Source organism: Halomonas dongshanensis (genome assembly GCF_024790395.1).
GTDB lineage: Bacteria > Pseudomonadota > Gammaproteobacteria > Pseudomonadales > Halomonadaceae > Vreelandella > Vreelandella dongshanensis.
Window position 1 is genome coordinate 572,407 of sequence record NZ_JAJISC010000002.1, and the last position, 113,510, is coordinate 685,916.

The following is a 113,510-nucleotide window of genomic DNA, read 5'->3' on the forward strand; positions in this document are numbered from 1 at the left end:
CCGCTGCTGAAACGTTATCTGCTTCCCGAGCCACGCTTGGCTGCAGGGCGCGCGCTGCGCGGGCTTGCAAGCGCCGCCTTGGATATCTCCGATGGTCTTTTGGCCGATCTCGCTCACCTGCTTAAGGCCTCCCAGGTAGGTGCCGCACTCGAGCTCGACGCGCTGCCTTTGGCCGAGGGGCTCGAGCAAGCGCTGGGGGAGGAGGCCGCGCGTACGGCTGCGCTCTCCGGGGGAGACGACTACGAACTGCTGGTTGCGCTGCCCCCAACGCAGTGGTCGACGGCTTGCCAGCGCTTGAGCGCGCAGGGAATGACGCTGACCGCCATTGGCCGCTGTACGAATACTCTCGGCCTCACCGGCGTACCCGCCGGTGTGCGTACCGGGTGGCAACACTTTCATCGGGAGGCGCCATGAATCGAGCTCCGGCTAGCGTATGGCGACGCCCCACGCACTTTTTTGCCTTCGGCCTTGGTAGTGGAACCGTGCCTTGGGCACCGGGTACCTTTGGTACCCTGGCGGCCATTCCCTTTTATTGGCTGATGGCCGATCTGCCATTGGGATGGTATCTCGGCTTGGTCTTCGTTGCCTTCATCGTTGGCGTTTGGCTCTGTGACAAGACCTCGCACGACCTTGGGGTGCACGATCATTCGGGCATCGTTTGGGATGAGTTCGTCGGCTACTGGCTGACCATGGCCGCCGTGCCGTTCTCCTGGGAGGCGGCGCTTTGGGGCTTCGTGGTCTTTCGCATCTTCGACGTGTTCAAACCCTGGCCGATTCGCTGGGCCGATCGCCGTGTGGCAGGGGGCTTTGGCATCATGATCGACGACATCATGGCGGGCATCTACGCCTGGAGTACGCTGCATCTGTGGTACTGGCTACATTGACCAGATGCGGTATCGACCCCTGGTGCGGTTGATAGCGTTGAAGTGAGGTAGGGAATAGGGTTTGATAGCGACTCCTTAGCGCGATGCCACAAGGAAGGTGTTGCGGTGGGATATTTCGACAACGTTGGGGGGGGGCGGCGCGGCCCACCTCGAAAGTAGCGGGAGCGGCTATGCGCAAGGAACGTCTGATCGTCCCCATCCTTACGACGCTGGCGGTGCTTTGGATGGCGGCCCAATTGCTCTCCAGCATCCTCTTCGAGCGCAGCCTGACTCAGGCCCTCGAAGATCTCGAAGCCCGCGGCGAATGGCGCGTAACGCGAACCGATAACCGCCAGGGCTGGCTCAACTCCCACGGCACGCTACTGCTTTCGCCGCTTCTGGGGCGCCCTTGGCGGCTGGAGTTGACCTATCACGCCCGTCATGGGCTGTTGAGTACCGATGTCGAAGGCACGCTGCTGCCGCTGTTGGATTCAGCGCTACAGCGCGCCGTGGGCGAGGTCAGCGCACCTTCCATTCCGCGCTGGAACGGGCGCTATCATACCTTGAGCGGGCAAAGCGAGCTGCGCCTGTCGCTTGCGCCTTTCATCATTCAGCAAAACGGTCGCGAACTCGAAGTCCAGGGGGCGCGCGTGCGCTTGGAAGGTCTCTTTGGCGACTGGCGGCTGCGCCTCATGCTCGATCGACTAACGCTTACCGATGGCCTATCGAGTTTGACGTTGGGGCCGACGACCCTGCAAAGCCGCTACACCTACATCGACGATGCCTATCACTTCAGTCAGTACGATCACCTCACCATCGATACCCTGAATCTGGTCTATCCGGCTTTCGAGTTGAGCGCCGCGCCCATCGATGTGATTAGCCGCACCACCCTCGACGAGCAGGAGCTGCGCATCAATGGCGAGCTCACGCTGGGTGACGTATTAGTGCCCTCCGAGGCGCCGGAAACGCCGCTGCTGCGTGGCCACGCCGAGATGGAGCTTTCGCGCCTGAATGCCGATGCGGTACGCGGCATCATTACGCGGCTGCGCCAGGAGGCTGCCTGGGGTGATGACAGCATGCCCATGGCCGAGGGGTTGCTGGCGCGCTTGGCGCCCAACCTACGTGAGCTGTTCAAGGACTCGCCGCGGCTGGACGTATCGACGCTAACGCTTGATAGTCCGCTTCTGGGCATTGAGCTTGCCGCCGACGGCGCGCTCTTCTTCGATGCACGGCGGCTGGAAGCGCTCGATGCCGCTAAGCTTGGCGACGATGCAGAACAGGCGCGCTGGCGTCGCCGCCTGGATGGCGACTTCATCTGGCACGATGCTCCGCCGGTGGTGGCGCTGTGGCTAGGGCTGCCGCTGGGCACCAAGGAGCTGCAGTTCGATATCGTTCAGGGCCAGTGGCGGGTCAATGGTCGCCCGCTGCCAGCGCTACTGCCATAGTGCGCAGCGCACGCGCCTGTCTCTAAAGGCATGGGCGTGAGGGTTGAACTTTGCCGTGTTTGCCCACATTCCATGGATCATGCCGCGCGGTGTAAACCGCCGTACACTCCATGGAGGGCGCATGAGCGACCACGATTTCGATCACGATACAGACCACGACGGCTGGCACGCCGGTAACAATGCCTCGCAGAACGACGACTATCGCTCCGACGGCGAACAGGTAAATTCACTCGTACCCGCCAGCGAGATGCTGCCCGAGCGCATCTATCTTCTGCCCATTCACAACCGCCCCTTTTTCCCCGCCCAGGTGCAGCCGCTGGTGATCAACCGTGAGCGTTGGGAAGAGACCATGCGCCGGGTCGGCAATACGCCGCATCATACCATCGGGGTTGCTTTTGTCGGTGAACAAGGCATCGATTCGCTCGATCACGAAGGCTTTCCAGCGATCGGTACGGCGGTCAAGGTACACAAGCTGAAAAGCGAAGAGCAGCAGATTCAGTTCATCGCCCAGGGCATGCAGCGCTTCAAAATTCAACGGTGGCTCTCCAAAGAGCCACCGTATCTGGTCGAAGTCACCTACCCCAAGGAGCCGGTAGACGCCGAGGACGAAGAGACGCGTGCCTACGCCATGGCGATCATCAACGGCATCAAGGAGCTGTTGCCGATCAACCCGCTCTACGGCGAAGAGCTCAAGCACTACCTCAACCGCTTCAGCCCCCACCAGCCGGGGCCCTTGACCGATTTTGCAGCCGCCATCACCTCGGCGAAGGGGCCAGAGCTTCAGGATGTCTTAACCACCTTGCCGGTGGCCGAACGCATGCAGAAAGTACTGCCGCTGCTGCGTAAAGAGATCGACGTGGCCATGCTGCAAAGCGAGATCAGCGAGCAGGTCAACGCCCAGATGCAGGAGCGTCAGCGCGAGTTTTTCCTGCGCGAGCAGTTGAAGGTGATTCAGCGCGAGCTGGGCATCTCCAAGGGCGATCGTGAAAACGACGTCGATACCTTCCGCAAACGCTTGGAAACCTTGACCGTGCCCGAGCACGTGCAAGAGAGACTCGACGAAGAACTCAACAAGCTCAGCGTATTGGAGACCGGTTCGCCCGAATATGGCACCACGCGTAACTATCTCGATTGGCTCACCTCGCTGCCCTGGGGCGTTACCAGCGAGGACCAGCTCGATTTGGGGCATGCGCGTAAGGTGCTCGACCGCGACCACGACGGCCTGAAAGACGTCAAAGAGCGCATCGTCGAGTTTCTCGCCGAAGGCGCGTTCAAGGGTGACGTGGGCGGCTCCATCGTGCTACTGGTCGGCCCGCCCGGGGTGGGCAAGACCTCGGTAGGCCGCTCCATTGCCGAGGCGCTGGGGCGCAAGTTCTACCGCTTCTCGGTCGGCGGCATGCGTGACGAGGCGGAGATCAAGGGCCATCGGCGCACTTACATTGGCGCCATGCCGGGCAAGCTGGTGCAGGCGTTCAAAGAGGTCAAGGTCGAAAACCCAGTGATCATGCTCGACGAGATCGATAAGCTCGGCCAGTCGTTCCAGGGCGACCCCGCCTCGGCGCTGCTCGAAGTGCTCGACCCCGAGCAAAACATCGATTTCCTCGATCACTACCTCGACGTGCGTATGGATCTCTCCAAGGTGCTCTTCGTTTGCACGGCGAATACGCTGGACTCGATCCCTGGGCCGCTTCTCGATCGTATGGAGCAGATTCGGCTCTCTGGCTACATTGCCGAAGAGAAGCTTCTGATCGCCAAGCACCACCTCTGGCCCAAGCTGCTCAAACGCGACAACCTCTCCAAGCAGCAGATCAACCTCTCCGATGCGGCGCTCAAGCAGGTCATCGAAGGTTATGCCCGCGAAGCCGGGGTGCGTCAGTTGGAGAAGCAACTGCACCGCATCGTGCGCAAGGCGGCGGTCAAACTGCTGGAAGAGGAGGCTCGAACGGTCAAGATCTCGGTGAAAAACCTCGAGGAGTACCTGGGTGCCCCGATGTTTCGCAAGGAGAAAGTGCTCAAGGGCGAGGGCGTGGTCACAGGACTTGCCTGGACCTCCATGGGCGGGGCGACGCTACCTATCGAAGCGGGCAAGGTGCATACCCTCGATCGCGGTTTCAAGCTCACCGGCAAGCTTGGCGACGTCATGCAGGAGTCGGCCAATATCGCCTATAGCTACGTCCAGGGGCACTTGAAGGAGTATGGCGCCAAGGCGGACTTTTTCGACAAAGCCTTCGTCCACCTTCACGTTCCCGAAGGCGCCACGCCCAAGGATGGCCCCTCTGCCGGGGTGACCATGACCACGGCGCTGCTGTCGTTGGCCAAAGGACAAGCCATCGGGCGGCCCTTGGCTATGACCGGCGAGCTCACCCTAACGGGGCAGGTGCTGCCCGTAGGCGGCATTCGTGAAAAGGTCATCGCCGCCCGGCGCAGCGAAATCTTCGAGGTCATCCTGCCCGAAGCCAACCGCCGCGACTTCGATGAGCTTCCCGACTACCTCAAAGAGGGCATGACGGTTCATTTTGCCCACCGCTATAAGGACGTGGCCAACGTCGTCTTCTCTAAATAACCTAATTCTAATGTAAACATAGCGCCGCACTGACCTTCAGTGCGGCGCTTTTTTTAGCGCTAAGCATGGGCTCATTTTGGTTAAGTTTGCGGTATAACGCACGAACGTGCACGAAGCGGCGTTCGAGCGCGACGGCACCATACCCGTAGGGGGTTAAAGGGGAGTTCAGCCATGCGCAATAATCAGCCCGTCACCCAGCACGAGTACGTGCTGGGTGACGATACCGTCCTCATCTCGCGTGCCGATCTCGATGGCAACGTCACCTATGCCAGCCCCGATTTCATCGAGGTCAGCGGTTATACCCGCGACGAGCTGGTGGGCGCACCGCACAACCTGATTCGCCACCCAGATATGCCCAAGGCCGCTTTTGCAGACTTATGGAAGACGCTAAAGGCGGGCAATACCTGGCAGGGGCTGGTCAAGAACCGGCGCAAGAACGGCGATCACTACTGGGTCTACGCGACCTTGGCGCCGCTGCGCGACGGCGAACGCGTGGTGGGCTACACCTCGGTGCGACGTAAGGCTAACCCCGACGCCGTGACACTTGCCGAACGAGTCTATACCGAGCTGCGCGAGAAGGGGCGCTCACGCCGTTATCGCTTGGTGCAGGGGGCTCTGCGGCGACGGGGGCTAGCTGCCTGGTTTGGCGCTCTACGCTTGGTCACGCTCAAGGCCCGCTTGGTGAGCCTAGTGGTTATCGCGCTAGCGCTACTTGGACTTGCTGGGGGGCTTGGCGTCTATGCACAGATGGTGGCAGGAGAGCGCCTGGATACGCTCAACCGCGCGGGGCTTGAAGGCGTGGCTGAACTTCAACTGATCGAGCGCCAAATCGGTCAGTCGCTCGATGTCCTCGAGCCCGCCGTGCGTAATCCCAGACGTGTCGACCAGGAGGCTGTGGCGGTGGCGCTTGAACAGGCTGAGGCACGCATCGATGCCAGTTGGCAACACTATCAAGCCCAGCGCGATATCAATGACCCAGCGCTCGTCGCGTTTGGTACCTCGCTGGCGCAGTGGCATACGGGAGTGACGAATGCCTGGGGAGCAGTTACTCAAGGCAACGGCTTTGCCGCTTTTGAAGCTTTGAACGATAGTGTTTTGCCGCTGACCGATAGCCTACGTGAGATGGGTAGCGCCTTGGTGGTGACCGAACGGGCCGAAGCACAGACATTGGTCGAACGGGCCCAGAGAGACCAGCGCCAGCTACTTGGCGCGCAGATAGCGCTGGTAGCTCTTGGCGCGCTACTGCTGATTGGGTTGGGGGTGGTCATTTTGCGTTCTCTTTTGCGCAGCCTCGCCGGTGCGCGCTACGTCACTTTTCAAGTGGCGGCGGGGAACCTGGCCGCCAGAGAGCGGCGTCAGCGCCAGGACGAGCTGGGTGAGCTGCTCTACTCGCTGGATACCATGCGCTTTAGCCTGGCGAGCATTGCTGGCGACGTCGATGAGCGGGTGGGTGTGGTCACGCCCGCCGTGCTGCACATTGCCACGCAAAACGAAGAGCTCGCCGCGCGCACCGAGCAGCAGGCGTCGTCACTACAGCAAACGGCCGCCAGCATGGAAGAGATGACCACCACCGTGCAGCAAAATACCGAGTACGCGCGCCAAGCAAGCGACTTGGCCGCGCAGAATGCGCGCAGCACCCAAGAGACTGGTGAGCGTATGCAGCAGCTGGTGGAGCGCATGCAGCGCATTGCTCAAAGCGCCGAGAAGATGGCTGAAATGATCGGCGTCATCGATGGTATTGCCTTCCAAACCAACATCTTGGCGCTAAACGCGTCGGTAGAAGCGGCACGTGCGGGAGAGCATGGCCGAGGATTTTCCGTGGTGGCAAGCGAAGTAAGAAGCCTTGCCGGACGCTCTGCGGCGGCGGCCAAGGAGATTCGCCATATGATCGATACCACCACCCAGGAGGTGAGCGGCGGGCGCATGGCGCTCGAGCAGGCCGAGCGCTCGATTCAGAGCGTTACCGGCGAGGTGCTGCGCGTCAGCGAGCTCATGGCCGCGATCAGTAGCGCCTCGAACGAGCAAAACAGCGGCATCGGCCAAATCAACGCCGCCGTCGCCGAGATGGATCACGTCACTCAGCAAAACGCCGCCAAGGTACAGTCGATTGCCGCCTCGGCGGATAACTTGACCAAGGAGGCCTTCGAACTTGCCAATGTCGTCGATGCTTTCCGCTTGGAAGGCGCGCAAGCCGAAAGCGTGCAGGCCGCGCGGGCCAAGCTCAACGGTGGCGCTGCCCGTCAGGCCCCGCACGACGCGACGGCGTGGTTACCGGCCGTTAGTCGTGAGGGCAAGGCGAGCTGGATGACGTTTTGAGGGTTAACTAAGAGAGCAAATAAGGGGGCGACGCGATCAGTCGTCCCCGTAGTACTGCACGCCGATCTTGATACGGTCGCGGCCGTTTTGCTCGCGCCATTTGTTGGAATCGCGGAAAGAGTAGGCGCAGCCGCAGTACTCTTGCTGATAGAAGCGCTCGCGCTTGGCGATTTCGATCATGCGGCTTGAACCCCCGCCCTTACGCCAGTTGAAGGTCCAGTAGTGCAGATCGGGATAGCGGGCGGCGGCGCGCAGCCCACAATCGTTGATCTGCTCCATGTTCTTCCAGCGTGAAATACCCAGGCAGCTAGTGAAAGTATCGAAGCCGTGCTCGTGGGCATAGAGAGCGGTGCGTTCGAAGCGCATATCGAAGCAGACGCGACAGCGTTCGCCGCGTTCGGGCTCCCACTCGAGCCCCTTCACTCGCTCGAACCAGTTCATGACGTCGTAGTCGGCATCCACGAAAGGAATGCCGAGCTTTTCGGCGAACCGCACGTTCTCTTCCTTGCGGATCATGTACTCCTTTTGCGGATGGATGTTGGGGTTATAGAAGTAGATGGTGAACTTGATGCCAGCATCTGCCATGCGCTCCATGACGTCTCCCGAGCAAGGGGCACAGCAGGAGTGCAGCAGGACGTTCTTGGACCCCGTGGGCGTTTCGAGGACGATACTCTCTTGTGGCATGGGTGAAACACCTGTGCTGATACGGTTCGACGTGAATGCAAACGCCGCGCTGCCAAGGGCAGCGCGGTCGGGGGTACGCACAGCGTACCGCTGTCGTGTGACGTTGCGCGCAGCATATCACATGTTGATGGGCGACTTGTCTAGCTAAGCTAGCGCTGACGCTATTTTACTTGGGTGGCCTCACGCGCTGCGATGAAGTGATCGCGCAGGCGGGCGATCTCCTCGGGCGACCAGCCCTCGGGCTCGGTGAGCGCTACCCAAGCATCGATGTAGTGCTCGGCGGCTACCTCGTGACCAAACCCCGGCGGCGCCCCGCCGGTGCCGAGATCCGCTAAAAGCTGGAGCATGGTGACCACAGGGTACCAGCGTAGATCCGGCGAGACGTCTGGGCCGCGTGGCGCGCGCATCCAATCCGGTTCGCGCCAGAAGGCCGCCGGGTCGAAAAATACGATGGGATCGCTTGCGTACTGCAAATAGGCGATGCGGAAATCGCCCCAGGCATTGGCGTAGCCATCGTAGCCTTGGGTTTGGTTCATAAAGCGCACCACGCGGCCACCGCGAAAGGTGGGTAGCCAAGCAGGCGAGCCGGGGTCACGGTCGGCCGTCACGCTGCGCCAGGTATCGCTGCGAAAGGGCGGGCCCGCCCAGAGGGCGCCATCGAAGGGGTCTTCGATGATGTCGTAAAAATCGAAGGAGCGATCGGAGTTGAGCGCACCCAGGCTCAAGCCAAAGAGATAGAGCTTGGGCCGCGAGGACTCGGGCAGTTGGCTCCAGTAGCGGTAAATGGCGGTGAACAGCGCCCGCGCGCTCTCTATGCCGTACTCGCCCTCGGCAATCAGCGATAAATGGCTGGGCAAGTAGGAGTACTGCGCCGTTACCGTGGCAATATCACCTCGGTGCAGATACTCCACCGTATTTTGCGCGCCTGGGTCGATCCAGCCACGCCCGGTGGGGGTCGCTAGAATCAGCGTCGAGCGCTCGAACCCACCGACGCGAATAAGCTCTTCGAGAGCGAGTTCGGCGCGCGCCTCAGCGGTGTCGGCGCCGTTGAGACCCACGTAGACGCGAATGGGCCGCTCGGCGGGTTCACCTAAAAAGTCGCCGATCTCCTCGGCGCTTGGGCCCTGGGTGACGAAGCGCCGTCCGCGGCTGCCAAGCGCCTCCCAACTGATCGCGGAGGCTTCGCTGCCGGGGAGCAGTGGGTCGCTCGGCGGCGTCAAATCGTCCTGCATGATGTCATCGAGCTGCTGATAGAAGCGGTCGGCGGTTCTCAAGGCGGAGGAGAAAATTACCCCTTCCAGCAGAAGCCAAAATAGGGCAGTGGCGGCAAGCGTGCCCAGTACAAAGGCCAGTCGAGCAGGAAGAAAGCGCGCTAGCCGCCGGGCGAGAAGGCCCAGCGTGTGCCTGAAGGCAAGCCCCACTAGGTAGAGAGTGGCAAACAGCGTAACGGCGATGGCCGCCACGTGCAGCGGATGGGTTGCCGCTGTGGCCTCCATGCCCATCAAGCCACGCAGGGTGTCTTGCCAACCTGCCGCTCGCCAGAGAAATAGCGCTGCCAGCAGCAGGCAGAGTGCTGCCGCCGTGCGTTTTATCCAGCGCTCGGCGGCAGGTTTGGGTTCGGGAAGGTGGAGAGAGTGCCAAAGCGAGCGCAGCAGGGCGCCAATGGCGTAGCCTGCGGTGAAGCAGAGCCCGGACACCACGCCCTGAGCAATGAGCGGGCGCGGTACCAGGCTAGGCGTTAGCGAGAGGGCGAATAGCAGCGTACCCAGTAACAGTCCGGTACTGGAAAAGCGCTGTAGCGAAAGGAGCTTCCATTGAAATCCGCGCTGATCGGACATGCCCATTCTCCACTCCTTTGACCCATTCCTTTTCTAGTCTCTGTGCGACACTTACCTGATGGCGTCAGCTTATCTGATACCAGAACCGCTATGCGTTTGAGCTAGCCAATCAGTTAAAAACGGTAGTTGAGGGAGGCGCCCGCGATGGATTGCCAGTCGCTGCCCAGATCATCGACGATGGGGCTGTCGGCGGCCTCACCGGTCAAATAGCTGGTACCAACGAATCCGGTGACCGACCAGTCGTTTGCCAGCGCGTAGGTCAGGCTTCCGCTAACACCAAAACGCCAGTAGCCACCATCGGTATGGTAGGCCGCCACGCCGCTACGCGCGCTATCTTGCTCGGAAACGCTGAAGTAGGCATCGGTCCAGGCGCCGTTGGCGTAGGTAATGCTGGGGGTAACGGAGGCGACGAGGCGCTGGCTGATCGGCAAGCGCAGTGACGCTGCCGCCTCGTACTCTGCCCCTTTGACGTCGCCTGTGACCGCGCTTTGGCCGGACAGGCTTAGCGTCGTCATGCCTTCGGTGTAATCGGCACGCAGCCCGAGCGTAGCGCCACCGCGTACTTTATCGAAGGCGTCGAGATCGCCGCGATCGTCGCGTCCGAAGGTGTAACCGATGAAGGGAGAAAGGCGCCAGTTACCTTGGCGGATTGCGTGCCACTGGATACCGCGATCCGGCGAGATCGTCAGGCTCTCACCGTAGCTTGCGCGAAGGGCAGGCCAGACGCGCGTGCGATAGTCGTCGCTGCCGAGATAGTCGGGTGCCGTAATCACCCCTAGACCGATGTTGCCTTCCCAGCTTTCGGCCCAGGCGCTGGTTGCAAAAAGCGCGCCGAAGAGCGGCGCGCACCACATACCTACCTTGGTAGACGTTTTCAAGGTCTCATTCCTTTTGAGTAAAACCGGGGGTTGGCGCTTGAACGTTATTAACATACGTAATGGTATGTTAGTTGCTCGGCAGTGCCAACCGTAGGATCGAGGTAAGTAGCACCGCAACAAGTAGGAGCCAAAGAAGATTAAGACAGGGCGCTAAATGACGCTGGGGTAATTCATCCTATCCAAGCTTAGGTTATCGTAATATAAGAGTATGTATCATTCGGGTAACTCGACTGTTGCCGCGACGCCTAAGCGTTCGATGACCGTACTGCCCCGCACCTTGGGTGCGCGATGAAAGGAAAGAGAGAATGTCGAGTCGCCGTGATCCGCCCGACGCCGTCTCCTCGCACGCTTTAGCGCTCGTGCCGCTGCCACTTTCGATTAGTCACGCACTGCACGATCAGCAGGCGCTGCCTTCGCTTCCAACGGCGGTAACGCGCCTACTCGAACTTGCGCGTTCGCCTCACGCAGCGTTGAGCGAGTATGCCGCCATCATCGAGAGCGACCCAGCGCTGACGCTGCGTCTCGTCGCTTTGGCCAATAGCGCTTTTTATGCCCATAGTCAGCGTAGCGTGACCTCGGGCCACGATGCCATCGTACGCCTGGGGCTTGAAACTACGCTGGCGGCAGCGTTGAGTTTTGGCTTGGCGAAGCTTGCGTGTGTGAGCGGGCTTGAGCGTATCTGGCGGCGCGCCATCGTCGCTGCCGTCGCGGCGCGCTATCTCGCCGAGAGGCTCTGCCCGGACGATCGTCACGACGTCTTCACCGCCGCTTTGCTGCAGGATATCGGTATGCTGGCGCTTTCTGCGCTCTATCCCGAGACCGTTGACGCGCTCTATAGCGACGACGAGCTTAGCCACGCCGAGCTTGCCCTGCGTGAGCGGGCGCTGCTCGATACCGATCACGCCTGCGTCGGAGCCTGGCTTGCCTCGCAGTGGGGCGTGCCTGAAGCGCTTGTAGTGGCCATCGCGCAAAGCCATTTTGCACCTCTAGCGCCAACGCCCGCTGAGTTCTGTTTGCAGCTCTCGGGGCTAGTGGCCGATGCCTGGCTTGCCCCCGAGCCAATACGTGCACTGCAAGGGTTCTTGGCCTATGTCGCTAGTCATCGCCACGAAGAGCTTGCTTTTGACATCCCATTAGAGACGCTGCTTGCCGATATCAAGACACGCCTGCCGCCTTGGGCCGAGCTGATGGCGATCACCGCACTTTCTGAGCACGATAACGAGCGTCTTTTGAGCGCCGCCCAACAGCTACTTTTTCAGCAGTCGCTCTCGCTTCAGCAGCGCCTGCATGAAAAGGAGCGCGAGCTTGAAGCTTGGCAGGCGCGCAGCCGCCTGGATGCGCTGACCGGCCTTGCTAGCCGAGCCTACCTCGAAGAGCAGCTCTTGGAGCAGTTCACGCTCTCAAAGGCCGAAGCGGCGCCATTGGCGATCATGTTCATCGATATCGATCACTTCAAGGCGCTCAACGATGCCTATGGGCATCAACTGGGTGACAGCGTGCTTCAGCGTTTCAGCGAAGTGCTATTGAGCGTGTTGCCCGAGGGTGCGGTGGCTGGACGCTATGGCGGCGAGGAGTTTCTCGTGCTCTTTTCCTATCGTCGCGCCTGCGAGCTTGCGCCTATAGCGCAGACACTGATCGAGACGCTCCAGCATACGGCCGTGGCGCAGGTAGAGGAGGGGGAGCTTAGACTTTCGGTTTCGATCGGTATTGCCTGTAGCGAAGACGCCGACTTTGCTAGCCCCCGCGAGCTAATCGACGCCGCCGACCAGAGTATGTACCGCATCAAGCGGACCGGGCGGGGGAGCGTGGCGCTCTTCGAATCACCCGCCAGTTAGAGATCTCCGTCTAAAAAAACCGCTACGTGGAGGCGTAAAACGCAACGAGGCACGCTAGGCGTGCCTCGTTGCATGGGGCCTCACTGGTTAGGGCGTGGGTAGCAGCAGCGGCATCACGAAGTAGACGAAAACGCTGATGACGATGGCGCTGACGATGTTCATGAATAGCCCCGCTTTGGCCATCTGCAAGATCGATATCCGGCCACTTGAGAAGACTGCTGCGTTGGGCGGCGTCGAAATCGGCAGCATGAAGGCACAGGTCGTCGCCAGAGCGACCGCGACCATCAGCCCCAGCGGGTTGCCGGTGGTGATGGCAGTGGCAAGTCCTGCGGTGATCGGCAGCGCCATATTGGCCGTAGCGGTGTTGGAGATGATCTCGGTGAGGAACAGCATGAGAAACACCATGAACAGCAGCAGCCAGAAGTAGCTTACGCCATCCAAGAGTTCGAGCTGATCGCTAATCCAGCCGGTCAGGTCGCTGGCGCTGAAGGCAGCCGCGAGCGCCATGCCCCCACCCCAGAGGATGAACAGCCCCCAAGGCAGCTCCTTCATGTCCTCCCACACCAGCAGGCTGCGCTTTTCGCTATGGGCGGGAATGATGAACAGCGAAATGGCCGCGATGATGGCGATCAAGGTGTCGTTGATGGGTAAGTCGAAAAACGGCGCCAGCCAACCACGCAGCGCCCAAGCCAAGGCGGTGATGACGAACACGCCCAGCACACGCTTCTCTTCGCGACTCATGGGGCCTAAGGCTTCAAGCTCCTGGGCGACGAAGTTGACCTCCATGCGCGTGCTCGGCACCTTGGCATAAATGCGGGTGAGATAGACGTAGAGGACGGCGAGTAGGATTAGCGTCAGCGGCAGAGCGAAGATCATCCACTGTAAAAAGCTGATCTCGACGTCGAAGAACTGCGGAATCATTGCCACCACGATGCCGTTGGGCACCGAGCCGATGATGGTAGCAAGCCCCCCGATAGAGGCTGAGTAGGCCACGGTCAGCAGCAGCGTGCGGGCAAAGGCGTCGCGCTCATGCTTGGCGAACTGATCGCGCTCGTCCAGCTCGCCGAGCAGTGCCACGGCAATGGGGAGCATCATCAGCGCAGTGGCCGCGTTGGAGATCCACATCGACAAAAAGGCCGAGGCGATCATCACTCCCAGCACGATGCTACGTAGGCTGTTCCCGATACGATTGACGATGGAGAGGGCTATGCGCCGGTGGAGGTTCCAGCGCTCGATGGCGATTGCCAGAATGAAGCCGCCCATGTACATGTAGATGACCGGGTTGGCGTAGCCCACGACGGCCTCGTCCATCGGCATTACCCCGGTCAGCGGCAGCAGTACCATGGGGAGGAACGAGGTTACCGGAATGGGCACCGGCTCGGTGACCCACCAGACGGCCATCCAGGCGGTAAGGCCGAGGACGATACGCGGCATCGGGTCGATCAGCGTATCGGGCATAGTGGCCTGAATGAGGGCAAAGAGTAGCGGACCGCCGAGCAAAGGCAGCCAGCGGCGCCAATCGTGTAGCAGTGAGGCCATAACATCTCCGTGGCGAGAGGGCGCGATGGAAAGCGTGCAAAAGCCGCAATGAAAAGAGAGCGAGCATCCTACCACTTAGGTTTATTAGTCGTTGGTTGTATGGCTTAGACTTTGGTAGTGGTTAAGTTGAGTAAGCCTTTCACGCACTCGTCGTTACGTTTCGCGACCTGAGAGTGATCGCTGAGTTTTTATAGTTAATTTTTTTAATATCAGCTTCTTATGGGTTTTCTTCTGTTGCCTATAGAAGAATTCGGCCATCTTTATCATGGGTTAGATAAATAGGTGCCGTTAAGGTCCAAGGTGGCGCCTACCCCAGGGAGGGGCACGACGGAACGCCATGCGGGAGTCGCATAAATGAGCCAAGGATGCACGTGCAGGAAGCGCGTGGTGTGCGCTCAGGGAGGAACGAATAACCCCCGGCTTAGACGCCGGGGGTTTTTTATTACAGCCACTACGCGGTGAGCGCTACTTCTTCGCCTTCTTCTCTTTTATCACTTTATCCTTCGCTTTGCCTTTCGCCGCACCGCTGTCATCGCTTTCGGGTTTGGCGCTGCCCTGGTGACGCAGCGGGGTCGCGTTGTCCAGGCGCGGGTGATGATCGAGGAACTCGCGCGCCAGATCGGGCAGGGCATCGAGTGCTTCGATGGTATGGTGCAGGGCGTGAATGGCGGCCAGCACGTCCTGAGTGTTGCCGGTTTCCGAAATGGTGTGCATGTTGCGGATCGGGAAACCTACCGAGGTCGCGGCGCTGTCGATGGCGGCAAGCACGCCGGCCATGCCATCGGTGCCGGTATCTACGCCGACCATATCGCGCTGGAAGGGGATGTCGTGGGCCTTGGCGGCGGTAGCGATGATACGGTTGAGCTGTTCGCTGGCGATAGAGCCAACCGACAAGGTGAAGCCCTTACCCATCTCCAGCGGCTGCATGCGCTTGTCGCCGATGCCGGGGGCGGCTACGTAGTCGTGGTTGACGTCGATGCCGATGATGGCATCGGGTTTGAGCTCACCGGCCATCACTCGGCTGCCAAAGCGGCCGATCTCTTCGTAACTGGCGATGGCGAAGAGCACGCGTACCTGCTCGGTGCCGCCCGCTTCGGCGACCAAGCGCGCCACCTCGGCAGTAACGAAGCAGCCCAGGCCGTTATCGAGATAGGCGCCGTAGAAGGTATTGGGGCTGAAACCCTCTTTGATGGGGCGATTGAAAATGATCGAATCGCCTGGGCGTACGCCGAGATTCAGCACCTGCTGCTTCTTATTCTCACCGTGTATCTGCAGATCCAGATAGATCTGCTCTTTCTTGAGGCCGCGCTCGCCACTGCGGGTAGCAGGATCGGAGAAGTGAATCGCTCCCAGCGCTTCGACCGTGCCGCCTTCGATACGCCGATAGTGGCCGGGTGCCTCGGGGTCTTCGCTAAACAGCGTCACTTCGTGGCCAATGAGCACCGTGGGCAGAAAGGAGTCGGTATTGATCCATATCTTGCCGTCTTCGCCAATCGAGCGCACCTGCATGCGGATCTTGTCGGCATGGCCAATCAGCATCAGCGTGAACATGTCGTCGCGCCCAGGATGGGTGTCGAGCACCACACCGGCATTCCCCTTGAACTGATGAAGCTGCCAATCGCTCGGCGCGAAGCTCTCGAAGTAGGGCTTCAGCACGCCGTAGGTCATCGCCCCTTCTAGGCCCACAGGGCTCGGCGCGGCAAGAATGTCGCGCATCAGCGAGAACTGCGCATCGGGCATCGGTTGAGTCCAGGGGGCTCGGGTATCGCTCATCGTCACTCTCCATCAGGTGCCCTAAGGGCATGTGAAGTTAGTCTGCCAGATGTCTGCTCATTCCACTATTGGACCATGCTGGCGCAGACCCTAGGCACGTAATATGCAGGCTAAGGATCGAATCACAACCGTTTCATTCCCACTTTTGGCCTTATGGCGCCATCTATATAAACAGTGCATAAAAGCGATTCCTACAAGGAGTGCCGCGTGACCGCCAAGCCCTTAAATACCTTAAGCGCTCAGCGCTACAAAGTGCTGCTAGCGGGCGTATGTAGCCAGTTGCTCTGCGTGGGGGTGGCCCGCTTTGCCTATACGCCGCTGCTGCCGGTGATGCAGGAGCAGGCGGGGATGAGCGATGCCTTGGGTGGATGGTTGGCCGCGCTTAACTACCTGGGGTACATGCTGGGCGCGGTGCTGGCGTCGTTGATTGGCGATATTCGCCTGAAAGATACGCTGTTTCGTATTGGGCTTGTGCTTGCGCTGATGACTACGGCGGGCATGGCGCTGAGCGATGACGTTTGGCTCTGGGCGAGCATGCGTTTTCTTGCCGGGCTCTCTAGTAGCGCCTCGATGCTGCTCGCCTCGGGGCTCATCCTTCACTGGCTGTTGCAGCATCGCCAGCGCGGCGAGCTGGGCATTCATTTTGCCGGGCTCGGCGTGGGGATCGTTATCTCGGCGCTCGCCGTGGAGGCGATGATGCGGGCGTCGTTTGGCTGGCAGGCCCAGTGGTGGGGCTTTGCTCTGGTTTCCCTGGTGCTGCTGTTTCCCGCCTGGGTATGGCTGCCGCGCCCATACGTTTCGCGCGTGAGTGTCGCAACTAAGGCCGCACCTGCGTCGCGGCCACCGAGTGCCACCTTCATGCGTTTGATGTTCGCCGCCTACTTCTGCGCGGGCTATGGCTACGTGATTAGCGCCACCTTCATCGTGGTGATCGTCGAGCGGCTGCCGGGGCTTTCGGGCATGGGGAATCTGGTCTTTGCCCTGGTTGGTGTATCCGCTGCGATCACCGTCATGCTGTGGGATTTGGTGGCGCGGCGTATTGGCTATTTGGGGGCGCTGATCATGGCCATGGCGCTGCAAGTGGTGGGCATCCTGTTACCGGCGTTGACCTCGAGCCTTATAGGCGTGCTGATCAGTGCGCTGCTCTATGGCGGTACGTTCCTTGGCTGCGTGAGTTTGGTGCTGACCATGGCGGGGCGCCTCTATCCTGCAAGCCCGGCCAAGCTCATGGGGAAACTGACCCTGGCGTACGGCGCGGCGCAAATCCTCGCCCCAGCGCTGACCGGTTCTCTTGCCGAGGCCACCGGGCATTATGCGGTGGGGTTGTGGCTGGCGGCAGGCTTGGTGCTTTGCGGGGCGCTTTTGCTCGTGTGGTTAAGGCAAGTGGACCAGACCGCCCAGCGTCTCGATGCCGAGGCCAAGGCGCTGCGTTCGGGGCAGGCAAGTTGAATTCGGAAGAGTTGAATTCGGGCTTAGGTTTTTGACCCTCGATCCTCTACGATAGAGCACTTTTCGATAGTGGCGGGATAGAGACCATGACATCTTCCGAGCAACCTCGCGTTCAGTGGCTGGGCCGCTGGGGGTTCATTCTGGCGGCGACCGGCTCGGCCGTGGGGCTGGGCAATATCTGGAAGTTCCCCTATATGACCGGCGAGTATGGCGGCGGCGCCTTCGTTCTGGTCTATCTGGCCTGTATTCTGGCGGTGGGCGTGCCGGTGATGATGTGCGAAATCGCCTTTGGTCGCCGTGGCCGCGGCAGTCCCATCGATGCCTTCCGGCGCATGGCCAAGGAGTCGGGGCGCTCGCCGCTGTGGTCGATCTTGGGCTGGATGTCGATGCTCAGCGGCTTCATGATCCTATCGTTCTACGTCATCGTGGCCGGGTGGTCCTTCGCCTATTTGTGGAAAGTGGTGAGCGGTGGTCTGACCGGCGCTAACGTGGGCGACATGGTGGCCATTTTCGAAGCCAACAATGCCAACCCGTGGAACCTGGGCGGCTGGAGCACCATGGTGACGCTGGTCACCATGGTGATCGTGGGCATGGGGGTACAGAAGGGGATAGAGCGTAGCGTCGGTTGGATGATGCCGGGGCTGGTGGTCATGCTGGTCATCTTGATCGTCTACAACGTCTTCTCCGGCGGCTTTGGCGAGGCGGTGAGCTTTCTCTTCTCCTTCAACGCGGGCAGCCTCTCCAGCGCCGGTATGCTGGCGGCGCTGGGGCATGCGTTCTTCACGCTCTCCCTGGCGGCTGGGGCGATTCTTACCTACGGCAGCTACCTACCCCGCAGTGCCTCGATCGGGCGTACCACGCTGAGCGTCGCGCTGGCCGATACGGCGGTAGCGCTAATGGCGGGGTTGGCCATCTTCCCGGTTATTTTCAGCAACGGTATGGACCCGGGCGAAGGGCCGGGGCTGATCTTCATGAGCCTGCCGCTGGCGTTTCAGGCCATGCCGCTGGGCACACTCTTCGGCGTGCTGTTCTTCGTCATGCTGTCGATGGCGGCGCTGACCTCGTCGATCTCCATGGTCGAGGCAACGGTCTCCTGGCTGTGTGACAGCAAAGGCTTTTCGCGCCGGTGGGCAGCGTGGAGCTCGGGTATCGTGCTTTGGTTCATCAGTACGCTGGCCATGCTGTCGTTCAGCGCCGATTGGGCCGTGCTCGGCAAGACGCTGTTCGACTGGCTCGACTACCTCACCTCGCGCCTGTTAATGCCGCTTGGCGGGCTTGGCACCGTGGTGCTCGCGGGCTTCTTCATCCGCAACGAGGTGATGCGCGACGAGTTGGCCTTGCCGCCGCTGATCTACGCGCTGTGGCTGATCATGGTGCGCTACGTAAGCCCTCTGGGTATTCTGATCGTTTTCGTCGACGCGCTGGGCCTCTACTCGATCGCCTTTGCCAGCCAGTGGCCGTTCTTTTTGGCCATTCTGGTGGTCATGATGATCGTCGGCGAGCGGGTGAGTCCGCGCCTTGGCTTGGCGCTGCGCTCACGCTGACGCGACCGTGGCGGGCATTACCTCAGCTGTGTCGCCCGCCAGCCAGCGCCGCTGCCTTGCGATGAGCTCTCGCTCTGGCAGCGGCGTTTGGCAATGGGCATAGAGCCTTTGCAAAAACGCCTTCCGCGCCCCCTTGATGGGGCCACTCAATAGCACTGCCTCACTCAGCGCTTCCAGCACTGCGCTTTGCTCGCTCGTCTCAAGCATCGCACAGCGCTTGCGCGCATCATCCCAGTCGATCTCTACCTGATGGGGCTTTTCCGGCAACGTGCCAAGCAGCTCGGAAAGCAGCAGCACTAGGTTAGGGTGCGGATGATGGGTGCGCATCATCAGCTCACCAATGCCCTGAACGATCAGCCAGCGCTGGCGCTGCGATAGAGAGGTGAGCTTAGCATTAAGGCGCGCGACGCGTGACGGGCCGTAGGCCAAAAAGTGCGCTTGGCCCAGCACGCGCGCGGCGATCCAAGCGTTCCAGACCGCATAAAGAGGCCCCATGAGCAGCGGTATGACCCCGCGCAGCGCCAAGCGGCCGAGCAAACGGCGCATCACCAACCGCAGCAGAAAGCTACTCATGCTGATCTTGAGCCGATAGAGCAGTGCCTTGAGCGTTAGCTTCCAGCCACTCAGATAGGCGTGGGGGTTGATGCCATAGATGGCGTTGCCTGCACTGGGATATTCAAGCGCCACGCGCGCTACGCCGTGTACGGTCAGCTGTAGCGGCGGGGTAAGCGTACGCTCACGGGTGCAGTCAAGCCCTGCTAGACGTATCACCTTGGCGACCCCGCACAGCGAGTTCCAGTAGAGAAAGCCGATTTCGACGGCGGTAACGACGCCTGCGGCGGCGAAGTAGGCGATCCAGTAGGGCCCCTGCTCGATAAGGCTCATGTTCGACCAGCCGTCGATGGCAATGCGCTTCATCCACCATTCGCCGCCGCCAATGAGCGTACCCGAGACGATACCCGCCAGTGCCGCCCACACCATCGCCCAGCGTTTTACGCGAACGATGGCGCGTGCATGGGGCGCGGTAAGCGGGGCGTGGCGGGTGAGCCAGCGGATGATGTAGCGATGAGCCCAGCGCTGGGCGAGGTCGGGGGCGGGGGCGTATTCGCGATCGGGCCGGTCCAGTGGCATGAATGCTCCGTTTCCTTAATCCTGCGGCAAGACCCTAAGGGTAGACCATTGAATGCCGAGGCTATTTAGAAGGCGGCGTATTAAGACCTAGACGACTGCTGCGCGAGGTAGTGCGCCACGGCGCCGGGGTGGGTCCCCGCGCGGGCCAGCTCGCCCCACTGGGTGGTGAAGCGCGCAGAGCGGTGAGCGCAGCGTAGCTCCCAGGCACCCTGCGCCTGGGTCATGCCGAAGCGGATGGTGTCTTGGCCAAGGCGCCGGTTGATGGCGTCCACCGTGCCCATCAGTTCGGCGTGGCGCGGGCGCAGCGGTGGGTTCAACAGCGAGAGCTGATGCTGCTCGGCGTCGACCAGCCCCAACAGCATGACGCCCGCCTTGATGAAGCGGTAGCGCGGTCGATAGATCGCCGCAAGCCCCTGGCGTACGGCATCGAGAATATCGCGGGTGTCGTCGCTGAGCGTGGGGAGCGTTACTACTGTTTGGGGAAAATACTGCGGCTGATCACGGCGGTGACGATTGGTATGCAGAAACAGCAGCACCGCTCCGGCCAGGCTACCCTGGCGGCGCAGTTTCTCGGCGCTGCGCTGGGCGTGGCGGCGCAGCGCGTTATGGACATCGGCGTAGGCGCCGGTGGGTTGGCCGAACGAGCGCGAGGTCATGATGCGCTGGCGCGGCTCGTCCAGGGCGTTCATGCTCAGGCAGGGTGTTCCCGCAAGTTCCATGGCGGTACGCGCAAGCACCACCGAAAAGCGCTTGCGCAGCTGCTTGGGGTCAGCCTGGCTCAACGCCCAGGCGGTGCGAATGCCCATGAGCTCCAGGCGCGCGGCCAGGCGCCGCCCGACGCCCCATACTGCACCCACCGGCGTTGCTTTCAACCAGCGGTGAGTGACCGCATCGTTGCCTGCAAGTAAGCATACTCCTTCGAAGTGAGGCTCCTTTTTGGCCAAGTGGTTGGCGAACTTGGCCAGGGTGTGGGTCGGCGCCAGCCCCACGCACACCGGCAGCCCCAGCTGGCGGCGAATACGCCGTCGCAGCTGCTGCCCTAGGGTATGGCACTGCGTAGGCGTCATGCCGTCCAGGTAGATGAACATCTCATCGATGGAGTAGGGCGCTACCGCTGGGCAAACATCGCGCAGAAGCTGCGCTAGGCGCGCCGACATATCGCCGTAGAGCTCGTAATTCGATGAGCGCAGGTGGATGGACGCGGCGTTCTGCCCGTTGGTGAGTTGGTAGGCGGGCAGCCCCATGGGGATCTCCAGCGCCTTGAGCTCCTCTGAGCGGGCGATGATGCAGCCATCGTTGTTGGAGAGCACGGCGACCGGGCGCCCGTTGAGCTCGGGCTGGAACACTCGCTCGCAGCTAACGTAGAAGTTGTTGGCATCGACGAGACCTATCATCGCACGTACTCGTGAACCACGGCGCGCACCACGCCCCAGAGCTGGCAGTCGCTGTGGGCCAGCGGCAGCGGCGGGTAGTCGGGGTGCGATGAGCAAAGATGCGGCGTGCCCTGGTGCAGCGCGTAGCGCTTGATCAATAGCTCGTCATCGAGCATGACCACGAGGATATGGCCAAGGCGCGCGGGGATGCTGCGGTCGATGATGAGCAGGTCGTCGTGGAAGATGCCCCAGCCCTCCATGCTGTCGCCCGTTGCGGTCAAAAAGAAGGTCTGAGTGGGGTGCTTGATCAGCCGCGCGTTGAGGTCGAGCGTGAGCGGCTCGTAGTCCTGCGCCGGTGAGGGAAAGCCGCTGAAACCAGCGCGCGCCTTGAGCGACAGCAGGGGAAGCGGCAGGGTAGTGAGCGGTAGCCTAGGGGTGAACCGCGATGGCGAAACCGGCATCGTCGGTATCCTCGTGTCGAACGGTTAGTGTGTTTATATACAGTATTTGCTGGGTGAGGCAGAAATGCAAGCGACGTGGAGTAGCCGAGGCTAGGCGGCGAGCGAAAGCGTGCGCTTCAACATGCAAACCGCCCCGCGGTGAAGGGCACGGCGGGGCGGCGTCGACGGGACAGTGTAGTCATAACGGTGTCGACTTAGCGCGGATCGATCAGCGGGCGAGCCAGAGACCGACGACGACGGCGCTAACGACGGTGATGATGAACACCCAGTTACGGGCGCGGGTGTCGCGGCGTGATTTCATGCAAGTTACCTGTCTACGAGAGCGGCTCCTCAAAAACGCGGGCTTCGAGCAAAAGCGCGGGCTTTATGAAAGGAGCGAGAAAAAGGCCGAGTGAAAAAGGGCGTGTCGGGCAGACGGCATGGTAACGTGTGGGCCCGGCGGCGTCATCTGTGCCCGCCGTCTAACCCTTCGAAGGACGAACTATGCATCTGCGTGAACACGGCGCTGCCCAAGCGCTGTCGCTGGCCGAAGGGCGACTGGCCGCGCTCGCCTGGGGCGATGCGCAGGCGCCTACCTGGCTTGCGCTGCACGGCTGGCTGGACAACGCCGCTAGCTATTCACGCTTGGCGCCCTGGCTTGCTCCGGCACTGGGCATTCGCATCGTGGCGCTCGATTTTCGCGGTCACGGCCACTCGGCCCATGCGCCTCGTGGTACCGACTACGCCCTATGGGACTACTGCCACGACGTACTCGACGCCCTGGACGCGCTTGGGCTGGACTCGGCCCCATTGCTGGGGCATTCCATGGGGGCGGCGGTGGCGGGGCTGGTCGCGGCAACGTTTGCCGAGCGGGTGGAAACGCTCACCCTCATCGACGGTCTCGGGGCGCTCAATACGCCCGCCGAGGCAACGGGTGATCAACTGCGCAAGGGGCTATTGGCGCATCGGAGAAGCGCCTCGCGGCGTCCGCGCTACGCCGATATAGAGCGCGCCGTGGCGGCGCGGGTCGCCGGTGGCGTCACCTCACTCGATACCGCTACCGCCTATCCATTGGTCGAGCGCAATACCCAGGAGTGCGCCGAGGGTGGCGTCGAGGTGCGCACCGATGCGCGCTTGCTCAAGCCTTCGCTTGTGCGCTTCACTCCCGAGCAGGTGCTGGCGCTGCTGGGCGCGATCAGCGCGCCCGTGCTGCTGGTGGAGGGCGAACGCGGTATTCTGGGCGAGCGCCGCTGGGCTTGCCAGGCACGCGATGCCGTACCCCATTTGACCCGCCACGTCGTGCCGGGAGGGCACCATCTGCACCTCGAACCCGAAGCGGTGGCGGCGGTTGGTGAAACGATTCGAGTCCACTGGGAAGCGCTCGCGCGAGGTACCAAGCATGAACGAACTCACCACCCTGGCTGAAGGGAGCAAGGTTGCCCTGGTACTGGGTAGCGGCGGCGCCCGTGGTTATGCCCATATCGGCGTGATCGAGGCACTCGAGGCACGCGGTTTCGAGATCATCTCCATTGCTGGGTGCTCCATGGGCGCGCTGATCGGCGGCATCTACGCGGCAGGAAAACTCGACGACTACCGCGAGTGGGTGTGCAATCTCGACTACCTCGACGTGCTCAAACTGGTCGACGTGACCTGGAGCCCGCTGGGCGCCATGCGGGCCAACAAGGTGATGAGCAAGCTCGAAGCGCTGATTGGTGATGTGGCGATCGAGTCGCTGCCGATTCCGGTCACCACCGTGGCGACCGATCTCGTGCGTCAGCGCGAGGTGTGGTTTCAAAGCGGCTCGCTGTTGCGCGCCATTCGCGCCTCCATCGCTGTTCCTGGTGTCATCACCCCAGTGACCCTGGGTGAGCAGGTGCTGGTCGACGGTGGGCTGCTCAACCCCTTGCCCATCATGCCCACCGTTGCCGCACACGAGGCTGACTTGGTGATAGCGGTCAACGTCACCGCCCATAGCCCCCAACCGGTCACCTTGGAGGAGCTCTTACCCGCCGAGCCCGTACGGCAGATGACGTCTGCCGAGCACGAACGCAGCGAGAGCTTGGGCAGCTGGATGCGCGAAGTGCGCGAGACCACGCGGCGGCTGTGGCAGGGGCTGGGCAAAGGCGAAGAGGCGAGCGAGGACGACGCCGACGAGACGGTCGAGAGCCGCGGCAAGCGCGAGTGGGGCAAGCTCGACATGATTCTCGAGTCGTTCGACATCACCCAGGCGGCGCTGGCGAAGTACAAGATCGCCGGGTATCCGCCGGACGTGCTGATCGAGATCCCCAAAACGGTGTGTAGCACCTATGAATTTCACCGCGCCGAAGCGCTCATCCGCTTGGGTCGTCACATGGCCGACGAAGCGTTAGAGCGGCGCATGCCGGGCATCGCCTCGGACGCCACCGAATGATTCAGCGGCTGGGGCGGCGCAGCAGCACGTAGAGCGCACCGGTACCGCCATCGGCATCGGTGGCCGAGCAGAACGCTAGCACCCCTGGCCACTCGCGTAGCCAGGCGTTGGCGTGGCTCTTGAGCACGGGAAAATCGGCGCTCGATCCCCAGGCCTTACCGTGTACTACCAGAACGCAGCGAAGCCCTTGCACGACGGCGTCGCGCAAAAAGCTTTCGAGCTCTTCGCGGGCCTCGTCGAGGGTGTAGCCGTGCAGGTCGAGGCCAGCCTGCCACTCGGTCTGGCCGCGCTTGAGTTGGCTGAAGGCGCGCCAAGGCAGATCGGGCACGCTGAATTCGAGATACGCCGACGGCGCCACCGGCTCCACGCGACCATCCGAGGTGCGCCCGGTGGTGGTCAGCGCCTCGCTTTTTTGCGCGGCCTGACGGCGGGCGGCGGTGGCGGTATCGTCGCGCCGAGGTTTGCCCGGGTTGGCCTGGTTGGCGCTCAAGCGCCGCACGCCCGCAGCCTTTAGGGCCTGGCGAAAGGCGTTGATATCGTCGTCGGGCGGAGAGCGGCGTTGCGTCATGACAGACTCTTGAGCGGTTCAGGCGCGAATGGGCAGCGTGGATACGCCCACGCCGGGCGTGTGAGAAAGGCACAGTATAGCGGGCTGGCCGGGCATGTGAACCGCCGCTGTGATCCGCGCCACGTGGAGGGTACAATCGCTCTCTTTCGGCTCGTCTTGGCGAGCCCCACGCCTGATCAGGAGTCGTCGTGAGCCCACCCGCCCGAACCCCAACCGCTTCCACGCTCGCCTTGCCCGATGCCACCTTGGCAAGCGAGCTTTATAGCCTGCGCGACTATCTGCGCTGGGTCACGAGCGAGTTCTATCTGGCCGGGCTGCATCACGGCCACGGCACCGACTCCCAGTGGGACGAGGCCGTGGCGCTCTGCCTTGGCGCGCTGCATCTGCCCTGGAACGTCGATCCCGCCGTGCTCGATGCCCGTCTTTTGCCGGTCGAGCGCGCACGTATCGTCGCCTTGGCGCGCGAGCGCATCGAGACCCGACGGCCGCTGCCGTACCTGCTGGGCGAGGCGTTCTTCGCCGGTTACCCCTTCGACGTCGACGAGCGCGTGCTAATTCCGCGCTCGCCGATTGCCGAGCTGATCGAAGACGGCTTCGCTGCCTGGTTTCCCGATGAGCCGCCCGCGCGGGTGCTCGATCTGTGCACCGGCTCGGGCTGCATCGGTATCGCCACCGCCCTGCATCTACCCACCTGCGAGGTAACGCTTGGCGATATCAGCCAGGAAGCGCTGGCGGTGGCGCGCCAGAACATCACCCGGCATGACGTTGGTGATCGAGTGCGCGCCGTTGCCTCCGACGTGTTCGATGACTTGGTCGGGCAGCGGTTCGATTTGATCGTCTCCAATCCGCCCTACGTCGATGCACGCGATCTGGCCACCATGCCCGCCGAATTCCGCCACGAACCGGCGCTGGCGCTGGGGGCGGGCGCTGATGGTCTGGATATCGTGCGGCGTATTCTGCGCCAGGCGCGCGCGCACTTGAACGACCAAGGCTGGCTGATCGTCGAGGTAGGTAACTCCGATCGCCATCTCGAGACTGCCTTCCCCGAGGTGCCTTTCATCTGGCTCGACTTCGAGCGCGGCGGCCAGGGCGTGTTTGCCTTGAGCGCTGCTGACCTCGACGCCCACGCGGCGTCCTTCGAACAAGGATAATCGCCATGTCCGGCAACGCATTCGGCAAGCTGTTCACCGTCACTACCTTTGGCGAAAGCCACGGTATCGCCTTGGGCGCCATCGTCGATGGCTGCCCGCCGGGCGTCGAGCTCTGCGAGGCGGATCTGCAGCATGACCTCGACCGCCGCCGCCCCGGCAGCTCGCGGCACACCACCCAGCGCAAGGAGTCCGATCAGGTACGCATTCTGTCGGGGGTGTTCGAGGGCAAGACTACCGGCACCTCGATTGGCCTGCTGATCGAGAACACCGATCAGCGCTCGAAAGATTACGCCAAGATCAAGGACCAGTTCCGCCCGGCGCACGCCGATTACACCTACCACCATAAGTATGGCCATCGCGACTACCGTGGAGGTGGGCGTTCGAGCGCCCGCGAGACGGCCATGCGCGTGGCCGCTGGTGCTATCGCCAAGAAGGTGTTGGCGGCTCAGGGCATTCGCGTGCGCGGCTATATGAGCCAGCTCGGCCCCATCGAGATCGACTTCAAAGCCTGGGAGTCGGTGGAGCAGAACGCCTTCTTCTGCCCCGACGCCGCCAAGGTTCCCGAGCTAGAGGCCTACATGGACCAGCTGCGCCGCGACCAGGACTCGGTGGGGGCGGCGATCACCGTCGTTGCCGAAGGCGTACCGGTGGGCTTGGGCGAGCCGGTCTTCGACCGTTTGGACGCCGAGCTTGCCCACGCGCTAATGAGCATCAACGCGGTGAAGGGCATCGAGATCGGCGCTGGGTTTGCCGCCGTTGCCCAGCGCGGCAGCGAACACCGCGATGAGATGACGCCAGAAGGCTTTCTCTCCAACCACGCGGGGGGCATTCTCGGCGGCATCTCCAGCGGCCAGCCGATCGTTGCACGCCTCGCGCTCAAGCCGACGTCGAGCATCACCACGCCCGGGCGCTCCATCGACGTCGACGGCAACCCCATCGAGGTGGTCACCAAGGGGCGCCACGACCCCTGCGTCGGCATTCGGGCCACGCCCATCGCCGAGGCGATGATGGCGATTACGTTGCTCGATCACTGGCTGCGTCACCGCGCTCAGAACGCCGACGTACAGGTTTCGACGCCGCGTTTACCGCAGCGTTGAAAGGCAACGGCCAATGGCGCACGGGCTGCTACACTGAAACCAGCCCGTGCGCCGAATCGCTCTCACCGACAACAAGATGCCAACGGCCCGAACGTCAATGGCCAGGAGACGCCGCATGAAGATCAACGTCGAATTCGACCTCACTCCGGACGAGTTCCGCCAAGCGTTGGGGCTTCCCGACGTGGAAGCTTTCCAGCAACACTTGCTGAACCAGATCCAGCGGCAGATGGAAACGGGCGTGGAGGGCTACGACCCGATGAGCTTGATGCGCCCCTTCCTGCAGCAACCCATGATGCAGCAGGGGCTTTCTCAAGGACTATCTCAAGGGCTAGCAAGCTTCGGCACCTATCAGCAGATGATGCTCGATATGCTGCGCCAGGCTGGTAGTGCTGCCAGTGCCGACAGCGATGACGCCCAGCGCGACGCTGCAAAAGCCAGCAGCGAGGCCGAAGGCGCCTCCGCCTCGGCGGCAAAGCGCGACGCAAGTGCCTCGACCTCGAAAAGCTCGCGCAGCCGTCGCGCATCGTCCTAACGCAGCATTGATGGTGCGGTAAGCGCGGAATTGCAAAGCCCTAGGACGCGCATTACTCTTTTTGCAGTGCAGCAAGGTGCGGTAACGTCAACCACTCTACGGCGCAAGCCACGGAACCCGAGAGGAGCAGTCACTATGCAAGATAAGATGATGGACGCCTTTAACGCCCAGACCCGCCAGATGTTCGAGCCCATGCGTCAGCTCAATTCGCTGATGCTCAGCAACATGGAAAAGATGACCCACTACCAGCTCGAAGCGATGAAACGCTACAGCCAGATGGGGACCGAGCGCCTGCGTCAGGCCGCCGACATCAAAGACGCCGAAGACCTGCGCGCCTTTGGCACTCAACAGGCGGAAATGATGCAGTCGCTCTCCCAGCAGATGCAGGAAGATGCCCGGCGCATGGGAGAGATGAGCCTTGAGTTCAGCGAGGAGATGAAGTCGCTGTTCAGCGAGGCAGGCCAGCGAATGAGCGATAACGTCCAGGCGGCGGCCAAGGGCCAGACGCCTACGGCGACGAGCCAGTCTTCGCGTCCCAAGAAGTAATGTTGCGAGCATGACAGCGATATCGGCGCCCTAAGGCGCCGTTTTATCGTCAAGCGAGATCAGCGCCTGCTGGCATGGGTAAGGCGAAGTGGGGGGAGTATGGCTTTAGGATGGAAAACGCCGACGCAGTCCGAGCTTGAGGCATGGCAGGCGCAACTGCAGGAGATGGGCACGCAGTATCAGGGGCTGATTCAGGATCTGCTCACGCGCACGCTACCCAGCGAGGCGGCAGAGCTCATCTACGCCGATATGCGCTCGAGCTTCGAGGCGAGCGCCCAGGCACTGATGCAGGATCCGGCGCTGCTGTGGCAGACCCAAGCGCGACTGCTACAGGATCAGTGGTTACTGTGGCAGCAGGGCATGCGCGCTTTCTCGGGCGAAGCGGTCGGTCCGCTATTGAAGCCGGCCGAAGGCGATCGGCGCTTCAAAGATAGCGCTTGGCATAACGACCCCTACTACATGAGTGTGATGCAGCAGTACCTGCTTTTCTCCCAGGCAGTAGAAGAGCTGATCGCTGATCTCAAGGGCGTGAGCGAAGCGCAAAAGCGCAACCTCGTGTTCTATGCGCGCCAACTGGTCAACGCCATGGCGCCCACCAACTTCGTCTCCACCAACCCAGAGGTGATGCGCCGCACCCTCGAAACCCAGGGGCAGAACCTGATCGACGGCCTCGACCGCCTGCGTGAAGACCTAGCCAACTCGGCGGAAGGCATCAACGTACAGATGACCGATCGCAGCGTGTTCGGCATCGGCGACAACATCGCCGTGACCCCGGGGGCCGTGATCTATGAAAACGAGCTCATTCAACTGATCCAGTACGCTCCAAGCACGCCGACGACCTTCAAGACGCCGCTTCTGATCGTGCCGCCGTGGATCAACAAGTACTACATTCTCGATCTGCGCGAAGACAACTCTTTCGTCAAGTGGCTGGTGGGGCAGGGGCATACGGTCTTTCTTATTTCTTGGCGCAACGTCGGCCCCGCCCAGCACGACATCACCTGGGCCGACTACCTGCAGCTAGGTCCAATGAGCGCTATGGACGCCATGGAGCAGGCTTGCGGCGTCAAGGCACTCAATATCATTAGCTACTGCGTAGGCGGCACCTTGACGGCGTCGTTCATGGCGTATCTAGCACGCAAGCGCCGGGCGAGCCGGGTCAAGTCAGTGACCTACATGGCCACGCTGCAGGATTTTCGCGACTCAGGCGAGATTGGCGTCTTCCTCAACGAGCGCGTCGTCGATGGGCTCGAGAAGAGCATGCAGCAGAAGGGCTATCTCGACGGCCGCTCGATGGCTTATACCTTCAATTTGCTACGCGAGAACGATCTTTTCTGGTCGTTCTATATCAGCAACTACTTGAAGGGTGAGGCGCCAGCGGCGTTCGATCTGCTCTATTGGAATACCGATGGCACCAACCTGGCTGCCAGTACTCACGCCTGGTATTTGCGCAACATGTACCTAGAAAACCGCTTGGTCGAACCCGATGGGCTGGAGATCGATGGTGTGAAGATCGATCTGCGCCGAATCGAGACGCCGAGCTACTTCGTTTCCACCAAAGAAGATCACATCGCCAAGTGGAACAGCACCTACTATGGCGCCTTGCTGCCTAAGGGGCCGGTGACCTTCGTGCTCGGCGCCTCGGGGCATATTGCCGGTATCGTCAATCCACCGCACAAGAACAAGTACGGCTACTGGACCAACGCTGCGCTGCCCGATGAGCCAACCCAATGGCAAGAGGGAGCAACCTTCAACGAAGGCTCCTGGTGGCCGCACTGGCAGGCCTGGATCACCGATAACGGCTACGCCGACCCAGCCGCCATGGTCGCCGCCCGCACGCCGGGGAGCGGCAAACTCGCGGTCATCGAGCCCGCGCCGGGGCGCTACGTGCGCCAGACTATTCCCGAGGTGCTAGGCGAGGTTGGCTTTCCGCCAACGGCAGAGTCCTAATAAGCGTACGTCAAAAGCGCAGCTAAAAAAGTGCGCTTAAAAAAAGACCTAGTAGGGTGGACAAATTGTCGCAGTTTGGCAGTCGCGCCTGGGTAATAAACCCGGGCGCGAATGGGTAGAATGGGAATGTTTTCTCCTATCCAGAGGTCTCTGCGATGAATACTACCCACGCCCTACGCGCCGTGCGCCGTACTCTTCTCCCCGCGCTCTCTTTGGCTGCGCTTTGCGCGGCAGTCGCCACCGCTCAGGCGGCGGATATCGACGTGAGCGATGCGCGCCTGAGTATCCTGCCCGGTGATACTCCCGGCGCAGGCTACTTTACCCTGCACAACGCAAGCGACGAGACCATTAGCCTGGTCGGCGCGGAAAGCCCGGCGTTCGAAGCCGTCGAAGTGCACGAGAGCATGGAGCACGACGGCATGATGCACATGCACGAGCTGGAAGCGGTCGAGGTCGAGCCCGGTGCCAGCATCGAGTTCGCCCCCAAAGGGCACCACCTGATGCTCATGCGCCGCACCCAGGAAGTGAACGTGGGCGATGAAGTTGATGTGACGCTGCGCTTTGCCGACGACACGACGCTGCCCGTCACCTTCGACGTCGTATCGCCCACCGCGCTTTGAGGCTTGGTGTTTACATGTGGCCACGAGGAGGCGAACGATGAGAAGGTTATGGTTGCCGATTGTGGCAACGCTTTGCCTTGCCGGGTGCAGTGACGATCCGAGCTGGCGTACTACGGATATCACCGAAATCATGCCGCCGCTGGATTTCGCTCTGATCGACGACGACGGTGAGGCGGTGACGGCCGAGGCCTATCGCGGTAAGACGACGCTGGTTTACTTCGGCTATACCCAGTGCCCTGACGTGTGCCCGATCACCCTGGCGCGGCTGGGGTCGGTGATCAATCAGCTGGACGAAGACGTGCGCGACGAGGTGCAGGTGCTGTTCGTCTCGGTCGATCCAGGGCGCGATACGCCGGAGGTGCTCAAGCGCTACGTTGGTGCTTTTGGCCCCGAGTTTACGGGCCTTACCGGCGAGCGCGAGGATATCGATGCGCTGACCAACCGCTATCGCATCGCCTACGAGTACGAAGAACCCAACGAGTACGGCGACTACATCGTCAACCACTCGAGCGCGATCTTTGCCTTCGATGAAGAGGGCCACGCCCAATTCCTGGCGCGCGACAGTCACTCGCCCCAAGACATTCTGGGCGATCTCAGGACGCTGATTTCAAAAAGCTGATGATAAAAAACTGAGCGCAAAAGGCCGGGTAAGTGATTACCCGGCCTTTTTGTCATCGCTATTCGACGCGGCGGATCAACAGGCGACGGAGAGGCCGCAGTTGGACGTATAAGCGCGTGAATTGACGTCGAGCGTCAGGCGATGGTTGGTGGTGTCGTAGAAAAACGAAGCGGCGCCGCGTTCGGAGCTTTCAGACTGATAGAGCCCGCAGATACCGTAGCCATACTGCACTTCCTGAAGGTAGGAGAGTTCGATGGCGTCATCGGGCAGGTCAAGCTCGGCCGCAATGGCAGCTTTAATGTCGTTATCGACGCTGTCGCTGGAGAGCGCCTGGCTGCCGAAGATGATGCCACCGATGAGGGCGGTGAACACCAACGGTGCCACGACAAGCAGTAGGAAGGGGCGTGATCTGGTCATGGAGGTCATTATGCCACTGCCTTAAAGGGAGTCAAGAAAGCGAACCGGGCCGGCGCCCGGCGCGCCGGGAAAGAAGTCCCGGCACCAGCATCAAGGCAGCGAGCAACCACGTTGGCCAGCTACCGATACGGGTGAACGGCGTGTTGCCCTGCATGGCGTAGAACTCGCCTACGAGGGCCGTGGTTTCGAACTGCGGTGCCCGCGCTACGACGTCGCCGCGCGGGTCGACGATCACGGTAATACCGTTGCTGGTGGCGCGCAGTACGTAGCGGCCGTTCTCCAGCGCGCGCAGGCGTGCCATCTGCAAATGCTGATGGGGCCCGATCGAAGCGCCGAACCAGGTGTCGTTGGACACGGTGAGCAGCACGTCGCTCTCCTGGGCGCGGCGTGCGACGAGCTCCGAATAGATGATCTCGTAGCAGATGGCGTTACCGATAGCCACGCCCGCCGCCTGCATGGGAGATTGATGCGTATCGCCCTTGGTGAAGCTCGACATGGGCAGATCGAAGAAGTCGATGGCGCCGCGCAAAACGCGCTCGAGCGGCAGGTATTCGCCAAAGGGCACCAGGTGCTCTTTCTGATAGCTACCGCTAACGTCACCCACGCCGATGACGCTATTGAAAAAGCGCTGTTCGGGATCGATTTGGACGATGCCGGTGAGCAGGGCGGTGCCGCTGGGTAGATTGGCCTGGACGCGTTCGAGCACCGGGCGTGCCTGGGTCTCGGTCATCGGTAGGGCCGTTTCGGGCCAAATGATGAGATCAGCGTCATCAGCGACCTGAGCTGTCAGGGCGCTGTAGGTATTGGCGGCCAAGCGCTGCCCTTCGGGCGTCCACTTTATCAGTTGGGGTAGGTTGCCCTGTAGCAGGGCCACGCGGGTTGGCGTTGCGACGGGCGTGGTCCACTGCGCTGGCAGCGCCAAGGGCACCAGCCAAATGGCGCCGAGGGGGGCAAGCGCCCACCAGCGGCGGTGCACTAGCTCAGCCACGAGCGTACCGCTCAAGACCACGAGCAGCGATAGCCAGTAGACGCCGCCAATCGGCGCCCAGGAGGCCAGCGGAGAGTCGACTTGGCTTGCGCCCAGAAGCAGCCAGGGAAAGCCGGTGAACAAATAAGTGCGCAGCACCTCGCCCAGCACCCAAGCTCCAGCGAAGGTGAGAAGGGCGAGCCGGGGGCCGCTCAGCCGGCGGTAAAGCCACAGCGTGACGGCGTAGAACAGCGCCAGCGCCACGACGAACAGAGCGGTGAGAAACAGCGCCAGCGGCATGCTGGTATAGCCGTAGTCGTGAATCGACACATAGACCCAGGAGGCGCCAGTGGCGAAGAGCGCGACGCCGTAGAGCCAGCCCTTGAGCGCTGCTTGCGCCGGAGAGAGTGCGTGAATGCCCCAGTACATCAGCGCCATGGCGATAGGTCCAAGCCACCAGAGCTCGAAGGGGGAGGCCGTCAGCGTCGTGAAAACGCCGGCGAGTAGGGCCGCGACCATCTGGACCAGCAGGAAAGAGGTCAAGCGCATGAGAATATCCTGTGGGATGCGTGGAGAGGAAAGGCGCGTTAGGCGTCGCGCTCGTCCACGGTATCGACGGCGCTGACGGGGCAGGCCTCGAGCAGTCGAATACGGCGGTTGTCGGCGTTGAGGACGGTAAAGCGCCAGCCGCCGAGAGTGGTCTGCTCGCCGCGACGGGGCAGGTGGCCGAACTGCTGCATCACCAAGCCGCCGAGGGTATCGAACTCCTCGTCCGAGAAGTCGGCATCGAAGTGCTCGTTGAAGTCTTCGATGGGGGTCAGGGCGCGAATGGCGTAAAGGCCGTCACCCAGCTCGCGGATGTCCTCTTCTTCGTCGGTGTCGTGTTCGTCTTCGATGTCGCCGACGATCTGTTCGAGGATATCTTCGATGGTGATGATACCGGCGGTACCGCCATACTCGTCGACCACGATAGCCATGTGGTTATGGGTATCGCGAAACTCCTTGAGCAGGCTGTTGAGCCGCTTGGATTCGGGAATGAACATGGCCGGGCGGAGCACGTCTTCGAGCTGGAAGCGGTCGCGCTGCTCCTGGGTTTGTGACAGCAGCGGTAGCAGGTCTTTGACCAGCAGGATGCCCTTGACGTCGTCGAGGTTTTCGCCAACCACCGGATAGCGTGAGTGGCCGGTTTCCTTGATCAAGGGAAGATAGCCATCGCTGGTTTGGTCCAGGGTGATGGCGGTGACCTGGGAGCGCGGAATCAGAATCTCGCGCACCTGTTGGTCGTTGATTTGCAGCGCCCCCTCGATGATGGTGAGGGCGTCGTTGTCCAGCCGGAGTTTACCGGCGGTATGGCGCAAAAAGGCCATGAGCTCGTCGCGCGAGCTGGGTTCGTCACTGTCTCCGGAGAGTGCGCCAAAGAGTTTCTCGAGCCAGGATTTCTGATTGGGTGTGCTCGATCGGTCTTCGCTCATTCGTCAATTCTCTTGGTTGCGGGCGTCGTCGCCATGGCCGCCAAGCGGCGGGCCATGACGTTGTATCACTCGACACGCCCAGATGCCAGCCCCGCTCCAACGCGGGTTAGGCGAGATAAGGGTCGGGGATATCGAACTCGGCTAGAAGCACTCGCTCGAGCGCCTCCATCTCTTCGGCGTCGTCATCATCGATGTGATCGTAACCCATTAGATGCAGCGTGCCGTGAATCACCATGTGGGCGTAGTGATGCGCCAGAGGTTTGCTCTGCTCTTCGGCTTCGCGTACGACCACCGCATGGCAGACCACCAGGTCGCCCAGTAGCGGCAAGGGCACGCCGGGCGGCCCTTCGAAGGGGAAGGAGAGCACGTTGGTTGGCTTGTCCTTATCCCGATAGTCGCGGTTGAGCATCTGGCTTTCGGCCTCGTCCACCAGCCGGATGGTCAGCTCCCAGCGCTCGTCGTCGGGATGGTGGGCAAACACACGGCTCACCCATTGGGTGAGCTCATCGAGCGTAGGTAGCTCAGCGGCGTGCTCGTCGATATCTGTCAGGGCAATCTGCCGGTCGATCAAAGGGCCGCTCATTGGCCGCTGGCGCCAGGTGAGAGACCGTCGCGGGCCTGGAGCATGCGCGCTTCGCGCTCCTGTTGACGGGCTTCGCGGCGGGCGCGCTCCTCGACTTCCTGCTGCGACTCGAAGACGTCGTAGGCTTCGATGATGCGCTGGACCAGCGGGTGGCGCACCACGTCCTTGGCCGAGAAGTGGGTCATGCCGATTCCTGGTGTCTCCTTGAGCACGTCCATGACCTGAATCAGGCCCGAGCGCTGGCCGCGCGGCAGATCCACCTGGGTAACGTCGCCAGTGATGACGGCGGTAGAGCCAAAGCCGATACGGGTCAGAAACATCTTCATCTGCTCGGGCGTGGTGTTCTGGCTCTCATCGAGAATGATGTAGGCGTTGTTGAGCGTGCGCCCGCGCATATACGCCAGCGGGGCGATCTCGATCACTTGGCGCTCGATCAGTTTGGCGACCTGCTCGAAGCCGATCATCTCGTACAGCGCATCGTAGAGCGGGCGCAGGTAAGGGTCGATCTTCTGGGCCAGGTCGCCGGGCAGAAAGCCGAGCTTTTCACCCGCCTCGACGGCTGGACGCACCAGCAGAATGCGGCGCACCTCTTGCTGATTGAGCGCCTCGACCGCCGCTGCAACGGCAAGGTAGGTTTTACCCGTGCCTGCCGGACCAATACCGAAGTTGATGTCGTGTTCGCGAATGCTGCTGACGTAGCGCTGCTGGTTGAGTCCGCGCGGCTTGATCATGGCACGCGGCGTGCGCATGACCACGTCGCCGTCGTTGTTGTCCTCGTCATCCTCGGCGAGCGCTTCGAGGCCCGACTCCTGCAGAAACAGGTGAACGGTGTCGGGCGTGAGCTCACTTGCCGCCGTTTCGCGGTAGAGGTGCTCGACGACGTTGGCCGCCGCCTTGACGCGGTTGGCGGCACCGGCGAGTTGGAAGATATTGCCGCGATTGCGCAGCGTGACATCCAGACGACTCTCGATCAGCTTCAGGTGCTCATCCTGCTGACCGCACAGACTGGCAAGACGCTGCGGATCGTTGGGTTCAAGGCTTAGGGTGATGATGCGATTGGCCTGAGATGATGGCTGGCTCAAGAGTGATCGATCCATGCTGTGGTGGGTGTGATTTCAGCTTAATGCCCCACCGCAGTTGGGGCAATTGCTTGGGTTAAGTTTGCTGATCGGCGTCATGGGCTCGGGCGAACCCATGACAGGGCGTTAGTGGCGCTCGGGAGAGATCAGATCGCCCCGTAGCGAGTTGGGCAGCGCCTCGGTGATCTCGACATCGACGAAGTAGCCGATGAGCTCGGTGGGGTTGGCGGCGCGAAAGTTGACCACGCGGTTGTTCTCGGTGCGCCCAGAGAGCTGGCCCGGGTCCTTGGGCGAAAAGCCGGAGACCAGAATGCGCTGGGTCGTTCCCACCATGCGACGGCTGATCTGCATCGCCTGCTGGTTGATGCGATCCTGCAAGATGGAAAGACGCTGCTTTTTGACGCTTTCGGGGGTGTCATCGGGCAGCGCTGCGGCGGGTGTGCCAGGGCGCGCCGAATAGACGAAGCTGAACGAGTGATCGAAGCCGATGCGGTGGATGAGGTCCATCGTCGCCTCGAAGTCGGCATCGGTCTCGCCGGGAAAGCCGATGATGAAGTCCGAGGAGAAGCTGATGTCGGGCCGGTTGGCGCGAATACGCTCCATCTTAGCGATGTACTCGTCGCGGGTGTGGCCGCGCTTCATCGCGCTCAAAATCGGATCGGCGCCGGACTGCACGGGTAGGTGCAGGTGGCTGACGAGTTCGGGAATTTCGGCGAAGGCGTCGATCAAACTATCGGTGAACTCGACCGGGTGCGAGGTGGTGAAACGGATGCGATCGATGCCGTCGATGGCGGCAATGCAGGCAATCAGCTCGGCCAGGTCAATCTCGTCACCGTCTTCGTTCTCACCACGGTAGGCGTTGACGTTCTGGCCCAGAAGATTGATTTCGCGCACGCCCTGTTCGGCCAGATGAAAAGCCTCTTCCATGACGTCTTCGAAGGGGCGCGATACTTCTTCACCCCGGGTGTAGGGCACCACGCAGAAAGTGCAGTACTTAGAGCACCCTTCCATTACCGAGACGAACGCCGAGGCGCCATCGGACTTGGGCTTGGGCAGGTGGTCGAACTTCTCGATTTCGGGGAAAGTGACGTCCACCGCCGCAATCTGATTCTGACGCCGCGCATCCAACATCGCGGGTACGCGGTGCAGCGTCTGGGGGCCGAAGACCATGTCGACGTAGGGCGCGCGCTTACGTAGGGCGTCGCCTTCTTGGCTGGCAACGCAACCGCCCACGCCGATGACGAGATCCGGGTTGGCTTCCTTCAGCTTCTTCCATCGTCCTAACTGATGGAACACCTTCTCCTGCGCCTTTTCGCGGATGGAGCAAGTGTTAAGCAGAATGACGTCGGCCTCGTACTCGTTATCGGTCAGTTCGAGCCGGTGCGATTCACCGAGCAGGTCCGCCATGCGGGCGGAGTCGTACTCGTTCATTTGGCAGCCGTGCGTTTTGATGAAGAGCTTCTTCGCCATCGGTACCTGTCGTCTGTGGGTCGTCATGAATTCGCCCGCCGCGCGGGCGGATAGCGTCGTGCGGGCATACCGCGTGAATCGGGGCATTATACGGACACAGCCTACCGGGAGCTAGCGCTGACGCCAAATGAGGCTTGACCATTGTTTCTTAATGGGTATACTACGCACCGTGTTTGAGCGGATCCCCGATAGCTCAGTTGGTAGAGCAAATGACTGTTAATCATTGGGTCGCAGGTTCGAGTCCTGCTCGGGGAGCCAATCCCTTGAACACAGCGCGGTAATCGATGTTCCTCGATAGCTCAGTTGGTAGAGCAAATGACTGTTAATCATTGGGTCGCAGGTTCGAGTCCTGCTCGAGGAGCCAATCGCCTTTCAGTACCGCCTATTTCCGCTGTTCCTCGATAGCTCAGTTGGTAGAGCAAATGACTGTTAATCATTGGGTCGCAGGTTCGAGTCCTGCTCGAGGAGCCAACGGCGGCTAGCCTTATATCTTCTTATATTTCTTGCGTCTTGAGCCTATCGCTCCAAGGCGTTTTTCGTGTGCGTTACTGTATCTACCCAGATGAAAACGCCCCCTGGCCGGTTTGGGCAAGGGGGCGTGGATAACGCCTGGGTTAAGCGCGAGCACTCAAGCCGAGAGTTCTCTGCGCACGATCTCTGCACCTGCGCTCAGGGCGTTCAGCTTGCCTCGGGCCACGGAACGGGAGAGCGGGGCCATGCCGCAGTTGGTGCAGGGGTAGAGCTTATCTGCGTCGACGAATTGCAGCACCTTGCGTAGCGTCTCGGCGACCTCTTCGGGCGTTTCGATAGCGTTGGTGGCAACGTCGATGGCGCCTACCATCACCTTCTTACCGCGAATTAGCTCGATGAGATCGATAGGGACGTGCGAGTTCTGGCACTCGAGCGAGACGATATCGATATTGGACTGCTGCAGTTTGGGGAAGACTTCTTCGTACTGGCGCCACTCGGAGCCCAGGGTCTTTTTCCAGTCGGTATTGGCCTTGATACCGTAGCCGTAGCAAATGTGCACGGCGGTTTCGCATTTCAGCCCTTCGATGGCGCGTTCGAGCGTCGCGATGCCCCAGTCGTTCACTTCATCGAAAAAGACGTTGAAGGCGGGTTCGTCGAACTGAATGATATCGACACCGGCGGCTTCGAGCTCCTTGGCTTCCTGGTTGAGAATCTTGGCAAATTCCCAGGCAAGCTTTTCACGGCTCTTATAGTGGCCGTCATAGAGCGTATCGATCATGGTCATCGGCCCCGGCAGGGCCCACTTGATGGGTTGATCGGTTTGCTGGCGCAAGAATTTGGCGTCGTCGACGAAGACCGGCTTCTGGCGGCTGACGTCGCCTACCACCGAGGGCACGCTGGCATCGTAGCGGTCGCGAATCTTGACCGTCTGGCGGTTTTCGAAATCGACGCCGCTCAAGTGTTCGATGAAGGTGGTGACGAAGTGCTGGCGTGTCTGCTCGCCGTCGCTGACGATATCGATACCCGCGCGCTGCTGCTCTTGCAGCGATACGCGAAGGGCGTCCTGCTTGCCCTCGATCAGTTCTTCGTCCTGCAGCTTCCATGGCGACCACAGGGTCTCCGGCTGCGCCAGCCATAACGGTTTGGGTAGGCTGCCAGCCGTCGACGTGGGGAGTAACTTTTTCATGATCAATGACCTTGTTATATAGCCAGGGGTAAATCAAAGAGCCCGTTTCTAACCAGTCGAGTGCTAGTCGACGACAACGATATGCTAGTTGGCGTCGCTAGCTGAGCTGTTTATCTGAGATCGTTAACGGTTATAGCTCGCCGCCCACCGATCGAGGGTTTCTTGGTGAGGCTTGATGAAATACTCCTCCGCATAGTGGCCCTGCTCGATGGCCAGACGGCTGCGCTCCTCGCGGTCGTAGACGATGCGCGTCAGCGAGTGGTCATGGTTGTGCAGCTGCGGCTGGTAGATATCACCTGCTGGGGCATTGGCGTTGTAGATCTCGGGGCGGTAGATGCGTTGGAACGTCTCCATCGTGCTGATGGTGCTGATGAGTTCCAGGTTGGTGTAATCGTTGAGCAGATCGCCCGCGAAGTGGAACGCCAGCGGGGCTACGCTATGCGGCGGCATGAAGTAGCGCACCTCCAAGCCCATCTTCTTGAAGTACTGCTCGGTCAGTGAGGACTCGTCCGGCAGGTATTCGACGCCAAGCACGGGGTGCGTATTGGCTGTGCGGTGGTAAGTCTTCTTATCTGACACGCTAAGGCAGATCACCGGCGGCTTGGCGAAGTTCTCCTGATAGGCGGCGGAGTTCAAGAAGTAGTGGAAGAGCTTGCCGTGTAAGTCGCCAAAGTTGTCAGGAATGCTGAACTGCGCTTGGCCCTTGTTGTGCTCGAGCAGCCGTACGCTGAAGTCGTAGTCGCGCACGTAGGAGGAGAAGTTATTGCCGACGATGCCTTCGATGCGCTGCTGGGTATGGCGATCGACGATGTGCGTTTTCAACACTTCGATCATGGGGAAGGCGTCGCCTTTACCTTCGATGTCCATACCGACGGAGACGATATCGAGCTCAACGGTATAGCGATCACCTTTAGGGTTGTCCCAATGGGCCAAAGCGTTGAAGCGATTATCGATCATCGTCAAGGCGTTGCGCAGGTTTTCCTGGCGGCTCTCGCCACGCGCCAGGTTGGCGAAGTTGGTGGTGATGCGCGTGCTATCGGCGGGATGATAGTTTTCATCGAACCGAATACGTTTGACGGTAAAGGTAAACTCTTGGCTCATCGTGGTCGGCATCCTGAAGGCGGTGATGAAAGCAAGCCGCAAAAAAGCGTAATAAGGGCTTTCGATATAAGCGATGAGTGTTTTATACCCGAACCTTCGTATGAGTGACAGTGACTTTATTTCAGATACAAGATGAAGGTTATTCATACAGTCGACAAAAAACGCCAGCCCTAAGGCTGGCGTCGTGAGGGAGCTGCAGTTATCGCATCAGTTTAGCGTTTGCGAGCGAGCTGGTGCATATGCTGCAGGTGGGCGTAGTCGAGTAGAATTTCGGCCGACTCGAGTACGTGAGCGCGGTCTACCGGCATCTCCTCTTCGTCCTCTTCGGTAGCGTTTTCGTCCGTTGCGTCGTCGTTCGTCGGGTCGAGGCGGGCATCGGCCCACTCATCCAGCTCCGGCATGCCAAGGGCGCGGCGGCGCTGGTTTTCGAGCGAGAGCTGCTCGGCTTCCTGCGCTTCCATTTCACGCTGACGCTGTTCGCGGTTCAGGCTAACGCTGGTTTGCTGCTCACGCAGCTGGCGAGCGAGATTGGCCTGACGCTCCAGGTAGCGGAAGTTGGGATTTTCGGCCACACGGGCATCGTGGCGTTCGTTGAGCGTAGCCAGGTAGCGCTCGGGCTCACCGTAGCGACGATACTGCACGTTTTGCACGGTATCCCAGGGTAAGGCGTTATCCAGGCTGCTTTCGCCGATGCGCTCGGGGTCGATCAGGCTGGGGAAGGGAATGTCAGGCTCGACACCGCGATTTTGGGTGCTTTCTCCCGAGATGCGGTAGAACTTGGCCCGGGTCAGCTTGATCTGGCCGTGGCTCAAATCGCTCAGCGTCTGTACGGTGCCCTTGCCAAAGGTGGTGGTACCGAGCACGAGGCCACGGCCGTAGTCCTGAATGGCACCGGCAAAGATCTCCGATGCCGAGGCCGAGAGGCGGTTAACCAGCACGCCTAGCGGGCCATCGTACAGGGTGCCGCTATCGGTATCGCCGTAGAGGTTGATGCGCCCTTGGGCGTCGCGCACCTGCACGGTGGGGCCGCGGTCGATGAACAGGCCGATCAGCGAGTTGGCTTCTTGCAGCGCGCCGCCGCCGTTGTTGCGTAAATCGAGCACGATGCCTTCGACGCCTTCCTCTTTGAGCCGCTCGATCTCGCGGGAGACATCGCGCGTGGTGCTGCGATAATCCTCTTCACCCGCCTGCCAGGCGTCGAAGTCGACGTAGAAAGTAGGGATGTTGATCACGCCGAGGCGATGCGGTTCGCCGTCGCGCTCGACCTCGATTATCTCACCATGCGCCGCCTGGTCTTCGAGACTGACGGTATCACGGGTAATTTCGATGGTATGCGAGCGGGTCATGTCCACTGCTTGGGCGGGCACGACGTCCAGGCGCACGGTGGAGCCTTTGGGACCGCGAATGAGGTCGACGACGTTGTCCAGGCGCATGCCGATGACGTTGACCATATCGCCCTCTTCCTGGCCCACGGCAATGATGCGATCGGCCGGCTCGAGCAGCCCGGCGCGGTCAGCTGGGCCACCGGGAACAAGGCTTGCTACCTTGACGTATTCGCCGTCGGCCTGGAGCAGGGCGCCGATGCCTTCGAGCGACAGGCTCATCTGAATGTCGAAGCTTTCGCTCTGGCGCGGAGAGAGATAGTTAGTGTGCGGGTCGATGGTGCTGGTCACCGCCGCCATGAAGATGCCGAACACGTCCTCGGCCTCGGCTTGGCGAAGGCGAGTGAGCTGACCTTCGTAGCGCTGACGCAGGTTGTCGACGACTTGCTCTTCGTCCTGATCGGCCAGGGCCAGGGTGAGAGCGTCGTTCTCCAGGCGCTTGCGCCAGAGCTCGTCGAGCTCGCTTTCGCGGCTGGCCCAGGGCGTATCTTCGCGATCGATCTCGATACGCTCATCGCTGTCGAAATCGAATGAGATGCCTTCGTCGAGTTTTTCCAGTAGCCACTCGAGGCGTGCCGTATGGCGCTGGTTGAGACGCTCGTAGAGGTCGAAAACCTCGTCTAGGTCTCCCTCGAAGAGCACCTCCGCCATGTCCTCTTCGAGGTGGCGGTAAGGGTCGATGTCACGGCGTAAAAGGTAAGCGCGCTGACCGTCCAAAAAATCCAGGTAGCTCTGGAACGCCTCTTGTGACCACGCCTCGTCGAAAGTGATATCGGCGTAGTGACCATAGTGCAGGGCATCGGCCACTTCCACCGCTGCCTGGCGCTGTTCGTCGGTCGGCTTAAGCGCTGCTTGCGCCGTAGTGCTGGTCACGACCAGCATCAGCGCCAGAGCGACCGAACGCGATAGCGTTACAAACAAGCTCATCAGTCAAGCTCTCCTGGAATTGTGTACACTCAATCTTCCCTAGACCCTCGGCCAGCGTATGAGTTGCGGGGCCGAAGCAGCATTGTAGCAGGTCACCTGCTCGATGAGACTCAATCATTATCCTAATGAGGAATTTCATGTCCCAGGCTTTCAATGCGGAACGCACCCAGCGGCTGTGTGATTTTCTCTCGAACTCGCCAAGCCCCTGGCACGCCACTCAATCGATGGCCACGCGCCTGGAGCAGGGCGGTTTCGAACGTCTGGAAGAGAAGGCCGACTGGCAGCTGTCGCCCGGTAAGCGCTACTACGTGACCCGCAACGACTCCTCGATCATCGCCTTTCAGCTGCCAGTACAAGGGCTCTCTAGCCTGCGTATGATCGGGGCGCATACCGATAGCCCGGGGCTGCGTTTGAAGCCCGAGGCCACGCAGCGTTCGGCGGGTTGGCTGCAGCTTGGGGTGCAGGTGTATGGCGGCGTATTGCTCGCGCCTTGGTTTGATCGCGACCTGGGGCTTGCCGGGCGCGTGCACGTCCGCCACGCCGATGGTCGGCTCACGAGCGTGCTGCTCAACGTGGCGCGACCCATCGCCACCATTCCAAGCCTAGCGATTCACCTGGATCGTGACGTCAACGCCGGGCGCGCGATCAACCCTCAAACGCAGATGGCCCCCGTGCTGATGCAAAGCGACGGCGTCGATCTCGATGCGCTCTTGGGTGGCTGGCTCGAAGAGGAGCATGGTCTTGAGGATGTCGAGGTGGTGGATTTCGAGCTCGGTTTCTACGACGTGCAGCCGTCGGCCGTGGTGGGCATTCAGAGTGAGCTGATCGCCAGCGCCCGGCTCGACAACCTGCTGTCGTGCTTTATTGGTTTAGAGGCGCTACTTGCGTGCGACGGTGAGCAGGGGGCGCTGCTGGTCGCCAACGATCACGAAGAGGTGGGTAGCGCCAGCGCCTGTGGCGCCCAAGGCCCGTTTTTGGCCGACGTACTCAAACGGCTCAATGCCCAGGTAGGCAAGGGCAGCGACGAATCGCTGATCCAGCTGATTCAGTCGTCGCTGATGATCTCCTGCGACAACGCTCACGCCTTGCACCCGAACTTTCGCGACAAGCACGACGAGCGCCACGGCCCCTTGATCAATGGCGGCCCTGTGATCAAGGTCAACGCGAGCCAGCGCTACGCCACCAACAGCGTGACCGGCGCGCTGTTTCGCGATGTCTGCAAAGAGGCGAATGTGCCGGTGCAAGCATTCGTCACCCGCGCCGACATGGGCTGTGGCAGCACCATTGGGCCCATCACCGCCACTCAGGTGGGCGTGCCGACCATCGACGTTGGCGTGCCGCAGTGGGCAATGCACTCTATTCGCGAAACCGCAGGCACCCACGACATCAACCACCTGACCCGCGCCTTGACGCTTTTCCTGAACCGCCCAACGTTGGCATAACCCGTGTTTGAATAAAAAACCACGACACGAAAAAGCCCCGCTGACGATGTCAGCGGGGCTTTCGGTATTCATTGGTGGCTACGCCCTGATTTGAACAGGGGACCCCATCATTATGAGTGATGTGCTCTAACCAGCTGAGCTACGTAGCCGTTCAACGGGGGCGAATATTATCAGATTCCTGCGCGGCGTCAAGCCTTTGGCCTCTTGATAATGGGCGGGAATTGCCGAATTAGTGCCGCGAATATGGGCGAATACACCAAGCCCCGCCGAGGCGGGGCTTCGTTGGATCGTTTAGCTCAAACATTGAACCTGAAATGCACCACGTCACCGTCCTTGACGATGTACTCTTTGCCTTCCAGGCGCCATTTGCCTGCGTCTTTGGCGCCTTGCTCGCCGCCCAGGCTAACAAAATCGTCGTAGGCGATGACTTCGGCGCGGATGAAGCCTTTCTGGAAGTCGGTGTGGATGACGCCGGCGGCTTCGGGGGCGGTTGCGCCCTGTTTCACGGTCCAGGCGCGGACTTCCTTCACCCCGGCGGTGAAGTAGGTCTGGAGGCCGAGCAGGGCATAGCCTGCGCGGATGACGCGGTCGAGCCCCGGCTCTTCCATGCCCATCTCATCGAGGAACATGGCGCGCTCTTCGTCTTCGAGCTCGGCGATTTCGGCTTCGAGCTGGTTGCACACCGGCACCACTACGGCGCCTTCCGCCGCGGCGATCTCCTCGACGATGGTGAGGTAGGGGTTATTCTCGAAGCCATCTTCGTTGACGTTAGCGATGTACATGGTGGGCTTCAGCGTCAGAAAGCCGAAACTTTTGATTTGGCGCTTCTCGTCGTCATCGAGGGCGAAGCTACGTAGCGGCAGGCCTTCGGCCAGATGAGGCTGGATCTTGTCGAGCACCGCTTTGGTGGCGATGGCGTCTTTATCGCCGCCTTTGACCACGCGCACGAGACGCTGGCTTGCCTTTTCGACGGTATCCAAATCAGCCAGGGCGAGTTCGAGGTTGATGGTCTCGATATCGGCGCGCGGATCGACCTGGTTGGCTACGTGAATGACGTTGTCGTTATCGAAGCAGCGCACGACGTGGGCGATGGCCTGGGTCTCCCGAATGTTGGCGAGAAACTTGTTGCCCAAGCCTTCGCCCTTGGAGGCGCCCGCGACGAGGCCTGCGATATCGACGAACTCCATCGTGGTCGGCAGCACCTTCTCGGGCTTGACCAACTCGGCCAGCTTGTCCAAGCGCGGGTCGGGCATCGGCACGATGCCAACGTTGGGCTCGATGGTGCAGAAGGGGAAGTTTTCTGCATCGATGCCCGATTTGGTCAGCGCGTTGAAGAGGGTGGATTTGCCGACGTTAGGAAGGCCGACGATGCCGCAGTTAAAGCCCATGAGTGATTCCTGAAATGATCTGGCGAATGAGGTATCGGCAGGATGAGCGAGTAGGGCGCGCGCCAGCCGATAAAAGTGGCGGCCATTTTACGAGAAGGGGCGCGCGGCGACCAGCCATGCGCGCCTATGCCTGAGGTTCAGGACTCGCTGGCTTGGGGTTTGAGGCTATGCAGGCGGTTCATCGCCTTGGCCCAATCGCCTGCCAGTGCCTGGGGGAGGGTGGTTTGGCACTCGTCGAGCGCGCGGTCGATGGCCTCTTGTTCGCTCTTGCCGGGGCGGTTGAGCACGTAGCGCACGACTTGTTTGGCCTCACCTGGATGGCCGATGCCGATGCGTAAGCGGTGGAACTGCTTCTGGTTGCCCAGCGCGCTGATGATGTCGCGCAGCCCGTTATGGCCGCCGTGCCCGCCGCCTGTCTTGTAGCGTGCCTGACCGGGAGGTAAGTCCAGCTCATCGTGAGCCACTAGCAAATTCTCGGGCGCGAGCTTGTAGAACTGGGTAAGGGCGGCCACGGCGCCACCGCTGCGGTTCATGAAGGTGGTGGGGTTGAGCAGGTGAACCTCGTGCTGGCCAAGGCGCGCCTTGGCATAAAGGCCCAAGAACTTCTTTTCGGGACGAAGCTCGGTGCCCGCCTCGCGCGCCAGCGCCTCTACTAGCCAAAAGCCCGCGTTGTGACGGGTGGCGGCGTAGTCCGGTCCTGGGTTTCCAAGCCCAATGATCGCTGTTACGTGGCTCATCCCTGCCTCCCTATGTCGATGAAAATATGTCGATGAAAATATGTCGGTAGAAAATTTTCGATGGCAAAAAAAAGATCAAGCGCCGAAGCGCTTGATCTTAGCACTGCTGGACCATGCAAGCATGGCCCTGGGTGCGATTACTCGTCGCCAGCTTCGGCGTCGTCTGCTTCTGCTTCGTCGTCACCGCCGCGGACTTTCACTTTGGTGATGCTGAGAACGGCGTTGTCGTGCTCGGCGCCATGCGCCAGGTCGACGGAGCTGACGCCAGACGGCAGCTTGAGGTCGGACAGGTGCAGCGTAGTGCCGAGTTCGACGGCGCTGATGTCGACTTCGAGGTAGTCCGGCAGGTCCTTCGGCAAGCAGCTAATGGACACTTCGTTGGCCAGAACGTGCAGTTCGCCGCCTTGGTCCTTAATGCCTACGCACTTCTCTTCGCCCACTACGTGCAGCGGCACGTTGATGGTGATTTCGTGAGTCGCGTCGACGCGCAGGAAGTCAGCGTGCGTCAGCAGGGGCTTGAAGGGGTGGCGCTGCAGGTCACGAATGACCACTTGCTCTTTCTTGCCGTCGATCACCAGGGTGATAACAGAAGAGAAGAAAGACTCGTCTTCGATCGCTTTGTAGAAGGAGGTCTTTTCAACGGAGATGGCCTGCGCTTCCTTCTCGCCACCGTACACAACGGCCGGAACGAGTTGGTTCGCACGACGCAGGCGGCGGCTCGCACCTTTCCCCAGGTCGTTACGAACGCTGGCATTAAGAGTGAAATCGGACATGGTATGTGCCTCTTGGTTAAAGTAAGGAAACGCCGCTACCCGCGACCAGATAACGACGTTCCCGAAAGCCCCGCTTGCGCGAGACCGTTTCGTCGCGCGATCAGTGGAACATCGCGCTGACGGATTCTTCGTTGCTGACCCGACGAATCGCCTCGGCGATCAGACCGGCAACGCTCAATTGACGAATTTTACCGCTGCGGCGTGCATGCTCGGCCAGCGGGATGGTGTCGGTCACCACGACTTCGTCGAGTACGGAGTTGGTGATGTTATCCACCGCCGGGCCAGACAAGATCGGGTGAGTGGCATAGGCGACGACGCGCTTCGCGCCGTGGTCTTTCAATGCTTCACCCGCCTTGCACAGCGTGCCGGCGGTATCGATCATATCGTCGACCACGACACAGGTGCGGCCTTCGATCTCACCGATGATGTGCATCACCTGGGCCTGGTTAGCTTGGGGGCGACGCTTGTCGATGATGGCGAGATCGGCGTTGAGCTGCTTGGCGATGGCGCGAGCGCGAACGACGCCGCCTACGTCAGGCGAGACGACAACGAGGTCGTCGTAGTTCTGGCGCTCGATGTCGTCGAGCAGGATCGGCGAGCCGTAGACGTTATCCACCGGCACATCGAAGAAGCCCTGGATCTGGTCGGCGTGCAGGTCCATGGTCATGACCCGGTCGACGCCCGCCTTGACCATCATGTCCGCCACGACCTTGGCGGAGATGGGAACGCGCGCGGAGCGCACGCGGCGATCCTGACGTGCGTAGCCGAAGTAGGGTACGACCGCCGTGATGCGCGCTGCCGATGCACGACGCAGGGCGTCGATCATCAGGATCAGTTCCATCAGGTTGTCGTTGGTCGGTGCACAGGTGGATTGCAGGACGAAGACGTCCTTACCGCGCACGTTCTCATTGATCTCGACCGCAATTTCGCCATCGCTGAACTGACCGACGGTGGCGTTACCCATCCGGCTATCCAGGCTCTCGGCAATCTTGTGAGCGAGTTCGGGATTGGCATTCCCGGCGAAGACCATCAATTTTGACACGCGCAGCCACCTTTGCAGTGTTGGGGATCGGGGGAGAAAGCACGCCTCGACGACAGATTGGCTGGGGTACCAGGATTCGAACCTGGGAATGCCGATACCAAAAACCGGTGCCTTACCACTTGGCGATACCCCAGCAGTATCCGAGTCGATGGGCGGGCGCTTTCAGCAGCCCAGAGCAGCGTGCAGAGGAGAGGTGTTGATGCCGCGCGTCACCCAGCTTGGCCATTTCACGCGGGCCATATCGGCCACGGCGTGGGCATCGGCTTGAGTGTCGAACACCGCAAATACGCAGGCGCCCGTGCCGGTTAATTGGCTGGGTGCGTGCTGTGCCAGCCAGTCGAGGGCCTCGGCAATGGGCGGATGGCGATCTCGAACGCTAGCTTCGCAGTCGTTGCGCCATGTCGGCGCTCCCCCCTGCAGTGCGCGCGCCATACTAATGGGGCGCGTATCGCGTGTCAATTCTGGGGCTTGAAAGATCGCGGGCGTGGAGACGCTGACGCCGGGATGGACGACCACGAACCAGGGCGTATCCAGCGTGACCGGGGTCAGGCGCTCACCTACGCCCTCGGCCCAGGCGCTGCGACCGTGCACGAAGACTGGTACGTCGGCGCCAAGTGCAAGGCCAAGCTCGGCCAGAGTGGTAAGGGGAAGATCGAGCGACCACAGCGCGTTGAGGCCGACCAGTACGGTGGCGGCATTGGAGCTTCCGCCGCCGAGCCCGCCGCCCATGGGCAGCTTTTTGTCGAGGGCGATGCTGGCGCCATACCGGCACCCCGTATGGGCTTGCAGGCGCTTTGCTGCGCGTACGACCAGGTTGTCGGCGTGCGCGACGCCCGCCACAGGCGTGAGTAATTCGATGACGCCATCGTCGCGCCGCGTGAGGGTAAGGGTATCGGCGAGGTCGATGAGTTGGAACAGGGTCTGCAGCTCGTGGTAGCCGTCGGCGCGGCGGCCGACGACGTGGAGCATACGATTGAGCTTGGCCGGTGCGGCCAGCGTGAGTGAAGCGGGCATACCGAGCCTTAGTCGTTAGAGCGCCACTGGTTGACCACCAGGGTAATGCGCAGGTCGTCGTAGTTCATCACCACACGGCGCGGCAGCCACAGATCTTCGACCTCGGCCCAGTCGCGGTAGTCGATCTCCCAGCCGTCTTGGCTCAGGTGGCTGGGGAAGCCGAACTCGTCGGTTTCGAGCTGAAAGCTTGCGTGATCGCCGGGCAGGCCGCGCACCCAGTCGGGCATGGCACGTACCGGTAGGGACCAGCCAAGCTGCTCTTCCATTAATGCTTCCGGGGTTTCGGCCTCGAAGCGGCCTTCGCCCGTGGTTAGCGAGAAACGACCTTCGCGGCCTTCGAGGACGCTGCGCCCACCGCCGAAGGGGCCGCTGATCAGCATGCGGAAGTAGTAGGGGGTCTGGTTCCAGTCGAGGTTGGCGCTGGTCGACTCATCGGGCGTACGCAGGCCCGCTTTGCCCACCAGATTCCAAGTGTCGAAGGCGTCGACCTCGGCTTGCTGGCGCTCCCACTGGCCTGCCTGGCGGCCGCCGTCATCCACGGGGGCTTGGCTGGCGCAGCCTGCAAGCGCCGCGATGGCGATAAGCGCCAGCCAGCGCGTGGGGCGAAGGTCGAGGTTAAAAGGGCGAGAAAGCGTCAGCATAAGAGAACTCCATGTAAAGGTGATGACGAAAAGGTAGTGACGGTTCGGCCGTTAGTAGTGAAGCATGATGGTTGTGGTGGTACGAGGGCTCACGTAGCTAGCCCTCACGTCGATGGCTCGGATGTGAGCCCCGCGGGCATTAGCTCGGGAAAACGCAGCAGTAGCTCGTCGATCAGCGGGTGGTCGCTTGTACGCTGCATGAACTCATCGAGCAGCTGGCGCGCCTCTTCGCTGCGCCCCAGCGCGTGCAGCACTTCGGCCAAGTGCGCGGCGATCTCTTGATCGGGCATGCGCGCATAGGCGCTTTCGAGCCAGGGCAGGGCCTCTTCGGGTTGGCCCTGGCGGTAGTAGACCCAGCCCATGCTATCCAGCACCGCCGGATTGTTGGGGTCTGCCGTATAGGCGCGCTCGATCAACTCGCGCGCCTCGTCCAGGCGCTCGGGCTGATTCGCATCGGCCAGGGTGAAGCCGAGCGCGTTGAGGGCTAAGGCGTTGTTGGGCTCTTTTTGCAGGATACGGCGCAGGTCCGTCTCCATGGCATCAAGGTTGCCCGCCTCCCAGGCGCGCATGGCGCGCAGATAAAGCAGCGGCGAATCATCGGGCGTGCGCGCAAGTTCGCGATCGAGCAGGGCGTCGGCATCGGCGCTTCGCCCCTGCTCGTCGAGCAGTTGGATCTCTAGGAGTAGAAGATCGTTGAAGTAGGTTTCGCTGCGCATGCGCTCGATGCGCAAAAACGCGCGAGCGTCGAGAAAACGGTCTTCGTCGATCAGCATGCGCGCCGCAGTGGCGCGTGAGGGAAGGAATTCGTCACCCTCGCCCACCTGGCGATAGTAGAGCAGGGCCGTATCGGTATCGCCCTGCATCTGCTCGATGCTGCCTAAAAGGTAGTAGGCCAGGTTGGGAATGTCCGGCTGACCAATGAAGGCGTGAAGCAGACGATGCGCCGGTTCGGGGTGGCCCTCTTCGAGATAGAGCTGGGCCAGCGCCAGGCGCAGCTCGGCGCTGGCCCCGTAACTTTCGAGCAGGGCATCGGTTTGCGCCTCGGCGGCTTCGATATTGTTGAGGCGAATCTCGGCCTGGGCCAGCAGTAAAATGAAGCGCACGTCGTCAGGGGCGAGTTCGAGCCCCTCACGGGCGGCTTGGCGCGCACCTGCGTTGTCTCCGCTCTCCAGCGCCAGTTGGCCTTTAGCGTACCACAGCGCCGGGTTCTCCGGGTCGCTCTGCATGAGTCCCTGTAGGCGCGTTTGGGCGGCTGCAAGCTCGCCCGATGCCGCTTCCAGCAGCGCCGTCGCCAGCAGGGCATCGTCGTGGTGTTCGAGTGTTTCGGCGCCTGACGCATCGAGGTGGGTATAAAGGCGCGCTAGCAGGGGGGCGAGCGGCGCCTCTTCGCTGGCGGCGATTTCGGCAAAGGTGGCCAGATCGCCATAGCCACCGGCCTCGGTGATGGTCAGGCGCTGCTCCAGGCTTGCCATCCAGTCGCCGCGCTGCATCGACAGCGCAGCGAGCAGCTGGTTAGGCGTCTCGGCCTGCGGCGAGAGCTCGCGCCAGCGCAGCGCCGAGGCCTCGATCAGCCCTGGGTCGTTGCTAAAGCGAGCCGCGAAGGTGGCGCGCTCGGCGAGCGCCGGTGCGCTATAGCGCTGGGCAGCGGCTAGGTAGTTGTGGCTGGCAAAGCGATAATCACCGCGAAGCCCGGCAAGCTCGGCGCCGAGCAGCGTACTGAGGCCGCTGGCATCAAGCCCGCGGGCAACGGGAGGAGCGCTTTCGAGCGGATCGCTGGTGAACGCCGGAAGGCTTCCGTGTTCGAAGGAGACGGACGTTTGGCAGCCGCTCAATAGAAGCGCAGCCGCCATCGGCGCCCAGAGCGTGGGGAGCCGCATCGATGACCGCAGGGAGCCCCGTCGCAGGGCGCGTGGAGAAAACGACGAACGTAACGACGAGCGTAGGGGCATGCGTCTCTCTATCAGATGGCCGAGTTTTCAGCATAGCGGCTTGCCCGGCTGCGGCAAAGTGGCGTGAGCCAGATGATAACCTGATGTGGTAGAATCTTCCTCCTTGAAAAAGTCCTTGCAAACGCCACTTGAGAAAGTGGGCTGGGGGCACCATGCAGTGGCAGTGGCCTGCCACCGTGGCCCGCACAAGCACGCCGACCAAGCCATTGATGTGACGACGACCGATCTACTAGCGAAGACGTACACCGCATGACGCTCCTTGCCCTGGGAATCAACCACCGTACCGCCAGCGTGGCCGTACGCGAACAGGTCGCTTTTACGCCGACCCAGCTCGAAAGCGCGTTGGTCGAGCTGCGCGGCCTGCCCAACGTTCATGAAGCGGCCGTGCTCTCGACCTGTAACCGTACCGAGCTCTACTGCATCACCGAGACGGCGGGCGAGCAGACCGTACTCGAATGGTTGGGGCGTTTTCACAACCTGCGCAGCGACGAGCTGGCGCGCGCGGCCTATCACTATCTGGATAACGACGCCGCGCGCCATCTGATGCGCGTCGCGGTCGGACTCGACTCCATGGTGCTGGGCGAGCCGCAGATTCTTGGTCAGCTCAAGGATGCTTACCAGCAGGCGCGTCAGGCCAAGGGGCTTGGCGGCGAGCTCGAACGGCTGTTTCAGCACACCTTCGCCGTAGCCAAACAGGTGCGCACCGAAACCGAGATCGGCAAGAACCCGGTGTCAGTGGCCTACGCTGCGGTCAGCATGGCCAGCCGCATCTTCGATGATTTCAGTCGCTCTAAGGCGCTGCTGATCGGTGCCGGTGAAACCATCGAACTCGTCGCGCGCCACCTGTTCGAAGCGGGCGTGCGCCAACTAACGGTCGCCAATCGCACCATCGAGCGGGCAGAAAAGGTCTCTGCCGCCCTTGGCGGTACCGCGATCACGCTGCCGGACATTCCCGCGGCGTTAGAGCAGGCCGATATCGTGATCTCCTCGACCGCCTCGCCGCTACCCATTCTGGGCAAGGGTATGGTGGAGCGAGCGCTGAAAAAGCGCCGTCATCGCCCCATCTTCATGGTCGATATCGCCGTGCCTCGCGATATCGAGCCCGAAGTCGGCGACCTGGCCGATGTCTTCCTCTATACCGTCGACGATCTCGAAGAGGTGATCGCCGAGAATCGCCGCCACCGTCAGGTCGCCGCCGATCAGGCCGAATCGCTGATCGAGCATGGCGTCGGCACGTGGCAGAGCGAGCGACGCCTGCGTGGAGGCAGTGAATTGATTCGACACTATCGCCAGCACGGCGAAGCGCTGCGCGACGTGGCGCGGGAGGAGGCGCTGGAGCGCCTTGCCCGGGGAGAGGATCCGGCCAAGGTGATCGAGCGCATGGCGCACCAGCTCACCAACCGCTTGCTGCACCACCCCACTCAGGCCATTCGCAAGGCCGCCGCCGAGCAGGAGCACGCTGTGCTGGACGCCGCGCCGCGCTTGCTAATGCCGCCGCGACCCGCTTTCGAAACCGCTGCGGCTGCTCCGGCCGAGCGTCAAAAGGATAATTCGCCCGCATGAAAGATACCCTGCGCCATCGTCTCGACAACTTCGCCGACCGCTTCGAAGAGCTCGCCATGTTGCTCTCCGACCCTGACGTGATCGGTGACCAGCAGCGCTTTCGCGACTACTCCCGCGAGTACTCGGAGCTGGAGGCGCTGGTCGAGACATGGACGCGCTATCGCGGCATCGAGGAGGACATGGACGCCGCCGAGCAGCTCGCCAAGGATAGCGACGCCGATATGCGCGAGCTGGCCGAACTCGAGCTCGAAGAGGGCAAGGTGCGCCTGAGCGAGCTCGACGAAGAGCTCAAGCGCCTTTTGGTACCCAAGGACCCGGACGACGGACGCGGCGTATTTCTCGAGGTGCGCGCCGGCACTGGCGGCGACGAGGCGGCGCTGTTTGCGGGGGATCTGTTTCGCATGTATTCGCGCTACGCCGAAAAGCGCGGCTGGCGCGTCGAGGTGGTCAGCGCCAACCACGGCGAGATGGGTGGCTACAAAGAGATCATCTCGCGGGTGAAGGGCGATGGCGTCTATGCGCGGCTCAAGTTCGAGTCGGGGGCGCACCGCGTCCAGCGGGTGCCTGCCACCGAGTCTCAGGGGCGTATCCACACCTCGGCCTGTACCGTAGCGATCATGCCGGAAGTCGACGAAGTAGGCGCCATCGACATCAATCCCGCTGATTTGCGGGTCGATACCTACCGCTCCAGCGGCGCCGGTGGTCAGCACGTCAACACCACCGACTCGGCCATTCGCATCACCCACCTGCCCACCGGCGTGGTGGTGGAGTGCCAGGAGGAGCGTAGCCAGCATAAGAACCGCGCCAAGGCGATGTCGCTGCTGGCGGCGCGCCTCAAACAGAACGCCGAAGACGCTCAGCGCCAGACGCAGGCCGATACGCGCCGCTCGCTGGTGGGCTCGGGCGACCGTAGCGAGCGCATTCGTACCTACAACTTCCCTCAGGGCCGGATCACCGATCACCGCATCAACCTGACGCTCTACAAGCTCAACGAGGTCATCAGTGGCGAGCAGCTCGACGAAGTGATCGACCCGCTGGTGCACGAGTACCAGGCCGAACAGCTTGCTGCTCTGCAGGCCGGTTGAGATAAGTGATGACCTTCGATGCGCTCTTGGCTCGCGCCGCCCAGCGCCTTCAGCGGGCAGGCTCACCGACGCCGCGCCTGGATGCCGAAGTGCTGCTCGCCCACGTGATCGAACGCGAGCGTACCTGGCTATTCACCTGGGGCGACGGCGAGTGCCCCACCTGGCAGCGCGCGCGCTTCGAGGCGCTGGTGGCTAGCCGCGCCGAGGGTCGGCCCGTTGCCTACCTGACCGGCGAGCGCGAGTTTTGGGGGCTGGCGCTTGAGACCTCACCGCATACCCTGATCCCGCGCCCGGATACCGAGACGTTGGTTGCCGTTGCCCTCGAAAAAGCCCCCGGCGGCCAGGGCCGAATGCTCGATATGGGCACCGGTACCGGCGCCATCGCCCTGGCATTTGCCAGCGAGCGCCCCACGTGGCAAGTGACCGGCATGGATATCAAGCCCGAGGCCGTCGACCTCGCTACGCGAAACGCTACGCGCCTTGGCATAACCAATGCCCGCTTCCAGCAGAGCGACTGGTTCGCCGCGCTCGAAAGTGCGGCAACGCCCTTGCGCTTCGAGCTGATCGTCAGCAATCCTCCGTATATCGCCGAAAGCGACCCGCACCTGGCCGAAGGCGACGTTCGCTTCGAGCCTGCCTCGGCCTTGGTAGCCGCCGCCGATGGGATGGCCGATCTTGCGCACCTGGTGGCGAGCGCGCGTTGCCATCTCGTGCCCGGCGGTTGGCTGGCGCTGGAGCATGGCCATACCCAGGCCGCAAGCGTAAGGGCGGCGCTGACGGCAGCGGGCTATGACGCCGTCGCGACGCGGGACGATCTAGGGGGCAACGAACGTGTGACGCTGGGTCAGTACGTGGGCGCGTAACCGTGAGCGTGTTCGCGTACACCGCCTTGGCGTTTGATTGATCAGCGATGGATCCTGCCATGAAAGCCAAAAGTAGAACGCTGGACCGTATCGACATCAAAATCCTGCGCGCCCTGCAAGAGAATGCGCGCATCTCCTATGTCGACCTCGCCGCCGAGGTGGGGCTCTCGACCACGCCGTGCCTGGAGCGGGTCAAGCGCCTGGAGCGCTCGGGCGTGATTCGCGGCTACCAGGCAATTCTCGATCCGCGAGCGCTCAAGGCCAACCTCCTGGTGTTCGTCGAGATCAGCCTCGAAACCCAGTCGCCGGCGGTATTCGATGAGTTTCGGCGGGCGGTGGAGAAGCTGCCGCAAATTCAGGAGTGCCATCTGGTCTCGGGGCAGTTCGACTATATCCTCAAATGCCGGATACCGGAGATGTCGGCCTATCGCCAGCTCTTGGGCGACGTCGTGCTGACCCTGCCAGGGGTGAAAGAGTCGAAAAGCTACGTCGTGATGGAGGAGGTGAAAGAGCACTTCAGCCTTCACGTGCCCGATATCGAGGAGCTAGAGGACAAGTAGCGATGATGAACGACGAGGCCCTGCTGCGTTACAGCCGCCACATCATGCTGCCCGAGGTCGACATCACCGGCCAAGAGCGTCTATTGGCCGCGCACGCCTTGATTATCGGCGCCGGTGGGCTGGGTTCGCCCGCTGCCCTCTATCTTGCCGCTTCGGGCGTTGGGCGGATTACCCTCGTCGATGCCGATGAGGTCGAACTGTCCAATTTGCAGCGCCAGATTGCCCACCACCAGAGCGACATTGGCGTGAACAAGGCCTACTCGGCGCGTGAAAGCATGCGCTTACTCAACCCGACAGTCGACATCGTTGCCCTTAGCGAGCACGCGAAGGCGGCGCGCTTGAACGAGCTCGTTGCCAGCGCCGACGTGGTGCTGGACTGCACCGATCGTTTTTCCAGCCGCTACGCCATCAATGCCGCAAGCCAGCGTGCCGGGGTGCCACTGGTCTCCGGGGCGGCCATCCGCTTCTCCGGGCAACTCGCCGTCTTCGATCCGCGCCGCCCGGATAGTCCCTGCTACGCCTGCCTCTATCCGCCGGATGATGCCGGAGACGAAGCGCTGAGCTGCGCCGAAAGTGGCGTCGTCTCACCGCTGGTGGGTATGATCGGCTGTTTCCAGGCCATCGAGGCGTTCAAGCTTCTAAGCGGCGCTGGCACTCCCCACCAGGGGCTTAGCACCTTCGATGCGCTAAGCGGGCGCTGGCGCCACTTCCAGGTGCCGCGCGACCCTGCCTGTACGGTCTGCTCGGCGCCACGTCTGTACCTACCGCAATAAAGTACGCAGTACATAAAGCACATAAAAAAGCCCGCACGAGGCGGGCAGGGGCGTCACGGTCTTAACGCCTTGCTTGGAAAAGGTGGGCCGACGCGTGTTCGGCCCCAGAGCTACGTGTTGGTGACGATTGCTCAGTTACGAATGAGATAGTCGAAGGCGCCGAGCGAGGCTTTGGCGCCTTCGCCCATGGCGATGACGATCTGCTTGTAGGGCACCGTGGTTACGTCGCCTGCAGCGAAAACGCCGGGCACTGACGTCATACCGTGGGCGTCGGTAATGATTTCGCCGCGCGGTGACATCTCGATGGGCGACTCTTTGAGCCACTCGGTGTTGGGCACCAGGCCGATCTGCACGAAGATACCTTCCAGCGGTAGCGTCGTGACCTCATCGGTATTGCGATCTTTGTAGGTCAGACCGTTGACGCGGCTGCCGTCACCAGTCACTTCGGTGGTTTGAGCGTTCAAGATCACGTCTACGTTGCTCAGGCTCTTGAGCTTTTTCTGCAGTACGGCATCGGCGCGCATTTCGCCCATGAACTCCACCAGCGTCACGTGCGCTACGATACCGGCCAGGTCGATTGCCGCTTCTACGCCGGAGTTACCGCCGCCGATGACCGCCACGCGCTTGCCTTTGAACAGCGGGCCGTCGCAGTGCGGGCAGTAGGCCACGCCCTTGTTGCGGTACTCCTGCTCGCCGGGCACGTTCATTTCACGCCAGCGTGCACCGGTCGCCAGCACCAGCGTCTTGCTCTTGAGCGTTGCGCCGGAGGCGAAAGTGACCTCGTGCAGGCCGCCTTCTACTTCGGCCGCCTTGAAGGCGACGGCGCGCTGCAGATTCATGACGTCGACCTCATAGTCGTTGACGTGCTGCTCGAGCGCCGCCACGAGTTTGGGGCCTTCGGTATGCGATACCGAGATGAAGTTTTCGATGCCCAGGGTATCGGAGACCTGACCGCCAAAGCGCTCGGCGGCAACGCCGGTATTGATGCCCTTACGCGCCGAGTAGATCGCCGCAGCGGCGCCAGCGGGGCCGCCGCCGATCACCAGGGTATCGAAGGCGGCTTTTTCGCTGAGTTTTTTGGCGTCACGCTCGGCGGCGCCGGTATCGACCTTGGCCAGGATCTGCTCGAGCGTCATGCGGCCCTGATCGAACGGTTTGCCGTTCAAATAGATGCTCGGCACCGACATGATCTCGCGCGCTTCGACTTCGTCTTGGAACAGGGCGCCGTCGATCGCTACGTGATGCACGTTCGGGTTGAAAATGGCCATCAGGTTGAGTGCCTGGACGACATCCGGGCAGTTCTGGCACGACAGCGAGTAGTAGGTTTCAAAGCGCATCTCACCGTCGAGCGCCTTGATCTGGTCGAGAGTTTCCTGGGCGGTTTTGGGCGGGTGGCCGCCAACCTGCAGCAGAGCCAGTACCAGCGAGGTGAACTCGTGGCCCATAGGAATGCCAGCAAACACCACGCCGGTCGCTTCACCGGGGCGATTGATGGCGAAAGAGGGCACTCGGCTATCGTTGCCGTCGCTTTTCAGCGTGATCTTGTCACTGAGGCTGGCGATGTCTTCCAGAAGCTGGAGCAACTCGCGTGACTTGGCGCCGTCATCGAGTGAGGCGACGAGTTCGAAAGGCTGCGTCACTTTCTCGAGATAGGCTTTCAACTGGTTCTTCAGATTGGCATCTAACATGGTCGGCTCCTCGCAGATGATTCACATAGCGTACGGTGGGTTCGAGTTCGGTGACTCGCCGCGTTTTCTAGGCATAAGGCGCCTGGAGCCCCGCGCAACCGAAGTAGCAGGCGGCTTAGCGTAGAAGACGCAAACAAAGGGTATAGACGTAAACGTACGGCCAGGGGAGCTGGCGGCCCCGTAAGGCCGCCAGCGTCGGACAAGGTGAGATACTTAGATCTTGCCGACCAGGTCCAGAGAGGGCGCGAGGGTTTCTTCGCCTTCTTTCCATTTTGCCGGGCAGACTTCGTTCGGGTTGGCGCGAACGTACTGAGCAGCTTTGACCTTGCGCAGCAGCTCTTCGGCGTTACGGCCGATGTTGCCAGCGTTGATCTCGACGATCTGGATCTTGCCATCGGGGTCGACCACGAAGGTGCCACGCTCGGCTAGACCTGCTTCTTCGATCAGCACTTCGAAGTTGCGTGAGATTTGCAGGGTCGGATCGGCAATCATCGGGAACTGCAGTTTGCCGATGGTCTCGGAGCTGTCGTGCCACGCTTTGTGCGTGAAGTGAGTGTCGGTGGAGACGCTGTAGATCTCGACGCCCAGCTTCTTGAACGCGTCGTAGTTGTCGGCCAGATCGCCAAGTTCGGTCGGGCAGACGAAGGTGAAGTCGGCCGGGTAGAAGAAGAAAATGCTCCACTGGCCTTTCAGGTCGGCGTCGGTGACGTCGACGAACTCACCGTTGTGGTAGGCGGTGGCGTTGAACGGTTTGACTTCGGCATTGATGAGAGACATGTATCGCTTCTCCAGATTGTGGGTGGCTGATCAAGATACGTGCACTACTATAAGAGACGGTCGCCAATAGCGAAAATTGAAAAATCACATTTGTTCAATAGGGCCTTCCTATTCGTGTGGCGCTTCACTTGACGACGTCCCAATCGCTTCCCTGCGCGCGTGAATGCACTACCTTTAAGTGGGGACGTACCAAGGGGAATGCAAGAAATTTGCCCTAGCGTATTGCGATAGCGCGATAGGCGCCGCAAAATTCGCTCCCGCTCGACGGGCGATGCGGGCGCGATATAGCGTCTACGCCCTGCCGATGTGTCATTTGTTTGCTCAATCGCGTCATTTGGAGAGATAAAAAATGGGGAACATGCACAAACTTTCTCTGGCCGTTGCGGCCACTTCGTTCGCCGCAGCGGCCTTCACGGCTCAGGCCGATGAGGTTCGGGTCTATAACTGGTCCGACTACATTGCGCCCGAGACGCTGCAGAAGTTCACCGAGCGTACCGGCATCGACGTCATCTACGACGTCTACGACAGCAACGAAGTGCTGGATGCGGCTCTGCTTTCCGGGCGTTCAGGCTATGATGTCGTAGTACCGTCCAGCCACTTTTTTACCCGCCAGCTCAATGCCGGTGTCTACCAGCCGCTCGATCATGCGCAGCTAGACAACCTCGGCAACCTCAACCCCGAGCTCATGGCCAGCCTCGCGCCGATCGACGGCGAGAGCGAATACTCCGTGCCTTATATGTGGGGCACCAACGGTATCGGCTACAACGCCGACCGTGTCGAAGAAATTCTTGGCGAAGATGCCCCGGTGGATAGCTGGGCGCTTCTTTTCGACCCCGAGGTCACCACGGCGCTGCATGAGGCGGGCTGTGGTATCTCCCTGATGGATTCAGGCATCGAAATGCTGCCGGCGGCCTTGGCCTATCTCGGTCTCGATCCGCAAAGCAATGACAGCGCCGATCTGGAAGCCGCTGGTGAAGTGATCACGCGAATTCGCGACAACATCACCTACTTCCACTCCTCGCGCTACATCTCGGACCTGGCCAACGGCGACATCTGCGTGGCAGCGGGTTACTCCGGCGATGTCTTCCAGGCCGCTGAGCGCGCCGAAGACGCGGGCCGCGATTTCACCATCGCCTACACCATTCCCAAAGAGGGCGCTGAGCTGTGGTTCGACATGATGGCGATTCCCGCCGATGCGCCGAACCCGGAAAATGCCCACGCCTTTATCAACTTCATCCTCGACCCCGAGATTGCCGCCGAGATCACCGACTACGTCAGCTATGCCAATCCCAATAGCGCAGCGGATGCCTTCCTGCCGGATGAGATGCTCAATAATGCGGCTATTTACCCAGAAACCGAGGTCATGCAGAACCTCTACCTGCCGCTTGAAAAGCCGCAGAACGTTCAGCGTGTACTGACCCGTACCTGGAACCGCGTCAAGTCCGGTCGCTAAGCGATTCTTCACCGACAGTGGGTTCGCCGAGGTTGCGAACCCGCTGTTCGTCTTTTACCGCCCGGCTTGCCGGGCCTTTTGATGGGAGAGGCGAATGACCGACACGCCCCTGTCGAACAGCGCCCCCTCGACACCTACTGCGCAAGCGACCACTGCTGCCACGCCGCGTGGCCAGAAAGCGCCACGCTTTGCCGAAGACATCGTGCTCGAGGTCAAGCGCTTGAGTAAGCGCTTCGACGATGCTCTGGCCGTTGATGACGTCAACCTCAAGGTCAAGCGCGGCGAAATCTTTGCCCTGTTGGGTGGCTCGGGGTCGGGTAAATCGACCCTTCTGCGCATGCTGGCTGGCTTCGAGACGCCCAGCGAAGGGCGCATTTTGCTCAATGGTGAGAACATCACCGACATGCCGCCTTATCAGCGGCCGATCAACATGATGTTCCAATCCTATGCGCTTTTTCCGCACATGAGCGTAGAGCAGAACATCGCCTTTGGTCTCAAGCAGGACAAGCTGGCCAAGGACGAGATCACCGCCCGCGTTGCGCAGATGCTCAAGCTCGTGCACATGGAGCGCTTCGCCAAGCGCAAGCCGCATCAGCTCTCCGGCGGTCAGCGCCAGCGCGTGGCCCTGGCGCGTTCGCTGGCCAAACGGCCCAAGCTGTTGCTGCTCGATGAGCCGATGGGCGCGCTGGACAAGAAGCTACGCACCGAGATGCAGCTCGAAGTGGTCGAGATCATCGAGCAGGTCGGCGTGACTTGCATCATGGTCACCCACGATCAGGAAGAGGCGATGACCATGGCCGACCGCGTGGCGATCATGGCCGATGGCTGGATCGAACAGGTGGGGTCGCCCATCGATGTCTACGAAAGTCCGGTTAGCCGCCACGTGGCCGAGTTCGTCGGCACGGTCAACCTGTTCGAGGGTGAGATCGTCGAGGATGCGGCGAGCCACTGCCGGATCAGTGCGCCGTCGTTGCCACGTTCGATCTACATCGATCACGGTATCACCACCCAAGCCTCCGATAAACGGGTCTGGGCGGCGCTACGCCCTGAGAAAATCTGGCTCACCCGTGAGCGCCCCGAAGGCGAGCACAACTGGGCCGAAGGCAGCGTCGAGGATATTGCCTACCTGGGCGGCTTTTCGCTCTACTACGTGCGCACCGATACCGGCGAGCTGATCAAAGTGAGCATGGCCAATACCGAACGGCGCGGTACGCGGCCGACCTGGGACGATCACGTCTACGTCTACTGGGAAGACCATAGTGCCATCGTACTCAATCGCTAAACCGGGAGGAGGTACGCCATGCCCACTCGTTTTACCGCGACGTTGAAGCGCTGGCGCCTAGGGCGCCGCGCCGTCATCGCCTTTCCGCTGCTGTGGCTTACGCTGTTCTTTTTGCTGCCCTTTGCGCTGGTGCTCAAGATCAGCTTGGCCGAGTCGACGGTTGCCGTGCCGCCTTACGGCCCGCTGCTCGAATACGCCGATCAGACGCTGCACGTCTTTCTCAACCTTGGCAACTATCTCTTTCTGCTCTCGGACTCGCTCTACGTGGCGGCCTATTGGGGCTCGATCAAGATGGCGTTTCTGGCCACCCTGGTGTGTCTGCTGATGGGGTACCCCATGGCTTATGCCATGGCCCGGGCGTCGGCGCGCTGGCAGTTGATTTTGTTGCTCTTGGTGATGCTGCCTTCGTGGACCTCGTTTCTGATTCGGGTCTACGCCTGGATGGGGATTCTGAGCAACAGCGGGCTGCTCAACAACCTCTTGCTCTGGCTTGGAGTCATCGAGTCGCCGCTGCGCATCATGAACACCCAGATCGCCGTGGTCATCGGCATCGTCTATGCCTACCTACCGTTCATGGTGCTGCCGCTCTACGCGCACCTTACACGCATGGACAATTCGCTGCTCGAAGCCGCCTCCGATCTCGGTTCGCGCAAGATCAACACCTTTTTGAAGGTGACGCTTCCGCTCTCCATGGGCGGCATCATCGCAGGCTCGATGCTGGTGTTTATTCCGGCGGTGGGGGAGTACGTGATTCCGGAGCTCTTGGGCGGCCCCAATACGCTGATGATTGGTAAGGTGCTGTGGGAGGAGTTCTTCCTCAACCGTGACTGGCCGGTGGCCTCGGCGCTCGCTATGGTCATGTTGCTGCTGCTGTTGATCCCCATCGTGCTGTTCCACCGCTATCAGTCCCGGGAGCTGGAAAAATGAGAGCTTTGCGACGCGCCAACTTCTCGACCGTGATGCTGATCCTGGGGCTGGTGTTTCTCTACCTGCCGATGGTGGTGCTGATCGTCTACTCGTTCAACGCTTCGCGTCTGGTCACCGTATGGGCGGGATTCTCGACCCAGTGGTACGGCGAGCTGTTTCGTGACCGGCAGATTCTCGCCGCGGTCTGGACCAGTCTGCGTATCGCCTTTTTCGCTGCCAGTATGGCGGTGTGCTTGGGCACGGTGGCGGCGTTCGTGATGACCCGCTACGGCAAGTTTCGCGGCAAGACGGCGCTTTCGAGCATGGTGACGGCGCCGCTGGTGATGCCCGAGGTCATCGTCGGGCTTTCGCTGCTGCTGCTCTTCGTGCAGATGGCCCAGCTAATTGGCTGGCCAGCCGACCGCGGCATGGCTACGATCTGGATCGCGCACACCACCTTTTGCAGCGCTTATGTAGCCGTCGTGGTCGCCGCACGTCTCAGGGAGATGGACCGCTCGATCGAGGAGGCGGCGATGGATTTGGGCTCACCGCCGGTGAAAACCTTTTTCTTCATCACCCTGCCGATCATTCTGCCCGCGCTCGCCGCCGGATGGCTGCTGGCCTTTACGCTGTCGCTGGACGATCTGGTCATCGCCAGCTTCGTCTCGGGCCCCGGCGCCAACACGCTGCCGATGGTGGTGTTCTCCTCGGTACGGCTTGGGGTGTCGCCCAAGATCAACGCCTTGGCCACGCTGATCATCCTGGCGGTGTCGCTAGCGACGCTCTTGGCTTGGTACCTAATGCGGCGCAGTGAAACCCGACGCCAGCAGATGCTCAAGCAGCGCGACGCCTAAGAGAAAATGGCAACGGCTAGACGATGTCGTCGTCGCGCCCGGTCGTCACGCTTTCAAGCTCGCCGGTGAAGGGCGATACCTCGACCCGCAGCTGAATCGGCGAGCAGCAGTAGTGGCAATCCTCCCAGGTAACGTGACTGCCTTGGGAGGTGTCGATGGTGAACGCCAGGGCGGCGTCGCAGTAAGGGCAGTGAAAGGCGTGTTCGATCAGGGCGTCGTCGTACAAGCGAACCTCCTGTGGGTAACCCTGTGGGGGCGTGGCCTGGCAGGGCGTCGCGTATGAAGGGGCGTGCAATAGGGTCTGGAAGCAAAATGCGCTATGCTAGTCGCACACTGTATGGCGCCACCGCTTGAGTGTAGCAGGCCTGCTCGCCGGAGCGCGCCACGGCGTATCCGGTAGGATAGGGAAGTTCTAACGAATCAGAGAGAGTCCGACATGAAAGTATCTCGCTTGGCGCTTGCCGCCCTTCTAGCCCTCCCGCTGACTGCATTGGCGGATACCCCCAACGTCGAACCCGGCGAGTGGGAGTTCACCAGCGTAACCCAGGTGAGCGGCGACATGGATATCCCAGATCAAACCGATACCCAGCGTCAGTGCATCACCCAGGACGAGCTCGAAAGCGCCAATTTCGGCTTCATCCAGGAAGAGGAGGGGTGTGACCTGGTCGATCAGCAAATGGACGCCGATGGCCTCTCCTACAGCATGGTATGTCGCGCCGAGGGTGGCGAAGCCAATATCGATGGCGAAATGCGCTTTCTTGGCGAGCGCATCGAAGGCAACGTCGATATCCTCACCCAGTCGCCGATGGGCGATTTGAACATGGCGACCGAGATTCAGGGCGAGCGCATCGGCGATTGCTGATCGCTATCGGTTAGTCATTACTGGCTAGGCCACTACAACAGGCCGTCGCGAAAGCGACGGCCTGTTGCTGTTCATGCCCATTGAAACGTTATAAACGCCAGAGCTTTGACTCAGTCTCGTTCGAGGGCTCAGTCCCGTTCGAGCTGGTGCATGGCGAGCTCGGCATCGAGGCGGCGCTTGACCGCACCGGGCGAGCCGCTATGGCGCGCGAGTAGGTCATAGGCCACGGGCACGACGAAAAGCGTGAAGAGGGTAGCCGCTCCCACGCCCGCCATGATCACCGTACCAATGACGAAGCGCGACTCGGCGCCGGGGCCGCTGGAGAACACCAGCGGAATGGCCCCGGCGATGGTGGTCACTGCGGTCATCAGGATCGGACGTAGGCGAGTGACCGAGGCCTCCACCAGAGCGTCGCGGAAGGCGAGGCCTTCGTCGCGTAGCTGGTTGGCGAACTCGACGATCAGAATGCCGTTCTTGGCCGCAAGGCCGATCAGCAGCACCAAGCCCACTTGGCTGTAAATGTTCAACGACTGCCCCGTGAGCAGCAGCGCCAGCAGGGCGCCAACCATCGCCAAGGGCACGGTGAGCATGATGACCAGCGGATGGATGAAACTTTCGAACTGCGCGGCGAGTACCAGAAAGACCACCAACGCCCCCAATACCAGCAGGAAGGTGGTAGCGCCGCTGGCCTCTTGGAAGTCCCTCGATGGGCCGTCGACGTTGGTTTGCGCCTGCTCTGGAAGCAGCGTGGCGGCGGCCTCATCAAGGTAGGTCAAGGCCTCGCCCAGCGGATAGCCATCGGCCAGGTTGGCCTCAATGGTGATCGAACGCACGCGATCGAAGCGGTGCAGGCTACTTGCACCGGCGAAGTCGGAGAGAGTCACGAGGCTTGCCAGCGGAATCAGCGCTCCGGTGCGCGCCGAGCGCACCTGGATGTTATCCAGCGCGCGGGGGCTGTTTTGCAGGCGACGGTCGCCTTCGACGATGACGTCGTACTCCTCGCCGTCATCGACGTAGCGGGTAACGTTGCGTCCGCCCAGCAGTACCTCAAGGGTGCGGCCGATCTCGCTCACCGTAACGCCCAACGAGGCCGCGCGCTCGTAGTCGATGTCGACGCGCAGCTGCGGCTGAGTCTCGTCATAGTTGCTTTCGAGCGCCATCAAACGTGGATTATCCGCGCGTATATGGTTCATCAGGATGTCGCGCCACTGGGCCAGCTCTTCGTAGGTGCCGCCGCCGAGCACGAACTGCACCGGTTTTTGCACCCGCTGGCCGAAGCCCTGGCGCATGACCGGGAAGGCATCCACGCCGGGCAGGGCGGCAAGCAAGGTGCGTACGTCGCTCATGACCTCCCAGGCGCTGCGTCGACTGCCCCAGTCGGCCATGTTGATGATCATAAAGCCGCTGTTGAAGTTTTCGATGTTGCCGAAGCCGCGCGGAGAGCTAATCACCACGCGCTGAAGCTCACCGCTTTCGACCAGCGGCGCGAGCCGCGCTTCGATCTCGTCCATGTAGGTCATCATGTACTCGAAGGTTGCGCCTTCGGGGCCGTTGACCAGCACGATGAAGTTGCCACGGTCCTCCTGCGGGGTGTATTCGGTCGGCAAAATCGAGGCAAGCCATAGGGTAATGGCGATGATGACCACGAACAGCGCAATCACCAGCAGCCTCAAACGCAGCATACCGAGCAGCATGCGCCGGTAGACCCGCTGGGAGACATTCAGCAGGCGCTGGACGCCACGCCCGATGCGGCTGTCGTGCATCCCCGGCTTGAGAATCTTCGACGCCATCATGGGAGTGAGGGTCAGTGCCAGCAGCGTGGAAAACACCACCGCGGCGGCCATGGTCAAGGCGAACTCTGAAAACAGCCGACCGATATCGCCTTGAAGCATACTCAAGGGCACGAACACGGCGATCAGCACCAGGGTGGTGGCGATGACCGCAAAGGCGATCTGGCGGGTGCCGAGGTAGGCGGCGACCAGCGGCGTTTCGCCGTAGTCGTGCATGCGGCGGTTGACGTTCTCCAGCACCACGATGGCGTCATCGACGATCAGCCCAATGGCCAGCACCAGCGCCAGCAGCGTCAACAGGTTGATCGAGAAGCCCATGACCGCAAGCGCCGAGAAGGCACCGATCACCGCGATGGGTACCGTGACGGCAGGCACCAGGGTCGTGCGCACGTTGCCAAGAAACAGGAACATCACCACGACGACCAGCGCCATGGCGATGAAGAGCGTGGTGATGACCTCATCGATGGCGCCCGAAACGAACACCGAGGCGTCGAAGTTGAGCTCGAGCGTCATGCCGTCGGGGAGCGTCTGCTGTAGCCGTGTCATCTCGGCGCGCACGGCCTCGGAGAGCTCGACCACGTTGGCGGTGGACTGCATGATCATGCCCAGACCGACCATGGGAATGCCGTTGGCGCGAAACACCGAACGATCCTCCACCGAGCCCACTTCCACGCGCGCGATATCGCCCAGGCGGGTGAGGTAGCCGTTCTCGCCCTGGGCCAGCGCCAGACGTTGAAAGTCGTCAGCGGTGGCGAAGCTGCGCGGCAAACGAACGATGAACTGACGGTCCTGAGACTCGAGCGAGCCGGCCGGAAGCTCGACGTTCTCGGCGCGCAGGGCGTTCTCGACGTCGCCAATGGTCAGCCCCCGTGCGGCCATGGCGTTGCGGTCGATCCACACCCGCATGGCGTAGTCGCGCCCACCGCTGACGCGCACGCGCGCCACGCCCTCCTGCACCGAGAGGCTATCGACCAAATAGCGGTTGGCGTAGTCGGTCAGCTCCGTCATCGAATAGCCGTCGCCGGAAAGGCTGAGCCAAACGACGATTTCATCGCTGCTATCGGCTTTGGTGACTTCGGGCGGGTCGGCATCGTCCGGCAAGTTGCGCATGGCCCCGGAAATACGGTCGCGCACGTCGTTGGCGGCGGCATCGATGTCGCGCCCGAGAGAGAATTCGACGTCGATACGCGCACGCCCATCCTCGCTTTGCGAGGTGATCAGCTCGATCCCTTCGACCCCCGCAATGCGATCTTCCAGCACCTGGGTAATGCGGGTCTCGACGACGCTCGCCGCCGCCCCTGGGTAGCGGGTATCGATGCTGACGATGGGCGGGTCGATGGCAGGGTACTCCTGCAGCGGCAGGCGTGACAGCGCGAGTATGCCGAAGGCGATGATCAAGGCGGCGATGACCATGGCCAACACCGGGCGCTGAACGGACACATCGGATAAGCGCATCAGCGATCCGCCTCTAGCAGCTGGCGGATATCGGTTTCATCGTCGGTAATACCCAAAAGGCGCACGGCGAGGCCGTCGCGTGCCGACTGCAGGCCGTGGCTGACGACGAGCTCCCCGGGGCTCAGGCCATCGAGCACTTCGACTTCGCCCAGGCGGCGCTCGCCGATGTCGATGCGCTGCTGGCGCAGGCGGGTTTCGCCGTCGAGGGAGTCGATCACCATGACGAAGTGACGGTCGCCCACCGGCTCGATGGCGGCCTCGGGAATCACCAGGGCGTCGCGCTGGCGCTGCTGAATGACGACCTGCATCAGCATGCCAGGGCGCAGGCGCAGGTCGGCGTTGTCGAGTACGGCGCGAATGTCGATGCTGTGCGAGCTCGGGTCGACGCGCGTCCCGATGGTGGCGATCTCACCGCGAAAAACGTCGTCGGGATAGGCGGGGGTAGTCGCACGCAGGGTGAGTCCTGGGGTGAGGCGGCTCAAGAACATCTCAGGGACGCTGAAATCGAGCTTCATGACGTCGAGCTTATCAAGCGTAACCAGCGCCGTGCCGGGGGTGACCAGCGTACCTGGGCTTAGGGTGCGCAAGCCGACGCGACCAGCAAAGGGCGCACTGATGCGAAAGCTCTCAAGGCGTGCTTGAAGCCTTGCGATCTCGGCTTCCGCCTGGCGCAGCCGCGCCTGGTTATCCTCGACCTCGGCGCGCGCAGCGAGATTGCGATCCTGCATCTGACGCGAGCGGTCCAGCGTATTGCGCCGCTCGTCGCGTAGCGCCTCGGCGGCGCGCAGCTCGGCGCGCGCTTGGGCATCTTCCAGGCGCACGAGTAGCTGTCCGGCATCGACCTGCTCGCCGTCGTCGAAAGCGAGCTCGGCAATGGTCTCGGTCACGGTGGCCGATAACGTCACGCTCTCATCGGCCTGTAGCGTACCCAGCGCTTCCAGAGGGTCGGACCAGGTCGACATCTCGGCGTAAGTGCCCACCACTGGGGGCAGCTCGGTTTGTGCCGCAGCAGGGCCTGTGCAGAAGCCGATGGGCAGCAGCAACGTCAGGTGAAACAGTCTCAGGCGAAACAGCGTGGCAAGCATGAAGTTCTCGGCGCTCTCTTGTGATCTAGACGTGGCGTCTAGGGAGTTATCCAGCGTAGTGACCGGGGAGGTCGCGAACGCAGGCGCAAGGCCTGGCTTTCGATTCAGCTTGCAGCGGGCAACTGTTACACTTTGGCTTTTGCAAGCAGGGAAACCCCAACATGGTGTATGACGTCGTCGTCATTGGGGCGGGCGCGGCTGGCCTGATGTGTGCGGTGCAGGCTGGCTATGCCGGTAAGCGTGTCCTCGTACTCGATCACGCTAACAAAGCAGGAAAGAAGATCCTGATGTCGGGCGGCGGCCGGTGCAATTTTACCAATCTCGACACCTCCGCCCAGCATTTTTATTCCGCCAACCCACATTTTTGTATTTCGGCGCTAAAACGCTATCGCCCCGAGCACTTCGTCGAACTCATCGACCGCCACGGCGTCGAGTACGTCGAGAAGGCGCCGGGGCAGCTTTTTTGCGCGCACTCGTCAAAGGCTATCGTCACGACACTGCTGACCGAGTGCGAGTGGGCTGGCGTCGAGATCAAACTTAATACTGCCATTTCGCGCGTCGAGCGCCGGGGCGATGCCATGCAGCTCATGACGGCGCTGGGCAAGATCGATGCTGGCGTGGTGGTGGTGGCGACCGGCGGGCTTTCGATTCCTACCTTGGGGGCGACGGGGTTTGGCTACGAGCTGGCGCGCCAGTTTGGCCTCGAGGTGTTGCCCACACGGCCAGGGCTTGTGCCCTTCACCCTGAGCGATGCCTGGAAAGCGCGCGCCGCCGAGCTCGCTGGGGTCAGCGTACCCGTTGCTGCAAGCGTAGGTGATACGCGTTTTGCCGAGCCACTGCTGTTTACCCATCGTGGGCTTTCGGGCCCTGGCATGCTGCAAATTTCGAGCGTGTGGCAGCCGGGCGACGAACTCATCATCGACTTGCTCCCGGGAGAAGACGCCGAGCGGGCGCTGCGCGAGGCGCGCCAGCAACACCCCAAGCGCCAGCTCTCCACGTGGCTTGGCGAACGCTTTCCCAAGCGCATGGCGCAATCGCTCTTGGGGTGGCACGCGCTGCCCGAAGACGAGCGCGTGCTAGCCGAGCAGACCAACGACAATCTGGCGCGCTGGGGCGAGCAGCTAAACCGCTGGCGGCTAAAACCCTCGGGCACCGAAGGCTGGCGCACCGCCGAAGTTACCATGGGGGGCGTGGCGACCGATGACATCTCCTCGAAGACCTTCGAGGTCAAGGGGATGGCGCAGCTGCGCTTCATTGGCGAAGTGCTAGACGTCACCGGTCAGCTAGGCGGTTACAACTTTCAATGGGCTTGGGCCAGCGGTGTCGCCTGCGGGCAAAGCTGCTAATTAACCGTGGCGGCGCCTAATAAGTAGAGCTAATAAGTAAAACGCCCTATCCGCAAGAGCGGAAAGGGCGTTTGAGTAAATCTCGTCGGTGTTGCTTACTATATCGCTGTCTTAAGCCTTGTCTTGAATACTGCTTTAACGCGTTAGCTTATTCAGCGTTTTTAGCTTACGAAAGAGCATATAGCCCGCCAGCGCCCGCTGGCTTGCTTTGGCGATACCGCCAGGGCGGCGGAAAAGACGCCAAGCAAGCGCGCCACTGGCAACCGCTAGCGGAATCTTGAAGCGTTGCCAGCGGGCATCGAAGGGAGCCGCTGCCTCAAGAAAACGATCACTTTCGACCAAGAGATCGACACGCTGCTGCTCAAGCGTTGCCAGCAGCGCGCGCTTACGATCGGCGCGCGATAGCGGCGCGGGCGATGCGTTCGTTGGGGCGGCGTGGTGATTAGCGTGGGTCATCGCGTTGCTCGTCGTGATGATGTGCCAATAGCGCCTTGTCGGCTGCCAGCTGTTTAAGCGTCTCTTTGAGCAGGGTGTGACGTTTGGCCTGACGAATGGCAATGAAAGCCAATAGCAGACTCAAACCGAGCAGGACCGCTGCACTTACGCCAATGGCCGTGAGCCGGTAAGTATCCCAAAAGATGGCAATGACCAGTGCCGTTGCTGTGCCCACCCCCAGCATCAACAAGAGTAAGCTGGCACCAGCCAACAAGAGCAAGGTCAAAAGGCGTGCGCGTTCTTCTTCGAGTTCGAGCACCGCCAAGCGAAGGCGGGTCTCGCTCGTCGAAACGAGCGAGGCGAGCAAACGCTTGGCGGCGGAGAAGGCGCGCTGGGTTGGCCCCAGAGCCATTAGCGGCGACCGATGAGCAACCCAACGACAATACCCACGCCAGCGCCAATACCTACGCTGGTCCAGGGATTTTCGTGTACGTAACGATCACAGCAGTCGGCACGGCTGGCAAGCGCTTCACGAGTGTCGTCGTAAAGCTTCTCGCCACGGGCTTCCAGGCGCTCGCGGGTATCCTTTAGGCGTTTTTCAGCGCGTGCGCGGAGGTCGCGCATTTCACCACTGGCATCCTTGGCGGTGGCATTCATCAGCTCTTCGACGGTATCGCTTAGGTAGCGCAGGTCGGCTTTGAGTTGATCGGCTTGAGAGTCGTTATCGGTAAAACGCTTGGCCATGATGTCTTCCTTTGACTGTGAATGAAGTGACAACCTTTAGCATAGCAGTCACTTGAGCTTGCACAAGCGTGAAGGCTTGTACACCTTTTACGACCGCCGACGGCGTCGGCGGTTCCTCTACGTCATGGGGTCATGTTCAGCGACTCATGCCGGTAGCGCTGAACAGCGGGTTCAGGCTGAAACCGATGCTCAAACGGTGCACGCGATTGTCGTAATCGATCATGCTTTCGCCGTAGCCATAGTAGTACTGTACGTGGCCACGCAGGGTATTGAAGGCGGGCCAGCTGTAGTCGATCTGAGTGCCCATGTTACCTGCGCTGGGGTTGCCGCGAACCAGGGCGCTGACTTCGTGGTTGCCGTTCAAACGCCGTGCTAGGCGAATGTCGCCGTAGCCCATGAAGCGTTCGATATCGGGGTTGTCATCGTCGTTTTCCGATTCGGGGATACGCCAGTGCGGCGCGACCGAGAAAGCCCAGTCGCCGCGCTGGAAAGTGCTTTCCAGATAGAAGCGGTTCCAGCTGCGTGACAGCGGATCGGAGCGGCCATTGGACTGGTGAATGAACGAAAAACGGTTACGCGTGTTGATCCAGCCAAAGACGTTCCAGGCGTTATCGAAGTCGATGAACAGCTCCGGCTCGTAGTTGGTTTCGCGAAACGGCGAGGAGGCATCGGTATTGTAGGCCTGCCACCAGCTACGCTGGGTATAGCCGAAATAGACGTCACCCACGTCACCGAAAATGTTCTCGGCCAAGTTGACCTTGGCGCTGAACTGAAACTTCATTTCGGTGCTGTCGGGTGAGGCGTCTTCAGTGATATTGCGAAAATTCTCCGCGTTCTGTTTGCTGTTATAGCTGAACGGGAAGAGGTAGTTGGTGTGGTGCGTGGTAATCGCGAAGGGGTTGCGCGTCGATTCCTGTTCGAACATGCGCCGCTCGCTCAAGTCCTCACGCGCTTCGGCGGCTGGGCGGTCGAGCCCGGCACTCGCCTCGGTGGTTTCGACCTCGTTCAACTCGCGATGGAGCTGGTCGAGCTCGGCGTTGAGCGTGCGAATGCGCGCCTCGATCTCCTCTTGCGTTGCGGCCAATGCGCCCGTACTCAACGAGACGCTTAGCAGCGCGACGATACTTGCTAGTAACCGCTTTCGGTGAACCATTAAGGTTTACTCATGTAAAGATGAATCGGCAGGGGCCAACGCTGTTTCTATCACGCTTGCGACGTAAGTCAACTGCTCTGATTGCGCTGGCTTGGCGAACGCCCGACAATGCGCTTTATCGAAAAGCGAGCGTACCTACGGCGGGTGCGCGGCAATGGGGTAGCGTAAGCGTGGCGAGAATCGTAGGTGCGTGGAGAGACAGCATTACCTTGGCGTCGAAGGTGGCTCTCCTGGCAGTATGGCTGGTTTTTTGGCTCGGCGCCTCGACGGCGTTCGGGGTCGAAGTGGACGGCGTGCCCGAGCAGTCGCAGTTGCAGGAGCGGTTGGCACTGCTCGACGGTGAAGAGGGCACGCTTGGGGCGCAGCAGGCACGCGATTACGCTGCGCTGACGGCCGCCATCGAAGCCTACGAGCGGCTAGAAGCGATCGAGGAGCGTATCCGTGCTTTGGAAGAGCGCGTCGCCCAGGCGCCCGATCAGCTTTTACGCTTGGAGCGCGAGCTTAGCGATATCCAGGACGCCGATGACCAGCTATCGGTGACCACGCTGAGCGATCGTCCCGTTGCCGAGCTCGAAGCGCTCCAGGCCGATGCCGTGGTCGAATTGCAGCAGTTGCAAAGCCAGATGGCCGAGGTCAACTCCCAGCTCATCGCGTCGCAAACGCTGCCCGAACGCGCCCAGCAGGCAATCGCCGAGGCGCTCCAGCGTACTGAGTCGCTGCGCCGCGACGGCGAAGAGCGCGAGGCGCTGCTGGCCGATCGTCAGCTCTCAGCCCAGAGCGATCCCCGTCTTATCCAGCTACGCCTGGAGCGTGCGGTGGCCGAGCGCGAGGTTAGTTTCCACCAGCGCGAATTGAGTACCAATAGCCGTCTGCGCGAGCTGGCGCAGCAGCGTCGCGATCTCTTGACCCTGAAGATTGCCGCTCAAGAGCAGCAGCTAACGTTGCTCCAGGGCGTGATCGATCGCCAGCGTCGCTTGGCTTCCGAGCAGGCAATCGCCGATGCCGCCCAGGCCGACCCGCTGATCGCCGCAGGGCACCCGGTGGTGGTGCGAGCTCAGCAGATCAATCAGGAGCTGAGCTTGGAGCTTCTGCGTATTACCGACCGCGACAATAGCGTGGTGCGCGAGAACATCGATGCCCAGCGCCAGCTCGATCACGTGCGTCAGCTACAGCGCAGCCTCAACGAACAGATCGATGCCATTCGCGGTAGCCAGCTGTTATCGCGCATTCTGCGCGAGCAGCGCCAGTCGCTGCCGACGGTCACGCTGCGCCGCGACCTGCAAGAAGAAATTGCCGATTTGCGCCTCAAACAGTTCGATCTAGTACGTCAGCGCGACCAACTGCGTCAGGGCGAGCGCTTAGCCGCGCAGCGCCTGGAAGAGGCCAACGTCGAGGTGACGCCGGGGCTTATCGACTCGCTCACACGGCTCTATCAATCGCGTCGCGAACTGGTCGAACAGCTCGAACAGGCCTACGGCAGCTTGCTAAGCGCGGCCATCGAATTGCAGCTCAATCAGCAGCAGCTCTACACCACCACCCAGAGCCTGCGCGCGACCATCGATGAGCAGCTCTTTTGGGTCGCCAACAGCCGGCCGCTGGATCTCAACTGGCTGCGCCAGCTCCCCACCAACCTTTCGCTCGAATGGCGCCAAGGGGAGTGGCGCGCCATCCTCCCCACGCGCTGGGAGGGCTTTGGCCTCTCCATGCTCATCGGCGTGCCGCTTATGCTAATAGGTGGCGCGCTGGTGCTCTTGCGCTCGCGCATCAAGGCGCGGCTGGCGATTCTGCATAGCCAGATCGGACGGCTGAAAAGCGATACTCAGCTGCATACGCCCAAAGCGGTGCTGTTCAACGCGCTGCTCGCCTTTCCTGGGCCATTGACGCTGGCGGGCGTTGGTGTGGCCGTCGGTGCGACCAACGGCACCTTGGCATCGAGTTTGGCCCCGGCGCTTTTGCAGCTAGCGCTAAGCTGGGCGGTGATCGCTTTAGGGCGCCGTTTGCTGGTGCCCGATGGCGTGGCCGAGCGTCACTTTACCTGGGCGCCGGCCTACACGGCTTGCCTGCGCCGTTTGCTCGGCGGGCTTGGGGTCGCCCTGGTGCCCGTCGTCGCCATTTCGGCCATGTCCGGGCAAATGGAGACGGCGCTGGCGCTGCGCCCGGTCGCCTTAGGGCTTTTGACTCTCGGGCTACTCGCTATGAGCTGGTGGCTGGCGCGCTTGATCTGGGCGCATATTCCCTTTTTTGGCGTGCGGCTTTTTCGCCTGCTGTTGGGGCTCGCGATGGCTAGCGTGCCGCTGGTGCTACTGGGATTGGTGGTCTGGGGCTACGAGTACACCGCGCTGCAGCTGGTGGGGCGCTTTGCCATTACGCTCTACCTGCTCGGGCTTTGGGTCATCGTCGAGGCGACGGTGGTGCGCAGCCTGGCGGTGGCCGCCCGTCGCTTGGCCTATCGCCGGGCGCTGGCGCGACGGCGTGCCCAGGTGCAAGAGGGCGCCGAGGGCGGACTCGAAGTGGTCGAGGAGCCGCCGCTCGACATGGAAAAGATCAATACCCAATCGCTCAGGCTCTCCAAGCTGATCCTGCTGATCGGTTTCAGCGCGCTGCTCTACTTGGTCTGGTCGGATCTGCTCTCGGTGCTGGGATATCTCGATCACGTCTCTATCTGGGAGGTGCGAGAGGGCGATTTGGTCGATGACGTGCTGTCGATTTCGGACGTCTTTACCGCGCTTTTGGTGGTCGCCGTCACCTTCATCATGGCGCGCAACCTACCGGGGCTACTCGAAGTAATGGTGCTGTCGCGCCTGGCGCTCAAGCAGGGCAGCGCTTACGCCATTAGCTCGCTGCTCTCTTACGTCATCGTCGGCACGGGTATCGTCTCGGCGCTGGCAACGCTCGGTGTTTCCTGGGACAAGCTGCAGTGGCTAGTGGCGGCATTGAGCGTGGGGCTTGGTTTCGGGTTGCAGGAGATTTTTGCCAACTTCATCTCGGGGTTGATCATTCTTTTTGAACGACCGATTCGTATCGGCGACACCATCACCTTGGGCAATCTTCACGGCACGGTGAGCCGTATCCGCATTCGTGCCACCACGGTGACCGACTTCGACCGTAAAGAGATCATCATCCCTAACAAGACCTTCGTCACTGACCAGTTGATCAACTGGTCGCTGTCGGACAACGTTACCCGGGTGGTGCTGACCTACGGCGTGTCCCACGGCTCCGACTTGCCCCTGGTGCACCGTTTGCTGCGCCAGGCCGCCGACGAAAATCCACGCGTTCTCGCCGATCCCGAACCCCAGGTGTTCTGCCTCAACTATGGCCCGCACAGCCTCAATTTCGAGCTGCGTATCTTCGTCAACGACCTCGTCGACCGGCTGTTTGCCGCCGATGAGGTCAACTGCCGAGTCGATGAGCTCTTCCGCGAGGCCAACATTCGCGTGGCCTACGAGCAGATGGACGTCTGGCTGCACCGCGACCTGCCCTCAAAGGCGGTCAAGGTGCAGTCGACCCAGCGCCCGCCGGACGCGCTCGGCCCGCTCTCCTAAAGACAAAACGCTCACGCGGCCCCAAGGCGCCGCGCGTGCAGCAAGAACTCCCGATTGCCATCGCCGCCGGTGATCGGGCTCTCCTGCCAGTGAAGCACAGCGAAGCCCAGGGTATCGCAGGTGTGTCGGATACGCTGCTCGACCTCGGCAAAGCGGGAGGCATCGCGCACCACCCCGCGCTTGTCCAGCGCGTTGGGGTCGAGCTCGAACTGCGGTTTGACCAATGAGATCAACTGCCCGCCAGCGGGCAGGAGCGCGGCGATCTCCGGCAGGATCAGCGTTTGGGAAATGAACGAAACGTCCATCACCGCCGTGGAAGGTGGCAGGCGCTCGATGAGAGCGGTGAGCGCTGGGTGTTGGCTCATGTAGCGAGCATTGACGCCCTCGAGACAGGTCACCCGGGCATCATGGCGAAGCGCTGGCGAGAGCTGATCGTGCCCCACTTCGATGCCGATGACGTGGCGCGCGCCGAAGGCTAGGGCGCAGTCGGTGAAGCCGCCGGTGGACTGGCCCACGTCGAGCACGATCTCATCACTCAGGCGTAGGCCAAGGCGTTCGAGTACCGCTTCGAGCTTGAGCCCGGCACGGGAGGCGTAGCGCTCTTCGGGGTCGTCGGCGACGAGGAAGCGGGTATCGGCGGGCCATTTTTCTCCCGGTTTGTGCAGCACGCGGCCGCTTGCAGCCTCGCTGACGCGGCCGTTGCGAATCAGCCGCTGGGCGCGAGTGCGCGAGTCCGCCAGCGCTTGGCTGACGAGAAGTTGATCGAGTCGGGTCATCATCGGGGGAACGTCTGGCAAGAAATCTGTCAAAGAAACGCCTCTCATGGCAGGGCATGATAGCAGCGGTTTGGGCCGAGCAGAACGCGGGCGCGGCCGCGATGCCCGCAAGTGAATATGGTAGGCTTGCGCTTTACGTGTTCATAGGCAAGAGGAACGGGCCAAGATGGCGGCCAAGCCGATCTACCGGGTAGTGGTTCACCAGCAGGGTGAAGTGTGGGATCTGTACGTCAGAGAGATCTTTCAAAGCGAACTCTGGGGCTTCATCGAGGTCGAGGAGTTCGTCTTCGACGAAGGCTCGCGGGTCGTCGTCGATCCTGCTACCGAGAAGCTGCAGCGCACCTTCGAGGGGGTAAAGCGTAGCTATCTGCCGCTCAATGCCATCGTGCGCATCGACGAGGTGGAGCGCGAAGGTCCGCTCAAGGCGGTCAAGAGCGATGCTCGAGTGGCCGAGTTTCCTCGCCCATTCCCTCTGCCGCCGCGGGGAGAGCGTTAACGGCGCGGTGATATGCCTCGCGAAACGGTTAAAGCGAGTGCTAGAAACGAGTGCGCCGCGGGTGTCGTCCGCGGCGTTGGCGAATCAGGACAAGGTGTTTCAGGACAAGATGTCATGCAAGTAGACAAGGTTAGGGCGCGGTATCTAGGCGCAGCAACAGGGGCGCTGCTGGCGGTTTGTGCCACCCAGGCGATGGCCCAGAGCGACAATCAGGCGTGGGTGACCGATGAGCTGAGTACCTACGTGCGCAGTGGACCCACCGACAACTATCGCATCATCGGCACGCTAAGCGCCGGTGAGCAGGTCGAAATCCAGGAAACCAGCGGCAACTATACGCGCGTGCTCAACGACAGCGGCAACTCGGTTTGGGTGCTTAGCGACGAGCTCCAGCAAACCCCTAGCGCCCGTGAGCAGTTGCCCGCACTTGAAGAGCAGGTGGGCGAGCTCTCCGACGAGCTCGACGGCATCAACGACACCTGGGAACAGCGGGTGGCGTCGATGACGCAGACCTTGGAGGTGCGCGAGCAGCGCATTGCCGAACTCGAAGCGCGTAACCACGAGCTCGACTCCGCCGCTGAGCAGTCGCGCCAGCAGGTGCGTGCGCTGCAGGCTCGTCTGGATACCCAGGAAGAGGACCTGCTGATGCGCTACTTCATGTACGGTGGTGGCGTTGCGGGTGCAGGGCTTTTGGTCGGCCTGATCGTGCCGCATCTGCCGCGTCGGCGTAAGAAGCGCGACCGTTGGTTCTGATCGAGGAAGCGAGCGATGAGTGATGCCTGGCGCCAGCGGTGGCAGGAGGGGCGTATCGGCTTTCATCGCGATGCGCCGCACCCGGCGCTGATCGAGCATTGGCAGGCGCTGGGTAGCGCGCCGAATGCCAAGGTGCTGGTGCCGCTATGCGGTAAAAGTCTGGACATGCGCTGGCTGGCAAGCCAGGGGCATCCGGTGCTTGGGATCGAGTTCGTGTTCGAAGCGGTCGAGGCGTTTCTTGCCGCTAGCCCCGCGCCAGTGTCGCGCTACGTCGAGCCCGACTTCACCATCTTTCGCCAGGGCGCCGTCGAAGTATGGCATGGCGACTTTTTCCACTTGCACCTGCCCCAGGCCGCCGAGATAGGTGCCTTCTACGATCGCGCGGCGCTGGTTGCCTTGCCCACGGCAACGCGTCAGCGCTACGCCTTCCACCTTGCCCAGCTCACCCCGCCCGGCGCTAAGGGGCTTTTAGTCACGTTGACCCATGATCAGGGCGACCAAGGCCCACCCTACAGCGTCGACGATGCCGAAGTGGCGCGCCTGTTGGCGCCCAATTTCCGTCTCGAAAAGCTTGCGACCAGCGCCCCCGACGAGCGGGGGCGAGGGGAGAGCGTATGGGCACTTGAGCGACGCGGCCCGCGCTGCTAGTTAGGGCTAAAGCCACTAAGCAGATGAGCTATAGCGGCTATAGCCACTGAGTGGGGCTAATTAGCTATCAGCGCGCCAGCAGGCGGCCAAGCTCTTGGTCGCTGAAGGTGCGGTTGAGACCATCGGCGAGCAGGTCGTTGAGCATCCGCGTGTTGCTGTCTTCGCCCGGCTTGACCGCATAGCTCTGGTTGCGGCGCGACGTATAGGTGCCGGTGTAGGTGGTGCCCTGATTACGCGCAACGGCGCGGAACACGCCTTCCAAACGCGCTTCGTCGAGTAGCGGCTGACCGCTCTCGCCGCGCACATAGGCTAAATTCGCGAGCTCCAGTGTCAGACTGGGGCGGCCCTGGGCCTCTTCACGCGTAGGCGTAAAGCCCATTTCGCGTACCGCACGGTCGGCTTCAGCCTGCAGGCGCGGCACCAACTCGTGGCTGCTGACCGTAATGTGCGACGTCGACATGCCGCCGCCTGCGCGGCTGCCGATCACTTCGCTATCGCGTGCGTCTACCGCAATCACGGTGACCTCTTGGCCCTGGCCGACTTGAGGCACCTGAGCGCTGCGGTGAGGTTCGAGCTGCAGGTACTGGGGGCTGGCACAGCCAGTCAGGAGCGCACCTGCAAGCAGGGCAGTGGAAAGACCTAGAAAGTGACGACGACGCATAGCTTTCTCCGCAATAAAAGCCGTGATGATCGAATGCTTACCTCAAAGCCCAGGGCACGACTGAGCGCGAGGGGCTTGTGCTAGCCCCTCTGCTTTCGCGTCCTGGCGCTTAAGAGCAGGCAGTATAGCGCGCACGCTCTGACGAGAATACCAAGGGCGCGAGGTCAGGAGGTTGCTGGCGAACGCAGCGAGGCAGCGTTTGATTCGAAGCGGTGCCAGCGGCGCAGGTGGGCGTAAAGACGTTTGCCGCGCGACAGGGCCAGGCGTTCGAAATCGGCGTGGCGCACCGTGGCGAGCCAGGGCGCTTCCAGCCAATCGGCCGCGAGCTCCACGCGTACTTCGGCGCCAACGGGTGAGATCGCCGTTACCGTGACCGGCAGATGGCTTTCGGGGCTCGGCGCTTCGGCCAAGCGTATTTCGTGAGGGCGCAACAGCAACTCTTCGTGGCCATCCGGCAGCTCGACCGCTACGTGGGCGTCGCCGCAGGTGAGCACGCCATTGGCGACGTGGCCTTCGAGGTGGTTGACGTCGCCCAAAAACTCGAAGACGAAGCGGTTTTTCGGCGCCCGGTAGAGCGTGTCCGGGGTGTCGATCTGCTCGATACGGCCGTTACTCATCACCACGACGCGGTCGGAGAGCTCGAGTGCTTCCTCCTGGTCGTGAGTGACGAAGACGCTGGTGAAGTTGAGCTCGTCGTGCAGGTGGCGCAGCCAGCGGCGCAGCTCCTGACGCACCTTGGCATCGAGCGCCCCGAAGGGTTCGTCGAGCAGCAGCACATCGGGCTCCACCGCCAGCGCCCGGGCCAGCGAGACGCGCTGCTGCTGGCCGCCGGAGAGCTGCGCCGGGTAGCGCTTGGCCAAGTGTTCGAGCTTGACCATCTCCAGCAGACGAAACACCCGCCGACGAATCTCGGCGCTTGACGGTCGGCTCGAGCGCGGCATGACGCTAAGCCCAAAGGCGACGTTGTCATAGACGCTCATGTGGCGAAAGAGAGCGTAGTGCTGGAAAACGAAGCCGATGCGTCGGTCGCGAACGTGCACCTGCGTGACGTCGCGTTCGCCGAAGTAGATGGCGCTTGGCGTGCACGTGCGATCAGGGCTTTCGAGCCCGGCGATGATGCGCAGCAGCGTCGTCTTGCCCGATCCCGAGGGGCCCAGTAAACCGACCAACTCGCCCTCGTTGATGGTCAGCTCCAGCGGTTCCAGCGCCTGGGTGGCGCCGAAGTGCTTGGCGATGTTGTGTAAGCGGATGCTCATAGGCGTCTCTCTCCACCCAGCGGTTGTCGATTCTGGCCGCTGGGCATTGATTCGAGCGGCGTTTGGGACGATGTTTTTGGCACTGACTTTGATACTGTTTCGGGTAGTTGGTCAGAAGAGTAGCGCGTCTCCCGCCGGGCGGCGCGCCACTCAAGCCCCGCCTTGGCTGCCAGGGTGAGCAGTGCGATCAAGGCCAGCAGGGCCGCGCTCGCGAAAGCGCCGACGGTGTTGTAGTCCTGGTAGAGCTGATCCACATGCAGCGGCAGCGTATTGGTCTGACCGCGAATGGCGCCGGAGACCACCGACACCGCGCCAAACTCGCCGACCGCCCGGGCGTTGGTGAGAATCACGCCATACATCAGCGCCCAGCGAATGTTGGGTAGCGTAACGCGCCAAAACGCCGTCCAGCCCGAGGCACCCAGCGTGACGGCGGCCTCCTCCTCGCGCGACCCTTGGGCCTGCATCAGCGGAATCAGCTCGCGGGCGACGAAGGGGCAGGTAACGAAGACGGTGACCATGAGAATGCCGGGCCAGGCGAACATCAATTGGATATCGTGCTGGTCGAGCCAACTTCCGATCCAGCCGTTGCGGCCGTAGAGCAGCAGATAGATCAACCCCGCCACCACCGGCGAAACGGCAAACGGAATGTCGATCAACGTTTGCAGCAGGCGTCTTCCAGGAAAGCTGAATCGCGTGACGAGCCAGGCTAGCGCGACACCGAACACCAGGCAGATCGGGATCGTCATCAGCGCAATCACCAAGGTCAGGCCGATGGCGTGCAGAGTGAAGACGTTGCTGACGTTGCTCCAGAAAACGGCCACGCCCTGAGAAAAAGCCTGGGCGAAAATGGCCACCAGCGGCAGCAGCAAAAAAAGTGCCGACAGCGCCAGCGCCAGCCCGATCAACAGTCGCCGCGTCAGTGGAGCATCACCTATCCGGCGCATCAGCCTTTTCCTCCATGCAGGCGACGCACGAAGCGGCCCTGCCAGACGTTGATCAACAGCAGCAATACAAGCGAAATGAACAGCACCACCGAGGCAATGGCAGAAGCTCCCGCGTAGTCGTACTCCTGCAGGCGGACGAAGATCATGTACGAGGTGATCTCGGTTTCGTAGGGCATGTTACCGGCGATGAAGATGATGGCGCCGAACTCACCCAGCGAGCGCACGAAGGCAAGGCCCGTACCGGTGACCAGCGACGGCCAGAGATAGGGCATGATCACGCGGCGAAAGGCGACGCCATCCTTGGCCCCCAGCGACATGGCGGCCTCGTCGATCTCGACGGGGAGATCCTCGAGTAGCGGCTGCACGGTGCGTACGACAAACGGAATGCTGGTGAACGCCATGGCTAGCGCAATGCCCACCCAGGTGTAGGCGACCTGAAACCCTAGCGGTTCGAGTAGGCGCCCCATCCAGCCGTTACCGGCGTAGAGGGTGGCAAGGGTGATCCCGGCCACGGCCGTGGGTAGGGCAAAAGGAAGATCCATCAGCGCGTCGAGTAGGCGCTTGCCGGGAAACTCGTAGCGTACCAGTACCCAGGCGAGTAGTAGACCGAAAACGGCATTGATCAGCGCCGCCACGGCCGCCGCCCCCAGGGTGACGGTATAGCTGGCGACGATGCGCGCATCGGTGATGATTGCCCAGTACTGCGAAAAGCTCAGCTCGAAGAGCTGGCCGAACAGGCCCGTCATGGGTAGCAGTAGCACCAGCGAGATGAACAGCACGCTGATACCCATGGAAAGGCCAAACCCCGGCAGCACGCGCGTGCTGCCGGGGCGTTTGAATGCAACGTTCTTCATTCACTCGGTCCCATGGGACGGTTCATGCGCTTAGCGGCGCTGTAGTTGATCCAGCATGCCGTTGTTGGCGAAGTGCGTCTCCATCAGCTCGTCCCAAGAGCCAAAGACGTCTTCGACGTTGAACAGCTCGATCTCGGGGAAGTCGTCGGCGAACTCCTCGACCACGGTCTCGTCGTATACGCGGTAGTTGAAACCAGCCAGCTGGCGCTGAGCGTCTTCGCTGTAGAGATACTCGATGTAGGCCTCGGCCAGATCGCTGTTGCCGTTACGCTCGGCGTTGGCCTCGACCACCGCAACGGGGAACTCGGCAAGAACGCTCATCGGCGGCACGATCACTTCGTAGTCGTCGCTGCCGTACTCCTGACGGATGTTGTTGACCTCCGACTCGAAGCTGAGCAGCACGTCGCCAATGCCGCGCTCGATGAAGCTGGTGGTCGCGCCGCGACCGCCGGTATCGAAGACGGCAACGTTACGCAGGAAGGTGCGCATGAACTCTTCGATCTGCTCCTCGTCGCCGTCGAACTCACGCTCGGCGAAGCCCCAGGCGGCCAGGTACGAATAGCGCGCATTGCCCGATGTCTTGGGGTTGGGGAAGACCAGGCTCACGTCCTCTCTGACCAGATCGTCCCAGTTTTCGATGCCCTTGGGGTTGCCCTTGCGCACCAAGAAGGCCGTGGTGGAGTAGTAGGGCGAAGCGTTGTTATCGAACGCCTGCTGCCAATCCTCGGCGACCAAGCCCGCATCGGCCAGTACCTGCACGTCGGTGACCTGGTTGAACGTGACTACATCGGCCCGCAGCCCCTGCAAGATGGCGCGCGCCTGCGCCGAGGAGCCGCCGTGCGATTGGCTGACTTCGACCTCTTCGTCGTGCTGCTCCTGCCACCAGGCTTGGAACTCGGGGTTGATGGCGGCAAAAAGCTCACGGGCGATGTCGTAAGAGGAGTTGAGCAGCTCGCGATCGGCCGCCATGGCATTACCGGCAAGGCCCGTAAGCCCCGCACTGATGGCCAGCGCTACGACGCTACGACGAAAAGGGTACGACAGAGACATGGACGAACTCCTTTGGGTGACGGGGTTGAGACGATGCTGAAAGGTGTAAGCACCTACTAAATGCCGATCGACAGGCAAAGTGGAATGAAAGCTAGCGTAATGCTGCTTTTAGGTAATTACAATATGGTTTTATATTCTTTTTCGATCTATTTGGTTTGGCGACGTTTCACCGCGTCTTATTCAGCCAGCGGGAGGTAGGGTGGCGCGCCCCTAGCAGTCGGGTTCTGTTAGAATGCGCCATCTCCTTTTCTTCATACCCCCTTTTGCGAGAGCAAGGCACGATGGCTACCAACGACTTTTTGATCGCCCCTTCGATTCTTTCCGCCAATTTTGCCCGCCTGGGTGAAGAGGTCGACAACGTCTTGGCCGCTGGGGCCGATTGGGTGCATTTCGACGTCATGGACAACCACTACGTGCCCAACCTCACCATCGGGCCGATGGTGTGCAAGGCGCTGCGCCAGCACGGCGTTACCGCGCCAATCGATGTGCACCTGATGGTCAAGCCGGTCGACCGTATGATCGCTGACTTCATCGAGGCCGGGGCAAGCATGATCACCTTTCACCCCGAAGCCTCCGAGCACATCGACCGCTCGCTACAGCTGATCCGTCAAGGCGGCTGCCAAGCGGGGCTAGTGTTCAACCCCGCAACGCCGCTTAGCTATCTCGACTACGTGATGGACAAGATCGATATGGTGCTGTTGATGAGCGTGAACCCAGGCTTTGGCGGACAGGCCTTCATTCCTGGCACGCTCGACAAGCTGCGCGAAGCGCGTCAGCGCATTGACGCCTCCAAGCGCGACATTCGCTTGGAGATCGATGGGGGCGTCAAGGTCGATAACATCGCTGAGATCGCCGCCGCCGGGGCTGATACCTTCGTGGCGGGGTCGGCGATCTTCAACGCCGCCAATGCCGCCGATCCGCACCGTTACGATAGCGTGATCGAGCGCATGCGCGGTGCCCTGGCAGGCGCCTGACTTTCATAGGCGCCTGATTAGCGCTCACCTCAATGTAGCTTCATGCGCGGCTTGAGATAGCGGTTGAGCTTGTCGACCAGCCACGTAAGCGCCGTTTTAGGTGCCCCGTGAATGGAGAGCTGGTGCTGGCGGTAGAGGGAGGCGTAAAACTTGCGCGCCAGCCAGCCTTCGAGGAAAAGCCCTTTGGAGGCCGAGCTGCGCATGAGGTTGCCCACGGCGTCGTAACTTGCCAGCGACACCAGCGAGCCACGGTCGCGATAGTGGAAGGGGGAGAGCGATTTACCCGCCAGCAGCGCTTCGAGATTCTTGGCCAGGTGGCGTGACTGCTGGTGTGCTGCCTGGGCGCGAGGTGGTACGAAACTGTCGTCGCCCAACGGGCAGCTGGCGCAGTCACCGAGGGCGAAAATCGCCGGGTCATCGACGCTTTGCAGCGTCTTTTGCACCTTGATCTGATTTTTCTTATTGGTGGCAAGCCCCAGCTCGGCGAGAAAATCGGGCGCCTTGACCCCCGCCGCCCAGACGTTGAGATCGGTTTCGATCTCCTCTCCCTCTTGCGTCACCAGACGGTCAGCGCGCGCTTCCTTGATGGCGGTGTCGATGTGAACCGTCACACCGAGCTTTTCGAGTTCTTGCCTCACCGTGGTGCCGATGCGCTCGGATAGCCCGGGCAGCAGCCGCGGTGCGGCTTCGATGACGTGCACCCGCAGGCGCTGGTCTTCCTTGGAAGTGACGCCGTAGGCGTTGAGCATGCGCGAGACGTCGAATAGCTCAGCGGCGAGCTCTACGCCCGTGGCGCCACCGCCAACGATGCCGACGGTCAGCTCGGCATGGCGGCGAAGCGCGGGGTCACTGTAGCGCAGGAAGGTATTGATCATGTCGCGCTGAAAGCTCTTGGCCTGCTGTGGCGAGTCGATGAAGTGGCAGTGTTCGGCCACGCCGGGCGTGCCGAAGTCGTTGGAGACGCTACCCAGCGCCAGTACCAGATAGTCGTAGTCGAGCTCGCGGGCGGGGAGCACTTCGCTGCCGTCCTCGTCGACGATGGCGGCGATCTTCAAGCGCTTGGCATCGCGGTCGAGCCCTTCGAGCGAACCGCGCACGTAGCGGTAGTGGTGTGCGGCAGAGTGGCCGCGAAAATCGACTTCGTCCATGCTCGAGTTGAGCACGCCAGTGGCAAGCTCATGCAAGAGCGGCTTCCACACGTGGGTAGTGTCGCGGTCTAGCAGCACGATGCTGGCGCGCTGGCGCTTGCCTAGCGTACGCCCCAAACGTGTTGCCAAGCCAAGCCCTGCGGCGCCGCCGCCTACGATGACGATCTTGGGTATGCCCATCCAGTCCTCCATGTGCCGAGCGCCCTGCGCTTCCCATGGTGCGTTGGGTGAGAGCGAAAGGGGCGCGTAATTTTCTGTTGCCAGAATGACTTAGCTTAAGCATAGATGGTTCCCGTACGGCTGCCTATGAGCAAGCGCGCCTCTACGGGGGAAGTGTCAATGTGAATGGCGAGGGCGAGAGGGTAAGATAAGCGCTTAATCAAGCCGCTTGCTCGGTGCTCTTTACGGAGGACGACTCATGGGGCGGCAACGATCACTAGGGAGATGACGTGCATTCGCTACTTACCGGTAAAACGCTGATTGCTTTCGATCTCGATGGCACCCTGATCGACTCGGTGCCCGACCTTACCGCTGCCGTAGGCCAGGCGCTGGCTGCCCAAGGGCTTGCCGTGCCCACGGAGAGTGAGGTGCGCCACTGGGTCGGCAACGGTGCGCCGGTGCTGGTCGAGCGGGCGCTAAGCTGGGCACTGGCTCAAACATCGAGTCAAACACCGGATGAGGCGCTAAACGCACGCACTTACGCCGATTTTCTACGCTTTTACGCTGCCGAGCCTAGCGCGCGAACGCGTCTCTACCCTGGGGTGAAACCGGCGCTCGAAGCGCTGCATGGTGCAGGGTTTAGCCTTGCGTTGATCACCAATAAACCCGCGCGCTTTATCGATCCCATTCTCGAAAGCTTCGGCTTGAACGCGTTTTTTTCGCTCTGCCTAGGCGGTGACTCCCTGGCGCAGAAAAAACCCGATCCGCTGCCGTTGAACCACGTCGCCAAGACGTTGGGAGTCGAGGCCCACGCCTGCGTGATGGTGGGGGATTCGCGCCACGATATGGCCGCAGGTAAAGCGGCAGGGTTCACCACCGTGGCGCTGCCCTACGGCTACAATCATGGCGAACCGATCGCTGCAAGCCACCCTGACTGGCTACTGGATTCGCTTTCTCAACTGCTCACGACCGAGACTCAGGATTAGGACGCAATGATGACCCCGGAACGCTTCGATGCGCTGGCAGGCGCTGGCTACAACCGCATTCCCGTTTCCCGCGCGGTGCTGGCCGATCTGGATACGCCGCTCTCAACCTACCTGAAACTCGCCAACACGCCCTGGACCTTCCTCTTCGAATCGGTACAGGGGGGCGAAAAATGGGGGCGCTACTCGATGATCGGGCTGCCGTCGCACGAGCGCATCGAAGTGCGTGGTTTCACCGTCACGCATATCAAGGATGGCGAAAGCCTGGGCGCCACCGAGGTCGAGGATCCGCTGGCGTGGATAGAGCGTTTTCAGACGCGCTTCAAGGTGCCCAAGCTTGACAGCCAACCGATCTTCGACGGCGGGCTCGTGGGCTACTTCGGCTACGATACCGTGCGCTACATCGAGCCTCGCCTGCGCGGGGTCGAGAAGCCCGATCCACTGGGCGTGCCGGATATTTTGCTGATGGTGTGTAACGACTTCGTCGTCTTCGACAACCTCTCCGGCCGCTTGACGCTCTGGACCCACGCCGACCCCGAGCAGCCCGACGCACTGGCCAAGGCGACCGCACACCTGGCGCATCTAGAACGCCGCCTCAAGGAAGCCCCTGTGGTGCCGCCAGCGAGCCCGCAGCGTGAGCGCGCGACCGTGGAGGAGAGTGATTTCAGCTCGGGCTTTACCGAAGAGGGCTTCAAGGCCGCCGTCGACAAGATCAAGGAGTACGTGCTCGCCGGTGACATCATGCAGTGTGTGCCTTCGCAGCGCATGTCGATTCCGTATCAGGCCTCGCCGCTCGATCTCTACCGTGCGCTGAGAAGCCTCAATCCCTCGCCCTACATGTTCTTCTTCAATTTGGGCGATCACCACGTGGTGGGCTCGTCACCGGAAATTCTGACCCGCCTGGAAGAGGGCGAGGTGACCGTGAGGCCCATTGCCGGAACGCGCAAGCGCGGGCGTAACGAGGAGGAGGACCGAGCGCTCGAAGCGGAGCTGCTCGCCGATCCCAAGGAGCGCGCCGAGCACCTGATGCTGATCGATCTGGGGCGCAACGATGTGGGGCGGATTGCCGAAACCGGCAGCGTGACGCTGACCGACCGCATGGTGGTAGAGCGCTACTCCCACGTCATGCACATCGTCTCCAACGTCACCGGGCGCTTGAAGCCTGGTCTTTCGGCCATGGATACGCTGCGGGCGACCTTCCCGGCTGGCACCGTTTCGGGGGCGCCCAAGATTCGCGCGCTTGAGATCATCGACGAGCTGGAGCCGGTCAAGCGGGGCATCTACTCGGGTGCTGTGGGCTATCTCTCTTGGCACGGCAACATGGACACCGCGATCGCCATCCGTACGGCGGTGATCAAGGATGGTCAACTGCACGTCCAGGCCGGTGCGGGAATCGTCGCCGACTCGGTGCCTGAGCTCGAATGGCAGGAGACGCTGAACAAGGGGCGAGCGCTGTTTCGCGCCGTGGCCATGGCCGAGCGCGGGCTGGAAAACCTCGAGTAAGGTGGCAGCACTCGTTGGGCGCGCTATTCGCTGCGCGCCCCGCCTAGTGCCTGGTGAAGAAGGTCGGCGTTGTAGCGCAGCAGCGCCGGATAGTTGAACGCCGGGCCATCGCGCGCGCTAAGCGTATCGAGATAGAGCGGGCCGGCAAGCGGTAATCCCGTTTCGCGTGCAAGCGCGTCCATGTGAATCTCGGCCACCGTGCTCTCGTAGAACAGCGCAGGCGGGCGCTGCTCGCTTAGGCGTTCGCTCATACGCGCCATGGCGCGCGCCGTTCCCCAGGTCTCCTGGTTCATGCCCCAGATGCCGGTGTGCTCGAACTCGTAGGCGCGGGCAAAATAGCCAAACCCTGCTTCGCTAGTGATCAACGTTCGGTTGGTGTAGGGAATGCCGTCCAGGCGCTCCTTGATCGCGCGATCGAGATCAGCCAAGACATCGCGGGCCTCTTCGGCGCGCCGGTGATAGAGCTCGGCTTTGTCGGGGTCGTGCTCGGCCAAAGTGTCGGCGATGACGTCGAGGTAGGCGGCGGCGCCTTGCGGGTCCATCCACATATGTGGGTCAGGCTGCCCTTCGTACTCGCCGGTGGGTACCGGAATGGGGGCAAAATGGGCGCGCTCGGCCAGGGCGACGAGCGGTGTATCGTCATGGATGACGGCGCGAACGTGACGCAGCCAGGGTTCGAGATCGTAGCCGTTATAGAAGACGATATCGGTATCTTCCAGCGCCAGCACGTTGGGAGGCGTAAGCTCCCAGCGGTGAACGTCGCTCCCAATGGGGGCAATGACGTTGACCTCGACGTCGTCATCGGCGATGCGGCGAACGAAATCACCGATGATCGAGAAAGAGGCCGCTACCTTGAGCGTGTCGGCCCACACCGCTTGCGGCAGCAAGCAGAGTGCCAGGCAGTAGAGCGTGCTCGTTCGCGTCGCTCGCTTTGTCATTCCACGCTCCCAAAATGTTGAAAAGCCAAGACCAGTGGGCGGGCCTAAGCGACGGGCGCTTGAGCGCTACCAAGCAGGGCGGCCACGCTGTGACTCTGCACGAGCGCTAGGGGTTCCCCGTGAGGTGAGATCGTCTCGCCTTTGCTCGCGTGCCCTCTATATGGCGTCACTGACACCGGATTGCAACGTGAATGTCATGATAAGTGCGGGAAAAATGGGAGAAAGTTGGTCAGTGAGCAGTAAGGAAGACGCAAACAGTAGAATCGACTATCTTGACCAGTGGGGCACTACCCTGAGGAGCGGTTGCTCTCAATCCATGCGTGCCAATCTATGCGTACAAGGAGGACGCCATGAGCGAACATTATCAGGTCGAAGAGAAACAGGGCGAATTTCACGTCATCGACACCCGTCCCGACGACTCCCAGCCCGGTAACACCGTGGTTGCCGCCTACGCCACCTTCGAAGAGGCCGAACGCGAAGCCCGACGACTGAATGAGCGCTCGTTGGGCTAGCATCCAAGTTCATTGGTGCTAGCTAGAAAGATCGCCCCATTATTCGATTCAGCTTTGCTTTGAAAAAAGTGCGGTGGTAGTTAAAACGCCCGGCATTAGCCGGGCGCGAAACAGCCTCGAACAGGGATTACGGCTTATGCTCAAGCACCGAGTTAGCGTTTATTGAGATACGCTGAGGCTTCTCTTCTTCCGGTATATCTTGGAGTAACTCAATTGCCAGCAAACCGTTTTCAAGCGACGCCCCAGTGACTTTTACATGCTCTGGAAGGTTATAGCTGGCCCGGAAGTCGCTACGGCTGATTCCCCGATGAATCCACCGCTCTTCACTGTTTTCTGTCTCCTCCTTCTCTTCCTCTTCGCGTTTGCCGCTGATATTCAGCTGTCCGCCGACGGTTTCGATTTCCAGCTCGCTCTCTTTCCAGCCTGGCACGCTAAGGGTCAGCTCGTAGCGATTGTCCGCAAGTCGCCGTATGTTATACGCAGGCATGGCGGGTAGCGGCGTATTGCCGGTTAGCTGGCTGAAAAGGCGATCAATGCGGTTAAAGCGGTCCGCAAACAGTGAATCAGAGAGATCGTGCAATACGGGAAAAGTTCTAAGAGTCATCATGCACCTCCTGAATAGTAAAAAATATCCAAAAAGCTCATGTCTTACGGGGCAGGTACCGTTTACCCTTACCCGTTATTTCATATAGGGTCGCTGCATCTCTTTTCAATACACTGAAGCAGAATTTTTTGGTACTCCTCATGCTGCTTTACTCGTTTTTTACTCACCGTCTTGCGCTAGCACCCTCGTGGCGCCGAAAAACCAAACTGCATGAAATGACAAGTGTTTGTTTTAATGAAGCTTTTATGCTTTTAAAACCCTTGCTTTGCGGCAGTCTCACGTGTGGGTTGCTCAGCCTTTCTGCAGAAAATACGCCATCAATACCCACCCCGTAGCACCGCTGTAGCGTAGCCCTAAGCGCGGTGGAGCGTTACAATCCCTGCCTATCACGTTTCTACTGAACGCTAACCTGAATAGCCATTTGGGTAACGGTTAGCCGTTTGAAGCCAAATACCGGGGTCTATCAATAGCTTATGGCTCAAAAAGTCTTGATGCTGGATAACTACGATAGCTTTACCTTCAATATCGTCCAGTATTTGGGGGAGTTGGGGGCCGAGGTGGTGACCCACCGTAACGATGAAATCACTCTGGCGGAAATCGACGCCTTGGCGCCGTCGCATGTCGTTGTCTCCCCGGGCCCTTGCACGCCCAACGAGGCGGGCATTTCGCTCGAACTAATTCAACACGTCGCCGGTCGGCTGCCGCTCTTGGGCGTTTGCCTAGGGCATCAGGCGATTGGGCAGGTATATGGCGGTAAGGTCGTGCGCGCGCCCCAGGTAATGCACGGTAAAACCTCCGCCATCGAGCATACGGGAACGGGCGTGTTTGCCGGGCTCGAGCAGCCGCTGGACGTGACCCGCTATCACTCGCTGGTGGTCGAACGTGACACCCTGCCCGAGTGTTTGGAAATCACCGCCTGGACGGCTGAAAGCGATGTTACGCCTGGCCTGATCATGGGGTTCAAGCATCGCGAGCTCGACGTCGAGGGCGTACAGTTTCACCCCGAATCGATTTTGACGCGCCAGGGACACGCGCTGCTCGCTAACTTTTTGAAGCGCGCCTGAGGGCCACGCTCACGCACTTAGAGGTCGAAGTATGCACATGCGAGACGCCATCAACGCGGTGATGCGCCGCGACGATCTGGCCTTTGAACAGATGTACGCGCTGATGCGCCAGATCATGACCGGTGATGCAACCGACGCCCAGATCGGCGGCTTGCTCGTGGGCTTGGCAATGAAGGGCGAGAGCGCGGTAGAGATTAGCGCATCAGCCCAGGTGATGCGCGAGCTGATGCGCAAGGTAGACGTTCAGCGTGATGGCCTGGTCGATATCGTCGGCACCGGCGGCGATGGTGCCAATTTGTTCAACGTCTCCACTGCATCGAGCTTCGTCGCCGCAGCCGGAGGCGCGCGGGTAGCCAAACATGGCAATCGCAGCGTCTCTTCCTCCTCTGGTAGCGCCGATCTTTTCGACGTGGCGGGCATTCACCTCGATCTCGATGCCACTCAGGTGGCGCGCTGTATCGAGCAGGTGGGCGTCGGCTTTATGTTCGCTCCCAATCATCATCCTGCCATGCGCCACGCCATCGGCCCGCGCCGGGAGATGGGGGTGCGCACTCTGTTCAATATTCTGGGGCCCTTGACCAACCCAGCGGGCGCGCCCAACCAGGTCGTCGGTGTTTATGCTCCCGAGCTCGTGCGCCTGATGGCCGAAGTGCTGCAGAAGCTTGGCAGCCGCCACGTCATGGTGGTGCACGCCGAGGACGGCTTGGACGAAATCTCCCTGGCGGCGCCCACGCGGGTGGCCGAGCTCAAAGAGGGCGAAATTCGCGAGTATGAGGTAACGCCCGAAGCTCTGGGCATCGAGCGCCAAAGCCTTTCCACTCTCAAGGCGGCCAGCGCCGAAGATAGTCTGCGCCTGGTCAAAGCCGCATTGGTAGGCGAGGGGGCTGCCGCCGATATGGTGGCGCTCAATGCTGGCGCGGCGCTCTACTGTGCTGGCGTGGCCGATACGCTCAAGGAGGGCGTGCTGATCGCTCAAGACGCCCAGGCGTCCAAACTGCCGTTGGAGAAGCTCAAGGAGCTCTCCACGTTCACCCGTATCTTCAAGCACTGAGACGACCATGACCACCGCCACGCCCACGATCTTGACCCGCATTCTTGCGCGCAAGGATGAAGAAGTCGCCGAACGCCGCCAAGCCGTCTCCGAAGCGGATCTTTTGGCCCTGGCCGCCAAGCAGAGCGCGCCGCGCGGCTTCGTAAAGGCGCTAACACGGCGCATCGAAGCGGGCGAGCCGGCGATCATCGCCGAGATCAAGAAGGCCTCGCCCTCAAAAGGGGTGATTCGCGAAGCGTTTCACCCGGCAGACATCGCCAAGAGCTACGCCCAGGGCGGCGCGGCCTGCCTGTCGGTGCTCACCGATGCCGATTTCTTCCAGGGGCACGAAGACTATCTGATGGCCGCACGCGACGCCTGCGCGCTGCCCGCGATTCGTAAGGACTTCATCACCCACGGTTACCAGGTGAGTGAAGCTAGAGCGATTGGCGCCGACGCCATTTTATTGATCGTGGCCGCACTCGACGACGCCCAGCTGCGTGACCTGCACCAGCAAGCTACGCAACTGGGTATGGACGTACTGGTGGAAGTACACGACGGCGAAGAGCTCGAACGTGCGCTGGCGCTCGATTTGACCCTCGTGGGCATCAACAACCGCAACCTGCACACCTTCGATACCCGTTTAGGCACTACGCTGGATTTGCTGCCGCATATTCCCGAGGCGGTGACGGTCATTACCGAGTCCGGCATTCATAGCCGCGACGATGTCGCGCTGATGCGCGAGCACAAGGTGAACGGCTTTTTGGTGGGCGAGGCGTTCATGCGCGAAGAGCAGCCGGGCGAAGCGCTCAAGCGGCTCTTCTTCTAGCCGCTCATTTTTAACAGCTCGTTTTTCTAGCAGCATTTCCAATTACACAGCACGCCGAGGAGGCTAACCTCTCCTCGGCGTGTAGCGTTTTTAGCGCTTAGCGCCGTTGGGTTGGGCGATGCGCAGTTGGTAGAGCAGCGCCTGGAACGGGTGCTGCAGCGTCGTTGCCGAGAAGCGCTTGACCTGGCTACGGCACGAATAGCCGGTTGCCAGAAGCGTGGCGCTGCCATGGGCGTTAACGGCAGGCTCCCAGGACTGGGCATAGATCGTCCGCGAGGTCTCCACATTACGCGTTTCGTGGCCGTAGGTGCCGGACATGCCACAGCAGCCGGTGGCGATCGTTTCGAGCGAAAGCCCCAGGGCCTCGAACAGCTGCTGCCAGGCACGCAGGCTGCCAGGCGCGCTGGTCTTCTCGGTGCAGTGGGCGAGCAGCTGATAGCTCACCGGGGCGACCGGGTTCATCCGCTCGCGCTGGCCGTGCAATAGCGGCAGTCGGGTCAGTAGCCACTCTTGAAGCATCAGCACGTGGGGCACGGCATCGCGCCCCAGCGCCTTGACGTACTCCTGGCGGTAGGTGAGCGTCATCGCCGGATCGATGCCGACCATGGGCACGTCGAATTCGGCCAAGGCGCGCAGCCGCGCGGCTTGACGCCCGGCGGTGCGCTCGAAGGCGCCGAGAAAGCCCTGAACGTGAAGGGGTTTGCCGTTGGGCGCGTAGGGCAGTACGAAGACGCGCAGGCCCAGACGCGAAAGCAGCTCTATGACATCCGTCACCAAGCGTGCTTCGAAGTGACTAGTGAAGGCGTCCTGCACCAGAATCACGCTATTGGCGCGCTGCTGTTCGCTGAGCAGCGCCAGGGCCTGGGGCGTTGCCTCGGCCACGCCCCAGGCGCGCAGCTGCTTGCCCACGCTTGCGCGCGAGAGCAGCGGCGAGTCGCTGATGCCTAAGCCTTTGCTCATTAGCGTCGCCATCCAGCGCTGGCCAAACAGCGCGTTGTAAAGTGGGGCCACGCGGGCGAAGTAGGGCAGCAGGTACTCGGTGGTGCCGATTAGATAGTCGCGCAGCGGCCGCAGGTAGCGCCCGTGGTAGACCTCGAGAAACTGCGAGCGAAACTGCGGCACGTTGACCTTCACCGGGCACTGCCCGGCGCAGGACTTGCACGCCAAGCAGCCCGCCATGGCGTCGTAGACCTGGTGCGAAAAGTCGCCCCGCCCGCGCAGCGTGTTGGCGATGCGTAGCGGCAGATGCTTGACGAACCCCCAGGCGCTCTCGGCCTTTTTCTTGCGCGACTCCTCGACCACGTCGACCCCGGCTTGCTGCTGCAAGCGCAGCCACTCGCGCACCAGGCTCGCGCGCCCCTTGGGTGAGTGAATACGGTCGCGGGTGGCCTTCCACGAAGGGCACATGGGGTCGTCGACGTCGTAGTTGTAACAAGCGCCGTTGCCATTGCAGTAAACGGCGGCGTCATAGGCCTGCCAGGTGTGCTCGGCAATGGTGCGGTCCAGCTGCCCGCGCATCGGCACGCCGTCGACGGTAAGTAGCTCCGGGTCGCTGTCGCGCAGGATCACTTCGGCGCCGCTGGCGGGGGAGGCGATCTTACCGGGGTTGAGCTGGTTGTAGGGGTCGAAGGCCGCTTTTACCTGCTGCAGCGCTGGGTAGAGCTCGCCAAAAAAGCGCGGCGTGTACTCCGAGCGCACGCCTTTACCGTGCTCGCCCCAAAGCAGGCCGCCGTACTTCTGGGTGAGGGCCACCACCTCGTCGGATACCTCTCGAATCAGGCGCTCCTGCTCGGGGTCTTTCATATCGATGGCTGGGCGTACGTGCAGCACGCCCGCATCGACGTGGCCAAACATGCCGTAGGCAAGCCCGCGGGCGTCCAGGGCTGCGCGAAACTCGGCGATGAACTCGGCCAGGTGTTCCGGCGGTACGGCGGTGTCTTCGACGAAGGGGATCGGGCGCTTTTCGCCCTGTACGTTGCCTAAAAGGCCCACCGAGCGCTTGCGCATGGCGTAGACCTTCTGGATGTTGCCGCGCCCCTCGGCGAGGGTAAAGCCCAGGCGCTCGACTGCGCTGTCCTGATCCAAATGACGGGTAAACGCCGCTACTTTCTGCGCCAGAACGTCGGGGTCGTCGTCGTTGAACTCGATCAGATTGATGCCGCGAATCGGTATCTTCCCGCTGGGGAAGAACGAGGCCACGCCGTCCCAGACGAAGTCCTCCATGGCCAAGAGCAGCACGGTGTCGTCGATGGTCTCGATGGAGGTCGGTTTGACGCTGCCCACCATCAGCGACTTGGCATCGCGCAGGGCGTCCATAAAGCTTTCATAGCGGACGTTGACCAGCGTGGCGTGGCGCGGAATGGGCAGCACGTTGAGCACCGCTTCGTTGAGAAACCCAAGCGAGCCTTCCGAGCCGCACAAAAGGCTATTGAGATCGAGCTTTTGGGCCGCGTCGCGCAGGTGGGCCAGGTCATAACCGGTAAGGCAGCGATTCAGCGGCGGAAATTTGGCGTCGATGAGGGCTTTCTGTTCATCGATGATGCGCCCGGCAGTGGCATGGATACGCCCGATCACGCCGCTTGCGCTGCGTGCCCGCTGTTCTTCCTCGGCGTCGAGCGGGTGGCTATGCAGGTGCTCGCCCCCGAGTACGACGGTATCGAGTTCGAGCACGTGATCGCGAGTCTTGCCGTAGGTGCAACTGCCCTGGCCGCTGGCATCGGTGGAAATCATGCCGCCGATGGTGGCACGGTTGGAGGTCGAAAGCTCCGGGGCGAAGAAGAGCCCATGAGGCTTGAGCGCCGCGTTGAGCTGATCCTTGACCACGCCTGCCTGCACGCGCACGCGGCGGTTCTCGACGTCGATCTCAAGTATCTGGTTCATATGGCGCGAGACATCGACCACCAGACCGTCGGTAAGCGACTGCCCGTTGGTGCCGGTGCCGCCACCGCGAGGGGTGAGGACGACATCGCGGTGGATGGTTTCGGCGGCGAGCTTGGCGATGCGCTCGAGGTCTTCGGCGTGGCGCGGATAGAGCGCTGCCTGAGGCAGGCGCTGATAGATCGAGTTGTCGGTGGCCAGTACCGTGCGGCTGGCGTAGTCCGGCGCGATATCGCCTTCGAAGCCGCGCGCTCGCAGGGCCTCCAAAAAGCGCACGTAGCGATCGTTGAGGCCAGCCAAAGTGAGGTCGCGGGAATCCAGAGATGCAATCATATCAATCGAGCCATCGCTGCCCAGCGTGGGCAGAGGAGATAAGAGAAGGCGCCTACTTTACCCCAGGCGCCAGAGGGGCGCATTACACCGGTTGGCTCAGCCTCCCAGCGCCTCGCTAACCAGCGATAGCGCCTCCTCGGGAAGCGGCAGCGCCAGGGCCTGCTGGTGCGCCTCGGGCGACATCTTGCGCCAGGTCTTTTGCAGGATACGGATCATGTGATCGCGCTCGACCCGCGCGGCGAAATCGAGAAAATCGAGTTCGAGAAACACTAGGCACGCGCAGTCCTCCAGCGCCTGGACGTCGGCGTCGCGCCCAAGCCCCTGTTTGCGCACGATGGTTTGGACGCGCTCGGCCTCTTCATGGTCGTAGCCTTGCTCACGCATGACGGTGGCGGCGATCTCTCCCGCACGCTGGCCCTGGTCGCGCCGCCAGGTGAGATAGCCGATGCGATCATTGGGGTAGGCGTCGCGCGCAAGCTCCCAGCGCTGCAAGTGCTGGGCGCAAACGGCGATTCTCAACACGTCGCTAGGGGAGGCAACCAGCGTGTCGAGCCAGGCGCTCATGCGCTGGGCGTAGTACCACTCTTTGGGCACCGCCGCGCCGTCGACCTCGATGGCCGCCGGATCTTGGCGATGACGACGGTCGAGCTCGGCAATGACGCGAGACAGGGGGCTTGGCATCACGGTCTCCTCTCTATTATCGAGTGCAGGCGATGATTCGCTGCACTCGTTTATTCAATGCAGTGGTCTTGGGCGCTGCGCCAAGGCAGCGCTTGTTGTTATCGCGCGGCGTTTTTACCCCAACGAAAGCGGGGCGGGCGTTTACTCGCGCGGGGCACTGGCGGGGTCGCTACCGTTGTAAACGGCCAAATCCAGCTCGCCTTCGCTCTTGCCGACCAGGGTCGTCACCATGATATCACCGGCGACGTTGACGCTGGTGCGCGCCATGTCGAGGATGCGATCGATACCCGCCACCACGCCAATGGCTTCGAGCGGCAGGCCGATCTGGGCCATGACGATCGACAGCATGATCAGCCCCGCGCCAGGAACGCCTGCCGTACCGATGGAGGCGAGAGTGCCGGTGGCGATGATCATGCCATAGTCGACCAGGGTCAGATCGACGCCTAGCATCTGGGCGATGAAGAGTACCACTACCCCTTGATACAGCGCCGTACCGTCCATGTTGATGGTCGCCCCGACCGGCAGCACGAAGCCCGATACCCCTTCGGAGACGCCGAGGTTTTTCTGCGCGCAGCGCAGCGAGATCGGCAGCGACCCGGCGGAGGAGGCCGATGAGAAGGCAATCATCATCGCATCGACGCTGCCCTTCAAGTAGCGCTTGGGGTTGAGCCTACCGAGCAGCGCGATGAAGCCAGAGTAGACCACGAGTACGTGGAGAATACAGGCGAGATAGACGACGCCGATCAGCTTTGCCAAGGGCAGCAGGATTTCCAGACCGTATTGCCCTGACACGTGGGCCATGAGCCCGAAGACGCCGAAGGGCGCAAAAGCCATGACGATGGCGGTGAGTTTGTACATGGCCTCGGCGAAGCTATCGAAGACCGTGACCAGGGCATTGCCTTTTTCGCCGATCAGCGTGAGTGAGATACCCAAGCCAATGGCGAAGACGATGATCTGCAAGATGTTGCCGTTGGCCAAGGCATCGATGGGGTTACGCGGAACCAGGTCGATGAGAATCGAGGCAAGCGTTGGCGCCGCATTAGGGCTAACGCTCTCATCGAAGCTCAGCTCGACGCCTGCGCCGGGCTGTAAGAGCGTCGAGAGCAAAAGCCCGATGCTGATGGCGAACGCCGTGGTCAGCAAATAGAGTGCGATGGTACGCGCGCCGATACGCCCCATCTTCTGCGGGTCGCGCATAGAGGTAATCCCGACCACCAAGGTCGAAAACACCAGCGGCACGATCAACATCATGATGGCGTTGATGAAGATGTCGCCCAGCGGCTTGAACAGGCTGGCATCCTCTTGGAGCAGCGCACCGGCCAAGATCCCCAGCGCGAGCCCGATGAGAATCTTCTTCCACAGCGCCGTACCGCGCCACCACCCCACTGCACCTGTCGATTTACCCACGTGTCACTCCTTAAAAATTGGCGGCCCTACCATCAGCATGGCCGTTTACTCGGCGCGCACTCTAGCATTTTTACCCGAGGGGAGTGAGCTTTGACGCCTGGGCACCTCATGCAGAGCAAGCTAGCTGCCCCGTAGCCCCCTGGGCTGCTTTTGCCTACAATAGCTCACCTTATTGCAGGCGCGGTGCGTCGCGTTTTACTGAATTCAGCCCAAGGGAGTCTTCATGCTCGATCCAAAACTGCTGCGCGGTGACCTCGCGGGGGTCGCAGACCAACTGGCCCGGCGTGGCTATACCCTGGATAGCGAGGCGTTGCAGGCACTGGAGTCGCGGCGTCGTGAGCTGCAGACCCAGACCGAGCAGTTGCAAAACGAGCGCAATAGCCGCTCGAAAGCGATTGGCAAGGCCAAGGCGAGCGGTGAAGACATCCAGCCGCTGCTGGACGAGGTGAGCGATCTGGGCGACCGCCTGGACGCTGCCAAAGCGCAGCTTGCGAGCGTGCAGGCCGAGTGGGACGACGCCATCAGCGGCATTCCCAACCTGCCCCACGAAAGCGTGCCCGAGGGTAAAAACGAAGACGACAACGTCGAGCTGCACCGCTGGGGCACGCCCCGCGAGTTCGATTTCGACGTGCTCGATCACGTCGACCTAGGCAAGAAATCGGGCTACCTCGACTTCGAATTGGCAGCCAAGCTCACCGGCGCGCGCTTTGCCGTGATGCGTGGTCCCATCGCGCGGCTGCACCGGGCGCTGGCGCAGTTCATGCTGGATACCCAGACGCAGGCGCACGGCTACGAAGAGTGCTACGTGCCCTACATGGTGAACCGCGATTCGCTCATGGGTACCGGGCAACTGCCGAAATTTGGCGAGGATCTGTTCAAGCTCGACGACGAGCGCGAGTACCACTTGATCCCGACCTCGGAGGTGCCGCTGACCAACTTCGTGCGCGATGAGATCGTCGACCACGCCGCGCTGCCCATGAAACTCACTGCCCATACGCCGTGCTTTCGCTCCGAGGCCGGCTCCCACGGGCGCGATACGCGCGGCATGATTCGCCAGCACCAGTTCGATAAAGTCGAGATGGTTCAGATCGTCGACCCGGAGAAGAGCTACGAAGCGCTGGAGGAGATGCGCGGCCACGCCGAGGCAATTCTTCAGGCGCTGGAGCTTCCGTATCGAGTCGTGACGCTGTGCACCGGTGATATGGGCTTTGGCGCTGCCAAAACTTACGATCTGGAAGTGTGGCTGCCGAGCCAAGAGACGTATCGGGAGATCTCGTCGGTGTCCAACTGCGAGGATTTCCAGGCCCGGCGCATGCAGGCGCGCTTCCGTAAACCGGAAATGAAAAAGCCCCAACTGCTGCATACCCTGAATGGTTCGGGGCTGGCAGTGGGGCGGTGCCTGCTGGCGGTATTGGAAAATCACCAGCAGGCGGATGGGTCGATTACTCTTCCTGCGCCGCTACGTCCGTATCTGGGCGGTCTTGAGCGTCTGGTGCTGTAAGCGACCACTCGACGCGAACCCCGGCATCGATACGAATGGTGCCGGGGCTATAATCGCTCTGCACCGAGCCACCCGAGGCATCCTGACTCTCGGCGCGCATGGCCATCATGCGCGGCGCGAAGACGGGAGACTGGGTCTCCTCGACACGCTGGATCGGGCCTAGCTCGATGTCCAGCGTGTCGGCCATCAAGCCCGCTTTACGCTGAGCTTTCTCCAGCGCTTTGGTCAGCGCTTCGTCGGTGGCCGCCTCGCGGTCCTGTAGGTCGAACGCGACCCCATCCAGGGCGTTAACACCCGCATTCATCAGCGCATTGAGTACGTCTGTGAGCTGATCCAGGTCGTTGATCTCGACGCTGAAAGGGCGCTCTAGGCGCGTACGCTGGAGCATTTCCTGCTCGCCATCGTCATTGCGCGCGCCCGATACGTAATCGGGATAGACGTTGAGCGAGCCTGCGCTCAGCATGCGCCGATCGATGCCTATATCTTCAAGGGCCGCTAGGAGTTCACTGGCGCGTGTTTCCAAACGCTCGCGCGCTTCGTTCAGTGCATCCTGGTCGGTCTCGTCCACGCTGGGAACCGCTGGTGTATTCTCCCACAGCCGGGCATTGAGCGTTGCTTTATCGGGGGCAACGTCGACCCACGACTGGGCCTGAACGCTAAGGCCGGGCGGTACGGTTTGTGCCTGCACCGCCGGGGCACTCAGAAGCGCCAGCATAGCGCCGCCCATAAGGCCGTAGCGCAGCGAAGAAGGTAGGCGTGAGGGTATCAGCATGGTACATGACTCCTGTCATCAAACATCGCCAAGGCGAGGGCTCGTTGCAAGCGGTATGCGTTTCTTTGAAGGGCAGCGACGGAGAAAGTTCAGGCCCTAAGAGTCGCCGCGAAACAGTTGCTTATTGTTTGCATGGTTGGCCACGTATTGCCTTGATTAAGCGGCATAGCGTTGGTGCAACGCAATTGTGGAACTACGCTATTGAAGCCATTATGAGGATAGATCACGCTAGGGAAGAGGCAATGTCGAAGATAACGGATGAGGATTATCGCAGTATCCCCCTGAACGCTACGCTGGCGCTGGCCGCGCTTGCGATCATCATCGGGGGGATGAAGCTGGGGGCGGATTTACTGGTGCCGCTTTTACTGGCGCTATTCATCGCGGTCGTGTGCACCTCGCCCGTGCAGTGGCTTCATCACAAAGGGCTCAATTTGCGTGCGGCGGTCTGCATCACGCTATTGGTGCTGGTGGCCTTCGTCTTGTTGATCGGCGTGTTGGTGGTCAATAGCTTCGGCACCTTCATCGAAGCGCTGCCGGATATCGAAGCCAGGCTCTACGAACACTACTGGAGCATTCTCAATCGCTTGGCGGCTCATGGCTTTGCTTTTAGCCCCGATGAGCTGGGCCAGCTGTTCGATATGGAGGAAGACGCCTCTTGGGTGCCGATGATTCTGGGTGAACTCGGCAACTTGTTCATGCAGAGCGTCGTCGTGGCGCTTTTGGTGGTCTTCATGCTGTTCGAAACGCTGAGCTTTCGCAGCAAGATGTCCTCAGCTTTAGAAAACCCCGCGCCGAGCCTAAAACGCTTTAGTGAATTTAGCCTCACGCTCAAGCGCTATCTGGCAGTCAAGACGGTGATCAGCCTGATCACGGGCGTGCTGGTGTGGCTTGCCTGCGTCGTCTTGGGGGTGGGCTTTCCGCTACTGTGGGGCGTGCTCGCCTTTGCGCTCAACTTCATTCCCAATATTGGTTCGGCGCTGGCGGCGGTACCGCCGGTGCTGCTGTTGCTGGTGTCGCAAGACGGTGGCGTGTTTCAAGCCTTCTTGCTGGCGATGGCGTATCTGGTGATCAACTTTGTGCTGGGTAATCTCATCGAGCCGCGCGTAATGGGGCGCGCACTGGGGCTTTCGAGCTTCGTTGCCTTTCTTTCGCTGGTGGTGTGGGGATGGATCTTCGGCGTGGTAGGCATGCTGCTATCGGTGCTGTTGACGATGACGCTCAAGATCGCCCTCGATAGTCATCCGCAAACGCGCTGGATGGCGCATCTTCTTGGGCCGGGTAAGCGAATGCGCATGAGGCGCAGGGGGGAAGTTCTCGAGGCGCAAGATCGCGCTACGCGTTCGCCGTCTCAGCGGTAAAGGATTTAAGTGGTAAGGGAGTGAAAGGAATAGGATGGGGCCGTCGGCCATCGAATGATGGCCGACGAGCGATCAGCGCCTTAGGCGTTCTGATCGATGAACTGGGTCAGCTGCGACTTGGACTGCGCGCCTACCAGCGAAGCCACTTTGCTACCGGATTTGAACAGCATCACGGTGGGAACGCCGCGCACGCCTTGGTCGGCGGCTATCTCGGGAGCATCGTCGACGTTGACGCTAACGACTTTCAGCTCGTCGCCACGCTCGGCGGCCACTTCATCGACGACCGGTGCCATCACCTTGCAGGGGCCGCACCAGGGCGCCCAAAATTTGAGTAGAACAGGTTTGTCGGCGTTGAGGACTTCCTGCTCGAAGTTGGCGTTGGTGACATCAACATTATTGGCCATGGGCTTCTCCCGTTTGCGTTGCTCTTCGGTTGCGTTGCCTCAAAAAAGGAGCAACGTACTTAGGCGTGAACATTAGGTGGTGATAAAAGATACTTAGGCGTGGATCAAGCGCTTACTCACGCCGCCAAGTCGGCAAATGGTAGCGCTCGTGATCGAGGCTGGCAAATTCAGCACGCCGCTGATGAGTAACATAGCGAAAAACTTTAGAGGCTGATAGCGAAGTTTTTTTATGCTATAAATGCATTATTATCTCTTTTTTTATTCTAAATTGTGATTTTGGCGCCGAGCCAGGCGGGCAAGTGGCCTACCACGAGGCGGTGCCAGGCCGCAGTCGCCGGGCAAGACAGTAAGAGCAGGAACCAAAAAATGAAATTACAGCAGCTTCGCTATATCTGGGAAGTCAACCGGCATAATCTCAACGTGTCGGCGACAGCGCAGAGCCTGTATACCTCTCAGCCAGGCATCTCCAAGCAGATCCGTCTGCTCGAAGACGAGCTGGGCGTAGAGATTTTTGCCCGCAGCGGTAAACACCTCACGCGCGTCACCACCGCCGGGCAGTCGATCATCGATTTGGCCGGTCAAGTGCTGCGCCTGACCGATAACATCAAGCAGGTAGCTCAGGAGCACAGCGACGAGCGCCGGGGTAGCCTTTCTATCGCCACTACTCACACCCAGGCACGCTATGCACTGCCGCCGGTGATCGCCGAATTCACGCAGAAATATCCCGATGTGGCGCTGCATATGCAGCAGGGCACGCCCAAGCAGATTGCGCAGATGGTCAGCGAAGGGCAGGCCGATTTCGCCATTGCCACCGAATCCCTCGAGCTGTTCAACGATCTGGTGCTCTTGCCGTGCTACCGCTGGAACCGCTGCGCGATGGTGCCCAAGACCCACCCGCTGGCAAAGCTCGAAGGGCCATTGACGCTCGAGGCCTTGGCCGAGTTTCCGCTGGTCACTTACGTTTTTGGTTTTACCGGCCGCTCGCAGCTCGACGATGCCTTCAAGGCCCAGGGGCTTGCGCCCAACGTGGTGCTGACCGCTGCCGACGCCGACGTGATCAAGACCTACGTGCGCCTGGGGCTAGGCGTGGGCATCGTGGCGCAGATGGCGGTCGACCCCGAGCAGGACGAGGATTTGGTCGTGCTCGATGCAAGCCATCTCTTCGAAAGCTCGACGACCAAGATCGGCATTCGTCGCGGCACCTTTATGCGCGGTTATATGTACGACTTCCTCGAGCGTTTCGCCACTCACCTTACGCGTGAGCGCGTCGATGCCGCCCTAGCCGCTGGCCCGCGCAACGAGCCGGTGTTGTTCGATAGCCTCGAGCTTCCGGCCTACTGAGTAAGGGCTTTCGGCCGCTCTTATCTAGCGTTTCTTCTATACAAAGAGGGCATGGTGAAAACCATGCCCTCTTTGCGTGGGATGCCGATACTGCCGACTGTCAATACAGTCGAGTCTCAGTGCTGTAGATGCAGGCCGCACTCGCGCTTCTCTTCCACCTTGGTGGGGTCGAAGTAGTCGAAGTTGTTGGGCAGGTCGTGCGTTTGCAGGTAGGTGTACATCTGCTTGGCGCTCCAGTGCAGCACCGGGGCAACCTTGAGCAAACCGTCGCTGTTACGGCTTAGAGGCTGCATTTTGGCTCGCTCGGCGGTGTCCTCGGCGCGTAGCGCGGTGAACCACACGTCGGGGCGCATCTCCTTCAGGGCGCGCTCGAAGGGTTCGAGTTTGACCTCGCGGGTGAAGGCGTCGTGGCGCGGGTCGTCGATGCCGGGCATGGGGCCGTCCAGGGCTTCGCGATGGGCGCGCGTGCGCTTGGGAATGTAGGTGACGATGTTTAGATTCAGGCGCTGGATGAGCTCGTCGGCAAAGCGGTAGGTAGCCTCGGTATTGTAGCCACTGTCCATCCAAACGATGGGCACGTCGGGACGCACCTGGGTGACCATATGCAATATGACGGCTTCGAAGGGGCGGAAGTTGGTGGTGCAGATCGGACGTTCGCCTTGGGTAAAGGCCCACTCGATGAGTGCTTCGGGCGAATGTTCCCGTTCGCGAATGATGCTATCAAGCTCTGCGGCCATGTCGGCTCCTACTCGGTCGGGCAGATCAAAAGTGAACCATAGGCTACCAAAGGCCAAGCGCTGCTCCCCAATACCGTTTGGTTAGCGCTTTATTCCAAGGCACCGATGAGATGACGAATTTTGGCGTAGGTCTCGGCATACTCCTCTGAGGCTTCGGAGTCGGCCACCAGGCCGCCACCGCCCCAGACGTGCAACCTGTCGCCATCGGCGATGAGCGTGCGAATGGCGATCGAGGTATCCATCTGCCCACGGCGGTCGATGTAGCCGAGGCTGCCGCAATAGGCGCTGCGCTGGCAGGGCTCGAGCTCGTCGATGATCTGCATGGCGCGGATTTTTGGTGCGCCGGTGATCGAGCCGCCGGGAAAGGCTGCCGCCATGAGCGTGAGCGGTGTGGCCTCTGGGGTCAGCTCGCCGCGCACCACGCTAACCAGATGGTGCACGTTGGGGTAGCTTTCGAGCGCGCAAAGTGCGGGCACGTGAATGCTGCCTGGGCGGCACACGCGGCCTAGATCGTTACGCAGCAGATCGACGATCATCACGTTTTCGGCGCGATCCTTAGGGCTCATCAAGAGCGCGCGGGCGAGGGCGTCGTCCTCTTGCGGCGTTTTTCCGCGTGGGCGTGTGCCCTTGATCGGGCGCGCCTCGACGTGACCATCGCGGCAGCCAATGAAGCGCTCGGGAGAGACCGAGAGAATCGCCTGTTTCTCCCAGGCTAGATAGCCCGAAAAGGGCGTGGGGGTCGCCTTGCGCAGCCGCTGGTAGGCCTGCCAGCTATCGCCGCTAAAGCTTGCGCTGAAGCGCTGGGCGAGGTTGATCTGGTAGCAGTCTCCGGCGTTGATATAGCGCTTTACGGCGTCGAAACGCTGGGCGTAGTCCTTGGCGGTCATCTCGGCGGCGAAGGGGGCGGTCAAGCGAAAAGGCGCTTCTTGTCGCTGGGCTTTTCTAAGCCAGGCGAGAACCTCATCGCGCCGCGCTGCCGTGGCGACGAGCCACGCCTGCTGGCGCTCGTGATCCAACGTCAGCGACCAATCAAATAGCCCAACCCGCGCCTGGGGCAGGGCGCTTACCGGCGAATGGCGGCTGGCCACGCCCTGCTGCGCGCGTCCGAGATCGTAGCTCCAAAAGCCGATCAGCCCGCCGAGAAAGGGCAGCTCGCTTTCGAGCGCGGGCAGCGCGAGCTGATCCAGTAGCCACTGCTGTAGAGCAAACGATCGACCGAGCAGGGCTTCGGGCGGGGCGGCCAAGTGCGGGTGCGTATCGGCGCTGATCTCGGTCTCGCCGCTGGCGCTAACGCTGAGCACTGCCAGAGGGTCGCTTGCCATGATGTCGAAGCGCCCCTTGGCGTGGGGGCGGCCGCTGTCCAGCAGCACGGCACTAGGGCGATGGCGCAGGCGGGCAAAGTAGTTAAGAGGGTCGCAAGCGTAGGGCAGGGCCGTTAGGGTCAAGGCCGTTGTCATGGCGCAGTCACGTTTAGCCGAAAGTGGGGGGCGGCTTATTCTAGTGGCGCTGCGGGGCGCAGGCCAGGATAGAAAAGCGTGGTGCTGCCAACGTTTCGGCGCTGTTTTATAGATGATGAGTTGATTGTCGACATTCGTCTTAGAATAAGCGGGATTTTATACCACTAAAGAAGTAAAATGAGCTATGCCACGGCAGGTTGACGCTTTAGAGCGTCAGAGCTAAAGTGGCGATATGATTAAATTGTCGACAATTTGATGGGCCCGACTTTGCTATGACCTCCACCGCTGAATCGCTTACGACCCAAGACGATAGCGCTTCTCCCGAAGTGCGTACCTTGGCCGAGCGCGTCTTCCAGCAGTTGCAGCAGGATATCGTGCGCGGTGACTTGGCACCAGGCAGTAAGATTACCGAGCCGGGTCTTGCCAAGGCCTATGGTATTTCACGCGGGCCCTTGCGCGAGGCGATGCGTCGGCTCGAGGCGCACCGGCTGATCCAGCGCGTTCCGCACGTGGGCGCCCGTGTCGTGCAGCTGTCAATGAAGGAGCTGCTCGAACTCTTCGATCTGCGTGAGGCGCTAGAAAGCATGGCCGCCCGGCTTGCCGCCCAGCACATGACCGCCGATGAGATCCAGGGGCTGCGCGATGTGCTGGCCGTGCACGAGAGCCAGAGCGACCTCAAGCGGGGCGAAGCCTACTACCAGCGCGAAGGCGATCTCGATTTTCACTACCGCATCGTGCAGGGCAGCCACAACAAGATGCTGATGAACCTGCTATGCGACGATCTCTATTACCTAGTGCGGCTCTACCGCACCCAGTTCAGCGCCAGCGGCACACGCCCGCAGCGCGCCTTCGTCGAACACCATCGCATCGTCGATGCCATCGAGGCGGGCGACGAGGAGCTCGCCGAGCTCTTGATGCGCCGCCACGTCAGCGCCTCGCGCACCAACGTGGCCGACCGCTACGCGGCAACGCTGGCCGCTCAGGCGCATGCGTTGGCGCCCGCAAACGGCAAAAAAACCACCACCAACAAAAAATAGAACGCGTCTTCACGCGACGACCAGGAGAATCATCATGGCTCCATCGACCCCCGGTGCGCGCTTTCGCGCGGCTCTCGAAGCTCAGCGCCCGCTACCCATTCTCGGCGCCATCAACGCCTATACCGCGATGATGGCCGAGCGCGTCGGCCACCGTGCGATCTATCTTTCCGGCGGCGGCGTGGCCAATGCCTCCTTCGGCCTCCCCGATCTCGGCATGACCACGATGAACGATGTCGTCGAAGATGCCCACCGCATCTGCGGCGCGACCGAGCTGCCGCTATTGGTGGACATCGACACCGGCTGGGGCGGAGCTTTTAATATTGCACGTACGGTAAAGGAGATGCAGCGCGCCGGTGTGGCGGCGGTGCACCTCGAAGACCAGGTGGCTCAGAAGCGCTGCGGCCACCGGCCCAACAAGGCCATCGTCTCCCAGGCGGAGATGGTCGATCGGATCAAGGCCGCCGCCGACGCGCGCTTAGACGACGATTTCTATCTCATCGCCCGGACCGATGCGTTCCAAAAAGAGGGGCTGGACGCCGCTATCGAGCGCGCCAATGCCTGCATCGAAGCCGGTGCCGATGCCATCTTCGCCGAGGCGGTACATAGCCTCGACGACTACCGCGCTTTTTGCCAGCGCGTCGACGCACCGATTCTCGCCAATATCACCGAATTCGGCGCCACGCCGCTGTTCACTCAGGCCGAGCTTGGTGACGTGGGCTGTCGCATGGTGCTCTACCCGCTGTCGGCGTTTCGCGCCATGAACGCCGCCGCGCTCAAGGTCTACCAAAGCATTCTGGACAACGGCCATCAGCGCGAGGTGGTCGATTCGATGCAGACCCGCGACGAGCTCTACGATTTTCTCAACTACCATGACTTCGAGCAGAAGTTGGATCAACTGTTCGAAAACCACCAACAATAAAACGACATCAGGAGACCGCCATGGCTAATCAACCGCTGAGCGGCGCAGGCCTTAGAGGGCAGAGCGCCGGGGAAACCGCCCTGTGTACCGTAGGCAAGACCGGCTCGGGCTTGACCTATCGAGGTTTCGACATCGAAACACTGGCCGAAAAGGCCACCTTCGAAGAGGTCGCCTACCTACTGCTCAAGGGTGCCTTGCCCAACCGCGCCGAACTCGACGCCTACCATGCCAAGCTTCAATCCCTGCGTGGGCTGCCTGAGGCGCTCAAAACGGTGCTCGAGCAGATTCCCAAGGACGCCCACCCAATGGACGTCATGCGCACCGGGACCTCGATGCTTGGCAACCTCGAAACCGAGGAGAGCTTCGAGCAGCAAGAGGATGCTACCGATCGCCTTTTGGCGGTGCTACCGTCGATCATCTGCTACTGGTACCGCTTCAGCCACGATGGCGTGCGTATCGAGACCCAGACCGATGATGACTCGATTGGCGCGCACTTTCTGCATCTGCTGCGCGATGAACGCCCAAGCCAGCTGCACGCCGACGTGATGAACGTATCGCTGATCCTCTACGCCGAGCACGAATTCAACGCTTCGACTTTCACCGCCCGGGTGTGTGCCTCCACGCTCTCGGATATACACTCCTGCGTTACGGGCGCCATCGGTTCGCTGCGCGGCCCGCTTCACGGCGGCGCCAATGAGGCGGCCATGGCAATGATCGAAAACTGGTCCTCTCCCGACGAGGCCGAGCGCGAGATGCTCGGCATGCTCGAGCGCAAGGAGAAGATCATGGGCTTTGGTCACGCCATCTACCGCGAATCCGATCCGCGTAACGCCATCATCAAACAGTGGTCGAAGCGTCTGGCCGACGACGTGGGCGATGACGTGCTCTACCCAGTATCGGTGCGCTGCGAAGAGGTCATGTGGCGCGAGAAGAAGCTCTTCTGCAACGCCGACTTCTTCCACGCCAGCGCCTACCACTTCATGGACATCCCAACCAAGCTGTTCACGCCGATATTCGTCATGTCGCGGGTGAGTGGCTGGGCCGCGCATATCTTCGAGCAGCGCGCCAAGAACCGCATCATTCGCCCCAGCGCTGACTACGTCGGCCCCGAGAAGAGCGAATGGGTGCCCATCGAGGCGCGCGAGTGAAGCGATGACAGGGGAGAGAGCCATGAATACCGATTATCGCAAGCCGCTGCCGGGGTTCGAGCTCGACTACTTCGACGCCGCCGAGGCGGTAGAGCAGATCGAGCGTGGTGCCTACGCCAAGCTGCCCTACACCTCTCGCATTCTCGCCGAGCAGTTGGTGCGCCGCTGCGACCCGGCGCTGTTGGTTGAAGCGCTGCGCCAGCTTATCGAGCGACGCCAGGATCTCGATTTTCCCTGGTACCCGGCGCGTGTGGTCTGCCACGACATTCTCGGGCAGACGGCGCTGGTCGACTTGGCCGGTCTGCGCGACGCCATCGCCGAGAAGGGTGGAGACCCCGCGAAGGTGAATCCGGTGGTGCCGACCCAACTGATCGTCGACCACTCGCTGGCCGTCGAGTACGCCGGGTTCGATAAGGAGGCGTTCGCCAAGAACCGCGCCATCGAGGATCGGCGCAACGACGACCGCTTTCATTTCATCGACTGGACCAAGCTCGCCTTCGAGAACGTCGATGTCATCCCCCCCGGCAACGGCATCATGCACCAAATCAACCTGGAGAAGATGTCGCCGGTGGTGCAGCGTCGCGACGGCGTGGCCTTTCCCGACACTTGCGTGGGCACCGATAGCCATACACCCATGGTCGACGCCCTAGGAGTGATTTCGGTGGGGGTGGGTGGGCTCGAGGCCGAGAGCGTCATGCTCGGGCGCGCCTCGATGATGCGTCTGCCAGACATCGTCGGCGTCGAGCTCAAGGGTCGCCTAGGGCCGGGCATCACCGGTACCGACATGGTGCTGGCGATCACCGAGTTCCTGCGCCGCGAGCGGGTGGTCGGCGCCTATCTCGAGTTCTATGGTGCCGGTACGCAGAGTCTTTCGGTGGGCGATCGTGCCACCATTGCCAACATGACGCCCGAGTATGGCGCCACGGCGGCAATGTTCTACATCGATGAGCAAACCATCGACTACCTGCGTCTTACCGGGCGCGACGATGAGCAGGTCGCCCTGGTCGAGGCCTACGCCAAGACCGTCGGGCTCTGGGCCGATAGCTTGGAAAGTGCCGTTTACGAGCGCGTGCTGACCTTCGATCTCGCGACCGTCGAGCGCACCCTGGCCGGGCCGTCCAACCCTCACGCTCACCTGCCGACCCGTATGCTTGCCGAGCGCGGCATCGCCACCGGGCTCGAACAGGCGCGCGAGGCGGAGCGCCGGGGCGAGATGCCCGATGGCGCAGTGATCATCGCGGCCATCACCAGCTGCACCAATACCTCCAATCCGCGCAACATGGTGGCAGCGGGGCTGATCGCACGTAACGCCAATCGGTTGGGCCTTTTGCGTAAACCCTGGGTCAAGAGCTCGCTGGCGCCGGGCTCGAAGACGGTCAAAATGTACCTGGAGGAGGCGGGGCTTCTGCCGGAACTCGAAGCGCTGGGCTTTGGCGTGGTCGCCTACGCCTGCACCACCTGTAACGGCATGTCGGGCGCGCTCGAACCGGCGATCCAACAGGAGATCATCGAGCGTGATCTCTACGCCGTGGCGGTGCTCTCGGGGAACCGCAATTTCGATGGCCGTATTCACCCCTACGCCAAGCAGGCGTTTCTCGCCTCGCCGCCGCTGGTAGTGGCCTACGCTATCGCCGGTACCATCCGCTTCGATATCGAGAAGGACGTGCTGGGCAGCGATGCCGAAGGCCGTCCCATCACGCTCAAGGATATCTGGCCAAGCGACGAGGAGATCGATCGCATCGTGGCGGCCGCGGTGAAGCCCGAGCAGTTTCGCACGACCTACATTCCGATGTTCGATCTCGACCGCAGCGCCACGGCGCTGGTCGATCCGCTCTACCAGTGGCGCCCGCAAAGCACCTATATCCGCCGCCCGCCCTATTGGGAGGGCGCCATGGCGGGCGAGCGGCGGTTGCAGGGCATGCGTCCCTTGGCGCTGCTGCCCGATAACATCACCACCGACCATCTCTCGCCCTCCAACGCCATCTTGCTCGATAGCGCTGCAGGCGAGTATCTAGCCCAGATGGGCGTGCCGGAAGAGGACTTCAACTCCTACGCCACCCATCGCGGCGACCATTTGACGGCCCAGCGCGCAACACTTGCCAATCCTAAGCTGTTCAACGAAATGGTGCGCAATGACGCAGGCGAGGTGGTGCAGGGCTCGCTTGCCCGGGTCGAGCCCGAGGGTGAGGTCATGCGCATGTGGGAAGCGATCGAAACCTACATGGCGCGGCGCCAGCCGCTGATCATCGTCGCCGGGGCGGACTACGGCCAAGGCTCCTCACGCGATTGGGCGGCCAAGGGCGTGGCGCTGGCGGGCGTGGAGGCGATCGTTGCCGAAGGGTTCGAGCGCATTCACCGCACCAATCTGGTGGGTATGGGCGTGATGCCGCTGCAGTTCGAGGAGGGCACCACGCGCCACACCCTGAAACTCGACGGCACCGAGGTGTTCGACGTCGAGGGCGCGCCATCGCCCAGGGCGAGCCTTTCGCTGATCGTCCACCGCCTTGATGGCAGCAGCGAGCGGGTTCCAGTCATCTGCCGTTTGGATACCGAAGAGGAGGTGACGATCTACTCCGCCGGTGGCGTGCTCCAGCGCTTCGCCCAGGACTTTCTAGCGTCCGCCGAGGAGGTCGACGCATGAGTGTGCACCTTCCGCAGGTCAGGATACCCGCCACCTACATGCGCGGCGGCACAAGCAAGGGTGTGTTCTTTTGCCTGAGCGATTTACCCGAGGCGGCGCAGGTGCCGGGCGAGGCGCGCGACCGTCTGCTGCTGCGGCTAATGGGTAGTCCCGATGCCTACCAAAAGCAGATCGATGGCATGGGTGGCGCCACCTCGAGCACCAGTAAGGCGGTGATTCTCTCGCCCAGCACCTCCCCGGATCACGATGTCGACTATCTTTTTGGTCAAGTCGCCATCGACCGTGCCTTCGTCGACTGGAGCGGCAACTGCGGCAACCTCTCTTCCGCCGTTGGCCCCTTTGCCATCGCCCAGGGGCTGGTCGACACCGCGCGCCTGCCCGCCGATGGCATGGCCGAAATACGCATTTGGCAGGCCAATATTGCCAAAACCATCGTCGCCCGCGTTCCCATGCGCGGCGGCGAAGTTCAGGAGACCGGCGACTTCGAACTCGACGGCGTCACCTTTCCCGCCGCAGAGATCGCCGTCGCCTTCATGGACCCGGCCGCCGGGGAAGGCGCGATTTTTCCTACCGGCAATGTGATCGATGAATTGCACGTGCCCGGCCATGGCACGCTAGAGGCGACGCTGATCAATGCGGGTATTCCCACGGTGTTCGTACGCGCCGATGCGCTGGGCTACCGTGGCACCGAGCTGCAGGAAGTGATTAACAACGACGAACAAGCGCTGGCGATGTTCGAGGCGATTCGCATCCAAGGAGCGATAAAGATGGGGCTGGTGGAGACCCCGGCGCAGGCAACGGCGCGCCAACACACGCCCAAGATCGCCTTCGTTGCCCCGCCTGCGCGCTACAGCGCGTCGAGCGGGCGCGTGGTGGAGGCGGAGGAAGTCGACTTGCTGGTGCGGGCGCTGTCGATGGGCAAGCTCCATCACGCCATGATGGGCACGGCTGCCGTGGCGATTGCTGCAGCGGCGGCCATCGAGGGTACGCTGGTCAATCAGGCGGTGGGCGGAGGAGAGCGCGAGGCGGTCACCTTTGGGCACCCCTCGGGTACGCTGCAGGTTGGCGCCCGCGCCACGCGAGAAGGTGCTCACTGGCATATCGAGGCCGCCACCATGAGCCGTAGCGCCCGCGTGCTGATGGAGGGCTGGGTGCGCGTTCCCTGGACGCCCTAGTATGCCCTGCAGCAGAAGCCTAGAACGACAAGCGTCCCGTGCCTCCTTCCGAGGGCGGGACGCTTCTGTTTAGCGCACTGAGCCGCGCTTAGTCGGCAATCGTAATCTGATCGCGCATATTATCGACCGTGGCCGCGCCGATGCCGCTGACGCGGGTCAGGTCGTCGGCGCTGGTGAACTCACCGTTGGCTTCGCGCTCGTCGATGATCGCCGTGGCGCGGCTGGGGCCGATGCCCGGAAGTTCGGCCAAGAGTTCGGCATCGGCCGTGTTGATGTTGATGGGGGCGATCTCCTGAGCCAGCGCCGTAGCGCTCATACCTAGGCTCATCATGACAAGAGAGGCGGCCAGAAGAGAGGAGGCCATAAGGTGTTTTATCTGCTGCATGTCGTTCCCTTACTGTTATTGGCGGGGTGCCCTGTGTAGCGGGTCGAAACATGCCTTCAGCCACCTATCGTCGCGCCCGTACTTGTTGCGCCAGCACTGGGCGCCTTTGGCTGAACGCATTAAGTAAACCTAACGGCTATGCCGAGTAGGTGTTGTAAGCGATTGGCTCGAATCCGTGTACGTTATTTCTTAAGTCGATGTAAGCCTTTTCCTACAAGGCGTGGTGGATCGCTTACAACACTGGCGCTAAAGGGCTGATATACTGCGGCCGAATTTTGCCAACCGCTGCCTGGAGAGAGCCGTGTCCCCTTCATCCCCTCTGATCATCGCGCTTGACTACCCCTCCCTCGATGCCGCTTTGTGCATGGCCGATCAGCTCGACCCCGAGCGCTGTCGAGTCAAGGTTGGCAAGGAGCTATTCACGCGCAGTGGTCCGGCAGTGCTGGAGGCGCTGCACGGACGCGGCTTCGAGGTATTCCTGGATCTCAAATTCCACGACATTCCCAATACCGTGGCGGGTGCCGTTCAGGCGGCTGCCGAGCAGGGCGTGTGGATGGTCAACGTCCACGCATCGGGCGGGCGGCGGATGATGGAGGCTGCGGTCAAGCGTTTAGAGGAGCAGCGTCTATCGACGTATTTGATCGGCGTCACTGTGCTGACCAGTATGGCGGCGGAGGATCTTGCGGAGTTGGGTGTCGAGGTGACCCCGGATGCTCAGGTGGTGCGCTTGGCAGCGCTTG

General features: G+C 61.6%; 100 protein-coding genes and 5 tRNA genes (2 of these 105 only partly in view). 52 read left to right on the forward strand and 53 right to left on the reverse strand.

All coding sequences use genetic code 11. The features are described 5' to 3' along the window. The 5 genes from thiL to LLY24_RS06095 form a co-directional block, all read left to right on the forward strand. A protein-coding gene (gene thiL, locus LLY24_RS06075) for a thiamine-phosphate kinase (RefSeq protein ID WP_259035391.1) crosses the window boundary here: on the forward strand, positions 1-414 show its final stretch. 567 nt of this gene lie to the left of the window's left edge; only the last 414 of its 981 coding nucleotides appear in the window; the start codon falls outside the window, past its left edge; its stop codon occupies positions 412-414. Further along, a complete protein-coding gene (locus tag LLY24_RS06080) occupies positions 411-884 on the forward strand; it encodes a phosphatidylglycerophosphatase A family protein (protein WP_259035392.1) in 474 nt (157 codons plus the stop codon). Before thiL ends, LLY24_RS06080 begins: the two co-directional genes overlap by 4 nt. Before the next feature lie 170 nt (positions 885-1,054). Further along, positions 1,055-2,308, forward strand: a complete 1,254-nt coding sequence (locus LLY24_RS06085; RefSeq protein ID WP_259035393.1) for a DUF945 family protein — start codon at positions 1,055-1,057, stop codon at positions 2,306-2,308. 121 nt (positions 2,309-2,429) lie between these two features. Beyond that, positions 2,430-4,871: an endopeptidase La gene (gene lon / locus LLY24_RS06090; protein WP_259035394.1), complete on the forward strand. Its 2,442-nt coding sequence runs from the start codon at positions 2,430-2,432 to the stop codon at positions 4,869-4,871. A gap of 171 nt (positions 4,872-5,042) precedes the next feature. Continuing rightward, positions 5,043-7,187 (forward strand): methyl-accepting chemotaxis protein, encoded by a 2,145-nt coding sequence (locus LLY24_RS06095; protein ID WP_259035395.1) that lies wholly within the window; start codon positions 5,043-5,045, stop codon positions 7,185-7,187. A 36-nt stretch (positions 7,188-7,223) separates the two neighbouring features. Here LLY24_RS06095 and LLY24_RS06100 read toward each other — a convergent pair whose 3' ends face one another. From LLY24_RS06100 to LLY24_RS06110, 3 genes are all read right to left on the reverse strand, one after another. Then, on the reverse strand, positions 7,224-7,871 hold the full coding sequence (locus tag LLY24_RS06100) for an epoxyqueuosine reductase QueH (RefSeq protein WP_259035396.1): 648 nt from the start codon (positions 7,869-7,871) through the stop codon (positions 7,224-7,226). 161 nt (positions 7,872-8,032) lie between these two features. Continuing rightward, entirely contained in the window at positions 8,033-9,709 is a 1,677-nt protein-coding gene (locus LLY24_RS06105; RefSeq protein ID WP_259035397.1) for an alpha/beta hydrolase, read from the reverse strand. 113 nt (positions 9,710-9,822) lie between these two features. Further along, on the reverse strand, positions 9,823-10,587 hold the full coding sequence (locus LLY24_RS06110; RefSeq protein ID WP_259035398.1) for a MipA/OmpV family protein: 765 nt from the start codon (positions 10,585-10,587) through the stop codon (positions 9,823-9,825). A 305-nt stretch (positions 10,588-10,892) separates the two neighbouring features. Between LLY24_RS06110 and LLY24_RS06115 the strand changes: the two genes are divergently transcribed. Next, entirely contained in the window at positions 10,893-12,422 is a 1,530-nt protein-coding gene (locus tag LLY24_RS06115; RefSeq protein WP_259035399.1) for a GGDEF domain-containing protein, read from the forward strand. Between the two features lie 87 nt (positions 12,423-12,509). Here LLY24_RS06115 and LLY24_RS06120 read toward each other — a convergent pair whose 3' ends face one another. Together LLY24_RS06120 and LLY24_RS06125 are read right to left on the reverse strand one after the other, a co-directional pair. Then, positions 12,510-13,961, reverse strand: a complete 1,452-nt coding sequence (locus LLY24_RS06120) for an SLC13 family permease (protein WP_259035400.1) — start codon at positions 13,959-13,961, stop codon at positions 12,510-12,512. Positions 13,962-14,426: 465 nt separating this feature from the next. Beyond that, positions 14,427-15,734 carry a M20/M25/M40 family metallo-hydrolase gene (locus LLY24_RS06125; protein ID WP_259035401.1) on the reverse strand — a complete coding sequence of 436 codons (1,308 nt, stop codon included), beginning with the start codon at positions 15,732-15,734 and terminating at the stop codon, positions 14,427-14,429. 207 nt (positions 15,735-15,941) lie between these two features. Here LLY24_RS06125 and LLY24_RS06130 point away from each other — a divergent pair, with 207 nt between their 5' ends. Both LLY24_RS06130 and LLY24_RS06135 read left to right on the forward strand, forming a co-directional pair. Beyond that, a complete protein-coding gene (locus LLY24_RS06130) occupies positions 15,942-17,183 on the forward strand; it encodes a YbfB/YjiJ family MFS transporter (RefSeq protein ID WP_259035402.1) in 1,242 nt (413 codons plus the stop codon). An 86-nt stretch (positions 17,184-17,269) separates the two neighbouring features. Next, positions 17,270-18,727 (forward strand): sodium-dependent transporter, encoded by a 1,458-nt coding sequence (locus LLY24_RS06135; protein WP_259035403.1) that lies wholly within the window; start codon positions 17,270-17,272, stop codon positions 18,725-18,727. Here the strand turns inward: LLY24_RS06135 and LLY24_RS06140 are convergent. The 3 genes from LLY24_RS06140 to LLY24_RS06150 all read right to left on the reverse strand — a co-directional run bounded on the left by LLY24_RS06140 (position 18,719) and on the right by LLY24_RS06150 (position 21,692). Then, a complete protein-coding gene (locus LLY24_RS06140) occupies positions 18,719-19,858 on the reverse strand; it encodes an LBF_2804 family protein (protein WP_259035404.1) in 1,140 nt (379 codons plus the stop codon). The two genes, LLY24_RS06135 and LLY24_RS06140, sit on opposite strands and share 9 nt — an antisense overlap. Positions 19,859-19,938: 80 nt before the next feature. Next, on the reverse strand, positions 19,939-21,252 hold the full coding sequence (locus LLY24_RS06145) for a Y-family DNA polymerase (protein ID WP_259035405.1): 1,314 nt from the start codon (positions 21,250-21,252) through the stop codon (positions 19,939-19,941). Next, on the reverse strand, positions 21,249-21,692 hold the full coding sequence (locus tag LLY24_RS06150) for a LexA family protein (RefSeq protein ID WP_259035406.1): 444 nt from the start codon (positions 21,690-21,692) through the stop codon (positions 21,249-21,251). Before LLY24_RS06150 ends, LLY24_RS06145 begins: the two co-directional genes overlap by 4 nt. Before the next feature lie 483 nt (positions 21,693-22,175). On the opposite strand from LLY24_RS06150, the gene LLY24_RS06155 reads away from it, so the two are divergent. Together LLY24_RS06155 and LLY24_RS06160 are read left to right on the forward strand one after the other, a co-directional pair. Then, positions 22,176-23,096 carry an alpha/beta fold hydrolase gene (locus LLY24_RS06155; RefSeq protein WP_259035407.1) on the forward strand — a complete coding sequence of 307 codons (921 nt, stop codon included), beginning with the start codon at positions 22,176-22,178 and terminating at the stop codon, positions 23,094-23,096. Next, complete coding sequence (locus LLY24_RS06160; RefSeq protein WP_259035408.1) at positions 23,071-24,081, forward strand: patatin-like phospholipase family protein; 1,011 nt, start codon at positions 23,071-23,073, stop codon at positions 24,079-24,081. Before LLY24_RS06155 ends, LLY24_RS06160 begins: the two co-directional genes overlap by 26 nt. A gap of 1 nt (position 24,082) precedes the next feature. Here LLY24_RS06160 and LLY24_RS06165 read toward each other — a convergent pair whose 3' ends face one another. Then, the gene (locus LLY24_RS06165) at positions 24,083-24,649 is read right to left on the reverse strand and encodes a Smr/MutS family protein (protein ID WP_259035409.1); all 567 of its coding nucleotides are present in this window, start codon (positions 24,647-24,649) and stop codon (positions 24,083-24,085) included. Between the two features lie 188 nt (positions 24,650-24,837). Here LLY24_RS06165 and prmB point away from each other — a divergent pair, with 188 nt between their 5' ends. The 7 genes from prmB to LLY24_RS06200 all read left to right on the forward strand — a co-directional run bounded on the left by prmB (position 24,838) and on the right by LLY24_RS06200 (position 31,161). Further along, entirely contained in the window at positions 24,838-25,800 is a 963-nt protein-coding gene (prmB, locus tag LLY24_RS06170; protein ID WP_259035410.1) for a 50S ribosomal protein L3 N(5)-glutamine methyltransferase, read from the forward strand. Positions 25,801-25,805: 5 nt separating this feature from the next. Beyond that, the gene (gene aroC / locus LLY24_RS06175; RefSeq protein WP_259035411.1) at positions 25,806-26,897 is read left to right on the forward strand and encodes a chorismate synthase; all 1,092 of its coding nucleotides are present in this window, start codon (positions 25,806-25,808) and stop codon (positions 26,895-26,897) included. A gap of 115 nt (positions 26,898-27,012) precedes the next feature. Next, positions 27,013-27,429 (forward strand): hypothetical protein, encoded by a 417-nt coding sequence (locus LLY24_RS06180; protein ID WP_259035412.1) that lies wholly within the window; start codon positions 27,013-27,015, stop codon positions 27,427-27,429. 135 nt (positions 27,430-27,564) lie between these two features. Beyond that, complete coding sequence (locus LLY24_RS06185) at positions 27,565-27,975, forward strand: phasin family protein (protein ID WP_259035413.1); 411 nt, start codon at positions 27,565-27,567, stop codon at positions 27,973-27,975. 99 nt (positions 27,976-28,074) lie between these two features. After that, the gene (phaC, locus tag LLY24_RS06190) at positions 28,075-29,922 is read left to right on the forward strand and encodes a class I poly(R)-hydroxyalkanoic acid synthase (protein ID WP_259035414.1); all 1,848 of its coding nucleotides are present in this window, start codon (positions 28,075-28,077) and stop codon (positions 29,920-29,922) included. Between the two features lie 155 nt (positions 29,923-30,077). Further along, positions 30,078-30,542, forward strand: coding sequence for a copper chaperone PCu(A)C (locus LLY24_RS06195; RefSeq protein WP_259035415.1), 465 nt, complete (start codon positions 30,078-30,080; stop codon positions 30,540-30,542). A 37-nt stretch (positions 30,543-30,579) separates the two neighbouring features. Continuing rightward, the gene (locus tag LLY24_RS06200; RefSeq protein ID WP_259035416.1) at positions 30,580-31,161 is read left to right on the forward strand and encodes an SCO family protein; all 582 of its coding nucleotides are present in this window, start codon (positions 30,580-30,582) and stop codon (positions 31,159-31,161) included. Positions 31,162-31,236: 75 nt separating this feature from the next. Here the strand turns inward: LLY24_RS06200 and LLY24_RS06205 are convergent, their stop codons facing one another. The 6 genes from LLY24_RS06205 to miaB all read right to left on the reverse strand — a co-directional run bounded on the left by LLY24_RS06205 (position 31,237) and on the right by miaB (position 37,149). Next, a complete protein-coding gene (locus LLY24_RS06205) occupies positions 31,237-31,578 on the reverse strand; it encodes a hypothetical protein (protein WP_259035417.1) in 342 nt (113 codons plus the stop codon). Between the two features lie 31 nt (positions 31,579-31,609). Further along, positions 31,610-33,094, reverse strand: coding sequence for an apolipoprotein N-acyltransferase (gene lnt, locus LLY24_RS06210; RefSeq protein WP_259035418.1), 1,485 nt, complete (start codon positions 33,092-33,094; stop codon positions 31,610-31,612). A gap of 38 nt (positions 33,095-33,132) precedes the next feature. Next, a complete protein-coding gene (locus LLY24_RS06215) occupies positions 33,133-34,017 on the reverse strand; it encodes a CorC family transporter (protein WP_259035419.1) in 885 nt (294 codons plus the stop codon). Between the two features lie 106 nt (positions 34,018-34,123). Next, complete coding sequence (gene ybeY / locus LLY24_RS06220; protein WP_259035420.1) at positions 34,124-34,600, reverse strand: rRNA maturation RNase YbeY; 477 nt, start codon at positions 34,598-34,600, stop codon at positions 34,124-34,126. Further along, on the reverse strand, positions 34,597-35,682 hold the full coding sequence (locus tag LLY24_RS06225) for a PhoH family protein (protein WP_259035421.1): 1,086 nt from the start codon (positions 35,680-35,682) through the stop codon (positions 34,597-34,599). Before LLY24_RS06225 ends, ybeY begins: the two co-directional genes overlap by 4 nt. Positions 35,683-35,805: 123 nt before the next feature. Next, positions 35,806-37,149, reverse strand: coding sequence for a tRNA (N6-isopentenyl adenosine(37)-C2)-methylthiotransferase MiaB (miaB, locus tag LLY24_RS06230; RefSeq protein WP_259035530.1), 1,344 nt, complete (start codon positions 37,147-37,149; stop codon positions 35,806-35,808). 182 nt (positions 37,150-37,331) lie between these two features. Between miaB and LLY24_RS06235 the strand changes: the two genes are divergently transcribed. The 3 genes from LLY24_RS06235 (at position 37,332) to LLY24_RS06245 (ending at position 37,620) form a co-directional block, all read left to right on the forward strand. Beyond that, a tRNA-Asn gene (locus tag LLY24_RS06235) sits at positions 37,332-37,407 on the forward strand. A gap of 30 nt (positions 37,408-37,437) precedes the next feature. Next, positions 37,438-37,513 (forward strand) — tRNA-Asn (locus LLY24_RS06240). A gap of 31 nt (positions 37,514-37,544) precedes the next feature. Further along, a tRNA-Asn gene (locus LLY24_RS06245) sits at positions 37,545-37,620 on the forward strand. 157 nt (positions 37,621-37,777) lie between these two features. Here LLY24_RS06245 and LLY24_RS06250 read toward each other — a convergent pair. From LLY24_RS06250 to LLY24_RS06260, 3 genes are all read right to left on the reverse strand, one after another. Next, positions 37,778-38,806 carry a methionine synthase gene (locus tag LLY24_RS06250; RefSeq protein ID WP_259035422.1) on the reverse strand — a complete coding sequence of 343 codons (1,029 nt, stop codon included), beginning with the start codon at positions 38,804-38,806 and terminating at the stop codon, positions 37,778-37,780. 123 nt (positions 38,807-38,929) lie between these two features. Then, entirely contained in the window at positions 38,930-39,907 is a 978-nt protein-coding gene (locus tag LLY24_RS06255; protein ID WP_259035423.1) for a DUF1852 domain-containing protein, read from the reverse strand. A 212-nt stretch (positions 39,908-40,119) separates the two neighbouring features. After that, positions 40,120-42,216: a carboxy terminal-processing peptidase gene (locus LLY24_RS06260; RefSeq protein ID WP_259035424.1), complete on the reverse strand. Its 2,097-nt coding sequence runs from the start codon at positions 42,214-42,216 to the stop codon at positions 40,120-40,122. A gap of 137 nt (positions 42,217-42,353) precedes the next feature. Between LLY24_RS06260 and LLY24_RS06265 the strand changes: the two genes are divergently transcribed. Then, positions 42,354-43,658, forward strand: a complete 1,305-nt coding sequence (locus tag LLY24_RS06265) for a M18 family aminopeptidase (protein ID WP_259035425.1) — start codon at positions 42,354-42,356, stop codon at positions 43,656-43,658. A 72-nt stretch (positions 43,659-43,730) separates the two neighbouring features. Here the strand turns inward: LLY24_RS06265 and LLY24_RS06270 are convergent. From LLY24_RS06270 to LLY24_RS06310, 9 genes are all read right to left on the reverse strand, one after another. Beyond that, positions 43,731-43,807, reverse strand: a tRNA-Met gene (locus LLY24_RS06270). 147 nt (positions 43,808-43,954) lie between these two features. After that, a complete protein-coding gene (ychF, locus tag LLY24_RS06275; RefSeq protein WP_259035426.1) occupies positions 43,955-45,046 on the reverse strand; it encodes a redox-regulated ATPase YchF in 1,092 nt (363 codons plus the stop codon). A gap of 137 nt (positions 45,047-45,183) precedes the next feature. Beyond that, the gene (gene pth, locus LLY24_RS06280; protein WP_259035427.1) at positions 45,184-45,783 is read right to left on the reverse strand and encodes an aminoacyl-tRNA hydrolase; all 600 of its coding nucleotides are present in this window, start codon (positions 45,781-45,783) and stop codon (positions 45,184-45,186) included. A gap of 137 nt (positions 45,784-45,920) precedes the next feature. Continuing rightward, positions 45,921-46,556, reverse strand: coding sequence for a 50S ribosomal protein L25/general stress protein Ctc (locus tag LLY24_RS06285; protein ID WP_259035428.1), 636 nt, complete (start codon positions 46,554-46,556; stop codon positions 45,921-45,923). A 100-nt stretch (positions 46,557-46,656) separates the two neighbouring features. Then, positions 46,657-47,598 carry a ribose-phosphate pyrophosphokinase gene (locus tag LLY24_RS06290; protein WP_259035429.1) on the reverse strand — a complete coding sequence of 314 codons (942 nt, stop codon included), beginning with the start codon at positions 47,596-47,598 and terminating at the stop codon, positions 46,657-46,659. 58 nt (positions 47,599-47,656) lie between these two features. Next, positions 47,657-47,731 (reverse strand) — tRNA-Gln (locus LLY24_RS06295). A gap of 29 nt (positions 47,732-47,760) precedes the next feature. Then, positions 47,761-48,612, reverse strand: coding sequence for a 4-(cytidine 5'-diphospho)-2-C-methyl-D-erythritol kinase (gene ispE, locus LLY24_RS06300; RefSeq protein WP_259035430.1), 852 nt, complete (start codon positions 48,610-48,612; stop codon positions 47,761-47,763). A gap of 8 nt (positions 48,613-48,620) precedes the next feature. Then, entirely contained in the window at positions 48,621-49,253 is a 633-nt protein-coding gene (lolB, locus tag LLY24_RS06305) for a lipoprotein insertase outer membrane protein LolB (RefSeq protein ID WP_259035431.1), read from the reverse strand. A 104-nt stretch (positions 49,254-49,357) separates the two neighbouring features. Beyond that, complete coding sequence (locus LLY24_RS06310; RefSeq protein WP_259035432.1) at positions 49,358-51,130, reverse strand: tetratricopeptide repeat protein; 1,773 nt, start codon at positions 51,128-51,130, stop codon at positions 49,358-49,360. A 321-nt stretch (positions 51,131-51,451) separates the two neighbouring features. On the opposite strand from LLY24_RS06310, the gene hemA reads away from it, so the two are divergent. The 5 genes from hemA to LLY24_RS06335 are packed head-to-tail and all read left to right on the forward strand — an operon-like array spanning position 51,452 to position 56,046. Then, complete coding sequence (gene hemA, locus LLY24_RS06315; RefSeq protein WP_259035433.1) at positions 51,452-52,765, forward strand: glutamyl-tRNA reductase; 1,314 nt, start codon at positions 51,452-51,454, stop codon at positions 52,763-52,765. After that, positions 52,762-53,850 carry a peptide chain release factor 1 gene (gene prfA / locus LLY24_RS06320; RefSeq protein WP_259035434.1) on the forward strand — a complete coding sequence of 363 codons (1,089 nt, stop codon included), beginning with the start codon at positions 52,762-52,764 and terminating at the stop codon, positions 53,848-53,850. The genes hemA and prfA overlap by 4 nt, the downstream gene beginning before the upstream one ends. A gap of 8 nt (positions 53,851-53,858) precedes the next feature. Beyond that, positions 53,859-54,713, forward strand: a complete 855-nt coding sequence (gene prmC, locus LLY24_RS06325) for a peptide chain release factor N(5)-glutamine methyltransferase (RefSeq protein ID WP_259035435.1) — start codon at positions 53,859-53,861, stop codon at positions 54,711-54,713. Positions 54,714-54,772: 59 nt separating this feature from the next. Next, positions 54,773-55,273 (forward strand): Lrp/AsnC ligand binding domain-containing protein, encoded by a 501-nt coding sequence (locus tag LLY24_RS06330; RefSeq protein ID WP_259035436.1) that lies wholly within the window; start codon positions 54,773-54,775, stop codon positions 55,271-55,273. 2 nt (positions 55,274-55,275) lie between these two features. After that, positions 55,276-56,046, forward strand: a complete 771-nt coding sequence (locus LLY24_RS06335) for a HesA/MoeB/ThiF family protein (protein ID WP_259035437.1) — start codon at positions 55,276-55,278, stop codon at positions 56,044-56,046. 131 nt (positions 56,047-56,177) lie between these two features. Here LLY24_RS06335 and ahpF read toward each other — a convergent pair whose 3' ends face one another. Then, positions 56,178-57,734, reverse strand: coding sequence for an alkyl hydroperoxide reductase subunit F (ahpF, locus tag LLY24_RS06340; RefSeq protein WP_259035438.1), 1,557 nt, complete (start codon positions 57,732-57,734; stop codon positions 56,178-56,180). Positions 57,735-57,947: 213 nt separating this feature from the next. Then, entirely contained in the window at positions 57,948-58,511 is a 564-nt protein-coding gene (ahpC, locus tag LLY24_RS06345) for an alkyl hydroperoxide reductase subunit C (protein ID WP_259035439.1), read from the reverse strand. A 349-nt stretch (positions 58,512-58,860) separates the two neighbouring features. Here ahpC and LLY24_RS06350 point away from each other — a divergent pair, with 349 nt between their 5' ends. The 4 genes from LLY24_RS06350 (at position 58,861) to LLY24_RS06365 (ending at position 63,006) form a co-directional block, all read left to right on the forward strand. Continuing rightward, a complete protein-coding gene (locus LLY24_RS06350) occupies positions 58,861-59,964 on the forward strand; it encodes a polyamine ABC transporter substrate-binding protein (protein ID WP_259035440.1) in 1,104 nt (367 codons plus the stop codon). A gap of 94 nt (positions 59,965-60,058) precedes the next feature. Beyond that, a complete protein-coding gene (locus LLY24_RS06355) occupies positions 60,059-61,246 on the forward strand; it encodes an ABC transporter ATP-binding protein (protein ID WP_259035441.1) in 1,188 nt (395 codons plus the stop codon). 18 nt (positions 61,247-61,264) lie between these two features. Beyond that, entirely contained in the window at positions 61,265-62,173 is a 909-nt protein-coding gene (locus tag LLY24_RS06360; RefSeq protein ID WP_259035442.1) for an ABC transporter permease subunit, read from the forward strand. Further along, entirely contained in the window at positions 62,170-63,006 is an 837-nt protein-coding gene (locus LLY24_RS06365; RefSeq protein ID WP_259035443.1) for an ABC transporter permease subunit, read from the forward strand. Before LLY24_RS06360 ends, LLY24_RS06365 begins: the two co-directional genes overlap by 4 nt. A gap of 16 nt (positions 63,007-63,022) precedes the next feature. Here the strand turns inward: LLY24_RS06365 and LLY24_RS06370 are convergent, their stop codons facing one another. After that, complete coding sequence (locus LLY24_RS06370; protein WP_259035444.1) at positions 63,023-63,232, reverse strand: CPXCG motif-containing cysteine-rich protein; 210 nt, start codon at positions 63,230-63,232, stop codon at positions 63,023-63,025. Positions 63,233-63,442: 210 nt separating this feature from the next. Here LLY24_RS06370 and LLY24_RS06375 point away from each other — a divergent pair, with 210 nt between their 5' ends. Beyond that, on the forward strand, positions 63,443-63,868 hold the full coding sequence (locus tag LLY24_RS06375) for a DUF3617 domain-containing protein (protein ID WP_259035445.1): 426 nt from the start codon (positions 63,443-63,445) through the stop codon (positions 63,866-63,868). A gap of 128 nt (positions 63,869-63,996) precedes the next feature. On the opposite strand, the gene LLY24_RS06380 is transcribed toward LLY24_RS06375, so the two are convergent. Both LLY24_RS06380 and LLY24_RS06385 read right to left on the reverse strand, forming a co-directional pair. After that, positions 63,997-67,113 carry an efflux RND transporter permease subunit gene (locus LLY24_RS06380; protein WP_259035446.1) on the reverse strand — a complete coding sequence of 1,039 codons (3,117 nt, stop codon included), beginning with the start codon at positions 67,111-67,113 and terminating at the stop codon, positions 63,997-63,999. Continuing rightward, positions 67,113-68,198 carry an efflux RND transporter periplasmic adaptor subunit gene (locus LLY24_RS06385; protein ID WP_259035447.1) on the reverse strand — a complete coding sequence of 362 codons (1,086 nt, stop codon included), beginning with the start codon at positions 68,196-68,198 and terminating at the stop codon, positions 67,113-67,115. Before LLY24_RS06385 ends, LLY24_RS06380 begins: the two co-directional genes overlap by 1 nt. A gap of 161 nt (positions 68,199-68,359) precedes the next feature. On the opposite strand from LLY24_RS06385, the gene LLY24_RS06390 reads away from it, so the two are divergent. Then, a complete protein-coding gene (locus LLY24_RS06390) occupies positions 68,360-69,544 on the forward strand; it encodes a BaiN/RdsA family NAD(P)/FAD-dependent oxidoreductase (RefSeq protein WP_259035448.1) in 1,185 nt (394 codons plus the stop codon). A 135-nt stretch (positions 69,545-69,679) separates the two neighbouring features. On the opposite strand, the gene LLY24_RS06395 is transcribed toward LLY24_RS06390, so the two are convergent. The 4 genes from LLY24_RS06395 to LLY24_RS06410 all read right to left on the reverse strand — a co-directional run bounded on the left by LLY24_RS06395 (position 69,680) and on the right by LLY24_RS06410 (position 71,876). Continuing rightward, positions 69,680-70,000, reverse strand: a complete 321-nt coding sequence (locus tag LLY24_RS06395; protein WP_259035449.1) for a YqjK-like family protein — start codon at positions 69,998-70,000, stop codon at positions 69,680-69,682. After that, the gene (locus tag LLY24_RS06400) at positions 69,987-70,391 is read right to left on the reverse strand and encodes a phage holin family protein (protein ID WP_259035450.1); all 405 of its coding nucleotides are present in this window, start codon (positions 70,389-70,391) and stop codon (positions 69,987-69,989) included. Before LLY24_RS06400 ends, LLY24_RS06395 begins: the two co-directional genes overlap by 14 nt. Beyond that, positions 70,391-70,723 (reverse strand): ElaB/YgaM/YqjD family protein, encoded by a 333-nt coding sequence (locus LLY24_RS06405; protein ID WP_259035451.1) that lies wholly within the window; start codon positions 70,721-70,723, stop codon positions 70,391-70,393. Before LLY24_RS06405 ends, LLY24_RS06400 begins: the two co-directional genes overlap by 1 nt. A 136-nt stretch (positions 70,724-70,859) precedes the next feature. Beyond that, on the reverse strand, positions 70,860-71,876 hold the full coding sequence (locus LLY24_RS06410; protein ID WP_259035452.1) for a phospholipase A: 1,017 nt from the start codon (positions 71,874-71,876) through the stop codon (positions 70,860-70,862). A gap of 230 nt (positions 71,877-72,106) precedes the next feature. On the opposite strand from LLY24_RS06410, the gene mscK reads away from it, so the two are divergent. Further along, positions 72,107-75,418 (forward strand): mechanosensitive channel MscK, encoded by a 3,312-nt coding sequence (mscK, locus tag LLY24_RS06415; RefSeq protein ID WP_259035531.1) that lies wholly within the window; start codon positions 72,107-72,109, stop codon positions 75,416-75,418. Between the two features lie 11 nt (positions 75,419-75,429). Here the strand turns inward: mscK and LLY24_RS06420 are convergent, their stop codons facing one another. After that, positions 75,430-76,194 carry a TlyA family RNA methyltransferase gene (locus LLY24_RS06420; RefSeq protein WP_259035532.1) on the reverse strand — a complete coding sequence of 255 codons (765 nt, stop codon included), beginning with the start codon at positions 76,192-76,194 and terminating at the stop codon, positions 75,430-75,432. A gap of 166 nt (positions 76,195-76,360) precedes the next feature. Here LLY24_RS06420 and LLY24_RS06425 point away from each other — a divergent pair, with 166 nt between their 5' ends. From LLY24_RS06425 to LLY24_RS06435, 3 genes are all read left to right on the forward strand, one after another. Beyond that, the gene (locus tag LLY24_RS06425) at positions 76,361-76,690 is read left to right on the forward strand and encodes a DUF1820 family protein (protein WP_259035453.1); all 330 of its coding nucleotides are present in this window, start codon (positions 76,361-76,363) and stop codon (positions 76,688-76,690) included. Positions 76,691-76,804: 114 nt separating this feature from the next. After that, a complete protein-coding gene (locus LLY24_RS06430; protein ID WP_259035454.1) occupies positions 76,805-77,440 on the forward strand; it encodes a TIGR04211 family SH3 domain-containing protein in 636 nt (211 codons plus the stop codon). A 15-nt stretch (positions 77,441-77,455) separates the two neighbouring features. Next, positions 77,456-78,088 carry a class I SAM-dependent methyltransferase gene (locus tag LLY24_RS06435; protein WP_259035455.1) on the forward strand — a complete coding sequence of 211 codons (633 nt, stop codon included), beginning with the start codon at positions 77,456-77,458 and terminating at the stop codon, positions 78,086-78,088. A 67-nt stretch (positions 78,089-78,155) separates the two neighbouring features. Here LLY24_RS06435 and LLY24_RS06440 read toward each other — a convergent pair whose 3' ends face one another. The 5 genes from LLY24_RS06440 to cysP form a co-directional block, all read right to left on the reverse strand. Beyond that, positions 78,156-78,749, reverse strand: coding sequence for a YajG family lipoprotein (locus LLY24_RS06440; RefSeq protein WP_259035456.1), 594 nt, complete (start codon positions 78,747-78,749; stop codon positions 78,156-78,158). 164 nt (positions 78,750-78,913) lie between these two features. Continuing rightward, positions 78,914-80,005 (reverse strand): sulfate/molybdate ABC transporter ATP-binding protein, encoded by a 1,092-nt coding sequence (locus LLY24_RS06445; protein WP_259035457.1) that lies wholly within the window; start codon positions 80,003-80,005, stop codon positions 78,914-78,916. Next, entirely contained in the window at positions 80,002-80,949 is a 948-nt protein-coding gene (gene cysW / locus LLY24_RS06450) for a sulfate ABC transporter permease subunit CysW (RefSeq protein ID WP_259035458.1), read from the reverse strand. Before cysW ends, LLY24_RS06445 begins: the two co-directional genes overlap by 4 nt. After that, complete coding sequence (gene cysT, locus LLY24_RS06455) at positions 80,949-81,803, reverse strand: sulfate ABC transporter permease subunit CysT (protein WP_259035459.1); 855 nt, start codon at positions 81,801-81,803, stop codon at positions 80,949-80,951. Before cysT ends, cysW begins: the two co-directional genes overlap by 1 nt. A gap of 30 nt (positions 81,804-81,833) precedes the next feature. Next, positions 81,834-82,853, reverse strand: coding sequence for a thiosulfate ABC transporter substrate-binding protein CysP (gene cysP, locus LLY24_RS06460; protein ID WP_259035460.1), 1,020 nt, complete (start codon positions 82,851-82,853; stop codon positions 81,834-81,836). 281 nt (positions 82,854-83,134) lie between these two features. On the opposite strand from cysP, the gene rpe reads away from it, so the two are divergent. Next, positions 83,135-83,827: a ribulose-phosphate 3-epimerase gene (gene rpe / locus LLY24_RS06465; protein WP_259035461.1), complete on the forward strand. Its 693-nt coding sequence runs from the start codon at positions 83,135-83,137 to the stop codon at positions 83,825-83,827. Between the two features lie 29 nt (positions 83,828-83,856). Here rpe and LLY24_RS06470 read toward each other — a convergent pair whose 3' ends face one another. Continuing rightward, entirely contained in the window at positions 83,857-85,155 is a 1,299-nt protein-coding gene (locus tag LLY24_RS06470) for an NAD(P)/FAD-dependent oxidoreductase (protein WP_259035533.1), read from the reverse strand. Between the two features lie 269 nt (positions 85,156-85,424). Here LLY24_RS06470 and LLY24_RS06475 point away from each other — a divergent pair, with 269 nt between their 5' ends. Both LLY24_RS06475 and trpE read left to right on the forward strand, forming a co-directional pair. Next, a complete protein-coding gene (locus tag LLY24_RS06475) occupies positions 85,425-86,120 on the forward strand; it encodes a phosphoglycolate phosphatase (protein ID WP_259035462.1) in 696 nt (231 codons plus the stop codon). Positions 86,121-86,129: 9 nt separating this feature from the next. Continuing rightward, on the forward strand, positions 86,130-87,620 hold the full coding sequence (trpE, locus tag LLY24_RS06480) for an anthranilate synthase component I (protein ID WP_259035534.1): 1,491 nt from the start codon (positions 86,130-86,132) through the stop codon (positions 87,618-87,620). Positions 87,621-87,643: 23 nt separating this feature from the next. Here the strand turns inward: trpE and LLY24_RS06485 are convergent, their stop codons facing one another. Further along, complete coding sequence (locus LLY24_RS06485) at positions 87,644-88,558, reverse strand: metal ABC transporter solute-binding protein, Zn/Mn family (protein WP_259035463.1); 915 nt, start codon at positions 88,556-88,558, stop codon at positions 87,644-87,646. 350 nt (positions 88,559-88,908) lie between these two features. Here LLY24_RS06485 and LLY24_RS06490 point away from each other — a divergent pair, with 350 nt between their 5' ends. Continuing rightward, positions 88,909-89,070, forward strand: coding sequence for a hypothetical protein (locus tag LLY24_RS06490; protein ID WP_259035464.1), 162 nt, complete (start codon positions 88,909-88,911; stop codon positions 89,068-89,070). Between the two features lie 127 nt (positions 89,071-89,197). On the opposite strand, the gene LLY24_RS06495 is transcribed toward LLY24_RS06490, so the two are convergent. Continuing rightward, positions 89,198-89,677: an Hsp20 family protein gene (locus tag LLY24_RS06495; RefSeq protein ID WP_259035465.1), complete on the reverse strand. Its 480-nt coding sequence runs from the start codon at positions 89,675-89,677 to the stop codon at positions 89,198-89,200. Between the two features lie 470 nt (positions 89,678-90,147). On the opposite strand from LLY24_RS06495, the gene LLY24_RS06500 reads away from it, so the two are divergent. From LLY24_RS06500 to trpC, 3 genes are read left to right on the forward strand one after another with little or no spacing between them, the layout of a single operon-like run. Beyond that, entirely contained in the window at positions 90,148-90,738 is a 591-nt protein-coding gene (locus LLY24_RS06500) for an anthranilate synthase component II (RefSeq protein ID WP_486606397.1), read from the forward strand. Between the two features lie 31 nt (positions 90,739-90,769). Continuing rightward, complete coding sequence (gene trpD / locus LLY24_RS06505; RefSeq protein ID WP_259035467.1) at positions 90,770-91,789, forward strand: anthranilate phosphoribosyltransferase; 1,020 nt, start codon at positions 90,770-90,772, stop codon at positions 91,787-91,789. A gap of 7 nt (positions 91,790-91,796) precedes the next feature. Next, on the forward strand, positions 91,797-92,597 hold the full coding sequence (gene trpC, locus LLY24_RS06510) for an indole-3-glycerol phosphate synthase TrpC (protein WP_259035468.1): 801 nt from the start codon (positions 91,797-91,799) through the stop codon (positions 92,595-92,597). Between the two features lie 90 nt (positions 92,598-92,687). Here trpC and ydiJ read toward each other — a convergent pair whose 3' ends face one another. The 3 genes from ydiJ to LLY24_RS06525 all read right to left on the reverse strand — a co-directional run bounded on the left by ydiJ (position 92,688) and on the right by LLY24_RS06525 (position 97,895). Continuing rightward, positions 92,688-95,807, reverse strand: a complete 3,120-nt coding sequence (gene ydiJ / locus LLY24_RS06515; RefSeq protein WP_259035469.1) for a D-2-hydroxyglutarate dehydrogenase YdiJ — start codon at positions 95,805-95,807, stop codon at positions 92,688-92,690. Positions 95,808-95,903: 96 nt separating this feature from the next. Further along, entirely contained in the window at positions 95,904-96,488 is a 585-nt protein-coding gene (locus tag LLY24_RS06520; protein ID WP_259035470.1) for a DUF4202 domain-containing protein, read from the reverse strand. A gap of 141 nt (positions 96,489-96,629) precedes the next feature. Further along, on the reverse strand, positions 96,630-97,895 hold the full coding sequence (locus LLY24_RS06525; RefSeq protein ID WP_259035471.1) for a dicarboxylate/amino acid:cation symporter: 1,266 nt from the start codon (positions 97,893-97,895) through the stop codon (positions 96,630-96,632). Positions 97,896-98,118: 223 nt separating this feature from the next. Between LLY24_RS06525 and serS the strand changes: the two genes are divergently transcribed. Continuing rightward, positions 98,119-99,396: a serine--tRNA ligase gene (gene serS / locus LLY24_RS06530; protein WP_259035472.1), complete on the forward strand. Its 1,278-nt coding sequence runs from the start codon at positions 98,119-98,121 to the stop codon at positions 99,394-99,396. Here serS and LLY24_RS06535 read toward each other — a convergent pair. Further along, positions 99,338-100,168, reverse strand: a complete 831-nt coding sequence (locus tag LLY24_RS06535; protein WP_259035473.1) for an SIMPL domain-containing protein — start codon at positions 100,166-100,168, stop codon at positions 99,338-99,340. The genes serS and LLY24_RS06535 overlap by 59 nt on opposite strands. 242 nt (positions 100,169-100,410) lie before the next feature. Here LLY24_RS06535 and LLY24_RS06540 point away from each other — a divergent pair, with 242 nt between their 5' ends. Next, positions 100,411-101,526: an AI-2E family transporter gene (locus LLY24_RS06540; RefSeq protein ID WP_259035474.1), complete on the forward strand. Its 1,116-nt coding sequence runs from the start codon at positions 100,411-100,413 to the stop codon at positions 101,524-101,526. A gap of 80 nt (positions 101,527-101,606) precedes the next feature. On the opposite strand, the gene trxA is transcribed toward LLY24_RS06540, so the two are convergent. Continuing rightward, positions 101,607-101,930 (reverse strand): thioredoxin, encoded by a 324-nt coding sequence (trxA, locus tag LLY24_RS06545; RefSeq protein ID WP_259035475.1) that lies wholly within the window; start codon positions 101,928-101,930, stop codon positions 101,607-101,609. 366 nt (positions 101,931-102,296) lie between these two features. On the opposite strand from trxA, the gene cysB reads away from it, so the two are divergent. Further along, entirely contained in the window at positions 102,297-103,271 is a 975-nt protein-coding gene (gene cysB / locus LLY24_RS06550; RefSeq protein ID WP_259035476.1) for an HTH-type transcriptional regulator CysB, read from the forward strand. 116 nt (positions 103,272-103,387) lie between these two features. Here the strand turns inward: cysB and LLY24_RS06555 are convergent, their stop codons facing one another. After that, entirely contained in the window at positions 103,388-104,008 is a 621-nt protein-coding gene (locus LLY24_RS06555; protein ID WP_259035477.1) for a phosphoadenosine phosphosulfate reductase domain-containing protein, read from the reverse strand. 89 nt (positions 104,009-104,097) lie between these two features. Next, positions 104,098-105,465, reverse strand: a complete 1,368-nt coding sequence (gene pabB / locus LLY24_RS06560) for an aminodeoxychorismate synthase component I (protein ID WP_259035478.1) — start codon at positions 105,463-105,465, stop codon at positions 104,098-104,100. A gap of 272 nt (positions 105,466-105,737) precedes the next feature. Here pabB and LLY24_RS06565 point away from each other — a divergent pair, with 272 nt between their 5' ends. Genes LLY24_RS06565 through prpF form a run of 5 tightly spaced genes read left to right on the forward strand, consistent with a single transcriptional unit; the run spans position 105,738 to position 112,385 of the window. After that, the gene (locus LLY24_RS06565; protein WP_259035479.1) at positions 105,738-106,502 is read left to right on the forward strand and encodes a GntR family transcriptional regulator; all 765 of its coding nucleotides are present in this window, start codon (positions 105,738-105,740) and stop codon (positions 106,500-106,502) included. Positions 106,503-106,536: 34 nt separating this feature from the next. Continuing rightward, positions 106,537-107,421 (forward strand): methylisocitrate lyase, encoded by an 885-nt coding sequence (gene prpB, locus LLY24_RS06570; RefSeq protein ID WP_259035480.1) that lies wholly within the window; start codon positions 106,537-106,539, stop codon positions 107,419-107,421. A gap of 20 nt (positions 107,422-107,441) precedes the next feature. Continuing rightward, positions 107,442-108,569: a bifunctional 2-methylcitrate synthase/citrate synthase gene (gene prpC, locus LLY24_RS06575; protein ID WP_259035481.1), complete on the forward strand. Its 1,128-nt coding sequence runs from the start codon at positions 107,442-107,444 to the stop codon at positions 108,567-108,569. A 22-nt stretch (positions 108,570-108,591) separates the two neighbouring features. Next, positions 108,592-111,210, forward strand: coding sequence for a Fe/S-dependent 2-methylisocitrate dehydratase AcnD (acnD, locus tag LLY24_RS06580; RefSeq protein ID WP_259035482.1), 2,619 nt, complete (start codon positions 108,592-108,594; stop codon positions 111,208-111,210). Then, on the forward strand, positions 111,207-112,385 hold the full coding sequence (gene prpF / locus LLY24_RS06585; protein ID WP_259035483.1) for a 2-methylaconitate cis-trans isomerase PrpF: 1,179 nt from the start codon (positions 111,207-111,209) through the stop codon (positions 112,383-112,385). The genes acnD and prpF overlap by 4 nt, the downstream gene beginning before the upstream one ends. A gap of 88 nt (positions 112,386-112,473) precedes the next feature. Here prpF and LLY24_RS06590 read toward each other — a convergent pair whose 3' ends face one another. Continuing rightward, positions 112,474-112,770 carry a ComEA family DNA-binding protein gene (locus LLY24_RS06590; protein WP_259035484.1) on the reverse strand — a complete coding sequence of 99 codons (297 nt, stop codon included), beginning with the start codon at positions 112,768-112,770 and terminating at the stop codon, positions 112,474-112,476. A gap of 301 nt (positions 112,771-113,071) precedes the next feature. On the opposite strand from LLY24_RS06590, the gene pyrF reads away from it, so the two are divergent. Beyond that, positions 113,072-113,510: the 5' portion of an orotidine-5'-phosphate decarboxylase gene (gene pyrF, locus LLY24_RS06595; protein WP_259035485.1), read on the forward strand. 263 nt of this gene lie beyond the right edge of the window; 439 of the gene's 702 nt are visible here — the first part of the coding sequence; its start codon is at positions 113,072-113,074; its stop codon lies off the right edge, out of view.

Bases quoted from the DNA above. Each gene is read 5' to 3' on its own strand.
- LLY24_RS06080 (WP_259035392.1), top strand. From the start codon at position 411: ATGAATCGAGCTCCGGCTAGCGTATGGCGACGCCCCACGCACTTTTTT.
- LLY24_RS06085 (WP_259035393.1), top strand. From the start codon at position 1,055: ATGCGCAAGGAACGTCTGATCGTCCCCATCCTTACGACGCTGGCGGTG.
- lon (WP_259035394.1), top strand. From the start codon at position 2,430: ATGAGCGACCACGATTTCGATCACGATACAGACCACGACGGCTGGCAC.
- LLY24_RS06095 (WP_259035395.1), top strand. From the start codon at position 5,043: ATGCGCAATAATCAGCCCGTCACCCAGCACGAGTACGTGCTGGGTGAC.
- LLY24_RS06100 (WP_259035396.1), bottom strand. From the start codon at position 7,871: ATGCCACAAGAGAGTATCGTCCTCGAAACGCCCACGGGGTCCAAGAAC.
- LLY24_RS06105 (WP_259035397.1), bottom strand. From the start codon at position 9,709: ATGTCCGATCAGCGCGGATTTCAATGGAAGCTCCTTTCGCTACAGCGC.
- LLY24_RS06115 (WP_259035399.1), top strand. From the start codon at position 10,893: ATGTCGAGTCGCCGTGATCCGCCCGACGCCGTCTCCTCGCACGCTTTA.
- LLY24_RS06120 (WP_259035400.1), bottom strand. From the start codon at position 13,961: ATGGCCTCACTGCTACACGATTGGCGCCGCTGGCTGCCTTTGCTCGGC.
- LLY24_RS06125 (WP_259035401.1), bottom strand. From the start codon at position 15,734: ATGAGCGATACCCGAGCCCCCTGGACTCAACCGATGCCCGATGCGCAG.
- LLY24_RS06135 (WP_259035403.1), top strand. From the start codon at position 17,270: ATGACATCTTCCGAGCAACCTCGCGTTCAGTGGCTGGGCCGCTGGGGG.
- LLY24_RS06140 (WP_259035404.1), bottom strand. From the start codon at position 19,858: ATGCCACTGGACCGGCCCGATCGCGAATACGCCCCCGCCCCCGACCTC.
- LLY24_RS06145 (WP_259035405.1), bottom strand. From the start codon at position 21,252: ATGATAGGTCTCGTCGATGCCAACAACTTCTACGTTAGCTGCGAGCGA.
- LLY24_RS06150 (WP_259035406.1), bottom strand. From the start codon at position 21,692: ATGCCGGTTTCGCCATCGCGGTTCACCCCTAGGCTACCGCTCACTACC.
- LLY24_RS06155 (WP_259035407.1), top strand. From the start codon at position 22,176: ATGCATCTGCGTGAACACGGCGCTGCCCAAGCGCTGTCGCTGGCCGAA.
- LLY24_RS06160 (WP_259035408.1), top strand. From the start codon at position 23,071: ATGAACGAACTCACCACCCTGGCTGAAGGGAGCAAGGTTGCCCTGGTA.
- LLY24_RS06165 (WP_259035409.1), bottom strand. From the start codon at position 24,649: ATGACGCAACGCCGCTCTCCGCCCGACGACGATATCAACGCCTTTCGC.
- aroC (WP_259035411.1), top strand. From the start codon at position 25,806: ATGTCCGGCAACGCATTCGGCAAGCTGTTCACCGTCACTACCTTTGGC.
- LLY24_RS06180 (WP_259035412.1), top strand. From the start codon at position 27,013: ATGAAGATCAACGTCGAATTCGACCTCACTCCGGACGAGTTCCGCCAA.
- LLY24_RS06185 (WP_259035413.1), top strand. From the start codon at position 27,565: ATGCAAGATAAGATGATGGACGCCTTTAACGCCCAGACCCGCCAGATG.
- phaC (WP_259035414.1), top strand. From the start codon at position 28,075: ATGGCTTTAGGATGGAAAACGCCGACGCAGTCCGAGCTTGAGGCATGG.
- LLY24_RS06195 (WP_259035415.1), top strand. From the start codon at position 30,078: ATGAATACTACCCACGCCCTACGCGCCGTGCGCCGTACTCTTCTCCCC.
- LLY24_RS06200 (WP_259035416.1), top strand. From the start codon at position 30,580: ATGAGAAGGTTATGGTTGCCGATTGTGGCAACGCTTTGCCTTGCCGGG.
- LLY24_RS06205 (WP_259035417.1), bottom strand. From the start codon at position 31,578: ATGACCAGATCACGCCCCTTCCTACTGCTTGTCGTGGCACCGTTGGTG.
- lnt (WP_259035418.1), bottom strand. From the start codon at position 33,094: ATGCGCTTGACCTCTTTCCTGCTGGTCCAGATGGTCGCGGCCCTACTC.
- LLY24_RS06215 (WP_259035419.1), bottom strand. From the start codon at position 34,017: ATGAGCGAAGACCGATCGAGCACACCCAATCAGAAATCCTGGCTCGAG.
- ybeY (WP_259035420.1), bottom strand. From the start codon at position 34,600: ATGAGCGGCCCTTTGATCGACCGGCAGATTGCCCTGACAGATATCGAC.
- miaB (WP_259035530.1), bottom strand. From the start codon at position 37,149: ATGGCGAAGAAGCTCTTCATCAAAACGCACGGCTGCCAAATGAACGAG.
- LLY24_RS06250 (WP_259035422.1), bottom strand. From the start codon at position 38,806: ATGAAAAAGTTACTCCCCACGTCGACGGCTGGCAGCCTACCCAAACCG.
- LLY24_RS06255 (WP_259035423.1), bottom strand. From the start codon at position 39,907: ATGAGCCAAGAGTTTACCTTTACCGTCAAACGTATTCGGTTCGATGAA.
- LLY24_RS06260 (WP_259035424.1), bottom strand. From the start codon at position 42,216: ATGAGCTTGTTTGTAACGCTATCGCGTTCGGTCGCTCTGGCGCTGATG.
- LLY24_RS06265 (WP_259035425.1), top strand. From the start codon at position 42,354: ATGTCCCAGGCTTTCAATGCGGAACGCACCCAGCGGCTGTGTGATTTT.
- ychF (WP_259035426.1), bottom strand. From the start codon at position 45,046: ATGGGCTTTAACTGCGGCATCGTCGGCCTTCCTAACGTCGGCAAATCC.
- pth (WP_259035427.1), bottom strand. From the start codon at position 45,783: ATGAGCCACGTAACAGCGATCATTGGGCTTGGAAACCCAGGACCGGAC.
- LLY24_RS06285 (WP_259035428.1), bottom strand. From the start codon at position 46,556: ATGTCCGATTTCACTCTTAATGCCAGCGTTCGTAACGACCTGGGGAAA.
- ispE (WP_259035430.1), bottom strand. From the start codon at position 48,612: ATGCCCGCTTCACTCACGCTGGCCGCACCGGCCAAGCTCAATCGTATG.
- lolB (WP_259035431.1), bottom strand. From the start codon at position 49,253: ATGCTGACGCTTTCTCGCCCTTTTAACCTCGACCTTCGCCCCACGCGC.
- LLY24_RS06310 (WP_259035432.1), bottom strand. From the start codon at position 51,130: ATGCGGCTCCCCACGCTCTGGGCGCCGATGGCGGCTGCGCTTCTATTG.
- hemA (WP_259035433.1), top strand. From the start codon at position 51,452: ATGACGCTCCTTGCCCTGGGAATCAACCACCGTACCGCCAGCGTGGCC.
- prfA (WP_259035434.1), top strand. From the start codon at position 52,762: ATGAAAGATACCCTGCGCCATCGTCTCGACAACTTCGCCGACCGCTTC.
- prmC (WP_259035435.1), top strand. From the start codon at position 53,859: ATGACCTTCGATGCGCTCTTGGCTCGCGCCGCCCAGCGCCTTCAGCGG.
- LLY24_RS06330 (WP_259035436.1), top strand. From the start codon at position 54,773: ATGAAAGCCAAAAGTAGAACGCTGGACCGTATCGACATCAAAATCCTG.
- LLY24_RS06335 (WP_259035437.1), top strand. From the start codon at position 55,276: ATGATGAACGACGAGGCCCTGCTGCGTTACAGCCGCCACATCATGCTG.
- ahpF (WP_259035438.1), bottom strand. From the start codon at position 57,734: ATGTTAGATGCCAATCTGAAGAACCAGTTGAAAGCCTATCTCGAGAAA.
- ahpC (WP_259035439.1), bottom strand. From the start codon at position 58,511: ATGTCTCTCATCAATGCCGAAGTCAAACCGTTCAACGCCACCGCCTAC.
- LLY24_RS06350 (WP_259035440.1), top strand. From the start codon at position 58,861: ATGGGGAACATGCACAAACTTTCTCTGGCCGTTGCGGCCACTTCGTTC.
- LLY24_RS06355 (WP_259035441.1), top strand. From the start codon at position 60,059: ATGACCGACACGCCCCTGTCGAACAGCGCCCCCTCGACACCTACTGCG.
- LLY24_RS06360 (WP_259035442.1), top strand. From the start codon at position 61,265: ATGCCCACTCGTTTTACCGCGACGTTGAAGCGCTGGCGCCTAGGGCGC.
- LLY24_RS06365 (WP_259035443.1), top strand. From the start codon at position 62,170: ATGAGAGCTTTGCGACGCGCCAACTTCTCGACCGTGATGCTGATCCTG.
- LLY24_RS06375 (WP_259035445.1), top strand. From the start codon at position 63,443: ATGAAAGTATCTCGCTTGGCGCTTGCCGCCCTTCTAGCCCTCCCGCTG.
- LLY24_RS06380 (WP_259035446.1), bottom strand. From the start codon at position 67,113: ATGCGCTTATCCGATGTGTCCGTTCAGCGCCCGGTGTTGGCCATGGTC.
- LLY24_RS06385 (WP_259035447.1), bottom strand. From the start codon at position 68,198: ATGCTTGCCACGCTGTTTCGCCTGAGACTGTTTCACCTGACGTTGCTG.
- LLY24_RS06390 (WP_259035448.1), top strand. From the start codon at position 68,360: ATGGTGTATGACGTCGTCGTCATTGGGGCGGGCGCGGCTGGCCTGATG.
- LLY24_RS06395 (WP_259035449.1), bottom strand. From the start codon at position 70,000: ATGACCCACGCTAATCACCACGCCGCCCCAACGAACGCATCGCCCGCG.
- LLY24_RS06400 (WP_259035450.1), bottom strand. From the start codon at position 70,391: ATGGCTCTGGGGCCAACCCAGCGCGCCTTCTCCGCCGCCAAGCGTTTG.
- LLY24_RS06405 (WP_259035451.1), bottom strand. From the start codon at position 70,723: ATGGCCAAGCGTTTTACCGATAACGACTCTCAAGCCGATCAACTCAAA.
- LLY24_RS06410 (WP_259035452.1), bottom strand. From the start codon at position 71,876: ATGGTTCACCGAAAGCGGTTACTAGCAAGTATCGTCGCGCTGCTAAGC.
- LLY24_RS06420 (WP_259035532.1), bottom strand. From the start codon at position 76,194: ATGACCCGACTCGATCAACTTCTCGTCAGCCAAGCGCTGGCGGACTCG.
- LLY24_RS06425 (WP_259035453.1), top strand. From the start codon at position 76,361: ATGGCGGCCAAGCCGATCTACCGGGTAGTGGTTCACCAGCAGGGTGAA.
- LLY24_RS06430 (WP_259035454.1), top strand. From the start codon at position 76,805: ATGCAAGTAGACAAGGTTAGGGCGCGGTATCTAGGCGCAGCAACAGGG.
- LLY24_RS06435 (WP_259035455.1), top strand. From the start codon at position 77,456: ATGAGTGATGCCTGGCGCCAGCGGTGGCAGGAGGGGCGTATCGGCTTT.
- LLY24_RS06440 (WP_259035456.1), bottom strand. From the start codon at position 78,749: ATGCGTCGTCGTCACTTTCTAGGTCTTTCCACTGCCCTGCTTGCAGGT.
- LLY24_RS06445 (WP_259035457.1), bottom strand. From the start codon at position 80,005: ATGAGCATCCGCTTACACAACATCGCCAAGCACTTCGGCGCCACCCAG.
- cysW (WP_259035458.1), bottom strand. From the start codon at position 80,949: ATGCGCCGGATAGGTGATGCTCCACTGACGCGGCGACTGTTGATCGGG.
- cysT (WP_259035459.1), bottom strand. From the start codon at position 81,803: ATGAAGAACGTTGCATTCAAACGCCCCGGCAGCACGCGCGTGCTGCCG.
- cysP (WP_259035460.1), bottom strand. From the start codon at position 82,853: ATGTCTCTGTCGTACCCTTTTCGTCGTAGCGTCGTAGCGCTGGCCATC.
- rpe (WP_259035461.1), top strand. From the start codon at position 83,135: ATGGCTACCAACGACTTTTTGATCGCCCCTTCGATTCTTTCCGCCAAT.
- LLY24_RS06470 (WP_259035533.1), bottom strand. From the start codon at position 85,155: ATGGGCATACCCAAGATCGTCATCGTAGGCGGCGGCGCCGCAGGGCTT.
- trpE (WP_259035534.1), top strand. From the start codon at position 86,130: ATGACCCCGGAACGCTTCGATGCGCTGGCAGGCGCTGGCTACAACCGC.
- LLY24_RS06485 (WP_259035463.1), bottom strand. From the start codon at position 88,558: ATGACAAAGCGAGCGACGCGAACGAGCACGCTCTACTGCCTGGCACTC.
- LLY24_RS06490 (WP_259035464.1), top strand. From the start codon at position 88,909: ATGAGCGAACATTATCAGGTCGAAGAGAAACAGGGCGAATTTCACGTC.
- LLY24_RS06495 (WP_259035465.1), bottom strand. From the start codon at position 89,677: ATGATGACTCTTAGAACTTTTCCCGTATTGCACGATCTCTCTGATTCA.
- LLY24_RS06500 (WP_486606397.1), top strand. From the start codon at position 90,148: ATGGCTCAAAAAGTCTTGATGCTGGATAACTACGATAGCTTTACCTTC.
- trpD (WP_259035467.1), top strand. From the start codon at position 90,770: ATGCACATGCGAGACGCCATCAACGCGGTGATGCGCCGCGACGATCTG.
- trpC (WP_259035468.1), top strand. From the start codon at position 91,797: ATGACCACCGCCACGCCCACGATCTTGACCCGCATTCTTGCGCGCAAG.
- ydiJ (WP_259035469.1), bottom strand. From the start codon at position 95,807: ATGATTGCATCTCTGGATTCCCGCGACCTCACTTTGGCTGGCCTCAAC.
- LLY24_RS06520 (WP_259035470.1), bottom strand. From the start codon at position 96,488: ATGCCAAGCCCCCTGTCTCGCGTCATTGCCGAGCTCGACCGTCGTCAT.
- serS (WP_259035472.1), top strand. From the start codon at position 98,119: ATGCTCGATCCAAAACTGCTGCGCGGTGACCTCGCGGGGGTCGCAGAC.
- LLY24_RS06535 (WP_259035473.1), bottom strand. From the start codon at position 100,168: ATGCTGATACCCTCACGCCTACCTTCTTCGCTGCGCTACGGCCTTATG.
- LLY24_RS06540 (WP_259035474.1), top strand. From the start codon at position 100,411: ATGTCGAAGATAACGGATGAGGATTATCGCAGTATCCCCCTGAACGCT.
- trxA (WP_259035475.1), bottom strand. From the start codon at position 101,930: ATGGCCAATAATGTTGATGTCACCAACGCCAACTTCGAGCAGGAAGTC.
- cysB (WP_259035476.1), top strand. From the start codon at position 102,297: ATGAAATTACAGCAGCTTCGCTATATCTGGGAAGTCAACCGGCATAAT.
- LLY24_RS06555 (WP_259035477.1), bottom strand. From the start codon at position 104,008: ATGGCCGCAGAGCTTGATAGCATCATTCGCGAACGGGAACATTCGCCC.
- pabB (WP_259035478.1), bottom strand. From the start codon at position 105,465: ATGACAACGGCCTTGACCCTAACGGCCCTGCCCTACGCTTGCGACCCT.
- LLY24_RS06565 (WP_259035479.1), top strand. From the start codon at position 105,738: ATGACCTCCACCGCTGAATCGCTTACGACCCAAGACGATAGCGCTTCT.
- prpB (WP_259035480.1), top strand. From the start codon at position 106,537: ATGGCTCCATCGACCCCCGGTGCGCGCTTTCGCGCGGCTCTCGAAGCT.
- prpC (WP_259035481.1), top strand. From the start codon at position 107,442: ATGGCTAATCAACCGCTGAGCGGCGCAGGCCTTAGAGGGCAGAGCGCC.
- acnD (WP_259035482.1), top strand. From the start codon at position 108,592: ATGAATACCGATTATCGCAAGCCGCTGCCGGGGTTCGAGCTCGACTAC.
- prpF (WP_259035483.1), top strand. From the start codon at position 111,207: ATGAGTGTGCACCTTCCGCAGGTCAGGATACCCGCCACCTACATGCGC.
- LLY24_RS06590 (WP_259035484.1), bottom strand. From the start codon at position 112,770: ATGCAGCAGATAAAACACCTTATGGCCTCCTCTCTTCTGGCCGCCTCT.